This window comes from Enterococcus mundtii (assembly GCF_013394305.1).
In the GTDB taxonomy this organism is placed as follows: Bacteria; Bacillota; Bacilli; order Lactobacillales; family Enterococcaceae; genus Enterococcus_B; species Enterococcus_B pernyi.
The window spans coordinates 2,016,002-2,107,500 of record NZ_AP019810.1; the positions used below are offsets into that span (position 1 = coordinate 2,016,002).

At 38.8% G+C, this 91,499-nt stretch carries 77 protein-coding genes, 1 tRNA gene, 2 rRNA genes, 2 pseudogenes and 1 other annotated feature (2 of these 83 running past the window's edge); of the genes and pseudogenes, 54 read left to right on the forward strand and 28 right to left on the reverse strand.

All coding sequences use genetic code 11. The features are described from left to right. Both glpO and HZ311_RS09715 read left to right on the forward strand, forming a co-directional pair. Positions 1–1,108 carry the 3' portion of a type 1 glycerol-3-phosphate oxidase gene (gene glpO, locus HZ311_RS09710; protein ID WP_010736419.1) on the forward strand. 716 nt of this gene lie to the left of the window's left edge, so only the last 1,108 of its 1,824 coding nucleotides appear in the window; its start codon lies off the left edge, out of view; it ends in the stop codon at positions 1,106–1,108. A 1-nt stretch (position 1,109) separates the two neighbouring features. Continuing rightward, positions 1,110–1,826 (forward strand): MIP/aquaporin family protein, encoded by a 717-nt coding sequence (locus HZ311_RS09715; RefSeq protein WP_010736418.1) that lies wholly within the window; start codon positions 1,110–1,112, stop codon positions 1,824–1,826. 112 nt (positions 1,827–1,938) lie between these two features. Here the strand turns inward: HZ311_RS09715 and fucO are convergent, their stop codons facing one another. From fucO to HZ311_RS09745, 6 genes are all read right to left on the reverse strand, one after another. Continuing rightward, positions 1,939–3,090: a lactaldehyde reductase gene (gene fucO / locus HZ311_RS09720; RefSeq protein WP_023519044.1), complete on the reverse strand. Its 1,152-nt coding sequence runs from the start codon at positions 3,088–3,090 to the stop codon at positions 1,939–1,941. A 5-nt stretch (positions 3,091–3,095) separates the two neighbouring features. Then, the gene (locus HZ311_RS09725) at positions 3,096–3,737 is read right to left on the reverse strand and encodes a sugar O-acetyltransferase (RefSeq protein ID WP_062805746.1); all 642 of its coding nucleotides are present in this window, start codon (positions 3,735–3,737) and stop codon (positions 3,096–3,098) included. Positions 3,738–3,754: 17 nt separating this feature from the next. Beyond that, positions 3,755–4,579 carry a rhamnulose-1-phosphate aldolase gene (gene rhaD, locus HZ311_RS09730; RefSeq protein WP_023519046.1) on the reverse strand — a complete coding sequence of 275 codons (825 nt, stop codon included), beginning with the start codon at positions 4,577–4,579 and terminating at the stop codon, positions 3,755–3,757. Between the two features lie 373 nt (positions 4,580–4,952). Continuing rightward, on the reverse strand, positions 4,953–6,209 hold the full coding sequence (gene rhaA, locus HZ311_RS09735; RefSeq protein ID WP_023519047.1) for an L-rhamnose isomerase: 1,257 nt from the start codon (positions 6,207–6,209) through the stop codon (positions 4,953–4,955). 15 nt (positions 6,210–6,224) lie between these two features. Further along, entirely contained in the window at positions 6,225–7,673 is a 1,449-nt protein-coding gene (gene rhaB, locus HZ311_RS09740) for a rhamnulokinase (protein WP_178946645.1), read from the reverse strand. 40 nt (positions 7,674–7,713) lie between these two features. Next, positions 7,714–8,892, reverse strand: a complete 1,179-nt coding sequence (locus HZ311_RS09745) for an MFS transporter (protein ID WP_023519049.1) — start codon at positions 8,890–8,892, stop codon at positions 7,714–7,716. 122 nt (positions 8,893–9,014) lie between these two features. Between HZ311_RS09745 and HZ311_RS09750 the strand changes: the two genes are divergently transcribed. Then, complete coding sequence (locus HZ311_RS09750; protein ID WP_023519050.1) at positions 9,015–9,995, forward strand: AraC family transcriptional regulator; 981 nt, start codon at positions 9,015–9,017, stop codon at positions 9,993–9,995. Positions 9,996–10,208: 213 nt separating this feature from the next. On the opposite strand, the gene HZ311_RS09755 is transcribed toward HZ311_RS09750, so the two are convergent. Then, complete coding sequence (locus HZ311_RS09755; RefSeq protein WP_023519051.1) at positions 10,209–10,586, reverse strand: DUF1093 domain-containing protein; 378 nt, start codon at positions 10,584–10,586, stop codon at positions 10,209–10,211. A gap of 414 nt (positions 10,587–11,000) precedes the next feature. On the opposite strand from HZ311_RS09755, the gene HZ311_RS09760 reads away from it, so the two are divergent. The 3 genes from HZ311_RS09760 to HZ311_RS09770 all read left to right on the forward strand — a co-directional run bounded on the left by HZ311_RS09760 (position 11,001) and on the right by HZ311_RS09770 (position 14,337). Next, complete coding sequence (locus HZ311_RS09760) at positions 11,001–12,917, forward strand: endonuclease MutS2 (protein WP_178946646.1); 1,917 nt, start codon at positions 11,001–11,003, stop codon at positions 12,915–12,917. Between the two features lie 123 nt (positions 12,918–13,040). Further along, entirely contained in the window at positions 13,041–13,592 is a 552-nt protein-coding gene (locus HZ311_RS09765) for a CDP-alcohol phosphatidyltransferase family protein (protein ID WP_010736407.1), read from the forward strand. A 373-nt stretch (positions 13,593–13,965) separates the two neighbouring features. Further along, complete coding sequence (locus tag HZ311_RS09770; RefSeq protein WP_019723867.1) at positions 13,966–14,337, forward strand: DUF7006 family protein; 372 nt, start codon at positions 13,966–13,968, stop codon at positions 14,335–14,337. Positions 14,338–14,603: 266 nt separating this feature from the next. Here HZ311_RS09770 and HZ311_RS09775 read toward each other — a convergent pair whose 3' ends face one another. After that, entirely contained in the window at positions 14,604–15,551 is a 948-nt protein-coding gene (locus tag HZ311_RS09775) for a LacI family DNA-binding transcriptional regulator (RefSeq protein WP_041684367.1), read from the reverse strand. Positions 15,552–15,624: 73 nt separating this feature from the next. Between HZ311_RS09775 and HZ311_RS09780 the strand changes: the two genes are divergently transcribed. Further along, entirely contained in the window at positions 15,625–16,440 is an 816-nt protein-coding gene (locus HZ311_RS09780) for a Cof-type HAD-IIB family hydrolase (RefSeq protein ID WP_023519054.1), read from the forward strand. 166 nt (positions 16,441–16,606) lie between these two features. Here the strand turns inward: HZ311_RS09780 and HZ311_RS09785 are convergent, their stop codons facing one another. Beyond that, entirely contained in the window at positions 16,607–16,867 is a 261-nt protein-coding gene (locus HZ311_RS09785) for a metal-sensitive transcriptional regulator (RefSeq protein WP_010736403.1), read from the reverse strand. A 171-nt stretch (positions 16,868–17,038) separates the two neighbouring features. Here HZ311_RS09785 and HZ311_RS09790 point away from each other — a divergent pair, with 171 nt between their 5' ends. The 4 genes from HZ311_RS09790 to nagE all read left to right on the forward strand — a co-directional run bounded on the left by HZ311_RS09790 (position 17,039) and on the right by nagE (position 22,295). Continuing rightward, positions 17,039–17,350: a rhodanese-like domain-containing protein gene (locus tag HZ311_RS09790; RefSeq protein ID WP_010736402.1), complete on the forward strand. Its 312-nt coding sequence runs from the start codon at positions 17,039–17,041 to the stop codon at positions 17,348–17,350. A gap of 3 nt (positions 17,351–17,353) precedes the next feature. Continuing rightward, positions 17,354–19,009: an FAD-dependent oxidoreductase gene (locus HZ311_RS09795; RefSeq protein ID WP_023519055.1), complete on the forward strand. Its 1,656-nt coding sequence runs from the start codon at positions 17,354–17,356 to the stop codon at positions 19,007–19,009. Positions 19,010–19,247: 238 nt separating this feature from the next. Beyond that, on the forward strand, positions 19,248–20,030 hold the full coding sequence (locus HZ311_RS09800; protein WP_023519056.1) for an LPXTG family cell surface protein Fms3: 783 nt from the start codon (positions 19,248–19,250) through the stop codon (positions 20,028–20,030). Positions 20,031–20,300: 270 nt separating this feature from the next. Further along, a complete protein-coding gene (gene nagE / locus HZ311_RS09805) occupies positions 20,301–22,295 on the forward strand; it encodes an N-acetylglucosamine-specific PTS transporter subunit IIBC (RefSeq protein ID WP_023519057.1) in 1,995 nt (664 codons plus the stop codon). A gap of 76 nt (positions 22,296–22,371) precedes the next feature. On the opposite strand, the gene HZ311_RS09810 is transcribed toward nagE, so the two are convergent. Beyond that, a complete protein-coding gene (locus tag HZ311_RS09810; protein WP_010736398.1) occupies positions 22,372–22,692 on the reverse strand; it encodes a heavy metal-binding domain-containing protein in 321 nt (106 codons plus the stop codon). Positions 22,693–22,885: 193 nt separating this feature from the next. Between HZ311_RS09810 and dhaM the strand changes: the two genes are divergently transcribed. The 3 genes from dhaM to dhaL are packed head-to-tail and all read left to right on the forward strand — an operon-like array spanning position 22,886 to position 24,889. Beyond that, positions 22,886–23,284, forward strand: coding sequence for a dihydroxyacetone kinase phosphoryl donor subunit DhaM (dhaM, locus tag HZ311_RS09815; protein WP_010736397.1), 399 nt, complete (start codon positions 22,886–22,888; stop codon positions 23,282–23,284). A 1-nt stretch (position 23,285) separates the two neighbouring features. After that, positions 23,286–24,269 (forward strand): dihydroxyacetone kinase subunit DhaK, encoded by a 984-nt coding sequence (dhaK, locus tag HZ311_RS09820; RefSeq protein ID WP_010736396.1) that lies wholly within the window; start codon positions 23,286–23,288, stop codon positions 24,267–24,269. Positions 24,270–24,283: 14 nt separating this feature from the next. Further along, entirely contained in the window at positions 24,284–24,889 is a 606-nt protein-coding gene (gene dhaL / locus HZ311_RS09825; protein ID WP_010736395.1) for a dihydroxyacetone kinase subunit DhaL, read from the forward strand. A 144-nt stretch (positions 24,890–25,033) separates the two neighbouring features. Here dhaL and HZ311_RS09830 read toward each other — a convergent pair whose 3' ends face one another. Next, a complete protein-coding gene (locus tag HZ311_RS09830; protein WP_071866597.1) occupies positions 25,034–25,873 on the reverse strand; it encodes a hypothetical protein in 840 nt (279 codons plus the stop codon). 355 nt (positions 25,874–26,228) lie between these two features. Then, positions 26,229–26,432: a binding site (T-box leader), on the forward strand. Between the two features lie 96 nt (positions 26,433–26,528). On the opposite strand from HZ311_RS09830, the gene tyrS reads away from it, so the two are divergent. The 3 genes from tyrS to tyrP all read left to right on the forward strand — a co-directional run bounded on the left by tyrS (position 26,529) and on the right by tyrP (position 31,613). After that, complete coding sequence (tyrS, locus tag HZ311_RS09835) at positions 26,529–27,785, forward strand: tyrosine--tRNA ligase (RefSeq protein ID WP_010736393.1); 1,257 nt, start codon at positions 26,529–26,531, stop codon at positions 27,783–27,785. A gap of 290 nt (positions 27,786–28,075) precedes the next feature. Then, complete coding sequence (gene tdc / locus HZ311_RS09840; RefSeq protein ID WP_010736392.1) at positions 28,076–29,950, forward strand: tyrosine decarboxylase; 1,875 nt, start codon at positions 28,076–28,078, stop codon at positions 29,948–29,950. Between the two features lie 244 nt (positions 29,951–30,194). Next, positions 30,195–31,613: a tyrosine-tyramine antiporter gene (tyrP, locus tag HZ311_RS09845; protein WP_023519059.1), complete on the forward strand. Its 1,419-nt coding sequence runs from the start codon at positions 30,195–30,197 to the stop codon at positions 31,611–31,613. 516 nt (positions 31,614–32,129) lie between these two features. Here tyrP and HZ311_RS09850 read toward each other — a convergent pair. The 4 genes from HZ311_RS09850 to HZ311_RS09865 form a co-directional block, all read right to left on the reverse strand. Next, entirely contained in the window at positions 32,130–33,146 is a 1,017-nt protein-coding gene (locus tag HZ311_RS09850) for a LacI family DNA-binding transcriptional regulator (RefSeq protein WP_023519060.1), read from the reverse strand. 64 nt (positions 33,147–33,210) lie between these two features. Then, complete coding sequence (locus HZ311_RS09855) at positions 33,211–34,221, reverse strand: aldose epimerase family protein (protein ID WP_010736388.1); 1,011 nt, start codon at positions 34,219–34,221, stop codon at positions 33,211–33,213. Then, the gene (pgmB, locus tag HZ311_RS09860) at positions 34,214–34,879 is read right to left on the reverse strand and encodes a beta-phosphoglucomutase (RefSeq protein WP_010736387.1); all 666 of its coding nucleotides are present in this window, start codon (positions 34,877–34,879) and stop codon (positions 34,214–34,216) included. The genes HZ311_RS09855 and pgmB overlap by 8 nt, the downstream gene beginning before the upstream one ends. Beyond that, the gene (locus HZ311_RS09865; RefSeq protein ID WP_137071977.1) at positions 34,872–37,166 is read right to left on the reverse strand and encodes a glycoside hydrolase family 65 protein; all 2,295 of its coding nucleotides are present in this window, start codon (positions 37,164–37,166) and stop codon (positions 34,872–34,874) included. The genes pgmB and HZ311_RS09865 overlap by 8 nt, the downstream gene beginning before the upstream one ends. Before the next feature lie 284 nt (positions 37,167–37,450). Between HZ311_RS09865 and HZ311_RS09870 the strand changes: the two genes are divergently transcribed. After that, positions 37,451–39,613, forward strand: coding sequence for a PTS transporter subunit IIBC (locus HZ311_RS09870; protein WP_023519062.1), 2,163 nt, complete (start codon positions 37,451–37,453; stop codon positions 39,611–39,613). Positions 39,614–39,741: 128 nt separating this feature from the next. Then, entirely contained in the window at positions 39,742–40,572 is an 831-nt protein-coding gene (locus HZ311_RS09875; protein WP_071866600.1) for an endonuclease/exonuclease/phosphatase family protein, read from the forward strand. A gap of 293 nt (positions 40,573–40,865) precedes the next feature. Here HZ311_RS09875 and HZ311_RS09880 read toward each other — a convergent pair whose 3' ends face one another. Together HZ311_RS09880 and HZ311_RS09885 are read right to left on the reverse strand one after the other, a co-directional pair. Then, entirely contained in the window at positions 40,866–42,545 is a 1,680-nt protein-coding gene (locus HZ311_RS09880) for a hypothetical protein (RefSeq protein ID WP_023519064.1), read from the reverse strand. Between the two features lie 264 nt (positions 42,546–42,809). After that, entirely contained in the window at positions 42,810–43,343 is a 534-nt protein-coding gene (locus tag HZ311_RS09885; protein ID WP_023519065.1) for a phenolic acid decarboxylase, read from the reverse strand. Positions 43,344–43,446: 103 nt separating this feature from the next. On the opposite strand from HZ311_RS09885, the gene HZ311_RS09890 reads away from it, so the two are divergent. Beyond that, a complete protein-coding gene (locus HZ311_RS09890; protein ID WP_010736381.1) occupies positions 43,447–43,995 on the forward strand; it encodes a PadR family transcriptional regulator in 549 nt (182 codons plus the stop codon). 187 nt (positions 43,996–44,182) lie between these two features. On the opposite strand, the gene HZ311_RS09895 is transcribed toward HZ311_RS09890, so the two are convergent. Next, positions 44,183–44,650 (reverse strand): MerR family transcriptional regulator, encoded by a 468-nt coding sequence (locus HZ311_RS09895; RefSeq protein WP_010736380.1) that lies wholly within the window; start codon positions 44,648–44,650, stop codon positions 44,183–44,185. Between the two features lie 134 nt (positions 44,651–44,784). On the opposite strand from HZ311_RS09895, the gene HZ311_RS09900 reads away from it, so the two are divergent. From HZ311_RS09900 to HZ311_RS09915, 4 genes and pseudogenes are all read left to right on the forward strand, one after another. Further along, the gene (locus HZ311_RS09900; protein ID WP_019723916.1) at positions 44,785–46,257 is read left to right on the forward strand and encodes an MDR family MFS transporter; all 1,473 of its coding nucleotides are present in this window, start codon (positions 44,785–44,787) and stop codon (positions 46,255–46,257) included. Beyond that, on the forward strand, positions 46,254–46,961 hold the full coding sequence (locus HZ311_RS09905) for a DUF4811 domain-containing protein (protein ID WP_023519066.1): 708 nt from the start codon (positions 46,254–46,256) through the stop codon (positions 46,959–46,961). Before HZ311_RS09900 ends, HZ311_RS09905 begins: the two co-directional genes overlap by 4 nt. Positions 46,962–47,116: 155 nt before the next feature. Further along, positions 47,117–47,348: pseudogene (gene mazE, locus HZ311_RS09910) on the forward strand (type II toxin-antitoxin system PemI/MazE family antitoxin). Beyond that, the gene (locus HZ311_RS09915; protein WP_010736376.1) at positions 47,338–47,703 is read left to right on the forward strand and encodes a type II toxin-antitoxin system PemK/MazF family toxin; all 366 of its coding nucleotides are present in this window, start codon (positions 47,338–47,340) and stop codon (positions 47,701–47,703) included. The pseudogene mazE and the gene HZ311_RS09915 overlap by 11 nt, the downstream one beginning before the upstream one ends. A 184-nt stretch (positions 47,704–47,887) precedes the next feature. Here HZ311_RS09915 and HZ311_RS09920 read toward each other — a convergent pair whose 3' ends face one another. Further along, positions 47,888–50,224, reverse strand: a complete 2,337-nt coding sequence (locus HZ311_RS09920; protein WP_023519067.1) for an ABC transporter ATP-binding protein/permease — start codon at positions 50,222–50,224, stop codon at positions 47,888–47,890. Positions 50,225–50,369: 145 nt separating this feature from the next. Here HZ311_RS09920 and HZ311_RS09925 point away from each other — a divergent pair, with 145 nt between their 5' ends. The 12 genes from HZ311_RS09925 to HZ311_RS09980 all read left to right on the forward strand — a co-directional run bounded on the left by HZ311_RS09925 (position 50,370) and on the right by HZ311_RS09980 (position 59,908). Continuing rightward, positions 50,370–51,038, forward strand: a complete 669-nt coding sequence (locus tag HZ311_RS09925) for a response regulator transcription factor (protein ID WP_010736374.1) — start codon at positions 50,370–50,372, stop codon at positions 51,036–51,038. Continuing rightward, the gene (locus HZ311_RS09930) at positions 51,038–52,102 is read left to right on the forward strand and encodes a HAMP domain-containing sensor histidine kinase (RefSeq protein ID WP_010736373.1); all 1,065 of its coding nucleotides are present in this window, start codon (positions 51,038–51,040) and stop codon (positions 52,100–52,102) included. Before HZ311_RS09925 ends, HZ311_RS09930 begins: the two co-directional genes overlap by 1 nt. A gap of 200 nt (positions 52,103–52,302) precedes the next feature. After that, positions 52,303–52,629 (forward strand): hypothetical protein, encoded by a 327-nt coding sequence (locus tag HZ311_RS09935; RefSeq protein ID WP_023519069.1) that lies wholly within the window; start codon positions 52,303–52,305, stop codon positions 52,627–52,629. Between the two features lie 360 nt (positions 52,630–52,989). Beyond that, positions 52,990–53,307: a PadR family transcriptional regulator gene (locus tag HZ311_RS09940; protein ID WP_010736371.1), complete on the forward strand. Its 318-nt coding sequence runs from the start codon at positions 52,990–52,992 to the stop codon at positions 53,305–53,307. Further along, entirely contained in the window at positions 53,300–53,914 is a 615-nt protein-coding gene (locus HZ311_RS09945; RefSeq protein ID WP_010736370.1) for a DUF1700 domain-containing protein, read from the forward strand. Before HZ311_RS09940 ends, HZ311_RS09945 begins: the two co-directional genes overlap by 8 nt. Positions 53,915–53,917: 3 nt before the next feature. Next, positions 53,918–54,781 carry a DUF4097 family beta strand repeat-containing protein gene (locus tag HZ311_RS09950; protein ID WP_023519070.1) on the forward strand — a complete coding sequence of 288 codons (864 nt, stop codon included), beginning with the start codon at positions 53,918–53,920 and terminating at the stop codon, positions 54,779–54,781. A gap of 195 nt (positions 54,782–54,976) precedes the next feature. After that, positions 54,977–55,468 carry a DUF5348 domain-containing protein gene (locus HZ311_RS09955; protein ID WP_010736368.1) on the forward strand — a complete coding sequence of 164 codons (492 nt, stop codon included), beginning with the start codon at positions 54,977–54,979 and terminating at the stop codon, positions 55,466–55,468. Between the two features lie 25 nt (positions 55,469–55,493). Beyond that, positions 55,494–56,363 (forward strand): SPFH domain-containing protein, encoded by an 870-nt coding sequence (locus tag HZ311_RS09960; protein ID WP_023519071.1) that lies wholly within the window; start codon positions 55,494–55,496, stop codon positions 56,361–56,363. Positions 56,364–56,576: 213 nt separating this feature from the next. Next, the gene (locus HZ311_RS09965) at positions 56,577–56,954 is read left to right on the forward strand and encodes a YxeA family protein (protein ID WP_019722992.1); all 378 of its coding nucleotides are present in this window, start codon (positions 56,577–56,579) and stop codon (positions 56,952–56,954) included. Next, entirely contained in the window at positions 56,947–57,699 is a 753-nt protein-coding gene (locus HZ311_RS09970; protein ID WP_023519072.1) for an ABC transporter ATP-binding protein, read from the forward strand. Before HZ311_RS09965 ends, HZ311_RS09970 begins: the two co-directional genes overlap by 8 nt. Positions 57,700–57,713: 14 nt before the next feature. Beyond that, positions 57,714–59,528 carry an FtsX-like permease family protein gene (locus HZ311_RS09975; RefSeq protein WP_071866601.1) on the forward strand — a complete coding sequence of 605 codons (1,815 nt, stop codon included), beginning with the start codon at positions 57,714–57,716 and terminating at the stop codon, positions 59,526–59,528. Positions 59,529–59,737: 209 nt separating this feature from the next. Beyond that, positions 59,738–59,908: a DUF2087 domain-containing protein gene (locus HZ311_RS09980; protein ID WP_228760894.1), complete on the forward strand. Its 171-nt coding sequence runs from the start codon at positions 59,738–59,740 to the stop codon at positions 59,906–59,908. 71 nt (positions 59,909–59,979) lie between these two features. Here the strand turns inward: HZ311_RS09980 and HZ311_RS09985 are convergent, their stop codons facing one another. Together HZ311_RS09985 and HZ311_RS15785 are read right to left on the reverse strand one after the other, a co-directional pair. Continuing rightward, positions 59,980–60,486, reverse strand: coding sequence for a MurR/RpiR family transcriptional regulator (locus HZ311_RS09985; protein ID WP_023519074.1), 507 nt, complete (start codon positions 60,484–60,486; stop codon positions 59,980–59,982). Between the two features lie 48 nt (positions 60,487–60,534). Continuing rightward, a pseudogene (locus HZ311_RS15785) lies at positions 60,535–60,747 on the reverse strand (MurR/RpiR family transcriptional regulator); the annotation flags it as partial. 656 nt (positions 60,748–61,403) lie between these two features. On the opposite strand from HZ311_RS15785, the gene HZ311_RS09990 reads away from it, so the two are divergent. The 6 genes from HZ311_RS09990 (at position 61,404) to HZ311_RS15790 (ending at position 66,187) form a co-directional block, all read left to right on the forward strand. Further along, complete coding sequence (locus HZ311_RS09990; protein WP_023519076.1) at positions 61,404–62,993, forward strand: alpha-glucoside-specific PTS transporter subunit IIBC; 1,590 nt, start codon at positions 61,404–61,406, stop codon at positions 62,991–62,993. A gap of 13 nt (positions 62,994–63,006) precedes the next feature. Next, complete coding sequence (locus tag HZ311_RS09995) at positions 63,007–64,338, forward strand: 6-phospho-alpha-glucosidase (protein WP_023519077.1); 1,332 nt, start codon at positions 63,007–63,009, stop codon at positions 64,336–64,338. Positions 64,339–64,406: 68 nt separating this feature from the next. Then, a complete protein-coding gene (locus HZ311_RS10000; protein ID WP_023519078.1) occupies positions 64,407–65,573 on the forward strand; it encodes an MFS transporter in 1,167 nt (388 codons plus the stop codon). A 79-nt stretch (positions 65,574–65,652) separates the two neighbouring features. Further along, positions 65,653–65,928 (forward strand): AbrB/MazE/SpoVT family DNA-binding domain-containing protein, encoded by a 276-nt coding sequence (locus tag HZ311_RS10005; protein ID WP_023519079.1) that lies wholly within the window; start codon positions 65,653–65,655, stop codon positions 65,926–65,928. Next, on the forward strand, positions 65,922–66,050 hold the full coding sequence (locus HZ311_RS15940) for a hypothetical protein (protein WP_010736358.1): 129 nt from the start codon (positions 65,922–65,924) through the stop codon (positions 66,048–66,050). The genes HZ311_RS10005 and HZ311_RS15940 overlap by 7 nt, the downstream gene beginning before the upstream one ends. Beyond that, the gene (locus tag HZ311_RS15790; protein WP_230469334.1) at positions 66,008–66,187 is read left to right on the forward strand and encodes a type II toxin-antitoxin system PemK/MazF family toxin; all 180 of its coding nucleotides are present in this window, start codon (positions 66,008–66,010) and stop codon (positions 66,185–66,187) included. Before HZ311_RS15940 ends, HZ311_RS15790 begins: the two co-directional genes overlap by 43 nt. Positions 66,188–66,393: 206 nt before the next feature. On the opposite strand, the gene HZ311_RS10015 is transcribed toward HZ311_RS15790, so the two are convergent. Both HZ311_RS10015 and rbsR read right to left on the reverse strand, forming a co-directional pair. Next, a complete protein-coding gene (locus HZ311_RS10015) occupies positions 66,394–68,529 on the reverse strand; it encodes a glucosaminidase domain-containing protein (RefSeq protein ID WP_023519080.1) in 2,136 nt (711 codons plus the stop codon). A gap of 400 nt (positions 68,530–68,929) precedes the next feature. Next, positions 68,930–69,958, reverse strand: a complete 1,029-nt coding sequence (gene rbsR, locus HZ311_RS10020) for a ribose utilization transcriptional repressor RbsR (protein WP_023519081.1) — start codon at positions 69,956–69,958, stop codon at positions 68,930–68,932. A 559-nt stretch (positions 69,959–70,517) separates the two neighbouring features. Here rbsR and HZ311_RS10025 point away from each other — a divergent pair. Genes HZ311_RS10025 through HZ311_RS10035 form a run of 3 tightly spaced genes read left to right on the forward strand, consistent with a single transcriptional unit; the run spans position 70,518 to position 74,259 of the window. Beyond that, entirely contained in the window at positions 70,518–71,219 is a 702-nt protein-coding gene (locus HZ311_RS10025; RefSeq protein WP_010736355.1) for an ABC transporter ATP-binding protein, read from the forward strand. A gap of 11 nt (positions 71,220–71,230) precedes the next feature. Further along, a complete protein-coding gene (locus HZ311_RS10030) occupies positions 71,231–73,942 on the forward strand; it encodes an ABC transporter permease (RefSeq protein WP_010736354.1) in 2,712 nt (903 codons plus the stop codon). Between the two features lie 17 nt (positions 73,943–73,959). Then, entirely contained in the window at positions 73,960–74,259 is a 300-nt protein-coding gene (locus tag HZ311_RS10035; RefSeq protein WP_010736353.1) for an antibiotic biosynthesis monooxygenase family protein, read from the forward strand. Between the two features lie 157 nt (positions 74,260–74,416). Here the strand turns inward: HZ311_RS10035 and HZ311_RS10040 are convergent, their stop codons facing one another. Further along, positions 74,417–75,511 carry an AI-2E family transporter gene (locus HZ311_RS10040; protein WP_019723357.1) on the reverse strand — a complete coding sequence of 365 codons (1,095 nt, stop codon included), beginning with the start codon at positions 75,509–75,511 and terminating at the stop codon, positions 74,417–74,419. A gap of 355 nt (positions 75,512–75,866) precedes the next feature. On the opposite strand from HZ311_RS10040, the gene treC reads away from it, so the two are divergent. Beyond that, positions 75,867–77,498 (forward strand): alpha,alpha-phosphotrehalase, encoded by a 1,632-nt coding sequence (gene treC / locus HZ311_RS10045; protein WP_023519084.1) that lies wholly within the window; start codon positions 75,867–75,869, stop codon positions 77,496–77,498. Positions 77,499–77,660: 162 nt separating this feature from the next. Here the strand turns inward: treC and HZ311_RS10050 are convergent, their stop codons facing one another. Further along, the gene (locus HZ311_RS10050; protein ID WP_010736350.1) at positions 77,661–78,842 is read right to left on the reverse strand and encodes an AI-2E family transporter; all 1,182 of its coding nucleotides are present in this window, start codon (positions 78,840–78,842) and stop codon (positions 77,661–77,663) included. 517 nt (positions 78,843–79,359) lie between these two features. Here HZ311_RS10050 and HZ311_RS10055 point away from each other — a divergent pair. Further along, complete coding sequence (locus HZ311_RS10055) at positions 79,360–80,964, forward strand: zinc ABC transporter substrate-binding protein AdcA (protein WP_023519085.1); 1,605 nt, start codon at positions 79,360–79,362, stop codon at positions 80,962–80,964. A 102-nt stretch (positions 80,965–81,066) separates the two neighbouring features. Here HZ311_RS10055 and HZ311_RS10060 read toward each other — a convergent pair whose 3' ends face one another. The 3 genes from HZ311_RS10060 to HZ311_RS10070 all read right to left on the reverse strand — a co-directional run bounded on the left by HZ311_RS10060 (position 81,067) and on the right by HZ311_RS10070 (position 83,826). Continuing rightward, entirely contained in the window at positions 81,067–81,795 is a 729-nt protein-coding gene (locus HZ311_RS10060) for a LytR/AlgR family response regulator transcription factor (RefSeq protein WP_010736348.1), read from the reverse strand. Positions 81,796–81,799: 4 nt separating this feature from the next. Continuing rightward, positions 81,800–83,083 (reverse strand): sensor histidine kinase, encoded by a 1,284-nt coding sequence (locus HZ311_RS10065; protein ID WP_019723361.1) that lies wholly within the window; start codon positions 83,081–83,083, stop codon positions 81,800–81,802. A gap of 140 nt (positions 83,084–83,223) precedes the next feature. Next, entirely contained in the window at positions 83,224–83,826 is a 603-nt protein-coding gene (locus HZ311_RS10070) for an accessory gene regulator B family protein (RefSeq protein WP_023519087.1), read from the reverse strand. A gap of 576 nt (positions 83,827–84,402) precedes the next feature. Between HZ311_RS10070 and HZ311_RS10075 the strand changes: the two genes are divergently transcribed. From HZ311_RS10075 to HZ311_RS10105, 7 genes are all read left to right on the forward strand, one after another. Continuing rightward, a complete protein-coding gene (locus HZ311_RS10075) occupies positions 84,403–84,618 on the forward strand; it encodes a hypothetical protein (RefSeq protein ID WP_010736344.1) in 216 nt (71 codons plus the stop codon). A gap of 303 nt (positions 84,619–84,921) precedes the next feature. After that, positions 84,922–87,126, forward strand: coding sequence for an ATP-dependent helicase (locus tag HZ311_RS10080; protein ID WP_041684168.1), 2,205 nt, complete (start codon positions 84,922–84,924; stop codon positions 87,124–87,126). Between the two features lie 248 nt (positions 87,127–87,374). Next, positions 87,375–87,782 (forward strand): transcriptional regulator Spx, encoded by a 408-nt coding sequence (spx, locus tag HZ311_RS10085; RefSeq protein ID WP_010736342.1) that lies wholly within the window; start codon positions 87,375–87,377, stop codon positions 87,780–87,782. 17 nt (positions 87,783–87,799) lie between these two features. After that, positions 87,800–88,156, forward strand: coding sequence for an ArsC/Spx/MgsR family protein (locus HZ311_RS10090; RefSeq protein ID WP_023519089.1), 357 nt, complete (start codon positions 87,800–87,802; stop codon positions 88,154–88,156). A gap of 791 nt (positions 88,157–88,947) precedes the next feature. Further along, a 16S ribosomal RNA gene (locus HZ311_RS10095) occupies positions 88,948–90,508 on the forward strand. Positions 90,509–90,585: 77 nt separating this feature from the next. After that, positions 90,586–90,658: transfer RNA gene (locus HZ311_RS10100), tRNA-Ala, on the forward strand. A 181-nt stretch (positions 90,659–90,839) separates the two neighbouring features. Then, positions 90,840–91,499 (forward strand): 23S ribosomal RNA (locus HZ311_RS10105) (it continues 2,255 nt past the right edge of the window). Together the 16S and 23S rRNA genes with 1 tRNA gene alongside form the textbook arrangement of a ribosomal RNA operon.

Genomic DNA, 91,499 nt, shown 5'->3' on the forward strand with positions numbered 1-91,499 from the left:
CCGTAACCTGAACTTCAAGCGTGCGATCTCACCAAAAATGCGTCCGACAAAAGGCGTCCATTTAGTAGTAGACGCGAAGAAACTGCCTGTGCCACAGCCTACTTATTTCGATACAGGAAAACAAGATGGTCGGATGGTCTTTGCGATTCCTCGTGAAAACAAAACGTATTTTGGGACAACAGATACCGATTACCAAGGCGATTTTACAGACCCTCAAGTAACACAGGAAGATGTGGATTACTTACTAGACGTGATCAATCATCGTTATCCAGAAGCAAATATCACTTTGGCTGATATCGAATCAAGTTGGGCAGGATTACGTCCGTTATTGATCGGCAATGCTGGTTCTGACTACAACGGTGGTGATAACGGTTCGATCTCTGATAAAAGTTTCCGTAAAGTCGTTGATACGGTGACGGATTACAAAGAAAGCAAGGTATCACGAGTAGAAGTCGAAGATGTGTTGAATCATTTAGAAAGTAGTCGTGATGAAAAAGCACCATCCACTGTTTCTCGCGGTAGTTCATTAGAACGTGAACCAGATGGACTAGTTACTTTATCTGGTGGTAAAATCACCGATTATCGCAAAATGGCAGAAGGCGCGATGAAATTGATCCGTCAACTGTTACAAGAAGAGTATGGTGTAACTGTAAAAGAGATTGATTCCAAGACTTATTCGATCTCAGGCGGCGATTTTGATCCGACGAAACAAGAAGAAATGGTCGAAGAATATACAAAAATCGGTGTGGAAGCAGGTCTTGATGAAAAAGATGCTGCATATATCGCAGATTTCTATGGAACAAATGCGAAACACATCTTTGAATTAGCAAAAGAAATGAATCCTTATCCAGGATTGACTTTGGCAGAATCTGCGCGTCTGCGTTACGGATTAGAAAACGAAATGGTCTTAGTTCCAGGTGACTATTTGATTCGCCGTACCAACCATCTACTTTTTGAAAGAGATCAGTTAGATGCCATCAAACAACCGATCATTGATGCGATTGCTGCATACTTTGAATGGACAGACGAAGAAAAAGAACGTGAAACACAACATTTAGAGCAACTGATCGCTGAGTCAGACTTACGTGACCTGAAAGGAGAAAAATAAAATGAATGCAGACATGACCCAAATCATGGGGGAATTTATTGGAACGATGATTTTGATCCTTTTAGGGGACGGCGTATGTGCAGCAGTGAATTTAAACAAAAGTAAAGCGCAAGCCTCCGGTTGGATCGTCATTGCATTTGGTTGGGCAATGGCTGTTACGATGGCAGTATTTATTTCAGGATTCATGGGACCCGCTCATTTAAATCCTGCGGTGACACTTGGGATGGCAATGACAGGGGCAATCGGTTGGAATTTGGTTTTCCCATTCATCATCGCGCAATTACTAGGTGCAATCGTCGGTGCGGTACTTGTTTGGTTATCTTATTTGCCACATTGGTCAGCAACAAAGGATCAAGGGGCAATCTTAGGAACCTTTGCGACTGGACCAGCCATCCGCAACTATCCTGCTAACTTTATTACAGAGTTGATCGGTACGTTCGTTTTAGTCTTAGGACTATTGGCATTTGGCCAAACAGAATTTGCGGGTGGAACAAATGTCTTTGCTGTTGGAGGATTGATTTTAGCTATCGGGTTATCACTAGGTGGTTCAACAGGATATGCGATCAATCCAGCTCGTGATCTAGGTCCACGTATCGCTCATGCGATTTTACCAATCGCTAATAAAGGTGGTTCTGACTGGGGTTATTCATGGGTACCGATTGCAGGACCAATGGTTGGTGCAATCGTCGCAGTAGGTATGTACACGTTGATGGTTTAATGAAATAAATTTTCTATATTAAAATAAATGGTTCTCTTGGTCGTTATTCACAAACCAAGAGAACCATTTTTAATTGATCAGTCAAGTCGTAACAACAAGAGAGTCGATAAACTTACATCAAGCTTTGATAGATGTCAATGATCTCTGACACGTTCGTTTCTCTTGGATTTCCTGGGGTACAGACATCATTGAACGCATCTTCAGCAATTTTTGCAATATCCGCTTCTTTGACACCTAGTTCGGAGATCGTCGCAGGGATGCCAACTTTCTTCGATAAAGCGTCAATCGCTTCACAAGCGGCATCACGAATATCTTGGATGGAACGAGATTCTGCGTCTTTAATGTTCAGTGCCTTCGCGATTTCTCGATATTTATTGCCTGTAAACTCTTTATTGTATTTCATGACCGTTGGTAATAAGGCAGCGCAAGCGACACCGTGGGGGATGTCATACCATGCGGATAATGGATGAGCCATTCCATGCACAAGACCTAAACCAACATTTGAAAAACCCATTCCTGCAAGGTACTGTCCTAAAGCCATATCTTCTCGACCTTTTGGATCACCATTCACGGAATCGGCTAAACTACGACCGATAATCTCAATGGCTTTGAGATGGAACATATCACTCATTTCCCATGAACCTTTCGTGATCAATCCCTCGATAGCATGAGTCATCGCATCCATCCCAGTTGCCGCACACAAGGCTTTCGGCATGCCCATCATCAAATCACTGTCAACAAAGGCAACGATTGGAATATCATGAGGATCAACACATACAAATTTACGAGAACGCTCTTTGTCAGTGATCACATAGTTGATCGTGACTTCAGCGGCCGTACCAGAAGTCGTCGGAACAGCTAAGATCGGCAAGCTTGGATGTTTTGTATCTGCCACACCTTCTAGACTACGGACATCAGAAAACTCTGGATTCGTTACGATAATTCCAATGGCTTTGGCTGTGTCGATCGGCGAACCTCCGCCAATTGCCAGGATCACATCCGCTTTTGCTTCTTGAACGAAAGTCACGCCCTCTTTGACATTCTCGATCGTTGGATTAGGTACGATACCGTCGTAGATTTCATAAGCAATCTCTGCCTCATCTAATAAGGTGGTGACTTTTGCTACGACACCGATTTTATGCAGCTCTTTATCGGTGATCACAACTGCTTTTTTGAAATTTCTTGCATGAAATTCCGTTGGGATAGCTGCAATAGCCCCTTTTCCATGATAGGATGTTTCATTTAAAATCATTCGATTTGCCATTTGATTTACTCTCCTTTAGGTAGGTCGGTTTCAGAAATTATATATTCTGATGGATAACGCAGTTTTTTGAAATAATAGGTGCGATCCTTTTTATTGAATGTTCGCACCACATGACAAGGATTTCCTACTGCTAAAGAATTAGCTGGGATATCCTTCGTGACGACACTTCCAGCTCCAATCACTACATGATCACCGATTGTCACCCCGGGCAGTATGGATGTATTTGCACCGATCCAGACGTTGTCGCCGATCGTAACAGGCGCCCCAAATTCTGCTTGGTACTCTTGACGTAAAACAGGATCTAAGGCATGGCCGGCTGTGTAGATCCCCACATTTGGAGCAAGTAAGACATCCTTACCAATCGTGATCGGAGCAACATCAAGTAACGTGCAATTATTATTGGCTAAAAAGTTTTCTCCAACGGTGATGTTGATTCCATAGTCGCAATGAAAGGGTTGTTCAACAAAGAGTTTGTCCCCAGTTTGCTTGAACATTTTTTTGATCAATTGCTGACGCTCAGATAATTTTCGAGGATGGATATGATTGAATTCATAAAGGAGATCTCTCGTGACCAAACGAAGCTGCAATAATTCTTCATCTTGACGATAGACCTCACCAGCAATCATTTTTTCGACATTGGATTTCATTTTGCACCTCACGATTGTTAATCGTTCAAATAGCCAGCACGTGGGACAACCCTAAACGCATCAGCCAGTAATTTCAAATTGTCATCTTCTAACGTTTGTTTGATTCCACCTTGGGCCATGACGATCGTATAGACTTGGGCAGCTTTTTCAGCTGTTTCGATCAAACCAAATGTTTCATCCATATCTTTTCCAGAACCATAGATTCCATGTTGTGGCCAAACGACTAAACGGGTTTCTTTCATTTTTGCGGCAGTTGCTTCGCCGATTTCATTCGAACCGGGAACTAACCATGGAATGACCGAGATACCTTCTGGAAAGACAACTAAGCACTCTGTACACATTTGCCATAATGTACGAGTCAATTCGCGTTCAGAAAGTGGATGGCTAAAAGTCATGGCTAACAAGTGTGTTGCGTGACAATGCATGACGATGCGGTTATCTGGATCGACACTTAATCGAGCGATATGGCTCATGAAATGACTTGGTAACTCAGAAGTCGGAACAGCATCAGGGCTTAATCCCCATAAAATGTCGATCGCATGACCATCTCCGGTCACACGGATCAATCCAAGATTTTCTTCTGGCTCTGCCTGTACATTTTTAAAATATTTTCCAGACCCTGTCACTAAGAAATACCTTCCGGCTAATTGTTGGGCATCAAATGGCAACGGCAGTGTTCGTAAAACTTTCGTAGGGTCGATAAAAGGTAAGACTTGTGCTTCTTCTAATAAGTAGGTGATATTCCCACCATTACGTTCATCCCATCCTAGGCGGTACATATTGGTTGTTGCTTGAATCATCTCTTGTACAAATGGAGCAGTGAGCATCGCTGATTTTTTCACGAGTGAGACCTCTTTTCTTTTTCTGATGAATAGAAAGAACATGTAGTATGTGGTTATTTTGTAAATCAACAGAAAGAACCTCAAAATCAGTTAGACGGATTCTCGAAGGCTTCTGTTGATAGGTGAAGGGCTTTTTTTACAACTTGATAGATAGTGTTCATGAAGCAACACTTCGGTCATAAGCCAGAAAAATCAAAAATGAACCAGCCATTTTCGATTTTCTATTTTACTGCTCAGGTCAGAGCGCTTCTTTCACAACCTGTGATAAACGGTGTTCGAAAGCCAGCTCCTTCAATATTAAGTCAAAAATCGAAAAAATATGAGGAACTATTTTCTCGATTTCCGTCTTAATACTCGGAGCTAAACGGCTTTCTCACAACCTCTTACTTTGTACGTCTTTTTCGTATTGTAGGACTTCTTGGTACCAGTCCATGCCTACTGGGACGTTGTTGATTTCACAGAAGTAATTCCAAACGTCGGCGTATGGGAAGTCTTTTAATTCTTCAGTGAAGGCTAAGCGTTTGGTGAAGTCGAAGTTTAGTTCGGCTTGTTTTAATTCTTCGATTGGTTCAAGCATGGCTTTTAACAATGCCTTTTGCGTATTTCTTGTGCCGATTGCCCATGCGGCGATCCGGTTGATGGTTGCGTCAAAGAAATCGAGTCCGATCGCTGTTTTTTCAAGTAAATGATTGCGGACTAATTCTTTGCCGATTTCTTGTAATTCATCATCCATGATCACAACATGGTCTGAATCCCAACGCACAGGACGAGAGACGTGGAGCATGATCCCTTTTGAGAATAAGGCTAAAGACGAAAGTTTATTGGAGATGACTTCAGTTGGATGGAAGTGTCCTGCGTCTAGGCAGATCAATTTGTTACGTGTCAATCCATAGCCCATATAAAATTCGTGTGAACCTACTGTGTAAGCTTCGGCACCAAGTCCAAATAGTTTGGATTCTACGGCATCTTGTGTATATTCTTCGTTGAGTTCTTCTGAGAAAATCTCATCTAAAGATTCCATCAACCGTTGGCGTGGAGATAGGCGGTCGATTGGATTGTCTTTCATTCCATCAGGCATCCAAAAATTATCGATACATGTTTGTCCGATTTCTTTTCCCATATACTCGGCGATTTTACGAGCGCGTTTCCCATGTTCGATCCAGTAATCCCGTACTTCTTTGTCTGGATGAGCAAGTGTCAAGCCATCTTTCATCATTGGGTGAGAGAAGAAGGTTGGATTGAAATCAAGACCGATGCCTTGTTCTTTTGCCCATGCGACCCATTTCTCGAAATGTTTTGGTTCGATCTCATTTAAATCGACCGGTTCGTCTGTATCTAGATACATGGCATGTAAATTCAATTTATGATTCCCAGGAATCAATGAGAAAGCTTTTTCTAAATCTTGGCGTAATTGGTCCGGCGTATGTGCGGCTCCAGGATAGTTTCCTGTAGCCATGATGCCACCTGTTAATTCTCCATCTGGTGTCAAGAAACCTTTGACATCATCGCCTTGCCAACAGTGCATCGAAATCTTCACTTCTGCGAGTTTCTGCAAGACCTCCTCAGTATCGACACCGATACTCGCATATTTTGCTTTGGCTTCTTCATAACGTTCTTTGACATTCATCATATTGAATCTCTCCTTTTATATTAAAAATTCTTTATATCTAGCAAGTGCTTGTGTCATTTCCTCGGTATGTCGAGGGTGAAAAGTGGCTAATGAAACAGAATCTCTGATCGCTTCACGCGCCAGTTGCAACGTACCGTAGCCGTTCGTTGCAATCATTTGGACCATTAGATTGCCAATAGCGGTCGCTTCATCTGGTCCTGCTTCGACTTCGATATTGCAAATATCGGCTGTCAGCTGATTAAGGAAGGTATTATTTGAACCCCCACCGACGATGTGTAAATGATGAAATTCTATTCCGGTGATCCGTGCTAAGTTCTCTAGTTCGACAGCGTAGCATAGAGCTAAATTGTCATAGATACAGCGAGCCAGCTGACCAGGGGTTTGAGGGATAGATTGGTTTGTTTCTTTACAATAATCTTGTAATTCTTGAATCATATTTTGGGGATTCAAGAAACGTGGGTCGTTGACATTGATCAATTGTTGGAAAGGCGCTTCCTGTTCTGCCAGTTCTGCCAATTCAGCAAAACTATAGGCACCATCTTGCAAACGAGCAACTTCTTGGATCAACCACATACCCATGATATTTTTTAAGAAGCGAATGGTTCCTTGCACACCCCATTCATTTGTAAAGTTAGCTTCAAATGCTTCTTTTGTTGAAATGCCTTCAGGAATCTCTACACCCATCAACGACCAAGTGCCTGAACTGATGTATGCCCAATCTTTGCCAGTCGCGGGTGTGCCGACAACTGCTGAAGCAGTGTCGTGAGAAGCAATCGTGATAAAGGTCGCTTTTGGCAGATCATATGTCGGAAATTGGGCAGTTTGTAATTCGCCTAGAATCTGTCCAGGCTCGGTGATTCGTGGGAAAAGCGAAGCGTCGATGCCTAGAACAGCTAAAATATCTGAGTCCCATTTCCGAGTTTCTAAGTTCAGAAGCTGCATAGTAGACGCATTAGTCTTTTCGGTGACTGCTTCTCCAGTGAAGAGGTAACCGAGTAGATCAGGCATCAATAACAAACGATGGGCATTTATTAACGTTTCTTTTTCTTCAACAAGTAATTGAAACATCGTGTTGAATGGTTGCATTTGGATACCTGTTTTTTGGTAAAGTTCATCTAGTGGCATGTTTTGTTCAAATTGTGGGATGGCTTCTTTCGTTCGCTCATCACGATAGCTCGTCGGGGCGTCGATCAAATGACCATCAACATCAAGCAAGCCATAATCGACACCCCAAGTATCGATGCCGACATAACATTCTGCGATACCTTGTTGCTTGGCTTTTTCCAAACCTTTTAAGATTTCAGTGACTAGATGTGTGAGCGGCCACTTTGCGACACCATCGATTTTTTCAAATCCATTTTTGAAGCGATGGACTTCCTGTAAGTCAAAACGGCCTAATTCATTAAGATTGGCATGGATCAAACGACCACTTGAAGCGCCAATATCGATAGCAAGATAATTCATCAAAATTCCTCCAATTTGTTTTTACTTGAATCAATGAAAACTAGACTTCATTTGGGAGTGGCTTCTTTTTAAAAGTAAGGAGAAGAAAAAGAATACCTAAAACGGTCATCAAAATGCAGCCATTGATAAAAATATTTTGTAAAGCATCAGAACCGATACCGAATCTTTCTAAAAGTCGATGTCCATAGGGTGAAACAAAGTTACCGATATTTGCTAGAACGAGAATAAAGGAAGTGGTGCTTGCTTTTGCTACTTGCGGAACTGAACGAGTAGCATCATTGAAGATGTAGGGAACGAACAGAGCAAAGGCGATACCGTTCAGTGCAGCCCCAACACCGATCATAAATAAATGATTGGCTGTCAAGATGAGGAATAAGCTTGCTGCCATGATGAAAAAAGAAATAGGCAACGTCCATCGTTTCAATCCTTTGTAAATCAACCCGAATAAGAAACCAGCAACCATGTTAGCAATCTGCATAAAAGAAAGAAGCGTTCCGGCATCTGATTCTGTTCCTAGATTTTCAGTCACGATGAAGGTCGAAAGCTTAACGACAACGATCATGTAGAAAATACAGAGAAAGAAGATCAAAATGCCATACATGAGAGTAGTCGGACGGAGTGTTCCTTTTTGTGCTGTTTCTTTTTTAAAGGTGGAGTTTTGTTTTTTCTTTGGCGGTTCAGGGACGAAAGCCATAAATAAGAAAATGATCGGAATGGTGATCAAGTAAACTAAGAATGCTTTTTGCCAGCCAAAAGTGAGGAGACGTCCGGCAGTGAAGGTCATGACTGCAGCTCCTAAACCTTGAAAGGCGGATTGGAAGCCAATCAAGGTGGCAGCTTCTTCGCCTTCAAAAAATTCGCTGATCATACTGACTGCCAACGAGTTGAAGAGACCAAAGCCCGCACCTAATGCTGCGCGGGAGATCATCAATAAATAGAAGTTGGCAGTGAAGACAGGTAACACGCCAGCAACTCCAGCAAGCAACAACCCAAGTAAGACAGTTTGTTTCTGTCCGATGGCTTTGGCAATCAAACTACTCAAAGCAATAAAAATCACAACAGTTAGTTGAGGAATGGTCATCAGTAGTTCGACGGATGAAGCCGATTGATCATTGAAGTAGCCTAACATCATCGGTAAAGCGGATGCGATAGCAGTATTTGACGTTAAAACTAAGGAAATGGATAACAGCGACAGTTTCATCAACCAAGTCTTTCTCATAGCTTGTTCCTCCAGATGAAGATGTATTTGTTGCACTCATCATATCTTGTAACCCTTTTCACAACAATGTCAGTATGTTACTATATTGGTGTCAAATTTACATATCAAGGGGGAGTAAAACGATGAATCCGTTTGTACAAAAGATCTTTCTGCCGTATACACCCGAAGAGTTAGAACAGCGAAAGACGGGGCAATGGATCAAGGAATTTGAAGGAGAAAACTTAGACGAACAAGACCAGCAATTCAAATTAGACGATCACCATCTTTTTCAAGAAAATAATATTTTGATTCGCCAACATCGACGCTTCGCTCATTATCCACTACATTCCCACCATTTTTTAGAATTCAATTATATGTATTGCGGTACTTCAGAACAGATCGTCAACGGTCTGCCAATCACTTTGAAAGAAGGACAATTATTACTTTTAGATACAAATAGTCGCCATGAACTGATGCCTTTGGGTGAACATGATATTTTGCTGAATTTCTTATTCAAAACGAATGATATCAATATCAATCTTCTGAAAAAAATCGATCATCGCAGTGGGGGATTGACCTATAATTTTTTAATGAACGCCATTTTAGAACCTGGCTATAATGAGACCCATCTTTTGTTAAACTTATCAAAACAACCAGAGATCCAAGTCACCTTGGATCAAATGATCCTCGAATATTTTTCAAAAAAACATCTAGGAAATGAAATCATGAATGCTTTTTCACAAGTGTTATTTTTACAGCTTTCTAGAGTCTATCACTCCCAATTAGCAAAAATATACAAAAAAGATGGACAAAGCAACTTAATGATCAAAATTCTGCAACGGATCGAAAGTGACTATCGAACATTGAACCTAAAAACATTGGCAGATGAGTTAGGGTATAATCCAAATTATCTGTCTAATTTGATCAAACAACAGACTGGGAAATCCTTCAAACAATTGATTACGAACCAACGCTTACATGAAGCACAGGATCTAATTTTAGCTACCCGCTTCTCGATTGAGGAGATTGCGGCCAATGTAGGTTTTTCCAATAAGACACATTTTTACAAAAAATATCGAGAATATTTTGGGGATACGCCAATCGCCATTCGCAAACAACGTTGAGGACGTGGGCGATACATAAAAAAAACAACTGCGAAGGGAGTGAGACATTAGTTCTCCCCCCACCTATAACCGAATAAACGGCGGGAACAGAAGTAACCTCTTCGAAAAATAAGGCGCCATCCACAAAAATTTGAAAAACAATTTTCGTGGATGGCGCCTTATTTCTCGAGGCTGAACACTTCTGTCCCGACCTCAGATCGCAGTTGTTTTTTGTTAATTTAAAGCAGTTAGAACATTATTTGGTACTTGATTTTCATTGATCGTCGTTGGCCCAGAGGTTACTCGTTTTTGGCTGACCTCTGCTTTGACATAACTATTAGGTTCTAACGGTGTTGGATTTTCTGAAGCAATCGTATAAGGCAATTTGATTGTTTTGCCATCCTTAGTAACAAAGGATAATTCATAGTCATACGCTTTCCAATCCCACATTTTTTCGCCGCTATCATTTCGTGCATCTTTCAAAGGTGGAACCTTTTCCGGTACTTTTGCGTAGGCAACTTGGCTATTGTAGGTCTGATCATAATATTGATAACCTTTGTAGCCACCAAACAATAACAATAAGAGAGCAATTGCTCCAATCAATTTTTTCATCATATCCATCCTTTTATGTTTCTTGATATATCCAATTATCGCCGATTGATACAGTGTTTGAAAATCGAAAAACGTGACAATTTTGAAATATTATTAAAATAATACCATTCAGACTCGTTCAGTATCTGTTTGACATTCTGGCAACCGCTTGCTATAGTAAAAAAGAAAAATAAATAAAACCTAGATGAACGAGGTATTTTGATGAGTGTAGTAGGTATCTAATCGAGTAAGTTGAATAACCAATAAAGCAGTAGGCTTATTTGGTGTGCTTATAGATGGTACCTGTCTGAAACATTTCTTGTAATCAAATCAAGGGGAGGACATGTCTTATTTTAGCTGTGTCCTGCCCTTTTATTCTATTTTAGGTCTTTATTTATTTTGGGGACAGGTATCTCTTCAAGAAAAGGAGAGAATATGAATCATACAATCAAACAATTACAATTTGAACAAATCAGAAAAGAAGTGATTGCCCGAGCAATCGGAGATCACACGAAAGAACGTCTGGCAGAAATGTCAATCCCGACAAATCTTCAGACCGTAGAAACAAGACAAACAGAAACGAAAGAAGCCCGTACGATTTTAGAAAGTAGCCAGCACGTGCCCTTTATGGGGCTAACACGAATTGTGGCATTAACTGACCAAGTGAAAAAAGGCTTGATCTTAACCCCCGCTGAATTGATTGAATACGCTGATTTTTTGAGAAGCAGTCGAATGATCACTCGCTTCTTTGAAAAAAACCAATATCAAACGCCATTACTGTATGCGTACAGTAAAAATCTACCGGATCTTCAAGCGGTGGAGGACTTAGTTTATGAACAAATCAAGAACCAACAAGTCGCAGATGAAGCATCAAAAAATCTACGTAAAGTACGAAAACAAATCCAAACGGTAGAAAAAGAAATCCAAGATCGTTTGCTAAAATTCTTGCGTCATCCTGGGAATAAAGAAATGATCCAAGAAGCGATGATCGTTCAAAAAGGGGAACACGCAACGATCCCTATCAAAGCGAGTTATAAAAATAAAGTAGCCGGAACGATCATTGAACAGTCGAATAAAGGTACGACGGTATTCATCGAACCAACAGCAGTCGCTAAAGCAAGCGCACAACATCAATTATTGAAAGCAGAGGAAATTGCTGAAGAATATCAGATTCTAGCAAGTTTGACTGGGGCATTAGCTGAAAATGAACAGGCAATCGATCAAATCATCGAAACGGTCACCGTTTTCGATATTATTTTCGCACGTGGGAAATACAGTAGAGAGATCAATGGCATCACACCTATCATCAATAAATCAGAACGCATCCATCTGAAACAAGCGAGACATCCACTGTTATCAGAAAAAGCTGTGCCCTTAGATTTTGATTTGGGTGCAGAATATCGTGGATTAGTGATCACAGGTGCAAATGCTGGTGGGAAAACAGTTGTTTTGAAAACAGTCGGATTGCTGACGTTGATGGCAATGTTTGGTCTGCAAGTACCAGCAAAAGATGGGACAGAGCTTGCCGTATTCGACGAAGTTTTTGTCGATGTCGGCGATCAACAAGATTTAGCGGATGCATTGAGTACTTTTTCTGGGCATATGCAAAATATCGCACAGATTTTGAATAAAGTGGGTAGAAATACCCTAGTTTTACTTGATGAGATCGGTAGTGGAACAGAACCAACGGAAGGGGCAGCTTTAGCAATCGCCATCATGTCTGCAATGTATGAGAAAGGTGCGCTGATGGTTGCAACGACCCATTACGGCGAAATCAAAGAGTTTGCGGAACGACATGAAGATTTTGTGCCGGCAGCAATGGCTTTTGACCGAGAAGCCTTACAACCAAAGTATCAATTACAGGTAGGAAAAACAGGGGAAAGCCAAGCATTGTGGATCGCTAAAAAAATGCAAATGTCAGAGGACTTGATCCAACAAGCTCAGCAGTATCTTTCTACGAAAGACTATTCAAGTGAAAAACGCTTATTCAAACAACAAGTGAAGACGCAAGAAGTCAAGAACGAAGAAAAGGTTTTATTTTCAAAAGGGGATCGGGTATATGCCACCCAATACAAAAAAGAAGCATTAGTCTTTGAAGACACTGGCGAAGAGACGATCGTGATTTTTGTCGATAACCAAAAAGAAACGGTCCTTCGACAGCGTGTCCTTTTAAAAATGAGAGCAGAAGAACTTTATCCTGTAGGCTATGAGATCGATCAGCTATTTACAGATTTTAAAACGAGAAAATGGGAACGAGATATCGAACGAGGTTCAAAAAAAGCCCACAAAAAATTATTAAAAGAAACCCGTCAGCGTCAGGCTGCACGAAATGGAAACTCCGAAAAAACATAATAACAGATTCACAATGGCATACGAAGGATTGGAAGAGCTCGCAATAAAAAACCGACAATTAATTGGTTCCACGTGGAAAGTACGGTAAAATAGATGAAATGACATTTTGGGAGTTGTTAAGTAATGAATGGAGCATCTGATTGGCGAAAAGAAATTCGCACGATTCCGAATCTACTATCGATTATAAGAATTCTTTTATTGCCTTTTTATTTGTATTTTATGAGTAAGCAAGCTTTCTATCTGGCTGGATCGATCATCCTCTTTTCAGGAGTCACAGACTTTTTAGATGGATATATCGCCCGAAGATTCAATCAGATCACAGAACTTGGAAAAGTTCTTGATCCAATCGGTGATAAGTTGACCCAATTGGTCTTAATCATCTCCATGGCATGGGAACGTCCGTATATCTGGCTCGTTTTAGCTTTATTTATTGTGAAAGAAGCATTTATGCTGATTGCTGGGATCGTTGCTTTGCGTAAACAGGTCAAATTAGATGGAGCAAAGTGGTATGGTAAATGGGCGACAGCTGTGATTTATGTAGGGATGATCCTGTTATTGCTTTTCCCAACGATTCCTGAAGGATGGGTCATGGTGATATTTGCAATCATTACCTACAGTTTGGCTCAGTCCTTTGTTTTATATGCTTTGGAGTATCGTAAACTACTGAAGCGCTAGGTAGTTTGGTGTATCTTATTGTTGTAACAGCGAATGAGAAGAGTACCGTTGCAATTTAAGTGAAGAATTTATCGAAAATCAATCGAAGTCAAAACTGGCTGAGATTGATTTTTTTTAGTTTAAGATAAAAAAAATCAACTGAATGCAAAAAAATAGCTGGTAATATGCCGAAGCATAGACGTAGCAATGATTCAAGAGTAAATATTTCAAGGAGTTAGGCAATATGTGAAGTTGAAATTACACAGAGAAGACTATATGATTTTATTATAATCTATTCGAGAAACAGGTAGTTCACAAAAAATAAGATCGATTCAATCAGTCATATGTACATATTTTAGGTTTTACTATCAATCATCAGAAGGAGAGGTAATTTATGAATTTATCGAATATTCAATCTAGTGAAGAATACTTAAAACATTATAGAGAATTTATGGAAAACTGTTTTTCCATCAACTATCCACTTTTAGCTTCTTTTTACAAAGAACTTCATCATCGTTTTTTAGAGGTCGTCTCTCAAAAGGACGGACCTGTGTTTGAACAATTACAAGAGCTGTTGGGGATCGATGCACAGCTACAGATACTTTACGAAATGGCGGAATGTATCGAATCGTTGAAATTAGAAATGAATGAAGAGAAAATCATTGAAATGATCAAGAGAGATAGCTTTTCTTTTTATAGAGAACGGATAGGGTTAACGAAGAAAGATCCTATTCCGCGCGGATTGATCTATCTGAGTGAAAAATAGCCAGTCAATCTTACAGCTATTTCTCTATCAAGGGAAAAGATTCGACATAGTTTTTAATACACATAATCAGCGACTGTTTGTTTAGTAGAACATCTCTTTTGTCCTATTCTTGTGATAATTATCATGTATTCTAGTATGGATTGGATTTTAATATACAGAAAAGCTGTGACCTAAGTGTTCAGCCCTGAGAAATAAGCGTGAAACCCAGAAAATTCCTCTTGGAATTTTTGAGGTCTCACGCTTATTTCTGAAGGAGCTACTTCACATTATCGCCAAATAATTACTGGATCTTCTGCTTCCACGATCCTGTCACTCTGGGATAAGAGAAAATCTACTGCGGAGGCGCCGATTTTTTTAGGGGAGAAATCAATAGTTGAAAAGGCTAATATCTCACTATATGGTAGATTTCCTTCACCTATGACAGTGAAATCTTTTTTATGAATGAATCCTGCCTGTTTCATTCCTGAAATTACACCGGCTGCTGTATCATCGCCATTGACATAGATTACCTCTGGAATAGAGGCGAGAGTTGTGATCTCTATTGCGAACGCATAGCCATCTGCATAGGTTTCGATACCAGTGAAATAGTTTTTTCCTTCAATCGCTTTTCCAAAATACATTTCATAAGCAGTCAATTTGTTTTTTGTGGTCTGGCTTTGTGAGGCACTGCGTTTAGTAGTAAAGATGACCCTGGAAATACCACGGGTATGCAGGGTAAGAAACAATTGATCATACACTTTTTTTCGATCTGGATAAATCATGGCAAGGTCGTCATTGTCCATCTTTTCAGTTGAGACGATTTTTCCTTTGAAGCGAAGAGGTTCAAGTAGTTCATCAATTTTTGTTCGTGACGTCAGAATAAGACCGTCGATCATTTTTTGCTCTAGTAATGTGTAATAGTGACTCTCCGTCTCCTTTTCATAATAAGTAGGAAGTAATAATACTTGATACCCTTTACTTTTTGCCTGATACAAGATACTGTCCACCAACTGATTATAACAAGAACTGTTGTTAGGCAAGGTAACACCTAAAGTATAGGTTTCTCCTTTACTCAATTTTACAGCATTGCCGTTCACCACATAGTTCGTCTCTTCAATAACGGATTGGACTTTTTTTCGTAAATCATCGGATACGTAACGGTCATTATTTATCACTCTGGAAACGGTAGATTTGGATACTCCTGACATTTTTGCGATCTCTCGAATCGTAACGATGGGATTTTCCTCCTTTTCTCTTGACTTGGGACGCGTCCCAGTAGGTATACTTTTTCTGAAAGGTGGTAATGGAATGACAATCAAAATGATCGCTGTAGATATGGATGGTACATTTTTGAATGATCAAAAGAAATACAATGAAGAACGCTTTAAGAAACTTTTTGACTTACTACAGGAAAAAGAAATAAAGTTTGTTGTAGCAAGTGGAAATCAATATTTCCAGTTGCGTTCATTCTTCCCTGATCTTTATAAAAGTATAGCATTCGTAGCAGAAAATGGGGCAAATATTTTAATTGGTGAAGACCATGTGTACAATGCAGAATTACGTCCTGAAAAAATCGTTCAGACATTAGATGTATTGGAAGAGTTAGCGCCCATGAACTTGATCTTATGTGGGAAACAGAGTGCCTATCTCTCTAATACGGTTTCTAAGGAATTGTTTGAACGTGCAAGTTTTTACTACCCGAAGCTTGAAAAGGTAGAAGACCTGTATACGTTAGCTAAGGGAGAAGAAACGATTTTCAAGTTTGCTTTATCCTTCAATGAGCAAGAAGTGGCAGAAAAACTAACTGCCTTAAAGCATTCTTTAGGAGAGGGATTGATACCGGTCTCTAGTGGTCATGGAGATATCGATTTGATCATCCCTGGTGTCCACAAACTAAACGGGTTACGCTTGTTAGGCAAAAAATGGGGAATCAACGAGGATGAGATTGCTACGTTTGGCGATAGCGGGAATGACTTTGAAATGATCCAACAGATCAAGCACAGTTTTGCTATGGAAAATGGACAGCCCAAGATCAAAGAAGCAGCTACGACGATTATCGGATCAAATAATACAGAGGCTGTACTCGATACGATCCAAGCAATTGTAGAAGGGAAATATACGTAACTTAGTGGTGGCAAATTACCGAAACATTGAGCTATAAGAAATAAGGCATCATCCACGAAAATTGTTTTTCAAATTTTTGTGGATGATGCCTTATTTTTCAAAGAGGTTCCATTTGTTTCCGCCGTTTATTCGGTTTTAAGTAGTGTGAGATAGAAACTTGCTGCGTTTATTTTTTGATGATCATATTGATGGCTTGTTCCATTTTTTTTGCTTGTTCCTCCACACTGTTTTCTGGATGCTCCAAGCAGTTTTTTAAATTTTCGGCAACGATCATCCCCATGACACGATCAATACTCGAACGAACAGCGCTTAATTGTGTAATGATATCCATGCACTCTTTTTCCTCGTCAATCATTTTTTGGATACCACGAATTTGTCCTTCTGTACGTCTCAAGCGATTTAGAATTGTTTTGTTGTCAATAGTCATCATAGAACCTCCCACTCTTTTTTTGCAAATAATACCCTATATAGGTATTATTTGCAAATGAAAACTGCAACTTTTTGAAATTAAAAGTTTTAATGGTTGACATAATCACATTTATCGTGTTGAATATACCCCAGTAGGTATATTTTTCTAAAAAAAGAGGAGAGAATGAAAATGGGATTATTTCAACTTAGTCAATCAATAACAGTAAAGGATTTGCAAGATAAATTAAAAGAAAACATCCAATTGATCGATGTTAGAACACCGTCTGAATACCGAGGTGGGCATATTAAGCAAGCGGAAAATATTCCTTTACACCGTATTAGTACGTATAATGGGGATAAACAAGCACCAGTATACGTTATTTGTCAGTCAGGAATGCGTAGTAAGCAAGCGACGAAAGAATTAAAAAATCTTGGTTATCAGGCAATCAATATTCGTGGCGGGATGAATCAATGGTTTGGGGAAAAGATTGGAGGAAGATAAAAAATGAAATTTGTGATAATTGGCGGTGTTGCTGGAGGGATGTCTGCGGCCACTCGTTTAAGACGACTGCAAGAAGATGCAGAAATCGTTGTTTTTGAAAAAGGGCCCAATGTTTCTTTTGCTAATTGTGGCCTTCCTTACTATCTTTCTGGTGAAATCGATGAAAGAGAAAAGCTCTTGATCCAAACACCTGAAAGTTTAGCTGCACGCTTTCGTCTGGACGTTCGAGTGAAGCATGAAGTCACAGCGATTTTTCCAGAAACAAAAGAAGTGGAAGTTTCTCATGGAGAGGAATCCCGCAAAGAAACGTATGATGCCCTTTTGCTTTCTCCAGGAGCTAAACCCTTTATACCTGAGATCACAGGCTTGTCTGAGGCAAAAAATGTATTTACTGTGAGAAATGTTCCAGATGTTGATGCTATCATGGAAAAATTAGAGGAACAACCTCGTAAAGTGGTAGTTATTGGCGCCGGTTTTATTGGGATCGAAGTAGCAGAAAATCTAAAAAAGCGTGGATTGGATGTAACGATCGTCGAACGGACTCCGCAAGTCGTACCGACGTTGGATGAAGAGATGGCTTCTTTTGTACAAAAAGAATTAGAAAATAATGATGTTCAAGTTTTAACAAATTGTGCTGTTACTAGTTTTGAAGAACAAGGAAACATGCTTCGTCTAGAAAATGGCGAAATGTTAGAGTCAGATTTGACGATTCTTTCGGTGGGAGTCCAACCAGATAGTCGCTTAGCTGAGATGGCAGGTTTAACGTTGGGATTACGTGGCGGTATCGTTGTGGATGAGCATTATCAAACAAGTGATTCGGCAATCTTTGCAGTAGGAGATGCGATTGTCGTGAAACATCAAATCACGAAGGAACCTGCATTGATTTCTTTAGCTTCGCCTGCGAATCGACAAGGACGACAAGCTGCTGATAACATGGCTGGGCGGCCACGCCTGAATCAAGGCAGCCTTGGAACGGCTATTGTTCGAGCATTTGGTCAGACAGCTGCCTCCACAGGTATCACTGAACGACAAGCAAAAAAAGCAGGTTTATCTTTTCAAGTCCTCCATGCTTCAGGTAAAGATCATGCTGGCTATTACCCTGGTGCAACGGACTTGTTGTTGAAATTGATCTTCCATCCGGAAACTGGGGAAATCTATGGAGCTCAAGGAATCGGTCAAAAAGGGATAGATAAACGAATCGATATTCTTGCGACAGCCATTAAAGGGCATTTGACAGTCTTCGACCTGCCAGAGTTAGAACTGACTTATGCACCGCCTTTTGGTTCAGCGAAAGATCCAGTAAATATGCTAGGCTATATTGCGATGAATGTCATCGAAGGATTGAGTGAGATGATACAGTGGCATGAATTGCCAGAAGAATTAGCACATGGGAAACAATTGCTTGATGTTCGGAATAAAGAAGAGTGGCAGAATGGTTATTTCCCAGAGGCCATTCATATTCCTTTATCTGAATTACGTCAACGATTGGACGAATTGGATAAAGAGCAAGAATATATCGTCAGTTGTCATAGTGGATTACGTAGCTACTTAGCAGAAAGAATCTTGAAACAAGCGGGATTCACTGTGAAAAATTTAGATGGCGCTTTTTCTCTGTACCAAGCCGTCAGACCAGATGAATTATGCTATCCTCAAGGGTAGAACTTGAGGGTGTGACCGACGAGCTTTGTAAGGGAAGTAGTAAGCTTGGATGATCGTTTTTCTATTTTTAGAACTTGGCGCTTTTTTAGGCTATTTTTTTGAAGGATAGGAGCTGACGAATGACAAAACTCCAACCTTTCATCGATACAACTAGACAGAATACGTCAATTGTTTATAGGCGATTCCTCAGTTTTTTTCTATAATGAACAACTAGTGAAAATGAAAGGGGATGGCAGAGATGCACAAAATGAAAAAAGTACTTTTTGCTGCACTGATCGCCAGCAGTTTCTTTCTTTGTCAGACAGTCAGGGCAGATTCAAGTCAGCCACCATCAGAAACCAGTGAGTCACAGATCCAGGAGAGTCAGGAGCCACTAGACTCGTCACATACACCTCCTAACGAAGCTGATCCATCAGATTCGACTCGCTGGGAGAAGTTGGAGCAACAACGTAAAGAATTGGAAGATACGTTGGAACAAGCGAAACAACAACTTATCGAAAAACAAAAGGAAATCGATCAAACAGTGAACGATTTAGCAAATCAAGCAGTGAGTGATCGCGATGAGTTAGCTGAGAAAATAGCTGAAGAGCGAGAAAAAGCCGAATTAGCAAAACAAAAAATAGCATCTGCGACCCAACGGACAACCGAAGTACAAACGGAATTGCAAGATTTAGCAACGTCTACGGTTGCGTCAGTGGATCAGACACAAGCGGATATTCAAGCAGCTCGTACGGAAATCCATGAAAAAGCAGCAGAAGCTCAAGCGGCAATGGCCGATTTCGAAGCAAGAAAAGCGGATTTGTCTGCCAGTATCGAAAGAATCAAGGCGACCTTACATTCCGCCGGAAAACGGTCGGTAGAAGCGGGGACAGTTACTAAAACAGAAACAAAAGTAGTGGAAGAACAACCCGCGAAGACATTACCAAAAACGGACGATCGCCGGTCAATTTATTTGTCAGTGATTGGTAGCTTGTGCTTGCTGGTTGTTTTTGTCGGTGCTGTGTATCAAAAAAGAGTTTGAGTGTGATATCTCAAACTCTTTTTTTGTTGTTTGAAAATAACGGATTGATTATTGGTATATATTTATTTTGAAAAATAAATGGTCGGATAATAGATTTTTCCGTTCGTTTTCGTTGCTTTTACTGGTTTTTTAAATGTATTCAATCAATGCTTCCTATTTTTTTGGATAAATGGTATACTCGTTTTATTGTTTTTAGATATTTTCTAGAAAATTTACAAAAATAACGATAAACGCTCTTTCACGAGCGGAGAGAAAATAGGAGTGGAAAGAATGAAAGCATATATGCAACGAATGGGTCGCTCATTGATGTTGCCAGTAGCAGTCTTACCAGCGGCTTCTTTACTGGTTGGTCTTGCGAATTGGTTCGTAGGAGTAGGCATCAGTAATGCGGGAACGACCTTCTTAATGAATGCGGGGCTAGCGATTCTTAACCATCTTGCCTTATTGTTTGCGGTGGGTTTGGCATTGGGAATGTCAAAAGACAAAGATGGATCAGCTGCTTTGGCAGGATTGGTCGCTTACTTGATCCCTCAAACCGTTTTATCTGCGGATTCAGTACAAGGATTATTGCATCTGGGAGATCTCACTGAAGTCAATCCGGCTTTCAATACAATGGATAACAATGTATTTGTTGGAATCGTGGCAGGATTAGTCGCTGCTGCGATGTATAATCGGTTTAGCCAAGTGAAATTACCTATGGCCTTATCATTTTTTAGTGGGAAACGCTTAGTTCCGATCATGTCTGCCTTGAGCATGTTGGTTATTTCTGCGATATTATTATTTATTTGGCCAACTGTTTATGATGTACTGGTTTCCTTTGGGAAGGGGATTTCTCAATTAGGGTTTGTCGGTGCAGGACTATACGGTTTCTTCAATCGTTTATTGATTCCAACAGGCTTACATCATGCACTGAATTCTGTTTTTTGGTTCGATGTGGCAGGTATCAATGATATTGGAAACTTTTTAGCTGGACAACAAGCGTTAGATAGTGGAAAAGCAATAATTGGGCAAACCGGTATGTATCAAGCTGGGTTTTTCCCAGTCATGATGTTCGGTTTACCTGCTGGGGCCTTTGCTATTTATCAAAGTGCACGTCCAGAAAAGAAAAAACAAGTCGCTTCTTTGATGCTAGCAGCCGGTTTTGCTGCGTTCTTTACAGGTGTGACTGAACCATTAGAATTTTCATTTATGTTTGTGGCGTGGCCGTTGTATGTTATCCATGCCATTTTTACAGGAATTTCATTAGCAATCAGTGCCTTTTTCCATTGGACAGCTGGTTTTGCTTTTAGCGCTGGTTTTGTGGATTACTTTTTGTCGTTGCAGAATCCAGTCGCCAATCAACCATTGATGTTGCTCGTTCAAGGAGTATTTTTTGCAGCTATCTATTATTTTGGCTTCCGCTTTGCCATCAACAAGTTCAATTTGATGACACCAGGAAGAGAAACAGAAATTGGCGAAGAGACACCTGATATTGCTACGGGAACTAATGAATTTAGCCAACTAGCTGCGGTGATCTATGATGCACTAGGTGGAAAAGAAAATGTAAAAGCAATCGACAATTGTACGACACGCTTGCGTCTGCAGGTAAAAGACACAGCAAAAGTAAATCAAGAAGCGATTAAACAAACTGGTGTCCCAGGGGTAAAAGTAATTGATCAAACAAATATTCAAGTCATTGTAGGCACACAGGTCCAATTTGTAGCAGACGAAATGACGAAACTCCAACAAGGTAGTAAGGTAGCGCAAGAGACCGCTCAATCAATTTCTCACCAAGATGTGCCGGTTTCTGCTTCAAAGACAAGTAAGGAAACATTTGAACTCTATGCACCGGCGCTCGGTAAAATCATTCCGATCACTGAAGTCGGCGATCCTGTTTTTGCAGAAAAAATGATGGGTGATGGCTATGCAGTCCTGCCGGAAGCAAAAGAAATATTTGCACCAATCAATGGAACGATCACTAGTATATTTCCAACGAAACATGCACTGGGGATCGAAACAGATAATGGGCTTGAAGTGTTGGTGCATATGGGAATCAACACGGTTGATTTACAAGGAGAACCCTTCACTCTTTATGTCAAACAAGCACAACGAGTGGAACGAGGTCAATTATTGGCAGTTGTTGACTTAGCGATGCTAGAAAAAGCAGGCAAACAAACAGATATGATCGTTGTATTTACAAATAGTGAGAAAGTTGAAAGTCTAACCATTGAAAAAAGACCGCTGGTTGAGGCGAATGAGGTGATTGGACAAGTCCAGTCATTGTGAAGCGTGTGTGAGTAATAAACGAGTGGAGGCCCTAGAAATTTGGCGGGTCTTCACTCGTTTATTTGTTTTGATTTTATTAAACCAATCGAACAGCCGTCCCGCTACAAGTGACCATCAACATCCCATTATCTGAACCTAAGACTTCATAATCCATCTTCATCCCGATGATCGCATTTGCGCCAAGTGCTTCTGCGCGTTGCGCCATTTCAGCTAATGCTTCTTCTCTTGCTGTCAATAATTCCCCTTCATAACTTTTTGAGCGTCCGCCAAAAACGTTACGAATCCCTGCACCTAAATCTTTTAAGACGTTGATTCCCGTAATGACTTCACCAAAAACAATTCCCTCATAAGACTCAATGACTTGATGTTCTACGCTATTTGTTGTTGTAATGATCATTTTGATCACTCCTTTCTTTAAGGAAAGTATAGCAAATATCTCTTTTTAGTCCTATCTTTATCTTCACATAAATAAAAAAACTATCGTTCATTATATCGCATTATTTCCATTACCCATAGGAGTTGATATATACTTAATATAGTATAAAGAAAACCCTTACAAAAAGGGTGCTGAACTGAAGGAGGGGAATTCGTTGAAGAAAAGTATCTTATTGCTTTCTCATAGTAAGAAGGTCACAGACGGCATCAAAGAGATGATTGAACAAATGCAACAAACCGATGACGTAGAAGTATTATCACTTGGCGGAATCGAAGAGGGAGAACTCGGTTCTGATCCGATGAAGATCGTTGATGCCGTCAATCAATCAGCCGATTCAGCTGCTTATTTTGTCTTTGCTGATCTTGGTAGCGCAGTGATGAATTCAGAATTGGCAAAAGATTTATTGGAGGAAGCCCAACAAAAAAACTACTACTTGGTGGATGCCCCCTTAGTAGAAGGAGCCTTTGCAGCTGCTATTACAGCAGGGACAACCGACAATATCGAACAAATCATAGAAGAAGCACGACAAGCAGGGAAGAAAGGGTGGATGTAAATTGAAAAAAATCATGAACGAACCTGGGGATATCGTAGAAGAAATGCTAGAAGGGATCGTAAAGAGTTATCCAGAGCTAGTACATCGTGTAGAAGATTCTCGTGTAATTGCGAAAAATCAGTTGAACGAACAAGTCGGGTTAGTTTCTGGAGGTGGTAGTGGACATGAACCAGCTCACGCAGGTTTTGTTGGAGATGGTATGTTAAGTGCAGCAGTTTTGGGGGATGTTTTTACCTCACCGACACCTGATCAAATCCAACTAGCGATCAAAGAAGCGGACCAAGGACAAGGTGTGTTATTGATCATCAAAAACTATACTGGAGATATATTGAATTTTGAAATGGCAAAAGAGTTAGCTGCTATGGATGAAATTGACGTCGAAGAAGTAGTGGTCGATGATGACATCGCGGTAGAAAACAGCACGTATACGGCAGGGAAGCGTGGCGTAGCGGGGACTATTCTTGTCCATAAGATTTTAGGAGATGCTGCCAAAAATGGCGCGAGCTTGACTCAACTGAAGGAATTAGGAGAGCGAGTGGTTGCTGCGACCAAAACAATTGGTGTCGCATTACGGGCTGCGACTGTCCCAGAAGTAGGGAAGCCTGGCTTTGACCTAAATGAAGACGAAATCGAATACGGTGTAGGGATTCATGGCGAACCAGGTTATCGTCGAGAAAAACTGCAACCCTCTAAATTGTTAGCGAAAGAGTTAGTCACGAAAATTTTGAGTGAATATACTGAAAAACCAAAAGAAGTCGGTGTCTTAGTGAATGGGATGGGTGGTACACCATTGATGGAACAATTTGTATTCATGAATGATGTGTTAACGTTGTTGAATGAAGAACAGGTGGATGTTACTTTCCATAAAGTCGGTGATTTGATGACTTCATTGGATATGCAGGGACTATCATTAACAATGGTTGACTTAACAGAAACCACTTGGAAAGAAGCTTTAACAAGTCACGTAGAAACGATTGCATGGTAAAGGATGATGAAAAAATGAAGTTGACGGTAAAAGAGATCCAAGCTTGGCTTAACCGCTTTGCTGAAGAGATCAAAGAGAAAAAAGCGTACCTAAGTGATTTAGATACCCCCATTGGCGATGGGGATCATGGGAATAATATGGGAAGAGGTGTGACAGCCTATGAAGCAGCTTTTCAACAGGAGGCACCTGACACTATCAGTGATACCTTCAAGATGTTTTCTATGGCAATGATTTCCAAAGTAGGAGGCGCCTCGGGTCCTCTTTACGGTTCTGCGTTTATGAATTTGATGAAAGCAACAAAAGGAGTAGAGCAGATCGATTCACAAGAACAATTAGGTGAGTTCATCCGTGAAGGAGCGAACGGCATCCAAGCAAGAGGAAAAGCGGAACAAGAAGATAAAACCATGTTAGATGTTTGGTTCCCTGTAGCTGAAGCACTAACCGCAGGGAATCTTACGAAAGAAGTAATTGAGCAGGCAAAAGAACACACAGCAGGATTAGTCGCGAAAAAAGGACGTGCTTCTTATTTAGGTGAACGTTCAATCGGACATATTGATCCTGGTGCGGCATCTAGTGCCATCTTGTTTACTACGTTATTAGAAATAATCGACGAAATATAAAAAAAGTTGGATAGAAGGATCTAACCTCGATAAATCAGGCGCCATCCACAGTGGTTTTAACCTTATGTGGATGACGCCTTTTTTAAAACCATTATTTTTTGGTCCGTCCTTTATCCTGTTTAAGGTGAGACAAGTGGTTGTTTGTTAGATATTCCCAATGCCACCGCCCAATTCTGGACGATTGATTTCATCAACCACTGAGACTGTTACCGTTTTTTCGACTCTTGGATCTTCTGTTACGCCAAATGTCACGGCAAATTCGCCAGTTTTGTTTGCTTCAATCGAGGAATGCTTCACGTAAACATTTGCCTTTTGTCCAAGGAGAGTCACGGCATTTGCGCCGGTTGCTTGGATCAGTGAGAGGTCATCCGTTTGACCTAACTGGACAGTTGCATCGAATGCTTGCAAAAAGAATCTGGAAGGAACGTAGTTATCCGAAGTGACGGTAAGATTGACAGTTTTAGTAAATAAACTTGAGTCTCCTTTGAGACCGAATGTAACAGTGTAATTTCCTGGCTCAAACTTGATTGTGGAGTGTTTGATTTCTACAGGCAAGGAATGTCCTAAAATATCAGTTGCCTTGGCATCAGTCATGATGATCAACGTTTGTTCGTCCAATTGGTCGATCGAGACAGTAGCATCCGATGCGTCGACAAAGTAAAGATTTTCTTGCTCGTTCCCTGCGTCATTAGTAACTGTGACTTGGACTGTCTTACGGATCTTTGGTTCTTCTTTGATCCCTAAAACGATTTGATACGTACCAGGGGTATCATTCACTACATTTGATTTCTTGATCACAACATCTACTGGAGAGCCGCCAGAAGTCAGCGCTTGCGCATTTGTTGCTTGAAGGGTAGCTGCTTCATCTACTTGCCCCACCGGAACCGTTGCATCCTCAGCAGTTAATTGATAAATACCATAAGTCGGACAGTCTTCAAGTTTATCGACGATAGTGACTGTGATCTCTTTTTCTACTGAAGACATGATGGTCGTGCCGATCGTTGCTTGATAGATGCCTGGAGTGTCTTGTACATTGGCTGACTTGATGATCGGAGGGACTTCTACGCCAATTGAATTTGTGATGCGGGCATGAGAGGCTGTTTGAGTTATTAACGTAACGACAATTATGTAATTAAAGAAAAAATGGTGCGTGCAATAAGAAGAACATTTTTCAACAGATTGAGCAATGGAATCAATAAAGGCTTCTTCAATTCAATCGATTTCCGCTTAGTTCAAGATTAAAAAACGATGTTATTTTTTGTCGTTCGAATGATCAAGAAAAATTTTTTTGTTGACAAAAAAAACAGTGCGTTCTAAGATAGGAGATAGATGAATAAGGAATTAGACGATGAATAAAACGAAGTAGTGGATAAAGCCAATGTTTCAGAAAGCTAGTGGTTGCTGTGAACTAGTACATGCTTTAGCGCGAATTACATTTTAGGAGTCTATGGCATGAAGCCACGCGACAGCGTTAAATGTTAGAGAGATATGTTTGGAAAACAAACATATAATTTGGGTGGTACCGCGAATTTTCGTCCCTTGACTTGATTGTCAAGGGATTTTTTTGTTGTCTGCCCGGTAATAAATGACATGCTGGCAGGGACCTGCTTTCATAAAAAAAGATATGGAGGGAAATGTTATGAATATTATTGATGAATTAACTTGGCGTGATGCCATTAACCAACAAACCAACGAAGAAAGACTTCGCGAGCTTGTTGAAGAAAAGAGTATCTCGCTTTACTGTGGTGTCGATCCAACAGGAGATTCGATGCATATTGGGCATTTGATCCCGTTCATGATGATGAAAAGATTCCAATTAGCAGGGCATCATCCATACATCCTGATTGGTGGAGGAACTGGAACGATCGGTGATCCAAGTGGACGGACAAGCGAACGTGTTTTACAAACGATGGAACAAGTCCAACATAATGTGGATGCATTATCGAACCAAATGCGCAAACTTTTTGGGAAAGATGCCAATATTACATTTGTGAACAACTATGACTGGTTATCAAATATTTCTTTATTAGAATTTTTAAGAGACTACGGAAAAAACTTCAACATCAATACGATGTTAGCGAAAGATATCGTGGCAAGTCGTTTGGAAGTCGGAATTTCATTTACCGAATTTACTTACCAAATCTTGCAATCGATCGACTTCTTGCACTTACACAGAACATACGATGTGCAATTACAGATCGGTGGAGCTGACCAATGGGGAAACATCACTGCTGGTTTAGATCTGATCCGTAAATTGGAAGGACCAGAAGCGGAAGCCTTTGGGTTGACGATCCCATTAATGCTAAAAGCAGATGGAACAAAGTTCGGAAAAACTGCCGGTGGTGCAATCTGGCTAGACCCTGAAAAAACATCCCCTTACGAATTCTACCAATTCTGGTTGAATCAAGATGATCGGGATGTTGTGAAATACTTGAAATTCTTTACTTTCTTATCACAAGAAGAAATCAATGAATTAGCGAAAAAAGTGGAGACAGAACCTGAAAAACGTGAAGCACAACGCCGTTTGGCAGAAGAAGTGACACGTTTTGTCCACAGCGAAGAAGACTTACAAGAAGCGCAAAAAATCACAGCTGCATTGTTCTCTGGAAATATCAAAGAACTAAATGCGTCAGAAATCGAACAAGGCTTTGGAAACATGCCGAATGTAGAGATTTCAAGTACCCCTGAAAATATCGTGGAACTACTTGTTTCCACAAAAATCGAGCCATCAAAACGTCAAGCGCGTGAAGATGTGTCGAACGGAGCTATAAGTATTAACGGTGATCGCGTAACCGATTTAAATTTTGTCATTGATCCAGCTACAGAATTTGATGGTAAATTCGTAGTGATCAGAAAAGGGAAAAAACGCTACTTTTTGGCCAAAGTAGTTGATTAGAATTTAGTAATTTTTTACCTTGTAAAAGGTCTATTCCATTACAAAATTCCAATTTTTGAAACTTATCCTAATAGTTACGCCGGTTGTCGTTAATACAATCATGAGGAGAGAATTTACATTTGTAAATTCCCTCCTTTTTTTAATTTTTATCAATTGTACCAACAATTCAAACAATTAAAAGCATTAAAATGAAATGAGAAAAATAGGAAAAGTGATATTTACAGAAATAAAAAACAGGTGTAATCTAAGCCTCGACAAAATTTAAAAAATTATTTTAGGAGGGTTTCTAAATGGAATCAAAGGTAAATGATTTAAATTTGAATGCACTATTCATTGGAGACAAAGCAGAGAATGGCCAAATCTATAAAGCTTTGTTAAATGAATTAGTGGACGAGCACTTAGGATGGCGTCAAAATTATATGCCACAAGATATGCCGATCATTACGCCGGAAGAAAAAAGCAGTGAAAGCTTCGCGCACACGATCAATAAAACAAAAGACGTGTTAGCTGAAATCTCTACGCGGATGCGTACACACTCTGTCCCATGGCATAATGCAGGTCGTTATTGGGGTCATATGAACTCTGAAACATTGATGCCATCATTATTAGCCTATAATTTTGCGATGCTATGGAATGGAAATAACGTCGCATATGAATCTTCTCCAGCAACAAGTCAAATGGAAGAAGAAGTCGGAATGGAATTTGCTACATTGATGGGGTACAAAAATGGCTGGGGCCATATCGTTGCAGATGGCTCATTAGCAAATTTAGAAGGTCTTTGGTATGCGCGCAACATCAAATCATTGCCACTTGCAATGAAAGAAGTGGCACCTGAATTGGTTTCAGGTCAAACAGATTGGGAATTGATGAATCTTTCAACTCGGGAAATCATTGATCTGTTAGATCAAGTGCCAGAAAAAATCGATGAGATCAAAGCACATTCTGCACGCAGTGGAAAACATCTTCAACAATTAGGTAAATGGTTAGTCCCACAAACAAAACACTATTCATGGTTGAAAGCAGCAGACATCATTGGTGTCGGACTAGATCAAGTGATTCCAGTGCCTGTGGATCACAACTACCGCATGGACATCAAGGAACTTGAAACAATCATTCGTGAATTGGCTGCTGAACAAACACCGGTTTTAGGTGTCGTTGGTGTCGTTGGTTCTACTGAAGAAGGGGCAATCGATGAAATCGATAAAATCGTTGAATTACGTCGCAAGCTAGAAAAAGAAGGCATTTATTTCTACCTACACGTAGATGCAGCTTATGGTGGTTACGGACGTGCGATCTTCCTTGATGAGAACAATGAATTCATCCCATTTGATCAATTAAAAGAAGTACACGCAAAACATCATGTCTTCACAGAAAATAAAGATTATCTTTTAGAAGAAGTACACCGTGCATATCAAGCAATTGAAGAAGCAGAATCAGTGACGATTGATCCACATAAAATGGGCTATGTTCCTTACTCTGCTGGAGGTATCGTGATCCAAGACATTCGTATGCGTGATGTGATCTCTTACTTTGCAACCTATGTATTTGAAAAAGGAGCAGATATCCCAGCATTGCTTGGTGCCTATATTTTGGAAGGATCAAAAGCCGGAGCAACTGCCGCAAGTGTTTGGGCAGCGCATCACGTACTACCGCTTAATGTGACTGGTTATGGTAAATTGATGGGAGCATCGATTGAAGGCGCACATCGTTTCTTCCACTTCTTGAACAATTTAACCTTCAAAGTGGGCGATAAAGAAATCGAAGTTCATCCATTGACTTATCCAGATTTCAATATGGTTGATTATGTATTCAAAGAAAAAGGGAATGACGATCTGGTAGCGATGAATCAGTTGAACCATGATGTGTATGACTATTCTTCTTATGTCAAAGGAAGCATCTATGGCAATGAATTCTTGACATCTCATACAGACTTTGCAATTCCAGATTATGGCAATAGCCCACTTCAATTTGTAAAACAATTAGGATTTACAGAGGAAGAATGGGAACGTGCTGGAAAAGTCACAGTCTTACGTGCCAGTGTCATGACGCCGTATATGAATAAAGCAGAACATTTTGAAGAATATGCAGAAAAAATCAAAGCAGCGCTTCAAAGTAAATTAGAAAAAATCTATGCAGATCAGTTAGTGGCAAACGAAACAAAATAAACGTAAATATTATGATGAGTGAAGAGAAAGCAAGTAGAATGAGCGCTCATTTCTCGTTCGAAACGAATAAAGAATGAGCCTCCTTTCTCTTATCAAATCTTTCATGTTGGAGTGCCTTTGAAGCTTGATGATCCAAGCAAAAAATACTCAAAGCACAAGTTGACCATACGTTTGCTTTTATTTGCTGTTAATGAAAAGTTTCAAAGACACGCCTATTTATTTCTTAATAAGGAGAGTGTCAAAATTGAGTAAAGCTCAAGTAAGTAAAATGGGGCTAGGGACATTCATTGGTTTGACCATGGCGCTATGTGCCACTGTTCGTAGTATCCCAACATTGTCAGCTGTTGGTTGGACATTGATTTTTTACACGATTTTTGCCGTCTTGTTTTTTGCTGGACCCATTTCAATGATTTCTGGTGAATTATCAACGATGCTGCCGCAAGAAGGAGGCCCGCAACTTTGGGTCAAAACAGCTCTAGGTAGTAAATGGGGATTTGTCGTTGCATGGTTGCTTTGGGTGCAAATGTTCCCAGGAATGGTCATGGTCGCTTCTACCTTAGGTCCATTGTTAGGGAATACGTTTGGGAACGCCGCTCTTGGCAACAATCACTACTTCGTTTTAGGGTGTATCTTGGTCATTTACTGGATCATCACCTTGCTCAACTTGAAGTTTGACATGGCGAAAGTTGGTGGGAATATTGGTGTTTGGTTGGGTGTTTATATTCCTGTGGTGATCATGTTTGTTTTGGGGATATTAGCGTTTTTCAAAGTGGGACTTGTTTCAAACGGCTATTTGGGGGATTTTTCATGGTCGAAAGCATTGCCTGATCTACAACACAGTGATTCATTGAAATATTTGGCAGGGATCACATTTATTTTTGTGGGAATCGAAATGAGCTCAGTGTATATGCCTCGTTTGAAAGAGGCAACGAAGAACTATACTAAAGGGGTCTTTATTGCATTGATCGGACTAGTTTTATTGAATGTCATCAACGCCTTGTTTGTTGCAAATGTCGTACCAGAAGGAAGAATGGAATTGGCAAACATCACACAACCAGTATTGATCTATTGTGATATTTTAGGATTGCCAACGATCATCGGTAATATCTTCAGCTTTATGGTCTTTATTGGTGTGTTATTACAATTGTCTGCTTGGGTAACTGGACCTTCTAAAACGATCATCCAAGTAGCACGTGAAGGATTCTTGCCACCAAAATTTGGCTTCCATAAAGAAAATGAATATGGTGTTTCAAGAAATGTGGTATTGACGCAATCAGTAGTTATTTCCCTCTTTGCGTTACTTTATGGCGTCATGGATGATGTAAGTGCGGTCTTTCTTACATTGACGAATGCAACAACAGTGATTTATTGCATCGTATATCTCTTGATCGCCATATCTTTAGTGAAAATGAGAAATAGCCATCCAGAATTGCCTCGTCCTTATCGAATCGGTAAAAAAGGAAATGGCTTTGCGTGGCTGGTTAGCTGTATGCTGATGTTGGCAATTATCGCCGTTGTTGTTTCAACGTTAGGAACTTCAACATTAGCGGATGCATTGCTTGTTGCGGTCATCGCAATCGTGATGTTCGTTATTCCGCTGATCATCAATCGCGTGAAGAAAGCAACTTGGTTGACTGAAGTTGAAGCAGACTTAAAAGAATAGTGGGGGGACTCCCTCTTAGAGAATATAAAACAACGAGGTTGTGACAGAAGTGTTCAGCTCCGAGAAATAAGCGTGAAACCCCGAAAATTGTTCTTCAAATTTTTGGGGTTTCACGCTTATTTCTGAAGGAGTTACTTCTGGAACACCGTTTATTCGGTTCTAGGGGATGCAAGATAACTCATATCCTGGGCTCGTTGTTTTTCTTAAAAAATCAAGAGCAAAAAATAGAGCCGTCTCAACTTTTGGCGAAGTAGACGTGCTCTAATGCTCTATCGATGCTATCTGCTTTGAACGGACTACATGGGGCATGTTAATGCATGCCTCTTTAACCACATTTTAAGAGATTTTTAGAAAGAATAGAAGAGATTTCTTTTTTTGCTTATTTCTAGTTAAATACAAATGTGGACTTATCGTTAGTGGATCAGTTGATTACTAGTAAAATAAATAGCAAAGTATCTTTTGTCCGAAGACAAGATGCTTTGCTATTTTTGTTTGATTTGCCTAGGAATGGATGCCCTATTCTTCTTTCAATGGAACGACCGTTTCGCGTTTGATCAAACGATGGGGGATCACTAAACGTACACCATTGCTAACTTCTTCATGGATCAGTTCTTGTAATTTTTGCATCGCGACTCGACCTAACTCAGAGATATCGATGTCGATACTTGTTAAGTAAGGATGCATCAATGTAGAAAAAATCGAGTTATTGAAGCTGATCATCGAAAGGGTTTCCGGGATGATATAGCCATACATTTGGGCGAGTTGCATCGTGCGTAAAGCAAAAATATCATCGATAACAACTAGCGCTGTCGCTTCAGCTTTTTTTAAGATCGTGTCAAAATCCAAGTAATCTTCAGCCTGTTCCAAGGTCACACTTGGATGGGCGTTCAGTCCTGCTAACATCATCGCTTTTTGATAACCGAAATAGCGTTCAAAGTATAAACTTTCATGTGTTGTATTGGTCACGAAAAGAATATTTTTATGGCCATTATCGATCAAAAATTCGGTGGCTTGCTTTCCTAACAGTTGATTGTCGTTATCAATGTAGATGATTTCGTTCTCATGATGGTATGGTTGTCCGATCAGTGTGAACGGAATCTGTTGTTCATAAAGATAATCGATGACTGGATCGTCACTATCGGAGTAGACTAGGATAAAACCATCAACTTGTTTTTGTAAATGCATCCGCTGAACGTTCTCTAATAAGACGTCGAAACTTTTTGCGGTAGCAATAGCTGTTGTCACACCGTGATGTCGTGCTTCTTCGTTGATTGCTTCCATGATTTCTAAATAAAACGGGTTGCCAAGACGCTCTTTGGAATCGAGTGGTGGAAGAATGACACCTACAGCGCTTGATACACGTTTACCAAGATTTCTCGCTGTGATATTGGGGACATATCCTAGTTCATCCATGATTTTTCGTACTTTCTTTTTCGTTGTTTCGGAAATACTTGGATGGTCGTTGATCACGCGAGAAACAGTAGATGTCGCTACGCCTGCTTTTTTTGCAACATCTTTCACTGTAATTGCCATAAGTTAAATCACCTTTCTTTTTCATCGTCCATCGTCTTGTTGAAACCAAGTTAAATAAAACTGGTTAAGTGAATGTACTAAATTCATAAGTTGTTTGGCTGACACGTTCTTGTCCAGGGCGTAGCGTAATCGAGCCAAACTCCGGGAAATGAACGATATCTGGTATTTCTTGTGGTTCGATCGCTAAGCCAAAATGAGAATGCATGTTTTGACCGTTGATCTGTAAATCTGCATCGAACCCAGTTGTAGAAAATAATACCATACTTTTGTTCGTAGTTGCTATATTCATTTGGCGACCGGAAGCTTCTTCTGATAAAGTTAAGCTATTTTTGGTGAGTTTAGGCGTATTTAATAAAAAAACGTCATCAAGACCTGAAGGATACTTGGATAAAATCTCTGTCAGTGTATTTGGTTCTTGAAAATTGATGGGTAAGTCCGCTTTGTCTAGTGTTTCCCCTGTAGGTAATTTGTCATGATCCAAAAGTAACAAGCTATCTAATTGAATCTGGAGTTGATGGGAATCAATATCACGTTTTCCATTTCCAGATAGATTGAAATAGGCATGGTTTGTCGGGTTGCAAATCGTTTCTACTACACTGTTAGCTTTAGTGATCATCACTAGTCTATTTCCTTCTAATTGATAGGTCACAGTCGCGGTGATTGGTCCAGGATAACCTGAAAATGTATCTTTTAAATAAAAGACGACACCCACTGCTTGAGGTGATTTGAATACTTCTACCTCCCAAAACTGAAAGGACCAGCCGTTTGTTCCGCCGTGGATATGATGGTTGCCATTATTTTTTTCTAGTTGGTGAGGGCCCCATTCACCATTTCTGATCCTACCTGCCACTGGACCAACCGTTGCACCGAAAAAACTATAATCAGATAAAACATCTTGAAGATTGTCGTAAGAGAGTAAGATATTTTCCATTTGTCCAAATCTATCTGCTGTGAATATTTGATGCAAGCGAGCGCCATAATTGAGAAGAACGACTTCTAGCTCGTCGTTCTTCAATGTGATTTTTTTTAGATTTGTTTGTTTGATGGGGAGGACAGAGATGCTTGGTTCAGACATCTTTGCGCCAAACGTGTTGTAGATAGTCGAGTGTTAACGAAGACGTATCAGCGACGATCGGAATGTCCTCCCCAAGATCTTCCTTGCGTCCAACTCCTACAGGATAAGCACCACTTGCGATGATCGCTTGGATGCCTGCTTTTGCATCTTCAATACCTAAACAATCAGTCGCCTCGAATCCGATTTCTTTGGCTGCTAATAAAAAGATATCAGGGGCGGGTTTGCCACTTGCTACTTTGCTAGGATCAGCAATCGCATCAAAGTAATCTGTTAGTTGCATTTTATCTAGTAATAATGGTCCGTTTTTACTAGCAGAAGCCAAGGCGATCTTGATGCCAGCTTTCTTTAATTCTGTTAATAAAGGAACAATACCCGGAAATACGTCTGTTGGCGTGATTTCTTGGATCATTTCTAGATAATACTCATTTTTACGTTTAGCTAAAGCAGCGAATTCTTCGTTTGAAAAGTCATTTTCTTTCTTGCCATAAGCAAGAAGCAATGTTAATGAATCTTCTCGGCTGACTCCTTTTAATTGTTCGTTGAAATTTCGGTCGATTGAAATCCCGATTTCTTCACCAAGTTTTTTCCAGGCGCGATAATGGAATTCTGCTGTGTCGGTGATGACACCGTCTAAATCAAATAGGACACCTTTAAACATGTGCATCGTCCTTTCTTAATGGAATCGTCAATTGATCTGTTAGCTCTTGTGCTTGTCCATACACAGTCAATTCCAGTGCCTCACCATTCAGTAATGTAAAGGTGACTTGTTCATCAGAAACAGCGATGAAAATCAAGCGACCGCGGTAATTGATATGGAAAGAATAGGCATTCCATGTGTTTGGTAAAAATGGTGCAAAAGATAATTCGCCATGGGCGGTTTTCATTTGTGCAAAACCTTGAACGATCGCTAGCCAACTACCTGTCATTGACGTGATGTGCAAACCATCTTCCGTATCATTGTTATAGTTATCCAAATCTAAGCGAGCAGTACGTTGGTACATTTCGACCGCTTTTTCTTCCAAGCCAAGTTCAGCAGCTAAAATCGCGTGGATACTTGGAGAAAGAGAAGATTCGTGAACGGTCATCGGCTCATAGAAATCAAAGTTCCGCTGTTTTTCTTCTTTGGTAAATTCTTCATTGAAGAAATAGATGCCTTGTAACACATCCGCTTGTTTAATGAAGCAAGAACGCAAGATCTTATCCCAAGACCATTTTTGGTTCAATGGCAATTCGCTAAGTGGTAAATCCGAAACTGGCATCAAATCTTTGTCTAGGAATGTATCATGTTGGACAAAAATTCCTTGTTCCTCATCGATCGGGTAGTACATGTTTTCGACAATATCTGCCCATTTTGCTAATTCTTCTTCGCTGATTTCAATTGTTGTTTCTTCTTTGAACGCTAAATAATTTTCACGAGTATAACGAAGGACCCAAGCAGCAATCGTGTTCGTGTACCAATTGTTATTGATATTGTTTTCGTATTCATTTGGACCAGTCACGCCGTGGATCATATACTTGTTTTGACGTTTGGAGTAATGGACACGATCCGCCCAGAAACGAGCAATCTCAGCCAATACTTCAAGTCCTTCATTTTTCAGATAAGAGGTATCGCCGGTATAATTTGTATAATTGTAGATCGCGTAAGCAATCGCACCGTTACGATGGATCTCTTCAAAGGTGATTTCCCACTCATTGTGGCACTCGACACCTGTAAAGGTCACCATTGGATAAAGCGCGCCTTTCAATCCTTGTTGTTGGGCATTGTGGATGGCTTGTGGTAACTGATTGTGACGGTATTTCAATAAATTTTTTGTGACTTCTGGGTCAGCTAATGCTAGATATAATGGCACGGCGTAAGCTTCTGTGTCCCAGTATGTCGCACCACCGTATTTTTCGCCAGTGAAGCCTTTTGGTCCAATGTTCAACCGTTCGTCTTCTCCGTAATAAGTAGAGAACAATTGGAAAAGATTGAAACGGATGCCTTGTTGCGCTTCATCGTCGCCTTCGATCACTACGTCAGCCAATTCCCACCGTTTTGCCCAAGCAGTCGTTTGTTCTTTTTTGGCTTCATCATAATGAGTAGTTAACTGATCAAATTCATCCATAAGTGTTGCCACTTGTTGTGCTTCAGGGATATCACGACTTGTCAAAACCAAGACTTCTTTATCCACGACCACAGGATCATTTGGTGTTAGATCATACGAGAATACACCTTGTAACGCTAATGTTTGTTCTTCAAATATAGGTGTTGTTTCTTTGCCGTTGATAAAATGACGCATGCCTGCAGTGACGGTGAATTGCTCAATGTCAAATGCATTAGGAATGGTCTTCGTTGTCAAATAACCGATCGAGTCTTTTGTGCCACGGTCGGTCTGATTCCAGAAATGCTCATCGTAGTTACTATCTTCATTTTGGACATTTCCATCCAGTTTCGAAACAAATTTTACAGTGGCAGAGCCGGCGATCAATTCAACCTTTACACGAATATAAGCCGCTTCGCTTTTAACAATACTCAAGAAACGTTCAAATGAGAAACGGACTTTATTTGTAGCTGTCGTAATCGCAAACTGACGAGACAAGACCCCGTTTTTCATATCTAATTCCCAAGAGAAATCTTCTGGATCTAGTGAAGCTAAGTCAATCAATTGGTCGTTGATGTAAATATCCATTGCAATAAAGTTGACTGCATTGATGACTTTTCCAAAGTATTCAGGATAGCCGTTTTTCCACCAACCTACACGAGTTTTGTCAGGGTACCAGATACCGGCTAAATAAGTGCCTTGGTGATGATCGCCAGAGTACGTTTCTTCGAAGTTTCCACGCATTCCCATGTAGCCGTTCCCAATACTTGTCAATGACTCTTGTAAACGTAAGTTTTCTTTATCTAATGTTGTCGTGCTGATTTTCCAAGGGTCGATCTGGAATAAGCGTTTGATTTGTTTCATGATTCTCCTCCTAAATGTTTCATTTCTTAGGTTTATAATAAACGCAACCGGTTGCGTCAGTCAATAGTAAACTGATAAATACTCAATCTTTTTTATTGGCGAACACTTCGCAAGGGGATAGAAAGCATCATTGCCCTAATATTTCTTTATAGTTCTTATTATATTAGCTGTATCATACTTTTGGATAAAAAAATAAATAAAATAAAAATAAAGCATTTACAAAAAAAGGAATAACCTCTATAATACGGATTAACGAAACCGATTGCGTAAAGGAGAGATAGAAATTGAAGAAAATGTTTAGTTTTGATTTTTGGCAGAAATTTGGAAAGGCTTTAATGGTCGTTGTAGCAGTTATGCCAGCTGCTGGATTAATGATCAGTATCGGGAAATCGATCCCATTGATCAACCCGAACATGGCAGCACTTGTCACTACGGGTGGCGTTCTTGAAAGTATTGGTTGGGCAATTATTGGGAACTTGCATTTATTATTTGCATTAGCGATAGGTGGTAGTTGGGCAAAAGAACGAGCAGGTGGTGCATTCGCTGCCGGAATCTCGTTTGTTTTGATCAATCGGATCACAGGAGCAATCTTCGGGGTCACAACAGAGATGTTAGCAAACGAAGACGCCTTCACACATACGTTGTTCGGTACACGAATCATGGTGAAAGGATTCTTTACGAGTGTCTTAGAAGCTCCTGCATTGAACATGGGGGTATTCGTAGGGATCATCGCTGGGTTCGTCGGTGCGATGGCTTATAACAAATACTATAACTACCGTAAATTACCAGATGCACTTTCTTTCTTTAATGGGAAACGATTTGTTCCTTTTGTAGTGATTCTTTGGTCAACGATCGTAGCTCTTATTTTGGCAGCAGTTTGGCCAGCTATTCAAGCAGGAATCAACAACTTTGGTTTATGGATTGCACAATCGCAAGATAGCGCACCAATTTTAGCACCATTTTTATATGGAACATTAGAACGGTTATTACTACCTTTTGGTTTACACCACATGTTGACGATTCCAATCAACTATACGCAATTAGGTGGAACATATGAGATTTTATCTGGCGCACAAGCCGGTACACAAGTATTTGGTCAAGATCCACTATGGTTAGCTTGGGCAACTGACTTAGTGAACCTGCGAGGTGCAGGAGACATGGCACAGTATGAATTCGTCTTGAACAATTGGACACCGGCACGTTTCAAAGTCGGTCAAATGATTGGTTCTTCTGGTATTTTGATGGGGATGGCGCTTGCGATGTATCGCAATGTCGATCCAGACAAAAAAGCAAAATACAAATCCATGTATTTCTCAGCTGCTTTAGCTGTCTTTTTAACAGGGGTAACAGAACCACTAGAATTTATGTTTATGTTTGCGGCAGTTCCACTGTATGCAATCTATGCAGTGATCCAAGGAGCAGCTTTTGCGATGGCGGATATCTTACCGTTGCGTGTCCACTCCTTCGGGAATATCGAATTATTGACGCGAACACCATTAGGGATCAAAGCAGGACTTGGCGGCGATTTGATCAACTTCGTCATCTGTGTCATTCTCTTTGGCGTAGTCACTTATTTCTTAGCAAACTTCTTGATCAAGAAATTCAATTTTGCGACACCAGGACGTAACGGGAACTATGATAGTGACAGTGAAGAAACAACCACTGGCACGACAACAGGAGCGGCGGATCAACAAATTATCCAAATCATCCATTTATTAGGTGGAAAAGAAAATATCAAAGACGTGGATGCTTGTATGACGCGTTTACGTGTAACAGTGGCAGATCGAGGTAGAGTTGGTTCAGAAGACGCGTGGAAACGTGCTGGCGCAATGGGCTTGATCGTCAAAGACAATGGTGTCCAAGCAGTTTATGGGCCAAAAGCAGATGTGTTAAAATCAGATATTGAAGATTTGTTGCAATCAGGCGCAGATATTCCTGAACCACAAATCAAAGAAGTCGTGATGGAAAAAGAAACAGCGACAGCAGCATTAGGGATCGAAAAAGAATTGTACGCAGTAGCCAAAGGAGAAGTGATTGCTTTAGCAGCGGTCAATGATCCAGTATTCTCACAAAAAATGATGGGTGACGGTTTTGCAGTCATTCCTGAAACAGATACGATCACTGCTCCAGTAACGGGTAAAATCGTTAGCGTATTCCCAACGAAACACGCCATCGGGATGGAAACAGCTGAAGGCGCAGAAGTACTGATCCACATGGGAATCGATACTGTCCAAATGGCGCAACCCGCATTTGAAGTATCTGTGAAAGAAGGACAAGAAGTCACACCAGGCATGCCGATTGCACGCATGGATCTTGCAAAAGTCAAAGAACAAGGAAAAGATACAACGATCATGGTTGTTTTCACGGATGATAAAGTGAAAGAAATTGCGATCACTACACTTGGTTCTGTTGAAATGGGTACAGAAATCGGAAAAATCAAGCTATAATAAATAAAAGAAGTGATCAGAGATTGTGACGAAAAAGCGAGACGATTGAGGAGAGATTTCTTCAATAATCAGCGCTGACGTAACAGTCTCTGATTTTTATGTAAAAATAGAAAAGAGGTTCCAAAAAAATGAAAATAATGACGTTGAATACACATAGTTGGTTGGAAGAAGAACCAGTAACTAAACTACAAGACCTTGTAGACAAGATTTTAACTGAGCGCTATGATGTCATTGCTTTGCAAGAGGTCAATCAACTGATTGAAACAAAGATCGTAAATGAACAAGAGCTAGTCGGTTTTTGTCCAGTAACGAATCAGACCCCAATCCACAAAGATAATTTCGCTTATTGCTTGATCCGACGACTGGCAGAAGCAGGAGAATCCTATTTTTGGAGTTGGGAAATGAGTCATATTGGTTATGACAAGTATGAAGAAGGAAACGCTATTTTATCAAAGGCTCCTTTGGATAGTCGGGCATACATAGTGTCTGAAACAAAAGAAAAAGAAAACTACCGTACCCGCATGGTCCTTGTTGCCAAAACAGTTATTGACAATCAACCAATCGTTGTCGCAAGCTGTCATTTCTCTTGGTGGTCAGATATAGAAACGGGCTTTGCCTACGAGTGGCAATTCTTACAGAAAGAACTCCTAACTTATCAAATACCTTGCTTGTTGATGGGTGATTTTAATAATCCAGTAGGTGAGGAAGGGTATCGCTTAGTTAATGAAGATAACCAATTGAACATCAAAGATTCATATGTTTTAGCCGAACAAAAATCTGAAGAAGCCACGATCGAGAAAAAAATCGATGGCTGGGAAAACAATACAGAAGCACTGCGAATCGACTATATTTTCGTTCCGACTGATAGTAAAGTCAGTACGTATACGCGCGTCTTTGATGGGACGAATGGCCCGGTCGTTAGTGATCATTTTGGAGTGTCTGTAGAAATGGATCTATAAGATAGGTGCTTTTTGCCGTAGTTGGATTCACTCAAATAAGTTTGATGAGGAGAAAGATTGGATTGATCAAGATAAAGCGAACGAATAAGAGCTGACAAGTCATAGGATTTTTCAAACCCACTTACTTACGTTTCATATAACGATTAACCAAGAGAATGTCTGCTGAGAAAGGATAAATTATCTACTCTCAAATTTTTAAGAATAAGCGAGGCTATGACAGTCAATCTGTCATAGCCTCGCTTATTCTTATACATATATGATAGATGTTACGTATAATCTAAAAAAATGATAGCCTAGCTGATTTTCACATTTTTTTCTTTTCTAAAATTAAACTTTTGTGAAAGATAGATGCCTAAAAAGGATAGCCAACCGGCAATAGTCGCAGCAACAACGAAGTAGAAATAGACGGGAAGGTCGTAATAGAGAATGATCTCGTTGATGCCATTATGCTGTTTGACGATCGGTGTACCGATATCGGTCAATTCAAAATCCGTCAATTTCTGTCCATTTTGCATCAAGACGGTTCGATCATACACGATAACTGGCACATGAACAGTCGGTTCACCGGTATTTTTCCATTTGATACTCAACCGACCATCAGGATGTGATTTGATGAATGTTGTTTCATTTTCCAGGATTTCTTCATTGTATCGATCGTATTTATTTGCCTTTGTTTGTTTATAGATCGGCAAATAATCTGGCGTAGTTTTCTGGAAAACAAATAAACTTTTGGACATATCACGACTGTAGAAAGTTTTTCTTGCTTCATCAGGTGTATCGAACAAATACGTATGACGACTGACGAAGGTTTCATCTTCCCATTTATTGAGGTGACGGTATAAGTTTTGGATGGTCTGAACAGAACTGATCAGGATCAGTAAGGTCGCAGCTATCCGTAACCAGGTTTTGTTTTCCCAACGATTGGCGACGATTGCAAAGTAAAGTAAGAAAAGCAAGGTAAATGGGACAAAGAAACGAAATGGAAACTGAATCAAGCTAATAAATGGCACTTCGTTTTCAACTAATGTATTCCAAGGGATCAGGCTGGTTGAAAGTAAGAAGAACACAACACTTGTGCGTAACAAAAGTTTTGGAAACAGTTCTTCTCTTTTTCGGAACAATAAGAAACATAAAAATCCAGCAAATAAAACGACAGGTAGGATTTTCGGATAATTCAACCAGTAACTTCCCTCAAGATTGATTGATTTCTCTGTCATGCGTCGATTGACGAAAGGTGGAAGAATCTCATTCCCACTGTAAACCATCGCCATACCTACCCAGATGTTTGCCGTTAGGATAAAGTAAAGCAAAATTGATTTCCCTAATTGTAAAAGAGCTTTTCCCTTGTTGGTTTGTGTGAAGAAATAATACCCATAAAAAGGAATATACATCAATACTAGCATCACAGAAGATAGCAGATGGATCTGCGTCATCAATGCAATCGCTGCAGTTACTTTAAGTACAGGGAATTTTTTATGCACGATGAAATCAACGAGCGGGATCATACATAAAGGATAAAATACTGTTCCCCAGCTCGTAAAACCTTGATTAACAGCCCAATATTGGATCGAATAGGTCGTCATGAACAGGACTGAAACCGGTACACTTACCCATTCACGTACTTTTACATAACGCAACAAAGTCAACATGGACCAACCTGCGATAAGGAAGAGGATAAAATTCGATAAAATCTGGTAATGATACCAACTTCTAGCAACGAGTACGATCAACCCTTGAAAGTATGAGAATAAGGGACCGTAGATTGCATTGACGATCCGACCGCTTTGTTGAAAGCCATACATCGATGGGAAGTAGTGTAAGTCTCCGTGAATAATTTGTTGGGCTGCATCATAAAAACGATTGTAATGAAATGGCGCATCAGCCCCGATGATCAATTTGTGTGATAATATATTTGGCAATACGAAAATAATTGCGAAAATAAAAATCAAAAAATATGGTCTATATTTTTTCAACTGTTTGGCTCCTTTTCATATAATAACTAAACTTATCATAAAGGTTAATGAAAAGAGAGGCAAGGAATTAGAAAAAAATTGAAAATAACATGAAATTATTTATGTAAATCATAAAGAAATCAATTGGAAAAGTTAAATGACCACATTTATTTACAATAAAATAAAGGGTAGAAACAAAAGCCTCCGTTTATAATGATCAAAAAGCCACTGGTCTTCATCAATTGAAGGAGTGGCTTTTGATTTTATACGAGTGAGGTAGAGTGATTATTTATTGATACGACGGTAGTTTTCATCGAAGTAACGACCTTCACGAATGTCTTTTGGCATTCCTTCATAAGGTTCTTCGCTAATTACGTCTTCATTATCAACACCCGCATCACCCATATAAGTAATTGTCGCAAATTCTGGAACGACTAGTTTTGGATATGTTTCATATTTTTCACGAGCAGCTTCCATTTCCGCAATATGTTCGTTTTGGAAAGTGACAGTGATCTCTGGATGTTCTTCGACCCATTTAGGGAAGAAAATCGTGCCATGGAGTTTTTTCTCATTTGGCATAAAGTCTAAAGCAACGTCTGTACCAGTTGGTTCAGTCCAAGTGATTTTAAAAACACCATCTGTTAATTTTACAATATCTGCTTCTTGATCTTTGACCCAACGCCCTTTGACCATTCCGCCATGAATACGATAGTCAACGGTGTGGTCATTTTTTGCATACCATTCATATTCCCAACCATTATCATACGTATAGATAAAGTGAGTTCCAATAAAATCTTCTAAGTTTTTGAATTGTTTCATGTAAAACATCTCCCTTTAAATTAAAACATGTAATAATTTACATGTTTTTGATTACGTGATTATGATAGAATGATTTTGAGAGAATGTCAAGGAGGAAATTTTGATGGCTAGAAAAAATACATTACGCTATATATTACTGGGATTACTGAGCAAAAAAAATCAAACGGGGTATGAATTGAATCAAGCATTCAAAAATGAAATCGGTGAATTCTGGCAGGCAAAGCATAGTCAGATCTATCCTGAACTGGCCAAAATGGAAGAACTAGGAATCATCAAACATGAAGTAGGAATCACTGGAGTCAAGCTAGAAAAGAAAATTTATCAGCTGACTGAAGAAGGGCGTGTTTTGTTAAACGAATGGATCCATACCTCGCCAAATGAACTTCCAGTCAATCGAGACGAATTTGTCTTGAAACTTTATTTTGTGAAAGATATCAATGATCCAACATGGATTGAGATTCTTGAACAGCAAAAGGAGCTTCATGAAGAAAAAAGACAGCATTTATTCGCCCGACAACAAGTGATTTTCCCGACAGAAAAAGACCAACATGAAAATTATGGCCATTATCTGATCTTGTCTCACGCAATCAATCGAGAAACCGAATATATCAATTGGTTGACACAAGTATTGGAACAAGAAATAAGAAAATAAATGGAAAGTTTATGACAAACAACTTAAAAAGGCGACAACCACAAAAATTTGAAAAACAATTTTCGTGGATGGCGCCTTATTTCTCGAGGCTGAACACTTCTGTCTAGACCTCGTGGTGGCTTTTTTATTTAACTGTAGCAAGTCGGCTACAAGTTCTAATGGAGTAAAAAAAAACTGCGATCTTTTCTTATTTTTCCAGTACTTTTTTAGGATCGATCGTTTCATCTGCTGGAAGGATCTTATAAGATAGTTCATCCGTTTCTTCGTCATGAATAATACATAGCTGTTCCAGATCATTGAAGTCGCCAATTAAAAGGAGTGTATAACGTTCATCAATCAATTGGATGTCTTTGATGGACTTTGAGAAAACTTTTCGGACATGGTGCATTTTGTTTAAACGTTCCTGAGCTTTTTCAGCGGCTTTGGTCAACGTGTACCCTTCATCTAAAAATTTCTTGATGATCTCAACTTTGACCACTGTCGGTAATCGGTATTTTCTTGAACAATTCGCGTCAGCAGTAACGGATTGGATAAAGCCTTTTTGTTCCCAGTATCTCAATTGTCGTGGTGAAACTCCGACGATCTCACTCAATTCACTAATGCCTACTAATAAATGGTCATTTTCCAATAATTGTTTAAGTGAAGCTCCCACCATTCGTCACACTCCTTTGTTGGTCGTTCCCTTAATTATACTTTTGTTGACTATCATGTCAAGTAGGTTGACAAAAGTTAAAAATAGGAATAAAGTATCTTAGTGGTTTCAGAAAACATTCAGAAAGAAGGAGAAATATGAGTAAGAATCAACCCGTAGATATTTACGGAAAACCATATAATCGTACACTATTAGTTGTCGTGTTATTGATTGGGACATTTTGTACGGTCTTGAATCAGACCTTATTGACAACTGCTTTTCCAGCATTGATGAAAGCTTTTGATATTTCAGCTTCTGATGTGCAATGGTTGACAACAGGCTTTTTACTAGTGAACGGGATCATGATTCCGATTACTGCTTGGTTGATCAATAAATTTAGTTCTAGAAAATTATATCTGTCAGCTATGACGATTTTTTTGATTGGAACGATTACCTGTTTTACTGCTCCTAACTTTAGTACGCTACTGATTGGACGTTTGATCCAAGCGTGTGGTGTAGGGGTATCTATGCCATTATTGCAAAATATCATGCTATCGATCTTCCCACCAGAAAAAAGAGGTTCTGCTATGGGAATGTCTGGGATCGTTATCGGATTAGCCCCAGCATTAGGCCCAACACTATCTGGTTATATCATTGATAACTATCATTGGCGCGATTTATTTGGAATGGTTATTCCCATCGTCGTTCTTGTTTTAGTACTTGCGTTCTTTTTGATGAAGAGTGTGATTCCTTTATCCAATCCAAGTATCGATATTTTCTCTGCCATTCTTTCAACAATTGGATTTGGTAGTTTGCTATACGGATTTTCAAGCGTAGGAGACGCCGGTTGGGGAAGTACGAAAGTAATCAGCTTCTTGATCGTTGGTGTGATTTTCATCGCCGCATTTGCTTGGCGTCAATTACATTTAGAACATCCATTCTTAGAGTTGCGCGTTTTTAAATCACCAACCTTTACGATTGCAGCGATTTTAGCTGGCGTAACGAATATGGCGATGGTCGGTGCGGAAATGGTTGTGCCATTGTATATTCAAAATATTCGTGGAGAATCGGCATTCCACTCTGGCTTGATGTTGCTTCCTGGTGCATTGATCATGGGTGCCATGATGCCGATCACTGGTGCGATTTTTGATAAACACGGGGCAAAACGTCTTGCGATTGTTGGGATGTTCATCCTAACAGCAGCTACAGCACCTTTTGCCTTCTTGACTGAAACGACACCTGTTTTGTATATCGTCATTCTTTATGCGATCCGAATGTTTGGGATCTCGATGGTCATGATGCCGGTGACAACATCAGGAATGAATGCTTTACCTAACAACTTGATCAGCCACGGAACAGCAGTGAACAATACCTTCCGCCAAATTGCAAGTTCAATCGGAACTGCGATTTTGATCAGTGTGTTGACAAATGTTACGAAAGACAATCTACCAACGGATGCTGTGTTGAAAAGTACACCTTTAGCCTATAAAGATCAAGCAATCAACGCGACTTTATCTGGTTACCATGCAGCCTTCTTTGTCGCAATCATATTCGGCTTGATCGGCTTTGCGATTGCTTTCTTCTTAAAAAGAAAAGAACCAGTAGTGGTGGAAGTGGGGGATAACGCATGATTATTTTCGTATTGATTGCCAGTGTCATTGCTTTTGCTTTGACGAATGTGTTTGCCAAAAAAATGTGGCAAACACTTCTTTCACTCGTCTTTGGCTTACTGTTTGTTCTCTCGTTAGGACTGATCGTAGAAAATATCACGAATCATTTTGGGATGGAAGAAGTGACAGAAACAAAAACGACTCCGCTCGTTTCCAGTGCGGATCAGTCAGATGTAAATATGTTGCTTTATCAGTCACTAGGAGATGGGACAGAAAAAGTCTACTTATATCGAACAGATGACAAGCAAAAAGAACCAAAAGCTACTGGCACAAAAAATGAAACAAATAAGGTTCAACAAACGGATGGCAAAGCAGAAAAAGTCAGTGAAACAACTTATTGGGTTTATAAAAATGACCAATACAAATTCTGGTTCAACTTAGCGGATAATAACCATGAATATGAACGCCGGGTCAATACGTTCAAACTTCCGAATGATTGGATCGAATTAAGTACTGACCAAGCTTCTGAGTTGGCAAAACGTGTCGAAGAACAAAAAAGCACGATGGAAGCCGATGCACAAAAATTTGTCAAAGAAGGCTTGATGAAAGCCATTGCCCAAAATCCAGCGATGTCTCAAGAAGAACAACAACAAGTATCAAAAGACTTAGCGACAGCTTATCAAAAACAAGCATTGGCAAAATTAATCGCAGAAGTGAAGAAGTAAATAGTTTAATAATATGATAAAAATAGTGGATGAAGTATTCGACAACATACTTTATCCACTATTTTTTTATGTAAGTAGGAATGAAGAAAAATTAGATTTTTACGTATTTAGAGAGTAGAGGATAGAAAGTTCGTAAAAGAAAGGAGGAATGACTTATGATTTCAACAAAAACAAGAAAACAAGGGAATTCCCTTGTGATTACACTTCCTGCAAAGTTAGGCATAAAAGAAGGTGAAGAATTTAATATTATAAAAAAAGAAAATGGCACGGTTGCTTTAATTCCAAAAGTTGAAGATTTTTTTTGAATCTGCTAAAGAAGGCGAATTTTATTTACCAGAATTAGGGGTTGATTATATGCCACATGGAGGAGAACTAGATGAGCTATAAGCCACGTCAACGAGATATCGTTCTTTTTTACTTTGAACCGTCAAAAGGTTATGAAGTTAAGAAGAGACGACCGGCTTTAATTATGAGTAAGGATGCGTACAATTTAGCAACGAATTTAATTATCGTATGCCCAATTACTACAAGTGATAAAAATAGACCATTTCTTGTGCCTATTCAAAGCGATAAGTTCAAGCTAGATGAAGTAAAGAGAAGCAAAGTAAATACGCTTCAAGTATTCTCTCTTGACTATACCGAAAAAGCTAAAAGAAATGTTAAATACATTGATACATTAGAGGAAGAAGCTTTTTTTGATATTGCACAAAGATTTCTTAAAAATTTTTCTTTCCCTATTTAGAGATCGGGTGGTTGAGAATCAATTTATCTTAGGAAGAATCAACTTATTTCATTTGATATGTAGATATATAGGCCATTTTTAGAAACCGCGAGCTACATAGTACGAACAAAAGAATAAAGCAAAAACACAATTGGTTTTGACAAGTGATATCAAAACCAACTGTGTTTTTTTCTATTATATTTTACTATTCTGCTCTTAAAGCAATCGCTGCATCTTTCTTCGCTGCCATACGAGCTGGGATGTGTCCGCCTAACATCGTTAAGATCGTTGATACAACAATCAAAATCAAGGCGTGTACAGGATTTAGTTGAGCAACATTTTCTAAATCAGTCATATTGTACAAGAGACTATTGATTGGGAAAGTCGCTAGCCAAGCAATCAAGACCCCTAATAAACCAGAAGAAATCCCTAAGATACAAGTCTCTGCATCGAATACCCGCGTGATATCTTTCTTACGCGCACCTAATGCTTTCAAGACACCGATTTCCTTCGTCCGTTCGATCACAGAAGTATAAGTGATGATGCTGATCATGATCATACTTGTTACAAGTGAAATACCAGCAAAAGCAATCAGGACATACGTGATGGCATCCATCAATCCACCAGTCAATTCGGTCATTGTTCCAGCTAAATCAGAATAGATGATTTTATCTTCATCTGATTTTCCTTTGTTGAATTCATCTAAATAGTTTAGAATCTCTTCTTTATCGCCAAAATTATTTGGATAGATCATGATGCTTGAAGGTAAGCTGTCTCCACCTAAATAGCTGATCAGCGTTTGTTTTGCTGAGTCATCTACTTTTTCGGTCGTCAATACGTTCATATCGCTGTCTTTTTGCGCTTGAACGATTTCAGAATTTTTGTTTTCATTGACGATTTCTGTTGTCAATTGGTCGCTGTAAGCAATACCCGGAGATAACAGATTCATCGTAGAAGAAGATTTGACCCGTAGAATACCAGAAATCTTAACCTCTCTGGAGGCATCTTCGTACATCGCTTGGTAATCCGTATTAGGAATGAAGTTTCCTGTCGGTAATTTTGTATAGTACGTATCATTGTTCACTAATTTGAAAGTTGTTCCGACGATCTTGTCAAAATCAAGCGTTTCGCCGTCTTTCACATCAAAGCCTAAATTTTTCAACGCATTGATGTTGGTATTGTTATTACCATCCACGATCAATACGACATCATTTGCAGAGGTCGGATAACTACCAGAAAGTAATGAGTAATTTGATTCTAAGAAATTGTCTTTTTGGTCGTCTAGTTGTGTTGGGAAACTAGAAACACCTACGCCAGTCATGGAAGACATCGCACTTGAGAAGGACAGTGATTCAGTATCTGGGTTTTGATTCGAAAAGCTAACAGGCTGTACTTTGCCGTCAACATCTCTTAATAAATTGATACCAGTCGTGCGGGTAAAACCAATATTATTACTTAAATCAGGATCGATACTCGTTACATAATCAACATATTCTTGGTCAATATTATTCGTATGTTGTGCACGGTCTTCATCGCTGATTTTTGCGGTAACAGTTTTTGTATCTGGATATTCGGCTGTGTTGGAACTCAAGCCATCCGATTCAGAAGGAGGACTAGTGGTGACTTTGGAAATCGTAATTGGAAAACGAGCCATCGTTTCTGACTGTGTTTGATCAATTTGTTTTTGGAATCCTGTAGATAGGGCTAATACGATCGCAATCCCAATAATCCCGATACTTGAAGCAAAGGAAGTCAAAAATGTCCGGCCTTTTTTTGTGCGAATATTATTGAAAGATAATTTTAATGCGGTCCAAAAGCTCATCTTTGTCCGACGTAGATTAAATTGATCATCTTTTGGACGTTCGATATGTGGATTAGAATCAGAAACGATTTTTCCATCTGAGAACTCAATGATCCGATCGGCATATTCATGTGCCAACTCAGGGTTATGTGTGACCATGATCACTAGTTTCTCATTGGATAGTTCTTCAATCAACTTCATGATTTGGACACTTGTTTCTGTGTCTAAAGCACCGGTTGGCTCATCACATAAAAGGATGTCAGGGTCATTGGCTAAAGCACGTGCAATTGCGACACGTTGCATTTGTCCACCAGATAATTGATTGGGTTTTTTGTGCATGTGGTCGGTCAATCCAACACGACGCAATGATTCCTCCGCTTTTTTCCGTTTTTCATCTTTAGAGACACCACTTAATGTCATGCCAAGTTCAACATTTTCAATGATTCCTAAATGCCCGATCAAGTTATAACTTTGGAAAACAAAACCGATGGAATTATTACGATAAGCATCCCAATCGCTGTCTTTAAAATCTTTTGTGGACTTCCCGTTGATGACCATATCGCCAGAGTCATAATTATCCAAGCCGCCGATCACGTTCAACATGGTTGTTTTACCAGATCCACTTGGGCCTAAAATGGCTACAAATTCTTTTTTTCTAAAAGCGACGGATACGCCGTCTAATGCTTTTGTCGTTGTTTCACCAACTTTATAATATTTCTTTATCTCTTTTAATTGTAACATTGTCACCCTTCTTTCCGTTTGAAATATTCGTTATACTAATAAGTATAACAGAACAACGAACGTAGTATAATGAATGAATGTTAACTGAATATGAACAATCAGAAAAAAAACTGAAATTTTTCAAATAATTACATGAGGAGAAATGATGAATCGAATATTACTAGTAGAAGATGATGAGCGTTTGCAACAACTTTATCAATCCGTTTTAGAACGCGCTGGTTTTTTGGTTTTCGCAGTCGCAAATGGGACCGAAGCTTTGAAGCAATTAGAGAGTACTCAAGTGGATGTGATCATCACAGATATTATGATGCCTGTGATGGATGGGTATGAACTGTTGGAAACTTTACGAAGCAGTCGCGTAGAAACACCTGTGTTGATCATCACAGCGAAAGCAGATTTTGAAGATAAAAAGAAGGGGTTTCAACTGGGAACGGATGACTATATGACGAAACCAGTAGATGTCAATGAAATGGTGTTGCGGGTAGAGGCCTTGTTACGGCGAGCGAAAATCAATCATAGCCATCAATTGAACATTGGACAAACTAGCTTGAACCAAGAAACATATGAAGTGATCAAGCAGGATCAAGCCATCTTACTTCCACAAAAAGAATTTCAATTATTGTACAAACTACTTTCTTATCCAAATAAGATTTTTACACGACAACAATTAATGGATGATATATGGGGGTTGGATACCAATACGGAAGAACGGACGATTGATGTGCATATCAAACGATTACGCACGCGTTTTATTGAAAATGATGATTTTCAGATCATAACAGTTCGTGGCTTAGGCTATAAGGCGGTGATTTGATGCGTAAAAAAATCTTTTCACAATTATGGATTTATTTTGCTTGCATTGTGTTTATTTCCATTTTAGTTACTTTGTTGTGTTTCTTAGGTTTTATTTTCTTGCTGTCACACAAAACAGTCCCTGCTTCAGAGCAACAAGCGACATGGTTTCCTTTAGTCGTTTTTGCAGGATTTAGTATGATGGTGGGCACAGGGATCTCGATCTTTGTCGGTCGGCGGATCTTGCTGCCGATCAGTGATTTACGAACCAATATGAGCAAAGTAGCAACTGGCGATTTTTCGATTCGGATGGATGAGCAACAAAAAGTCGAAGAGGTGCAGCAACTATATAAAGATTTCAACGTGATGGTCCAAGAATTGAGTAGTATCGAAACGTTACGAAATGACTTTGTTTCCAATGTTTCTCATGAATTTAAGACGCCTCTTGCCACGATCCAAGGATACGTCCAGTTATTGCAGGCGCCTAACATTTCAGAAGAAGAAAAGCAGGTTTTCTTGCAACGGATCATTGAGAGCATCACTCAGCTTTCGCAATTGACAGAGAACACACTGAAATTGAATAAATTAGAAAATCAGCGAATCAAATTAGAAAAGCGCCCTTTTCGTTTAGATGAACAGATTCGTGAAGTGATTGTTTTTTTACAACCTAAATGGGAGCAAGAACACCTTCAACTGGAGATCGATCTGGAAAGTGTCAACTTTGTCGGTAATGAAGAATTTCTATATCAAGTCTGGCTGAATCTCATGGACAATGCCATCAAGTACAATCAACCACAAGGGAAAATCAAGATTCGCCTAACACAAAATGCCACTCAAGTAATCGTTGAAGTGACAGATTCTGGCGTGGGAATGGATCAAGAAACACAAGCACGACTCTTTGAGAAATTTTATCAAGGGGAATCCAGCCGTCAATTTTCTGGGAACGGGCTGGGCTTATCACTAGTCAAAAAAATCGTTGAGTTGCATCATGGAAAAATCAGTTATAACAGTATCTCAAAAGTAGGTACGACTGTCATCATTCAATTAGACAAAGAAAACACGTCGCTAACTTATCCGGTGGAATAAGATCCAGGGAAATGAACAGTTAATGATCTATAGGAGCAATAAACCAACAAAAACAAAGAAAAAAACGCCACTTCTGATTTAATCGTTCTAAGGTGTATTTTTCAAGTAATATAAAGATGGAAAAGTGTACGAAGTCATGTCGTACATAAGAGAGTATTCGTATATTTTTCTAATAACCGTTATTGGAGGAATGATAGAAAATGAAAAAACAAGTAGTTTTATTGCTCGGACTTTTGACGTTAAGTGTTGGACTGAGCGGAGCCAATCCCATAGCCATTGCAGAGGAAACAACTCATTCTCATGGTACTCCCACAGTATTATTGCAACAGGATTCGGTCTTAAGTACACTTGTGGCAAGTTCAAGTGCAGAGGATGAAAAACAAACCGATCGTGGTATCGGTTATTATTGGAAATGCCATACATGCGGGTATAATAGTGAGTGGCATCTATTTGCTAGTACAGCTGTTTCTGCTGCCAATAAACATGCACAGCAATACAATCATGTCACCTCTGTTTATCCAAATTAGCAACTGACTATTTTAGAATGGAGTGGAACAAAAGATGAATGAAACGTGGTTGAGTAGGAATAAAAAAGAAGTGATCCGTTTCTCTCTTGCCGTTTTTCTAGGTTTTGTATTAAGTTTTATCGTGTTTACTTTGTTGTAGGTAAGAGGATAATAAGAAAGTATTCAAAAGGAACAAAGACCAGAAATCATTACGGTCTTTGTTCCTTTTTTGTAAGCAGAATTTTTATGATACTTAGCGTTGTTTTCGCGAATATTGAAGTAATTAGTGGGTATGATTGTGAATTTTACTTGCAAACAATATTATACGTGATATAATATTGGTAAATATAAAATATTGCAAACTATAAAGAAGGTGAAGTAATGCATATCCAAGTCCCAACAGTTTTACTCGATGGTACGGTTTTAGCAGCTTTAAGCAGAGAAGACATGTACGGTTACGCATTAACGAAGATCGTCCAAGAAAGTTTATCTGTCAGTGAATCAACGATGTATCCTGTTTTACGCAGATTAAAAAAAGAAGAATACTTAGAAACATACGACGAACCATTCGAAGGTAGAAATCGCCGATATTACCGCTTAACTCCGAAAGGACGTCAACATTTAGAAGAAATCATTGATAAATGGATCGTGTTTCGAGATTCCTTAAACCGATTACTGGAGGAGAATACGAATGAATGAATATTTAGATGATGTGTTGGACGAACTTCAAGAAATACCTGAAGATGATCGCTTTGATATTATTCAGTATTATGAAGAATACTTCTTGGATTCTGGCAAAACAGTAGAAGAAGTCGTGGATGAATATGGCTCGCCAAAGCAATTTGCCCTGAAACTGAAAATCAATTATTACTCGGAACAAGACGACGATGAATCAGAATACAGCCAAAGTCCTAAACGGAAAATCCGTTTGATTTGGATGATCGTCATTGGGTTGTGTGCATCACCTTTATTGATTCCTTTAGCATTAGCGTTTATTCTAGCGATTTTTGGTATTCTGCTTGGCTTAATTGGCGTGATCATTGGAATCTATGTCGTATGTATCAGTATTTTAGGAGCAGGTTTATTTTCGATCATTTCAGGTGTTGCTGTCTTGCAACAATCGATTGCTAGTGGGCTGTTCTTTGTAGGACTAGGGTTACTTGCCACAGGAGGTGCTGTCTTCTTTGCACCATTACTGTTAAAAGGAACTAAATGGTTATTCCAAATGATGATGAACTTTGTCAAGTGGGTAGGACGCCGGTTTATTACGAAACGAGCGATCCATACGACGAATAGTGGGGTGTAAAAAATGAAATTAAAATATATCTTGGGGATAGGTTTAGGACTGATGATCATCGGTGGCTTGACGGCAGGATTAAGTTATGCCTCTGGTGCCCAAACGAGTCTGACTTGGGAAGGTGGTCCAAGAATAATAGAAATGACTCGTGAAACAAAAGATTTTTCGTCTGAAAAAATTGAAAAAATCGTTGTACGAGCAGATCACCAAAATATCATGATCCAACGAGGCGTGAACTTTGAGGTTGAAACGTCTCATGACAAAACGCAAAAACCAAAAATCAATCTGGAAGATCACACATTGGATATTTCAGCTGATGGTCAAACACCGGCAGTGATGATCAATATGACAGACACACGTTCGATGTTGAAGATCACGATCCCTAAAACCATTTTCTTAAAAGAATTAGTGATTGAAGGGAAAAACAATGAATTGTTTTTAGATGAATTCAGTAGTAAGAAAATCAACTTGAATTTAGCAAATACTTGGACGTCGATCAATGAAGTAAGTGGGGAACTTCTTACTGTTGAAAATCAAATGGGCTCACTAGATTTACAGGAGTTTTCGATAGATAAAGTCAAATTAGCTACAAGTGATGGCAGTATCATTTTTAACGATAACGAAAAATCAATCAAAGGCGAAGTCACACTTCATAATAGTAGTATTGATTTTTATAACAACCAAGAGCAAGGATTAGCTGTGACATTAGAAGGGGATTCTTATATCAACAAAAATTATGAATCTTTGACAACCAAGACGTACAATCAAGGAAACAAAGATCTCAAAGTAACTGCTCATAATAGTCAAGTGAACTTGACGAATGAAGATTATGACGAGCCTCCGATGGATGATGAAGATTACGGCGAGTATGATTAATCGTTGAACAGTCAAGACTGTCTTTTTCTAAATAACGAATAAATAGTTGAAGAAGCGTATAATTCTTTATGGAATAAGGAATTATACGCTTTTTTATTTATTTTACATGAAATATCATCGCCTATCATTCAATAATATAGTAGAATAAGGAAAGGGAAAAACGTACATATATGGGGAAAATAGGGTGAATATTGAATGAAAACAGAGGAAATCAAGCGGGAAGAATTGAAAAGTGAATTAGGGAAATTGCATCATTTTTTAACAGAACTGAGTACCAAGTATTATGATACAGACAAAGAAAGGGTAACGATCCAATATCCAAATAATTCCGAAGGTCGACAACTTGAACAAGTGTACAACGAAATGTTCAAACATCTACTGAAAGTGAAAAAAGAATTAGATTATTATTCACTGCCAATCATCGATACGGGTATTTTAAAATACGATCAAACAAGTGAGCGATTTGTCTTCAAGTCGGTTCGTGAGAATCTTGAATTATCCGCCGGTATGGACCTAGAGATCTTAGTAGAAGACTATTTTACTGAAACAAAACAGTGGGTCCGTACACGATTAGAATATTTGCCAGAAGCATCAGGTGGCGTACACGAAAACGGTTGGTATATCACGGAAGACAAAGAATTGGAACTAGAAGGAGCCATGGCAAGGATTCGTAAAAAAACAGAATAGAACCAAGAAAATTAGGAGTGAGTAAATGAAAGAAAAAAAGGCTTTCACTATCAATGGCTATATAGGGCTATTTATTATTCTTCTAATGTTTGTCGTAGGAATCTTATTATTTTTCATAGGGGTTGCTCGATTTTTAGTTGGATTTTCAATTGTTGGGATTTTCTTGTGGTTGCTCGTTTTCTTAGCAATCAGCGGACTGACAGTAGTCAGCCCCAACCAAGCAAAGGCAATCGTCTTTTTTGGGCAATACATCGGAACGATTCGTGAGAGCGGTTTTTTCTTAACGATTCCTTTTGCACAAAAAATCAACTTGTCGTTAAAAGTTCGAAACTTCAATAGTTCGCTGTTGAAGGTCAATGACTTAGATGGAAATCCAATCGAGATTTCCGCTGTCGTCGTTTTTAAAGTAGTAGATACAGCTAAGGCGCTTTTTGATGTAGCAAACTATCATCAATTTGTTGAAATCCAAAGTGAAACCGCCATTCGTCATATCGCCAGTCAATATCCATATGATACATTCAACGAGGATGATCTTACTTTACGTGGAAATACCACTGCGATTTCAGATGAATTGGCAAAGGAATTACAAGAACGTTTATCGGTGGCGGGGGTCGAAGTTTTAGAGACGAGATTGAATCACTTGGCTTATGCAACAGAAATTGCCAGCGCGATGTTACAACGGCAACAAGCCAAAGCCATTTTATCTGCCCGTCAAACCATTGTTGAAGGCGCAGTGACGATGACACAAATGGCTCTGGAACAAATCGAAGCAGGTCAGGATATCACCTTTACCGATGATCGAAAGATCCAGTTGATCAACAATCTACTTGTATCGATCATTACTGATAAAGGCACACAACCAGTGATCAATACAGGTAATAACAAAGAAAAATAGCTGAATGAGGAAAGCATTCGTCAGTGGAATGCTTTCTCCAACGAATATCGGTTTGAATCAATAAAAAGGAATTTGGAGTGGCTTACACCTCCAGATTCTTTTTTTTTATGGGACATATGACAATAATGAAAGAGTTTTGATAGTAAAAAGAAAGGAATTTTCACGGATACTTGACTATACTTAATTTATCAGAACAGGAAAGAAGGAGTCACAATGAAAAAATTATTGATTGGGTTGGGAGCATTTATCATCATCGCTTTTGGTGGCTACCGTTTAGCAGATCATTTGATCATGGGTGGTGAAAGCTACTATGTTCAAATCACAACGGATGGTGAGAAACAGGTGGATCACGCTGACGGTGGACAAGAAATCATCAGTTATCGTTATGAACTACCTGGGTTTAATAAAGAAGGTAAAGAAAAAACAATGGACTTCAATGGTTTTCAAGAACGACCATTAAGAAAAGATGCATTTTTGAAAGTGACTTGGAATAAAAATAAAGGCGTGACGTCTTATGAGGAAGTACAGGCAAAAGACATTCCATCAGCAGCACAAGAAAAATTAAGTAAAGGAACGGTCAATAATGGATAAAATCGTAGAAATCAAGAACGTAACAAAAGTTTACGGAAAAAGTAATGAGAAACAGACACAAGCATTGAACGGTATCAGTTTTAGTGTGGAAAAAGGCGAATTCATTGGTATCATGGGGGCTTCTGGATCAGGTAAATCAACCTTATTGAATATCTTATCAACATTAGATAAACCAACAAGTGGCACGATCCATATCAACCAAGCAGATGTCACGAAGTTGAAAGGAAATCAGTTAGCCGATTTTCGAGCAAAAGAAATCGGCTTTATCTTCCAAGATTTCAATCTTTTAGAGAACTTGACTGCACAAGAAAATATTGCAGTTCCGCTTTCTTTACAAGGCGTGAAACCAAAAGAAATCAAGAAAAAAGTCAATGCGGTGGCTGAACGCTTATCAATCAGTCACATATTAGACAGCTACCCCGCAAAAATCTCAGGTGGACAAAAACAACGGGTAGCAGCAGCCCGGGCACTAGTTACGCAACCAACGATTCTATTAGGGGATGAACCAACTGGTGCGTTGGATTCAAAAAGTGCGAAAGACCTATTAGATACGATGGAAGAATTGAATACAAATGATAAGGTTTCGATTCTGTTGGTGACACATGATGCTTTTTCAGCAAGTTACTGTCAACGAATCTTATTTATTAAAGATGGCGTGATCCATCAGGAAGTTAAACGCGGAGAACAAAGTCGTTCAGACTTTTATCGTCAAATATTAACGATTCTAGGTAATCTAGAACAGTAAGGGGGAAACTGAACATGCTTTGGAAATTATCACTTACTGGGATCAAGAGTCGGTTAAGAGACTATATTGTTCTATTTTCCGGTTTAGTCATGGCTTCAGCCATCTTTTATATGTTCGAGTCAATGGCCAGCAACACCGATTTTTTGAACAATAATTCCACTTTAGCGATGACAGTCTTTATCTTTCGCTTTGGGTCGGTATTATTGGGGATCATCACATTTGTTTACATTCTTTATGCCAACTCATTTTTGATGACGATGCGACAAAAAGATTATGCGATGTTTATGATGCTAGGAGCAAAAGGCCGGAAAATTGCCCAAATGATTTTCTCTGAGACCTTGATAGTAGGAACAGTCGCTACTTTGGTTGGTTCAGCGCTAGGTATTGGTTTAACAAGCGTCGTCCATCGACTATTAGTTGCCCAGTTAAATATTAAAATTACTCATTTTACACCGTTCAATATGAATGGATTATTGATTACTTTGCTGTTTTTCATCGTACTATTCTTATTAGCAGCGTTTGTCAATGCATTCTCGATTGTCAAAAAACCAATTTTGACTTTACTACGTGCGGATCAAACACCTGCGCAGATGAAACAACATAAATTCTTGTTTTTCCTTGAAGTAGTTTTAGGAATCATTTTTATCGGTGTCGGTTATTATATGATGGCAAATATCGGAACCTATCAGTTGATGGGAATCGCCGTCGCGTTAGTTACAATCGTTTTAGGAACGTATTTTATTTTCCATTCGGTCATCATTTTCTTCCTTAAACTATTGAAGAAAACAGAAAATCTTTCGATGAAAAAACTGAACAACTTTACGTTATCACAGTTAAGCTTCCGTATTCGTGAATACACACAAATGCTTTCAATGGTTGCGATGTTACTCGCATTAGCTTTAGGTGCATTAACAGTCGGTCTAGGCTTTAAAAACCAGATCACTCAGTTGACGAATGAAGTATCGAATTATGATCTAGTATTGAATCAATCAGAATTGATCGATCAATCTAAAGTGGCGAAACTTTCACCAACGATCAACGCGGTCTATCAACAAAAAGAAGACGAAAAAACAGTGTACTATAACTATAGTGAGTTTGAACAAGATCCATTTTTGATTATGGAAAATCAAACACCTAACACTGGGGAAAGAAACGTCAAAACGAAAAAAGTAACCGCAGAAGAATTAGCGACAAACTTAAACTATCAAGATGAGTTGCGCTATTACGAATTGCCAGAACAACGAGAAAAAGAAATCAAATTACTGCCAGCAGAAGAATTTGCTCAATTAAATCTTCCACAAACCAGTATGCAACTGATCCAAGCAAAAGATTTCCATGAGAGTATTGAACAAATTGGTGATCTGGTAGCAGAAAACAATAAAAATAATGAATCATTAAAAGATGGAATGTTTAGTTTCACGCAAAAATATGATGCGTACCAAATGATCAATGGTATGTTCTCAGGCTTTGAATTCATGGGCTTCTTTTTAGGGATCGCCTTCTTGACAATGTTAGCAAGTTGCTTGATGTTCAAGATCCTCTCAGGTAGCAAGAGTGATGTCGTTCGTTACGAGATGCTCGGTAAGATCGGTGCTCGTCAAGCATTGTTAAAACAATCGATTCGTCGAGAAATCGGTATTCTCTTCTTAGCACCAGGGATTCTAGGAGCCATCCATGTATTATTTGGACTTCAAATGTTTACTGTTTTGATGGATGATCCATATCACAACTTATGGATACCATTTACAATATTCTTTGTTCTCTACTTTATCTACTATGTTGTAACTACTTGGCTGTACACAGGCATCGTTTTGAACAAAAAAGAATAAGTTGAGCTTGATAAAGAGCGAGAAGATGGTTTGTAGAAAAAACTCCTTCTCGCTTTTTCTGTTGCCTTCGATAAAATTTGCTTGAAGCATGATCAAATAGAGAAAAGATTACTGGATACGATGGAAGGATATCGGTTATGAGTGAACTGGCTAGATTTTTCAAAGATGGGCAACTGCAATAAATCCCTAGAAAAGAAAAAAATAAACGTTTGATCTTTGATCATCTTTATTCAAAGTTTGAATTTGATAAGGATTACTTAGAGAGGGAAGTCAACGCTATTCTAAAAAGTATTTATCTGGATCATGCGATATTACGGCACTACCTCGGCGATTACCGTTACCTTGATCGAGTAAAGGACGGTTCGATCAAAAGGCAGTGAGAGAGACAGAACCCAATACATAAAAAGCGCATCTCTTTAAAAGCCAAATTGGCACGAAAGAGATGCGTTTTTTAGGAACTTTTATTTGTTTGTTTTTGCCAAGCATCATATTTCAACAAAAAATATTCGATCACGAAAAAAAGTGTTGAAGTTGTTTCAAAAGGTGTAAGGATATCTTCTTGATCTTGTAGTTCTGGATTCAAGAAGAAAATCGTTTCATCACAAAGTTTTGAGACAGTTGAGTTCCTAAGTTTTGTGATACCAATTGTCTGGATATTTCGTTGCTTCAGTTGCTTCGCTAATTTGACGACTTCAGGAGACTCACCATTTAGCGTGATCAACAGAACTAAGTCTTCTGGCTGAATGATTTGGTAAAACTGTTTGTTGATCGAAACGGCACCGAAGTCATAGAGTATCAATCCGTTGTGTACGAAAAGCAATTTCATATAACTTGAAACTAGCGTTTGTATATCACCTGATCCATAGATGAAAATCCGATTCGCATTAGCCATCATTGTACATAGATCAGTGAAATCTTTTTTCTTGAGGTTCTCAATTGTTTGGATATGATTTTCCAAGATTTCCTCCTCAAACTCGGATAGACGCACATTTTCCTGTGTAAGTTCATTTTTTAGATGATATTTGAATTCTGAGAAACCATCAAACCCTAATTTTTGGCAAAACCGCATGATTGTTGTGCGAGAAACGTTGCATTGTTTCGCCAGTTCGTTAATAGACATTGTTAAAGAATTTTTTTTGTGATTTGTGATATAGGACCAGATAAGAAAATCATTTTCAGTCAACCTTGACTGAAACGTCGTAATTCGGTCTTGTAACATCTGTTTTCATCATTGCCAAAAATCTATAAATCGTTAGAACTCATCATTAAAGTTTTCAGAACCATGTTTCTACTACGCTTGTTTGGTCATCTGTGAATATGGATCTGACGAATAGTGGTTATTTTTTTGATGGATCGATTGAATGTTCGATTCTAATTTATAGATATTACAGGTTTTGACAAATCAGTTTCCCCCTTTTTCATTTGATATTTTTGAGAGAGTTCACGCTGTAATCGACGGAAACGTTTCTCAATCTTGTTAGTTTTATTGCTATTTTCATAGACCTTGCAAGGTGATACAACTGCTAAATCTTTGTTACCTAACTCAATAACCAATTCTTTATCAGTCAATTTTTGGTTGGTAGACTGCCTTCACTCACCCTTTGGTTTACTTGGAGGATTTTCCAATTGCGTGTGTCCTTCTTGTTCTCACCTCACTATTAAGATACGCCTTATGTACCGTTTATTTGATTAACTACTACTGGACCTCTGGTTTTATTCTCGAAGATAGGATGTGACGATTCACAAATTTTGTGACAAAAACCTTTTTCCTGTGAGGAATTTTTAAATCATCTTAAAGTGTTTCAGGAATCCATTTTAATAGTAAACTAAGAATCGGTAAAGCGCTTACTAAAAAATATGAAGGACTAAAAAACTATGATGAAAAAAATTCAAAGATTTGGTGGAGCAATGTTAGCACCTGTCATGCTATTTTCTTTTTTTGGTATCGTTATTGGTTTTTCTTTACTTCTTTCCAATCAAACGATCATGGGAGATATTGCTGCGCCTGATACACTCTGGTATAAGTTCTGGAATGTTGTAGCAGCCGGTGGCTGGACACCATTTTTTCAATTACCGCTTTTATTTGTGGTCGGATTACCAATCAGTTTAGCTAAAAAATATGCAGCTCGAGCAACGATGGAAGCATTAGTGACCTATATTGCTTTCAATTATTTCGTCAATGCAATTTTAACGTTATGGCCAAATACTTTCGCCGTGGATCTATCTCAAGGAACAGCCGTTGGTTCTGGGTTAACATCGATTGCTGGAATCATTACTTTAGATACGGGCATGATCGGAGCATTGTTGATCTCAGGTATTGTGGTTTATTTGCATAATCGCTTTTATGAAAAAGAATTACCAGAGATGTTGACGATTTTTAGTGGTTCTGTTTTCGTTACGATGATCGCTTTTTTTGTTATGATTCCTCTAGCACTTTTGATGTGTGTCGTATGGCCTATCATCCAAGAAGGAATGAGAAGCATGCAAGGATTTTTTATCAATTCAGGAAATTTTGGTGTATTCATCTATCAATTTTTACAGAAAATCCTTATTCCAACTGGCTTACATCATTTTGTGTACGCCCCATTTGCTTATGATAGTGCGGTAGTTGAAGGGGGGATGGCTGCTTATTGGGCATCAAATATCGGCGAATTCCAAACAAGTGCACTTTCGCTTAAAGAACTTTATCCTTTTGGGGGTTTTTCTTTATCGGGTATGTCAAAAGTATTTGGAACAGCCGGCTTAAGCTTAGCCATTATTCAAGCCGCTCATCCAGAGAAAAAGAAGAAAGTTATTGCATTGATCGCCCCAGCTGCATTAACTGCGATTTTGACGGGAATCACTGAACCTATTGAGTTTACGTTCTTATTTGTTGCTCCAGCTTTATGGGGTGTCCATGCGCTATTAGATGCGTCCATTGCTACGGTTTCTTACGCTTTCGGCGTCGTTGGTGATTTTGGTGGTGGATTGATCAATTGGTTAGGATTAAATTGGTTGCCTCTTTGGAATTTTCATGGTTCGACCTACCTCACCCAAATCATGATCGGACTTACATTTACTGCGATCTGGTTCTTAGTATTTACCTTCATGATCAAAAAATTCAATTTAAAAACTCCAGGACGTGAAGAGGATGTATCAGAGATACAACTTTATTCAAAAGCTGATTACGAAAACAAAAAGAAGACACAACAAGATGAACAAGAGAAAAACCTACCTAAACATGCTAGACAAGCACAAGCCTATCTAGTGTTAGTAGGTGGAAAAGAGAATGTACTGGATGTGACGAATTGTGCCACACGGTTACGACTTACCGTGAAAGATACAAGTAAAGTAGCCAGTCCTATTGATTTTCAGGAAGCTGGGGCTTCAGGACTTGTCAATCCTGGAAATGGTGGTATCCAAATCATTGTTGGGTTAACTGTTCCAAGAGTGAGAGAATCATTTGAAGAATTGATCGTAAAATAAGAGGAGGATAATTATGAATAAGAAAAAAAGTTCAATCTTGATCGCCGGTGGAGGGAGCACATATACACCTTCATTAGTGATGATGTTAATAGAAGACCGAGAACGATTTCCAGTCAGAAAAATTAAATTTTATGATAATGATGAACAAAGGCAAGCAGTTATAGCAAAAGCATGCGCGATCATCCTCGCAGAACGAGCGCCAGAAATCGAATTTGATTATTCAACAGATCCTAAAGAGGCTTTTACAGATGTTGATATCGTCATGGCACAACTAAGAGTTGGAAAATATGCCATGAGGGAACAAGATGAAAAAATTCCATTTAAGCATAATGTTGTAGGTCAAGAAACATGCGGACCAGGGGGACTTGCTTATGGGTTGCGCTCGATCGGGCCAGTCTTAGAACTAGTCGACTATATGGAAAAGTATTCACCGGATGCTTGGTTATTGAATTATTCTAATCCAGCAGCAGTGGTCGCAGAAGCAACAAGAAGGTTTCGTCCCAATTCAAAAATCATCAATATTTGTGACATGCCCGTTTGTTTAGAAGATATCATGGCTCGAGTGATTGGGCTACGGGATCGAAAAGATTTTGAAACGTCTTATTTTGGCTTGAATCACTTTGGTTGGTGGACAAGTATCAAAGACCATGACGGTAATGACTTGCTGCCGAAAATAAGCACCCATGTAAAAAAATATGGCTATACAGAACAAACACAACAAGGCCAACACAAAGAAACAAGCTGGTTGGAAACCATGTTAGCAGCCAAAGAGTTACATGAAATTGAGCCGACCTTTTTATCCAATACGTATCTAAAATATTATTTGATGGCTGATGAAACGGTTGCTCATGCCGATAAACAGTATACAAGAGCGAATGAAATCATTGATGGACGGGAGAAAATCGTTTTTGAAGAATGCCAGCGGATTATTAATAACCAAACAGCTAAAGACACGCTTTTTGTCTCTAATGAGCATGCCTCATTTATTACAGATCTAGCTTGCGCGTTGACATTCAATACAAAAGAGCGCATGATTCTGATCGTTGAGAATAATGGTGCCATCTCTAATTTCAATCACGATGCGATGGTCGAATTGCCTTGTATCGTAGGGAAAGACGGTTATGAAGTACTATCGATTGGTGAGATCCCTACTTTCCAAAAAGGTTTAATGGAACAGCAAATTGCATCTGAGAAGTTAGCAGTCGATGCTTGGGGACAAAAATCATATCAAAAATTATGGCAAGCCTTCATCATGAACAAAACGATACCTAGTGCAAAAGTAGCGAAGGAGATCCTTGATGAAATGCTTGAAGTCAATGCTCCTTATTGGCCGGAGCTTCACTAGGTATCACTTATAAAAATGAAAGGGGTCGGCTGGAGGAGATTCTTCAGCCGATCATTTTGAAAGTAGATATGGCAGTAAAGAATAAATTTCAACTCGTCTATTTTTTTCAGTATGCGTTGATGGCTACTTTGATGACACAGATCGTGCCGTTTTTGACCGAACAAGGCTATGATGCGGTCCAGAGAGGCTGGTTTTTGGCTTCTTACAGTGTGACCACGATGATCTTCCAAATCTTTATTGGCTATTATTCTGACCGAAGCAAGCAGATAAAAAAAGTTGCCATGGTAGTTTCTGTACTATTCGTATGCTTTGCAATCACTTTTTATATGTTAGGAAAAGATATCTTGCTAATGCATCTGATCGTACTGGCTATTGCAGGAGGGCTATCCAATACAGGAGCAACCGTCCTAGATAATTGGGTGTTATCAGAGTCAGAGATGCGAAACAACCTTGCGTCGATCAAAGCAATAGGTTCTTTAGGTTGGAGTGTGATGAGTGTATGTATTCCGGTATTCATTTTTAATAATAATTATCAGTGGCTGCTCGTTCCTTTTCTCTTTTTTCTAATCAGTTATTTGTACATCGCAAAAACAGTGCCTCAAACACCTCACGATACAAAGGAACCTAAAGAACAAAAAAATGAGGGATTTAATCTTTCGGATATGTATCAGCTGTGCAAGAATGGGGAGTTTTTATGTTATACGTTCCTATTTTTTCTTTTATATTTAACGATCGTCGCCAATAATACGATCGTGATTGACAAGTTACTCTTAATGGATAGTGGAAATACGTTCGTGGGATTAAAGTGGGCGATTCAAGCTTTCTGTGAAATCCCGGCGTATCTTTTATTGAATCATTCGGTGACAAAATGGAAAAATGAGCGATTGATTTTTATTTCTGGTTTCTTTTTGGTCCTGCAATTTTTGATTTATGCAACTTCACGAACGCCGTTAGTATTGCTTGCTGCCAGTTTCTTGCAGTTTTTTACTGTTCCAGCTTTTACTATCGGTAGTCGAATGATTATCAGTGAGATTACCCCTATAAATATCTTTTCTTCAGGGCAACTTCTATCTATAAGTGTTTATATGGGGCTTTCTTCCTTCATTTCTCCATTACTTGGCGGTGTCCTGGCGCAACAGTTATCATTGAACCAAGCACTTTATTTTTTTAGTCTGCTGCCAATCTTCGCTTTTATTTGTTATTACTGTTACAGGAAGTATCAAAGAAATAAATGAAAAATCTGAACAGATGTGTACAAAAAAAGTGGGGGATGCCATACTTTTTTTGTATATCAAATAAAGGAGAGGAATACTTATGGATAAAAAAGTGCAAGTCTCAGCTAAAATGACATCTAAAAATCAAATCACTGTCCCTAAGAGTGTGCGTCAAACATTAGGCTTGAAAGAGAATCAGAAAGTTATTTTTGAATTCACGCCTGAAGATGAACTTAAAGGGACTAGTGAAAAAACAATTATGGCTTATGAAGACTTTTGGAACAATGAGTTGGTTGTGATGGAAGAACATGCGAGTGATGATACAGAAATCGTTGATTTTGGAGAGGATGTAGGCGAGGAGAAAATCGAATGGTAAAACAAGGGGATATTATTTTTATAGATTTGGTTCCAACAAAAGAGAACGGACTAGCAAAAAAAAACGACCGTGTGTCATCATTAGCAATGACAACTATAACAAGATTTTCAATGCCGTTTTAGTCATGCCAATCAGTAGTGCAACAAAATATTTACAGGAAAAATATCAACGCTCAGGTGCATTTCAAACAATTTTTGATACAGCGATGTATACAATCAAAGGAACGATATTATGTCAAGATATCCGAAGCATCGATTGATCTTAACGCAGTAATCTTCAAATGGCTGATCAAATTGATCCTCAAAAGAAAGAAAGGTTATCAGAGATTGCCAAATATTTTTTCTAACCAATAATGTAACTTTCCAGCGCCCATTTAGGTGGAGTAAGATACATAAAAAGAACCAGAACTCAGAAGTATTCCATCAACTTCTGAGTTTTGGTTCTTTGATAGAGTGTCCATTTTTGCTATCTCAAGAATTGTTTCATCCGAAAGACACGATCAAGGTTCAAGCGACTAGCAAGTGGCTGATCGGTTTCTCTGACCGTTACAGAAAGTTTCTGTGGGATCTCTCTCACTGAAAAATGATGCCATAGGTCCCAGAAAGAAGCAAATCTTAATTCTGATAGATATAGAAGTGAAGGGTTTCTTTGATTGAATAACGAAATGGTCATTCTAGATGAAGTAGACGAAGAATTTCGCCAACGAGTAGGAACGACAAAGGAATCCATTCGCTCATTTGTTTCAGAATCCTGTTTTTCTTGTTCTTTTGGTTCGTCGTATTGCGTCAAGTCATAGGCTTCAATGATGGCATTCAATTTCCTAGAATATTGTCGATCTGTCGCATAGCGCCCTTCTAAATACTTCGTTGCTTCTCGGTAATCTTTAGTCTCAGATTTCCACGTTGGTTTATAAAAATCAGCATTATGAGATAAGCCGTTTTTGATCAAATCTGCGTAGTCTTTTAAGCTTTCTTTGTAAGAGGGGTATTTACGAAATGCTGCACGGATTTGATAGTTTTGCCCAGCTGCCGTTTGTTCCAATGTGTTGAAGGAAATACTACTCCCTTTATAAGCGCCCTTGATCCCAAAAAGATTATAGTTCGGTGAACGAGAAAGCAAGCTGTTGCCAGAACCACTTTCTAGAATAGCTTGTGCCATCATAACAGAAGCATAAATATTTTCTTCTTGCCCAATTTCTCGAGCATCTTCAGCGATTTTTTCAACAAACTGATCTGTTGTTTGATTTTGTGCGAAATGGAATGAATCGTTGATCCCATCTAAAATCGGTGAACTAGCTAACGAATTTGTCGCTCGTGGTAAACCAGCTATATTGACACGTAAGGCAAAGTCGGGTCTGTAATCCTTGATGGAAGTGATCCGCACATGGTCACCCGGTTGAGGGGCATGGATGTAATTCCCATTACCAATATAAATACCTACATGATGGGTAGTACCCGAAGCAGGTCCCCAAAAAACTAGATCGCCTGGTTGAGCATTCTCGACAGGGATTTGTGTACCCGCATATTGTTGTTCCCCTGTCCAACCTCCAATCGAATGGCCAGTTACTTTTTTATAAATGTAATAAGTCAAACCAGAACAATCGAAAGTCGTAGGACCTTTGGCACCCCAAACATATGGTTTTCCTAGCTGGCGATATGCTTCTTTTACAAGTGCTTGTTGGGTGCTTGTTGTGTTGGCCGGTAAAATTGCTTCGATTGGTGTTTTTACAACAAAATCAGATGATTCTGAAGCTGGGTTTTCAATTCGATCGGGCGTCTGAGGCCGATTAGTGTTTGTTGTCTGGTTTGAAGATGAGCCATTATTGTTTGTTGATCCTGTAGAACCACTTGTATTCCCATTATTATTTGAAGAACTTGGTGGTCGTGAAGGATTTGTCGTATTTCCTGTAGTTGAATTTCCGTTGTTGTTGCCATTATTTCCCGAATTGCCAGTATTGCCATTATTACCACTATCCGGAATATCTGGAGTAACTGGCGTTGGCTCAGAAGAATCCGCCGTTTCTTCTTCTGGAGAGATTGGTTCAGAAGGGGAAGTTGACGACTCAAATTTTGCGGAGATCGTTAAATCAGTCACGCCGACTGTAAAAATTTGTTTGGTATAGTCGATTTCTTGCGCACCTTCGATTTTGACAGAAACTAATTGTTCATTCGTTTCAGGTGTGATCATATATGTAACTTTGGTTCCTTCTTTTAAGTCTTTGACTTTGCCAGACTTAGAAATCTCTAGAAAATCTTCTTCTGTGTACTCTCTTGTTTTGATCTCAGATTTTTCTTTCTCTTCATCAACGATCTTCAATTTGATTTTTTCACGTAAATTCCGAGCAATCGATAGCGTCCGAGTGGCTGTTTCGGTCGATTCTTCCGTTGATTCCTCTGGATTATCGGAAGAATCTGTTGAAGAACTTGATAGCGTGGAATCATTAGTACTTGAATCGGTCGTAGCTGAAGGTGACTCCGCAACGATCGTGCTTTCGGATGTCTGTGTTCGCCTGATTGTAGCAAATGCAGGCTGTGTAGATAACAAAGTTGGAGCAATCAGCCAAGATGCTGCAAGTAGGCGTATTGCTGTTTTTTTCTTCATAACGAAATACTCCTTTTCTTTTTCCACAGTTGCACTAATAAAGTTGCATCTGTTCTGTCAGTTGCTTGATTTCGTGAATATATTCAATCATGATTCACGAATAAAAAACAAATAAACATTGGACAAAAGTATTAAGTAGCTATTCATTTCGTTTGAACATTCATTGTTTGATGTACCCTATTTCATTTGTGGGGGCACAAATTTTGGGGGAAATGAGTACACTTACTATAAGTTTACCAAAGATTTATCAATTCTTCAAAACATTTCGTTAAATAACGAACGTAAAAAAAGCCTTGGTTGCTGGCTTTTTATGGAAGAAATAAAAATATAAAATAACGCATTATTTAAAAAACCAATGATAACAGGTTCAGTCATCATTGATTCGCAACAAATATTCGTGTTATTGAGGGGCGGAGAGATCGATCGATTGAGTTGAGGAACGTTGGATCAACTCTACGGGCAATAAAAGTTCTTCCCATGATTTATCAGGGTGTTGGATGCGTTCTAAGAGTAAACGAGCAGTCGCTTTACCTAACTCTAAAATGGGTTGAGCAATGGTCGTTAATTTAGGCTTCATGTATTCACACATATCAATATTATCATAGCCAATGATGCTATAATCTTCGGGAATGAGTTTATCATGCTCCGCTAATCCGCGATATACACCAAAAGCTAGTTCGTCATTCAATGCGAAAATCGCTGTAGTAGCAGAGGAAAGTAAATCAGGAACGATTTCATAGCCCCCTTTTTTTGAAAAGTGAGTAGGGAACCAATGAATCTGTTTCTCAGAATGATCCACATGTTTACACGCTGCTAAGAAACCATCTATCCGATTTTGGACATTTTGAGGTGTCTGTTGTGGATAGACTAAAGCAACTTCCTGATGACCTAAGCCTAGTAGATGCTCACCGGCTAAGTACCCACCTTGATAATCATCTGTTAAGACCGCATCACTAGAACCTTCTGCTTTTTTCTGATCTAATACGATAAATGGTTTCCCTTGTTTCTTCAAAGAAACTTGAAGGGCTTTCGTTGAGACAGCCGAAGAGGCAATAATAAACCCGTCGACACCACGTTGCGTCAACTCAAGTAAATAATCCGTTTCTTTTTGATGATCAAAATCTGCATTGCATAGAATCGTGACAAAATTTTGTTGGTAAAGATAGTCTTCGATCCCTTGCATCAACGTATTGAAAAAAGGATTGGTGATATCAGGGACAAGAACACCGATGGTTTTTGTTTTCTTTGTGATCATTTGACGTGCAATGTAATCGGGTTGGTAACCTAATTCGTCTCTTGCTTTTACTACTTTTTTGACCGTATCTGGATGGAATTTTGCTTCATTGCCATTCAAGATCAGTGAGACAGTTGCGATGGATACGCCTGAATGTTTCGCAACGTCTTTGATCGTCACTTTTTTCTTTGCCATTGCTATACTCCTATCTCTTTCTTAGTGTCATTTTCCCATGAATACGTAAAGAAGTAAATGATGATTCTGTGATATTCGTCATCTTGCACACCCTAGAACCGAATAAAAGGTATTCCAGAAGTAAAACTTCAATAATAAAATAAGCCAAAAAAATCAAAAAATGAAAAAGCCATTTTAGCTTTTCCACTCTTATTACTCAGTACTAATCGCTTCTCTCACGACCTCTTGTAAACGGTGTTCAAGGCGCAACACTTCGGACATAAGACAAAAAATAAAAAATGAAAGAACCATTTTCTATTTTTCTTTCTTATACCTCTGTGCTGAACGCGCCTTTCACGACCTCTTGTAAACGGTGTTCAAGGAACAGCACTTCGGACATAAGACAAAAAATAAAAAATGAAAGAACCATTTTCTATTTTTCTTTCTTATGCCACTGTGCTGAACGTGCCTTTCACGACCTCTTTTGAAAAGGTTTTTTTCACAACCTTTCATTTCAGTGTTAAAATATAAGAGATTTACCAAATAGATAAATAAACGGGAGAATGAAGGTGGAAGTTTTATGAAATATGTAGAAGTAAAAAATGAATTTAAGCGTTACCAGATGGGCGAAACAACGATTACAGCGAATGACGATATTTCATTCTCCATTGAAAAAGGAGAATTAGTGATTATTCTTGGGCCTAGTGGAGCAGGGAAATCAACGGTATTGAATATTTTAGGTGGGATGGATACACCGGATGAGGGACAGATCATTATTGATGAAACAGATATTGCTCAATTCAATGACAAACAATTAACGGCTTATCGCCGGACAGATGTTGGCTTTGTTTTTCAATTTTATAATCTTGTTCCTAACTTAACTGCAAAAGAAAATGTTGAATTGGCAACAGAAGTTTCGCCAAATGCGTTAGATCCTGTAGAAGTTTTGACACAAGTTGGGCTTGCGCACCGGTTGAATAATTTCCCATCACAATTATCAGGGGGCGAACAACAACGTGTGTCGATTGCACGAGCGCTTGCGAAAAACCCAAAATTATTACTTTGTGATGAACCAACTGGCGCATTGGATTTTGAAACAGGAAAACAAGTATTGAAATTGTTGCAAAATGCTAGTCGTGAACATGGCAATACCGTTTTGATCATTACACATAACTCGGCTTTAGCACCAATCGCTGACCGAGTAATCCATATCAACGATGCAAAAGTCCGTGCAGTCGAATTGAATGAACAGCCTTCATCTATCGATGAACTTGTTTGGTAAGGAGGTTTGCCATGAAAAATAGAACTTACCTCAAAGCAGGATTTCGTGAAATACGCCAATCAAAAGGCCGCTTTATCGCGATTATATTGATCATTTTACTCGGCACGCTCTTATATGTAGGCGTCAAGACAGCTGGTCCTGTGATGCAAAAAACGATGGATGAATATGTCAGGGCAGGTAAACTCTCTGATCTACAGATCGTTTCGACAGCAGGATTGACGAAAGAAGATGTTGCAGAAGCAGAAAAACTCTCAGATGTAACCGTTGAAACGGGCAAACAACTATATTACGCGAATGCCAATAAAAATGAAGTTGTCCAAGTATTCTCTTACGCTCCAGATATGAAACAAAATCAGTTGACGGTGATCGATGGTCGCTTGCCACAATCGGATGATGAACTTGTACTAGATGAGAAGGCAAAAAATCAAGGATACAGCATCGGTGACACCTACACGATTGAATCAGATGACTTGAAAGAGACGGCGTACAAGATTACAGGTTTTGTCCGCTCGCCGTTATTCATCAATAATTTAGAACGAGGTTTTGCAAATGTAGGGAACGGGAGTATTGATTACTTTGCCTATGTCCCACAAGATAATTTTAAAACAGATATCCAATCCGTATTATATCTCGACTTTGCAAATGTCGACGATTTAAATACGTACAGTGAAGAATACCAAGAAGAGATGGAAAAAAACATCGAAAAGCTGGAAGGGTTGTTTGAAGAGCGACCGCAGCAACGTTTAGAACAGCTGAAGCAAGAGGGCAAGGATGCTTTAGCCCCTGCAAAACAAGAAATCGCAGCCGGAAAATCACAAGTGGCTGATGCGAAAAGTCAATTAGAAGCAGCGAGAACGCAGATTGATCAACAACGTCAAGTCTTGGAGCAGTTACCTGAACCGCAGCGAACACCGGCATTGAGTGCTTTAGCGGAACAAGAAAGTCAATTATCAGAACAAGAAGCACAATTGACAACAAAAGAAGCGGAGCTAACAGAGGCCGAAGCGTCTATTGCGGAGAATGAAGAAAAAATCAATGAATTAGCCAAGCCAACTTATCTTTTCCAAGAACGATCGGAAAATGTCGGCTTTCAGGAATTTGGCGATCTAGCTGAACGCATCGCAGCCATCGCAAATGTCTTTCCAGTCTTTTTCTTCTTTATTGCAGCATTGATCACTTTTACCACGATGACACGGATGGTAGAAGAAAATAGACGAGAAATCGGTACATTGAAAGCCTTAGGATACAGTAAATTGGAGATTGCCAAAAAATATGCCATTTATGCTTGTCTCGCTTCAGGTATCGGAATCATTTTAGGAACGATATTAGGAACCAATCTTTTGCCACGGATCATTTTTGAGCTTTCAAACGAACGTTATGATATTGGCAGTGCGGTGATTTTCTATGATTGGCCACCAATCATCCAAGCAGCTATTGCGTTCTTCATTGCTGCTTTTGGTGCAGCGATGTTAGTTCTATTCAAAGATCTACGCGAACGACCAGCTGCTTTGTTACAGCCTAAAGCACCGAAACCAGGGAAAAGAATTCTTTTAGAATACATTACTCCTCTTTGGTCACGTTTAAGCTTCAACCAAAAAATCAGTTATCGTAATCTTTTCCGTTATAAATCACGGATGTTCATGGCAATCATCGGAATTGCCGGTTGTGCAGGATTGATGGTCGCAGGAGTTGGGCTAAAGGATTCGCTTAGCTCGGTTTCTGCCAAACAGTTTGGACCAATCATTGATTATCAAGCGATCGTAACGACCAATCAAACTGATGAAACGAGTCAAAAAGAAATTAATGATGCAATGGATGATCAAGCGAAGATCACTGATCGTTTAGCGGTTGATTCGCAAACGATTGAACTACGTAAAAAAGGCCAAGCATCACAAAGTTTGACATTGATGGTACCAGAAAATGAACAAGCATTAGAAACGTTCATCCATCTGAAAACAACGGACGATCAATCGGTAGAACTACCAGATCATGGGCTTGCGATTACACGTAAAGCGGCCGAATTATTCGATTTATCTGTCGGTGATACGGTGGAAATGTATGATGACGATCAACAAAAATTACATGGAACGGTGGCAGTCATTTTGCAAAATTATTTGGGTAATTTTGTCTATATGAGTCCAACGTACTATGAAGAGATTTCTGGACAGCCAATGACAACCAATGCGTATCTACTCAAAACAGAAAAGATGTCGAAAGAAGAAGAGGATACACTCTCAGAAGAATTATTGAAAACGGGGGCGGTTACTAATACCTCTTTTATTTCGACACAGATCAAGAACCAAGAAGAATCTCTTTCAAATTTAGATGCAGTGGTCATCATTTTCGTCGTTCTATCTGGTTTATTGGCGTTTATCGTTTTATACAATTTAACGAATATCAATATCTCTGAACGAGTACGTGAACTTTCTACGATCAAAGTATTAGGCTTTTTTGATAAAGAAGTCACGATGTACATCGTTCGAGAAAATATCATCTTTACTTTATTAGGGATTTTTGGAGGATTTGGGATCGGTTATGTGCTGACCGACTTTATCTTACGCCAAGCTTCAATGGAATCAGTGATTTTCCCGTTAGTTATTACCTGGGTTGCTTATACACTATCCGCTGCTTTGACGATTCTATTCACGGTGATCGTGATGATCGTCACTCATTTCAAATTGAAGCATATTGATATGATCGATGCATTGAAATCAAATGAATAACGAGTGGGGGGACTAAGATGAGTATTACTGTGAATATCCTATATAGCGGTAAAGAAGGCAATGCAAAAGCATTTGCCCAAGAAATGACAGAGCGAGGAATCGTCGAACGCATTCGTGCGCAAGAAGGAAATGAACGTTATGAGTATTTTATTCCTTTAGAAGATGCTGAATCGATCTTATTGGTGGATCGCTGGACAAATCAAGAAGCAATCGATCGTCACCACAAATCAGAGATGATGGTGGAGATTGCTGAATTACGAAAAAAATATCAGTTGAAGATGAAGGTCCAACGTTTCATCGATGAACCAACAGAATAGATCAAACGATAGTTCTGATCCGTTTATTGCTTATTCTTGAAAAAGAAGATCGCAATAAACGGTTTTTTTGTTGAAAAATAGAGGAGAATAGATAAAGAGAGCCTCGGGGCAAAGCAAAAAAAGGATAAACGGTAAATTTCCCCGTTTATCCCTAGGATTATTCAGTTGGATGAGTTGAATTAGCTGTATCAGTAGTGTTCTTAAAGCGAATAAAGCTACGGATCATCTCCCGAATGATCGTATACGTCGGCAATACGAGGATCATTCCTAATAAGCCAAACAAGTTCCCAGCGACAAGTAAAAGAAAAACAGTCGCAATTGGATGGATATGAATCATCTTATTCATCACTAGCGGAGACACCAAGTAAGATTCACCAAATTGAATCAAGGTGATGAAAGCTACTAAGAGTAAGGCTGTTTTAACGTCTTGACTTAATGCGTACAGTAAAGCCGGTGCAGCACCAATAAACGGACCAAAATAAGGAATGATATCCATCAATCCACAAATCAAGGCAAGTAATAACGCATTTGGCAAGCCTAATACTTTAAAAACAAGATAACTCCCCACACCTACATACGTGCAGACTAAAAGCTTGCCACTAATATAGGTCGAAGCTGCTAAATGGAAATCATGGCACCAATCTCTGACTAACTGATGGAATTTCTTAGGCGTGTAGCGTGTCAATATAGCTGGAATCCTGTCGCCATCTTTGAACATATAAATCAGTAAGAGTGGAATCGTAAAGAGAATGATCGCAGAGCGCGAAACGATTTCGAATACATTGACTAAACTTGAAGTGGCACCTGAAACAAATTGTAAAACAAAACGTGTCAATTGGTTCAATTCCAGTGTATCAATAAATGGGAGCAAGCGTTCTTCTAATAAGGAACCATCTAGATTCTCTGCCAAAACATAAAGAATTTGAGGAACCTGACCGATAAATTTACTGATTTCCAAAATAATGATCGGTAAAATCACTTGTACGGTCAAATACACAGTTAACAAAATCAGTAGCATCATCAGTGTGACCGCAAGCGTTCTTGATTTTATATATTTGAGGAGTTGATTGTATATTGGAAGAAAAATATAAAATACGAAAACTGAAATCAAGATTGGCAAGAAGATACTTGCCATGATCGCTTCGAGTGGCCTGAAAATAAAAGTGATCTTAGAAAAAATAAAAATAGTGATTCCTGTCAAGCTAAGTAAAACAAGTGTTGCAAATAATTTGGAACGTTTTAAAAAAGTCATAGTAGAGATCCTCCGCTTTTTGGCTTTTTATCGTTTAGGGTATGTATGAAAAAAGCATGTTACTTGAAGACTGTTCAATCGATTTTAGATGCTACAAGCTGATTTATATCACGACCCTATACTTAAATATAACATAACTAAAAGAATTTATTTTCTTGAAAAAGGAATTTGTAAAAAAATAAATAGTTAAATGAATTGAGCGCGGCGTGAATGATCGATTTAACGTAAAATATTTGCTGGGAAAATGATGGCACACATTTCCTAGCGTCATTGATTTACAAACGCTTACGTTTCATATATAATTGGATTATCAACTTGTATATATAAGTTAAAAAACAGCTGGAGGTACAGGATTATGGCGTTTACAGAAAAAGTGATTTATCAGATTTATCCCAAGTCATATCGTGACACGAATGGTGATGGGATTGGTGATTTACCAGGAGTCAAAGAAAAATTACCTTATTTAAATGAATTGGGCATTGACATGATTTGGTTGAACCCCTTTTACCCAAGCCCGCAAAAAGACAATGGGTATGATATCTCTGATTATCAAGCAATCGATCCATTATTCGGTACGATGGCTGATTTTGAAGAGCTAGTCGCTGAAGCAAAAAAATATCAGATCGACATCATGCTAGATATGGTATTGAACCATGTCTCTATTGAACATGAATGGTTCCAAAAAGCATTAGCTGGAGATAAGTATTATCAAGATTTCTTTATTTTAAGAGATGAACCAACAGATTGGGTATCAAAATTCGGTGGGAACGCTTGGGCGCCATTCGGCGAAACAGGGAAGTACTATTTACACTTGTATGATAAAACGCAAGCTGATTTGAATTGGCGTAATGAAGCAGTCCAACAAGAATTATTCAAAGTTGTTCGTTTTTGGATGGATAAAGGTGTCAAAGGGTTCCGTTTTGATGTAATCAACGTGATCGGAAAAGACGAGGAACTAAAAAACAACGCGGAAAATGAAGGGAAAGCCGAGTACACAGATAAACCAATTACTCATACGTATTTACAACGCTTAAATAAAGAAACGTTTGGCCAAGACCCTGAAATCATAACGGTAGGAGAAATGAGTTCAACGACTATCGAAAACTGTCTTTTATATACGTCACCTGAACGAAATGAATTGTCAATGGTATTTAATTTCCACCATTTGAAAGTCGATTATGAAAATGGCAATAAATGGACAACTCCGCCATTTGATTTTGAAGAGTTAAAGCGTTTGTTCCATACTTGGGGAGAAGAAATGAGCGCAGGAAATGGCTGGAATGCACTATTTTTGAATAACCATGACCAACCACGTGCCTTAAATCGTTTTGTCGATGTCGAACAGTACCGTAAACAAGGGGCAGAGATGTTGGCCACGATGATCCATTTAAATCGAGGTACTCCGTATATCTATATGGGAGAAGAAATCGGGATGATCGATCCTGACTTCGATTCGATTTCTGACTACCGGGACATTGAAAGCTTAAACGCATATAACCTGTTACAAGAACAAGGATTCACGCCAGAAGAAGCCTTTCGACGAATTAAAGCAAAGTCACGAGATAACTCACGCACACCGATGCAGTGGACAGATGAACCACAAGCTGGCTTCACGTCAGGGACACCTTGGTTACCTTTAGCATCGAAGCACCAAACAATTAATGTAGCAAACGAGCAAAAGCAAGAACAGTCGATTTTTGCCTATTACCAAAGACTGATCCAACTAAGAAAAACATATCCAGTGATTGCTAATGGTGACTACAAAGCCTATGCACCTGAGCATCCACAAGTCTATGGTTATCTTAGACAAACCGATCATCAAAAATTATTAGTTCTGACCAATTTTTACGCGAAAGAAACGTCGGTGGAATTACCGGAAGAATTTGTAGGTGCGGAAGTATTGATCAGTAACTACCCAACGACAGTTGAAAAAGAAATGAAGTTACAGCCTTATCAAGCAGTCGCACTATTAGTGCAAGGAAAGTAGAGACTGTGACAAACGAATAGTTTGAAAAATAAGCAGCAAAAGCATGAATAGCTTTTGCTGCTTATTTATGGGATTTGCTTATCTCTGAAATGTTGCTCGATGAATACCGTATAGTTTTTTTAAGATAGGAGTGGACTCATGTCTCACGCCTATCCTTTTTTGTTACTTAAAGTAATCCTTCTCTGAAAAATCAGCTTTTTGATAAACTCCTTGATCCCCATAAAACTTATTGTAACGCTGTTTGAATTTTCTAAAGAGAAAAACAACGAGTAGTTTGATCAATGTATAGATCGGAATACCAAAAATGACGCCCATGATTCCTAGAAGATCTCCCATGACTAATAAGACAATCAAAATCGTGATGGGGTGGATCTGTAACCGATCACCCATCACACGAGGGACCACAAGATCTCCGTGAAGCAACTGGACAACGAACCAGACGATCACAAATTTTACAGCCATGAAAGTCGAATCTTGAAAAGCAATGAATAGTCCCGGAAAGAAAGCGATGAATGGACCGATATAAGGAATAATACATAATAAACCAGCAGCGATAGCCAGAATACTTGCAAATTCTAAGCCAATCAATAAGAAAGTTACCCAGTAAACGGCGCCTAGAATGAAAGAAGCGATGATTTGTCCTTTTAAGAAAGCACCTAATTGTTGGTTCGCAATTTTAGTCAAAGTCCGAAAATCTGTGCGAAATTTTGGTGGAACGATACCTAAGACCGATTGATAAAAATTGTGCGGATCTTTTAAAAGGAAAAAGGCAATGATCGGACCAGTAAATAAAGTGATAAAGGTCGTTGTGACCGCTGAGAATAGATTTCCTAGACTTTCAGCACCGCTCTGCCAATAGTTACCGATGAATGAAGTAAAGTTATCGGTGAAATCATCAATCGATGCAAAGAATTGATTGAACGAGTCAGAAAATGGTGTCTGTGCTAAAAAGTCCTTCAACGTTTGTTGGAAATCTTGGAATAGGTCAGGTAGTTGTTGAATCAATGTGGTTGCTTGCTGTTCTAAAAACGGAAATAGCCAGACACCTCCTAAGCCAATCAGCAATAAAATAATAACAAAAACTAAAATGACTGACAGATTACGTGAGAGTTTCTTGCTGAGACGTTTGATCAAAGGTTCTAATAAATAATATAAGACCAAAGCAAAAAGGACTGGTGGTAAAGTCGTGATAAAAATGACAACCAGTGGTTTGAATATAAAAGCAATCTTTTGGAAAAAGTAAATGACCAACGCGATCATCACAAGTAGTCCTAGAACGTAATACGAAGTTTTCCCTCCTAAAAAACGAATCAGTCGGGAAGATTCTTTCGGTTTTTTTTCCACGATAGTTCTCCTTTCTCTTGAAATAAGTAGTTGATTTTTGGGTTGGGCTATTCTCACGAAGCAACTATTGAGATCGAATGAAGCCTTTTTAATAGTCAGCCAAACGGTGAAAAATATGAGAAGCTATTTTCTCAAATTCTGTCTTACTACTTGGAGCTGAACATCTTTCTCACAACCTAATAAACGGTGTTCGAAAAGCTGACCTTCAACAGTAAGATGAAAAATCAAAAAATATGGAAAGCTATTTTCTGATTTTCCATCTTACTGCTCAGGTCAAAACGCTTCTTACACAACCTTGTCCTACTCCAAGTTATTATAATCTGAAACGGGTATAAAAAGAAAATGATACAGTTGAAAAATCAATCGAATTTCGATAATAAAATAAATTTAGTAATAATGCTTGACGGTTGGTTTGATTCTATGCTAAATTAATTCCTGTTGCTAAAACGTAACTATTACGATTTGCATTTATTAATCGTAATCAAATAGAGAAAGAAGATGAGAAGGAGCGAATAAAATGAAACGTTGGATCAAGGTGGTAGGAGGATTACTGTTGACAGGGATCCTTGCAAGTTGTGGCACAGGAGATACTGCAACAAATACAAATGCACAAAATGATGAAAACTTGAATGTAATGACGACATTTTATCCAATGTACGAATTTACGAAGCAAGTAGTTGGTGAGGAGGGAAATGTTGAATTATTGATTCCAGCTGGAACAGATTCACATGACTACGAACCTTCTGCAAGAGATATGGCAAAAATCCAAAATGCTGATGTTTTTGTTTATAATGATGAAAATATGGAAACTTGGGTTCCAGCAATTGAACATACTTTAAAAGAGGGCGATGTACTTCCAATCAAAGCAACAGAAGGAATGTTGTTATTGCCTGGGGATGGTCATTGCCATCACCACGATCATGACGATGAAGACCACGATCATGAAGACCATGATCACGATGATCATGCGGATGACCACGACCATGATCACGATCACGGAGACAACGGTCATTCACATGAATTAGATCCACATGTTTGGTTAGCTCCTAATCTAGCGATGAAGCAAGTAGAAACGATTCGTGACCAATTGATTGAGGCATATCCTGAAAAAGAAGAAGCATTCACTGAAAATGCTGCCTCTTATTTAGAAGAATTAGAAACGCTACACAACACTTTTAAAGAAACATTAGGTCAAGCAAAACAAAAATCATTTGTGACCCAACACGCTGCGTTCAATTATTTAGCTCTAGAATATGGTCTTAATCAAGTACCAATTGCCGGTCTTTCTTCAAGTGAAGAACCTTCTGCTGCAAGAATTGCCGAGTTAAAAGAATTTGTTGAAGACCATGGGATTGAATATATCTATTTTGAAGAGAATGCCAAAGACAGTATCGCTCGTACTTTAGCTACTGAAGCAGGCATATCGTTAGCAGTATTGAATCCTTTAGAAGGATTGACAAAAGAGCAAATGGATAACGGTGAAACGTACATTTCAATCATGGAAGCAAACTTAAAAGCGCTCCAAAAAACTACGGATACTGAAAATCCATTAGAAGATACATTGAAACCTGAAAAAGAAAAAACAGTTTATAATGGTTATTTTGAAGATTCAGAGGTCCAAGATCGCCCGTTATCAGATTGGAATGGTATCTGGCAAACTGTCGATACGTATATGGCAGATGGAACGTTTGATCAAGTATTTGAATATAAAGCCAAAACAAATCCAGATATGACAGCTGAAGAGTATCGTGAATACTATGAAATAGGCTACAAAACAGATGTCGAAAAAATTGAGATCAAAGATGATACGATGATCTTTACTTTCAAGGATGGCGAAGTTAAAGAATCGAAATACCGTTATGCTGGTAAAGAAATCTTGAACTATTCAGCAGGTAATCGCGGTGTCCGTTTCTTGTTTGAAGCAGAAGATCCTGATTCTGGTGCGTTCAAGTATGTACAATTCAGTGACCACTCGATTGCGCCTACCAAATCAGACCATTTCCATATCTATCTAGGAAATGAAAGCCAAGAAGCTTTACTAGAAGAAATGGACAATTGGCCAACTTTCTATCCGGAAGAAATGACTGGAAAAGAAATCGCGCAAGAAATGATCGCGCATTAAACGATACTAAAAAACGAAGAATGAATGGAAAAGAGGATTTTACGACTTTTTCATTCATTCTTCGTTTCTTTATTAAAAAGAAATTATTTATTTTATTGTCTTTCAAGAAATCAACTTCTTTAGCCCACGAATCGAAACAGGGATCACTTCCCCGTTGGATAGAGTCACTTCTCGTGTTTTCTTATTGATTGTTTGGACATTTTGGGTATTGATGACATAAGATTTGTGACAGCGGATAAAGTGTTGACTTTTCTTTTCGATATCTTTTATCTTCTCGTAAAACTGCATTTGGGCATGTGTCAAATGGACCTCCAGTTTATGAGGAGTACCTTGAGCAGTAGAAAAGTATTGGATATCTCGAATAGGTAAAAATTTGATTTCATCATTGAATTCAATTCTAAAAATATCCTTTTGTAATGGCGCAGTTTGGAAATCTTCGAATATTTTACTTAAGATACGTTCAACATTTTCTTTAAGATCAAAAATATCTTCTTTGATGATATAATCAGTCGGCTCAATGTTGCTTTTCAAAATCGTCATGGAAAGATCGGTGTGTGAAGTAACATAAATGATTTTTCCAAGCGAGTCCAAGTCACGTACTCGTTTTCCAATGGCAATGCCATCTAATTCACTGTCTTTCAGTTCGATATCCAAAAAATAAATACCAAAAGAAGACGTACGTATCCTTGCTGCATTGAGGAGTTCAATAGGATCAGAAGTTGCAATATGGACATAACTATCCAAATTTTCAATCATGATCCGATTCTTGATTACTGTAGAGATGACTTCCAGTTGTTTCGGATCGTCTTCACAAATGTAAATGGGAATCATAAAATTACTCCTTTAATTGTATATGGATTGTTTGTGAAAATCGCTGATTCTCAATCGATGTTTCAAGAAAAAGATAAGGATTCGTTTTTGTTAACTCATCAAGAATAAATAAACCTAATCCTTCATTTTTGGGATTTGTTTTCGTCGAGAAGCCTTTTTGTTTTAACTTACTCAATGGAAACGTATTCGTAGTAGTGTTGATGACACGTATCATCAACGACTGTTTTTTCTTGATGATCAGTACTTCGATTTTTTTCTTTTTGGTTACTGTTGCACCTTCGATTGCATTATCAAGAATAATACCAAGCATTCTTACCAAATTGATCGTATATTTTTTACCAATGACGATTTCATCTGGAACGGTCAATTGGACAGAGATACCTTTTTCTTGTGCCATCATTAATTTTAAAGAGAATAGACTTCTTATTTCAGGTACCTTCATTTTGTCTAGTAAGCTAAGATTTGCTGGGAAGAGATTCATCATTTCACGTGTAGGTAAAATCGTTTGGTTATAATATTTTTGTAAGCCCTCAAGATCGCCTTCAGAAATATAACTATTCAAAGAAAACAACAGATTTTGATAATCGTGTTTAAACTCTCTAAGCTCTTGATAATTTTTTTCTAGATCTCTAATGTAATCTTGCTGCAATTGGATGCGTTGTTCCAATAATTGATCTGCCATCTTTTTATTTGATATTTTCCAATAGTAAATCAAGATAATTAGGCCGACACACAGATAAAGGATAAAAAAGCTCGTATTTAATGCTAGTACTTTTGGCGTTTCACCAGAAAATCGTGTATAAAAAATAATGATATAGTAGGTAAGTAAAACCAATGAACCGATTGTACCAATCATTCGACGGTCAACACTAGCGGACCAATTATCTAAAAACTTTTTGAATCCATACGCAAATAATAAAGATAAAATCGCTGATACAGTTATATGGAAATATTGTAATGCATCTCCAGGTTCAATGACAGCAGATTCCAATACTAAAAAATCCGCAACGCTCGTCAAATGATCGCCTAAAATGGAAGCTAATAATCCCAAAGGTAATGCGTAGATCATATGTTGGCGCGAGGATGAAAAGAAAAAGAAAAGTAGACTCAACATGGCAATTGCGACAAGTGCAGAAAAAATACCTAAAATCGGGTAAAGTATTCCCAACAGGGCTGCTGCCAAGAGACTAAACGTAGAAAATAGGTATTTATTTTTAATTTGGGAATTGATGATTAAGATAGAACTTGTGTAAATCAGATATTGCAAGGCTATGGACCACAAAAACATAAAGCACAGCTCCCATTGCGTTTTCCCAAATTATAGCATATTTATATTATTATTTTTTTAATTTTTCAGGTATTTTAAATTCTGAGCTCATACCGAAGCAGCAGCCAGATACAAAGAAATCAGAAAGGTTAGTTAATTGTTTAACGATTGTTTTTTTCATAAAAAATTCCTCCAATATTCATCATGTAATTTGTAACTGGAAGCAACGTAGCTATTTCTAAAATAATCCCAAGTAGTAAATAGGTAGAAAAGTAAGAAGCAGAGAAAAATAATGTGAGTACTGCAAATAAAAGATACATGAAAATTGCTTTTTTTAGTAGGGGTGGGCGTTTCTCTGGTGCAATTGGGTTAAGGGCTGTGCCTCTTGATCCATAGCGAAGCAAAAGGAAAAAACAAACAATTAACAAAAGGACCATCATAGGGAAAGAGAAAGTCAATTGATAATGTTTCATTACTAAGGGAACCCCCCACAAATAAAGCAAAGTCCAAAGTAAGCAAACAAATTCAGAATCGGAATGGAGACCGTAAGCATATCTGCGAATACAGATATATGAAAGGAAAGTCATTCCTGTTTCTACCCACGTGCCTGTCAATAAAGAAAATACAAAAACGACAGCAAGTTTTCCAAGATTGTTCAGCAAAACTTCCAGAGCAAACTTCACTTGGATGTAAGTCATATCTTCTTCATCTTGTTTTCCGTTGAATAATATTGCCAATATTCGATTTACCACTTTATTTTTCATCTCTATACGTACCTCCGAATACTATAATAAGCGAAAAGACATAAAAAAAGTTTTTCGATTCATAAAAGGACGTTTTGACATCAAAATCGTTAACTAAGTGAATTTTGTAACATATTTGTTATACAAGAATGAAAAGCTTTTTCTTATGTAAAAAATAAAAGACATGTTTATCTCTAAATAATTAAAAAATTTCCTGTAAAACTATCAAATCATCTTTAAATTTTCAACTAAACGTACGATTATACCAAAAAAGAGTGAGATTATTTAACAGTTTTGATGCCAAAAGAACTTTTTATGATATTTCTGTGTTATGTTTAAAAATTTATGTTAAAAATTAGTAAAGGTTGCGAAGATAAATGTAAGTGACACGTTCTTATATTTTTGTTTTACCAACTTCTTAATAGAAGGCAGCAACTCCCCTTCCCCTTTTGTTGTTGCCTTCTGATATCAACAACAAGGTAGTTTCTATGTTAAAATGCAAGCCTTTAAGAAGGTGGGTTTGTCAATAAAGGTAACAGATTCGAAATTTTATCAAAAGAAGTTGTGCCGTATGCACAACATAATGGAGGAAATAGCATGGAAAATGAAAATCTATTTGAAGTCGGTAAAACGTACGCATTTGTATCAGATTTATTTTGTTCTCCAATTGAAGCAGAAATTGAAAAAATCTATGAGAATAGTTTGATGGTTCGTGTTCTCAATTGCGCAGATGAAGACAATGAAACTGCACACAATTTACACTGGCAATTAGTCGTTCGTAAGTCAAGTGCAGTGAAAGAGTACAGCTACTAATAGTAACTGTTCATGAATGAAAAATAGTATTTTGATAAATAGCCAGTCAAATCTTGAATGATGGAAAATCATTTTTGGATTTGACTGGCTATTTTTCCTTTGAAAGGTAAAGGAAAAGTGGGTTTTGCTTTTTTGGGGTTCTCATGTAGTTTTAGGAACTCATCAAATACATCAGTTGATAGTAGAGTTTCTTTTATTTCTTCCTAAGACCACGATCGTAAAAGGGTGAAGCCCCATTTTATTTTTTGTAAAGGTCTGGTAGTATAAAGAAAATAAATGGAGTAGAAAATAAATAAAAGAAAGATGGGGAAGATGATCAATCAAGAAAATGAGAAAGAAATTCTTCGATTGCAAAGAGAAATCAGCCATTGGGAAAGAAAATATAAAAAGCTCCAACAAATTTTTCGAATGCAAGAAGAAATAATTGCTAGTTATGAAGCTGCATATGGGGAAGCACCAGGGTTGGTAGAAGAACAACATGAGGAAGAACAGCCAAATGAATCATTTTTTGAACATATTGAGAAGCGTTCTTATAATCGATTCAATAATGAACAAAAAGCAGCAATCACTTATGATATGAGCAAACACTTACGAATCATTGCAGGTGCAGGAAGTGGAAAAACACAAACGATATGTGCGAAAGCTGTATATCTGATGAATGAAGAACAAGTAGAAGAGCAAAGGATCTTAATGATTACCTTTACTCGAAATGCTGCCAATGAATTGAAAAAACGGGTGGATAATTTTAGTCAAAGAAAAACGAATGTAACGATCGGAACTTTTCATAGTATTTTTTATCGTCTGTACAGTGATATCAAACGGCAGTTTCCGGATCTTTCTGCCGAAGGGATTCAAGGTGAGTTTTCTAAAGACACACCATATAAAGTAAATCTTTTACTGCAGAAACTAATAAAAAAATATCAACTATATTCTTTCGATCAGTATGGTGAGAAAACGATTGCTAACCGATTGGATTATTGGCAAAACATGAATCTCTCCCAACAGGAGATCATCCAATTGATCAAAAAGAGATTTGATTCCATTGAAAAAGACCCACGTCAACCTATCTCTGAGCGTATGGATCAATTAATGACTGAACTATATGAAGAAAAACAAAAGCAACGACTTTTTGAATTCAATGATGTTCTACAAAATTTGAAAAATGCCCTCTCTCATGTAAATGTCAGAAGATATGTAGGTCAAAAATACGATTACTTGTTTATCGACGAGTTTCAAGACACGAATCCTTTGCAATGGGCAATCGTTCAGTTGATTACGAAAGACTCGCCAATCAAGTTGATCATCGTTGGAGATGATGATCAAAGTATCTATGGCTTTAGAGGATCAGAACCTGATTATATCAAACAGTTTGAAAAAGAATATCCAACAAAAACACTCTTTCTATTGACCAATTATCGTTCGCGAGCGTCGATCGTTCAAGGAGCTAATCGATTGATCACGTACAATAAAGAGGATCGCATACCTAAAGCGATGGTACCAGCACAAAAGGAACCAGGCGTATTACAGGCATTATCATTTAAAACGGTACAAGAGGAAAGTGACTGGTTGATTCAGCAAGTATATGCTTTTATAGAAGACAAAGGAAAATACAAAGAATCTATTATTTTATATCGCTCATTATCACAAACACAAGCATTGGTGCAACGTTTGATCCAAACAGATATTCCATTTGTACTAGAAGCAGATACCCAATATGCGGGAATCTATGGAATTAAGCTTTTTTATCAATTTTATCAAAAGTTTATCGGTTGGTATGATGCGGCAACACCGATAAAAGTGCAAGCACACCAGCAGTTGTTACGACAGTTGATGATTAATTGTTATCTGAAAACAAATGAATGTGACCAATTTTTCTCTAATAAAAACAGTGACCAAGATATTGTCGCTTATATTTTAAAACGGCGGCCTAATTTAGAAGCTAGAGAAAAAGAACTAAAGACATTTGTAAGCGCGCTAGAAACATTTGATCAACCAACGAAGCGGTCATGTGTTTCACTGATTGAGGCCTATTGTCGGTTGCCAAGACCGAATAAAGAAATCGAGCAAGGTGACAAAGAATGGTTGCTGGAGACTGTCAGACAATATCCAACGATCCCGCAATTGAAAAAATTGTATCTTGAGATCCAAGGAATTGCAGCAGAACTGAAAACAAGGTTGATTGCTTATCGTAAGGGGAAACTAGATGCCTTATGTATCCAGAGTATTCATAAAAGCAAAGGTTTAAGTTATCGTAACGTCTTTTTAATCGGTTGTAATGAAGGGATGATTCCTTACAATGGTGCGGTAGCAAAAGACAAAAGACTGAAAAGTGAGTTGAAAATCGAACCATTAACGACGATTGAGGAAGAGAGACGTCTTTTTTATGTCGCAATGACTAGAGCAAGGAATCGTCTTTATTTATGTGTACCTGAGTTTAAAGGGAAAAGAAAATTAAAACCTTCACGTTTTATTAAAGAAACAGGTTGTAAAGGTAAAAAAATCAAATAAATGACGAAAAGCAAAGCGAGTAAAAATACACTTGCTTTGCTTTTTTATTCAAAAAAATAAATAACTATAATTATTTATGTAAATTTTAAATAACCGTTGTTTATAAAAAGAATATAACCTTTAATTGATTGTTTAAATAACGATTTTATGAACAAAAACAAATTTTATTTATTTTGGGGATAGCGTATGACTGGCATTATTTTGATATTACGTTTAGAATGGGATTACAATTAAAAAGGAGTGAGAAAATGATAAAACTATACACTTCGCCTAGCTGTACATCTTGCAGAAAGGCCAAAGCATGGTTACAAACGAATCATCTTAATTTTGAAGAAAAGAATATCTTTGCAGAACCTCTGTCAGAAAATGAGATACGACAAATATTGGCCGCAACAGAAGGTGGAGTCGAAGATATTATTTCTACTCGTTCAAAAGTTTATGAGAAATTAGGGATCGATTTTAATGATTTATCCTTAAAAGAAATGATCCGCTTGTTCAAAGAATACCCATCTTTACTTAGACGTCCGATTCTACTTGATGAAAAAAGAGTATTGATTGGATTCAATGAAGATGAAATACGAGCATTTATTCCTAGAGAAATACGAGGTGTCGCAAGAAACTTGATTTATATGAAACATAGTGTCTTGTATTCGTAAGAATAGGAGGAGACGTTGTGAATATCAAAATCTATAGTTCAACGAATTGCACCATAACGGTTAAAGCCATACAATGGTTAGAGAAAAAGAACTTATCTTATCAATTTGTTGATCTAGAAAGTAGAGCTTTAAGTAATAAAGAAGTCAAAGAGTTATGTAGTTTTGAAAATGCACATATTGAACAATTATTTACTACATGGTCATTTGAATTCAAAAAAATTAAAGCTGGACTTCCAAAAAAACAGGAAGATCAACTTCTATTTTTGTGCAAAACGCAACGTCATCTTTTAAGACGTCCTTTGATCATCATCGATGATGCGCTGTTTGTTGGCTACGATCAACGATTGATGGAGCAATTGATTTTACATGAATAGACTGTATCCAATTGTGTTACATACTGAAAAAGGCAATTGGGATCATCGGTTTTTCCTTAGTAACAAGCCAAAGAATCAAAATCTCACTTACCTGTTCTCTGGTTTTTTGGCTTATTACCAAAGGCGCGTTGCATATTTTTCGTAAAGAAACTAGTGATAACTAGCAAAAAGTGTAAGAGGCAAATCGTATATTCCAAAATAAAACATTTCGACTTTTTCGTATTTCTACTATAAAGAGGATCAAAATTGAAAGTATACCAGATAGATTTATCAGAAATAGTGATTGACAACTAAATAGAATAAATGGTATATTTTTTTTTGTTGTTTTTTGTTTATTACTGATTTTAATAGTGTAAATAAAACTTTAAATAATGCTTGACGAATAGAAAAACACATGTTAATATAACTAGTGTTGTTTGAGAAAATCATCAAGGAATGTTGTCTCTACAAAAGAAGAGATAAAAAAAGTTGTTGACAAATAACAAACAACAAGTTATTATAAGTGAGTTGCTAAAACGACCTCGTGAAAAACGAGTTGAAAAAACTTTTAAAAAATAGTTGACAATCATCCGAGAGTTTGCTAAGATATAAAAGTTGCTACGGCAATCACAAACGATAAGTTGAGACAGTTGTGTTTCAATTATCACGTAGACCTTTGAAAACTGAACAAAGTAAGACAAACCAAATGTGTAGGGCGTCTTGATTCAATTCAAGACAACAAACATTTTTAACAAGCAAGCAATATGCTAGCAAACAATTGAGCTTAACAATCGAAAGATTGTTCTAACTTTTATTATGAGAGTTTGATCCTGGCTCAGGACGAACGCTGGCGGCGTGCCTAATACATGCAAGTCGAACGCTTCTTTTCCCACTGGAGCTTGCTCCACCGGGAAAAGAGGAGTGGCGAACGGGTGAGTAACACGTGGGTAACCTGCCCATCAGAAGGGGATAACACTTGGAAACAGGTGCTAATACCGTATAACAATCGAAACCGCATGGTTTCGTTTTGAAAGGCGCTTTACGGTGCCGCTGATGGATGGACCCGCGGTGCATTAGCTAGTTGGTGAGGTAACGGCTCACCAAGGCCACGATGCATAGCCGACCTGAGAGGGTGATCGGCCACATTGGGACTGAGACACGGCCCAAACTCCTACGGGAGGCAGCAGTAGGGAATCTTCGGCAATGGACGAAAGTCTGACCGAGCAACGCCGCGTGAGTGAAGAAGGTTTTCGGATCGTAAAACTCTGTTGTTAGAGAAGAACAAGGGTGAGAGTAACTGTTCACCCCTTGACGGTATCTAACCAGAAAGCCACGGCTAACTACGTGCCAGCAGCCGCGGTAATACGTAGGTGGCAAGCGTTGTCCGGATTTATTGGGCGTAAAGCGAGCGCAGGCGGTTTCTTAAGTCTGATGTGAAAGCCCCCGGCTCAACCGGGGAGGGTCATTGGAAACTGGGAGACTTGAGTGCAGAAGAGGAGAGTGGAATTCCATGTGTAGCGGTGAAATGCGTAGATATATGGAGGAACACCAGTGGCGAAGGCGGCTCTCTGGTCTGTAACTGACGCTGAGGCTCGAAAGCGTGGGGAGCAAACAGGATTAGATACCCTGGTAGTCCACGCCGTAAACGATGAGTGCTAAGTGTTGGAGGGTTTCCGCCCTTCAGTGCTGCAGCTAACGCATTAAGCACTCCGCCTGGGGAGTACGACCGCAAGGTTGAAACTCAAAGGAATTGACGGGGGCCCGCACAAGCGGTGGAGCATGTGGTTTAATTCGAAGCAACGCGAAGAACCTTACCAGGTCTTGACATCCTTTGACCACTCTAGAGATAGAGCTTCCCCTTCGGGGGCAAAGTGACAGGTGGTGCATGGTTGTCGTCAGCTCGTGTCGTGAGATGTTGGGTTAAGTCCCGCAACGAGCGCAACCCTTATTGTTAGTTGCCATCATTTAGTTGGGCACTCTAGCAAGACTGCCGGTGACAAACCGGAGGAAGGTGGGGATGACGTCAAATCATCATGCCCCTTATGACCTGGGCTACACACGTGCTACAATGGGAAGTACAACGAGTCGCGAAGTCGCGAGGCTAAGCTAATCTCTTAAAGCTTCTCTCAGTTCGGATTGTAGGCTGCAACTCGCCTACATGAAGCCGGAATCGCTAGTAATCGCGGATCAGCACGCCGCGGTGAATACGTTCCCGGGCCTTGTACACACCGCCCGTCACACCACGAGAGTTTGTAACACCCGAAGTCGGTGAGGTAACCTTTTTGGAGCCAGCCGCCTAAGGTGGGATAGATGATTGGGGTGAAGTCGTAACAAGGTAGCCGTATCGGAAGGTGCGGCTGGATCACCTCCTTTCTAAGGAATATTACGGAGACTACACACGTTTGTCGATACTTTGTTCAGTTTTGAGAGGTCTACTCAAAATTTAACCCGGGGCCTTAGCTCAGCTGGGAGAGCGCCTGCTTTGCACGCAGGAGGTCAGCGGTTCGATCCCGCTAGGCTCCATTAACAACGTATGTTGTTATATACTTGTTCATTGAAAACTGGATATTGAAGTAAAAATGTAAGTAATACAAACCGAGAACACCGCGTTGAATGAGTTTTTTAATAAGTTCAATTGCTTATTTTTCTTGATTGGACTTCTATCGCTAGAAGAAAGATCAAAACCCAACCGTAAGGTTGATAAGGTTAAGTGAATAAGGGCGCACGGTGGATGCCTTGGCACTAGGAGCCGATGAAGGACGGGACTAACACCGATATGCTTTGGGGAGCTGTACGTAAGCTATGATCCAGAGATTTCCGAATGGGGGAACCCAGCATCTTTTATAGGATGTTACGTATACGTGAATACATAGCGTATACGAGGTAGACGCAGAGAACTGAAACATCTAAGTACCTGCAGGAAGAGAAAGAAAATTCGATTCCCTGAGTAGCGGCGAGCGAAACGGGAAAAGCCCAAACCAATGAGCTTGCTCATTGGGGTTGTAGGACTCCAATATGGTAGTTCTTTCAGATAGTCGAATGACTTGGAAAAGTCAGTCAGAGAGGGTGAAAGCCCCGTAGATGAAATTTGGAAGGCACCTAGGAGGATCCTGAGTACGGCGGAACACGAGGAATTCCGTCGGAATCCGGGAGGACCATCTCCCAAGGCTAAATACTCCCTAGTGACCGATAGTGAACCAGTACCGTGAGGGAAAGGTGAAAAGCACCCCGGAAGGGGAGTGAAATAGAACCTGAAACCGTGTGCCTACAACAAGTCAAAGCCCGTTCATGGGTGATGGCGTGCCTTTTGTAGAATGAACCGGCGAGTTACGATTGCATGCGAGGTTAAGTTGAAGAGACGGAG

What these genes read in the sequence shown, in the direction of transcription:
- HZ311_RS09915 (WP_010736376.1), top strand. Translation starts at nt 47,338, where the DNA reads ATGAGCTATAAGCCACGTCAACGAGATATCGTTCTTTTTTACTTTGAA.
- rhaB (WP_178946645.1), bottom strand. Translation starts at nt 7,673, where the DNA reads ATGAATTATCTTGCTATCGATATTGGCGCTTCAAGTGGTCGTTTGATC.
- HZ311_RS09900 (WP_019723916.1), top strand. Translation starts at nt 44,785, where the DNA reads ATGAGTAAGAATCAACCCGTAGATATTTACGGAAAACCATATAATCGT.
- HZ311_RS09965 (WP_019722992.1), top strand. Translation starts at nt 56,577, where the DNA reads ATGAAAAAATTATTGATTGGGTTGGGAGCATTTATCATCATCGCTTTT.
- HZ311_RS09725 (WP_062805746.1), bottom strand. Translation starts at nt 3,737, where the DNA reads ATGAAATCCAATGTCGAAAAAATGATTGCTGGTGAGGTCTATCGTCAA.
- HZ311_RS09760 (WP_178946646.1), top strand. Translation starts at nt 11,001, where the DNA reads ATGAATCATACAATCAAACAATTACAATTTGAACAAATCAGAAAAGAA.
- HZ311_RS09905 (WP_023519066.1), top strand. Translation starts at nt 46,254, where the DNA reads ATGATTATTTTCGTATTGATTGCCAGTGTCATTGCTTTTGCTTTGACG.
- HZ311_RS09865 (WP_137071977.1), bottom strand. Translation starts at nt 37,166, where the DNA reads ATGAAACAAATCAAACGCTTATTCCAGATCGACCCTTGGAAAATCAGC.
- HZ311_RS10025 (WP_010736355.1), top strand. Translation starts at nt 70,518, where the DNA reads ATGAAATATGTAGAAGTAAAAAATGAATTTAAGCGTTACCAGATGGGC.
- HZ311_RS09990 (WP_023519076.1), top strand. Translation starts at nt 61,404, where the DNA reads ATGATGAAAAAAATTCAAAGATTTGGTGGAGCAATGTTAGCACCTGTC.
- HZ311_RS10000 (WP_023519078.1), top strand. Translation starts at nt 64,407, where the DNA reads ATGGCAGTAAAGAATAAATTTCAACTCGTCTATTTTTTTCAGTATGCG.
- HZ311_RS09715 (WP_010736418.1), top strand. Translation starts at nt 1,110, where the DNA reads ATGAATGCAGACATGACCCAAATCATGGGGGAATTTATTGGAACGATG.
- HZ311_RS10040 (WP_019723357.1), bottom strand. Translation starts at nt 75,511, where the DNA reads ATGACTTTTTTAAAACGTTCCAAATTATTTGCAACACTTGTTTTACTT.
- HZ311_RS09770 (WP_019723867.1), top strand. Translation starts at nt 13,966, where the DNA reads ATGAATTTATCGAATATTCAATCTAGTGAAGAATACTTAAAACATTAT.
- HZ311_RS09960 (WP_023519071.1), top strand. Translation starts at nt 55,494, where the DNA reads ATGAAAGAAAAAAAGGCTTTCACTATCAATGGCTATATAGGGCTATTT.
- HZ311_RS09970 (WP_023519072.1), top strand. Translation starts at nt 56,947, where the DNA reads ATGGATAAAATCGTAGAAATCAAGAACGTAACAAAAGTTTACGGAAAA.
- rhaA (WP_023519047.1), bottom strand. Translation starts at nt 6,209, where the DNA reads ATGATGAATGTCAAAGAACGTTATGAAGAAGCCAAAGCAAAATATGCG.
- HZ311_RS09765 (WP_010736407.1), top strand. Translation starts at nt 13,041, where the DNA reads ATGAATGGAGCATCTGATTGGCGAAAAGAAATTCGCACGATTCCGAAT.
- HZ311_RS09940 (WP_010736371.1), top strand. Translation starts at nt 52,990, where the DNA reads ATGCATATCCAAGTCCCAACAGTTTTACTCGATGGTACGGTTTTAGCA.
- HZ311_RS10030 (WP_010736354.1), top strand. Translation starts at nt 71,231, where the DNA reads ATGAAAAATAGAACTTACCTCAAAGCAGGATTTCGTGAAATACGCCAA.
- tdc (WP_010736392.1), top strand. Translation starts at nt 28,076, where the DNA reads ATGGAATCAAAGGTAAATGATTTAAATTTGAATGCACTATTCATTGGA.
- HZ311_RS09875 (WP_071866600.1), top strand. Translation starts at nt 39,742, where the DNA reads ATGAAAATAATGACGTTGAATACACATAGTTGGTTGGAAGAAGAACCA.
- fucO (WP_023519044.1), bottom strand. Translation starts at nt 3,090, where the DNA reads ATGGCAAATCGAATGATTTTAAATGAAACATCCTATCATGGAAAAGGG.
- HZ311_RS09850 (WP_023519060.1), bottom strand. Translation starts at nt 33,146, where the DNA reads ATGGCAATTACAGTGAAAGATGTTGCAAAAAAAGCAGGCGTAGCGACA.
- HZ311_RS10035 (WP_010736353.1), top strand. Translation starts at nt 73,960, where the DNA reads ATGAGTATTACTGTGAATATCCTATATAGCGGTAAAGAAGGCAATGCA.
- HZ311_RS10015 (WP_023519080.1), bottom strand. Translation starts at nt 68,529, where the DNA reads ATGAAGAAAAAAACAGCAATACGCCTACTTGCAGCATCTTGGCTGATT.
- HZ311_RS09830 (WP_071866597.1), bottom strand. Translation starts at nt 25,873, where the DNA reads ATGTCTTCAGTAGAAAAAGAGATCACAGTCACTATCGTCGATAAACTT.
- HZ311_RS09925 (WP_010736374.1), top strand. Translation starts at nt 50,370, where the DNA reads ATGAATCGAATATTACTAGTAGAAGATGATGAGCGTTTGCAACAACTT.
- rbsR (WP_023519081.1), bottom strand. Translation starts at nt 69,958, where the DNA reads ATGGCAAAGAAAAAAGTGACGATCAAAGACGTTGCGAAACATTCAGGC.
- HZ311_RS09920 (WP_023519067.1), bottom strand. Translation starts at nt 50,224, where the DNA reads ATGTTACAATTAAAAGAGATAAAGAAATATTATAAAGTTGGTGAAACA.
- HZ311_RS09885 (WP_023519065.1), bottom strand. Translation starts at nt 43,343, where the DNA reads ATGAAACAATTCAAAAACTTAGAAGATTTTATTGGAACTCACTTTATC.
- HZ311_RS09800 (WP_023519056.1), top strand. Translation starts at nt 19,248, where the DNA reads ATGCACAAAATGAAAAAAGTACTTTTTGCTGCACTGATCGCCAGCAGT.
- HZ311_RS09745 (WP_023519049.1), bottom strand. Translation starts at nt 8,892, where the DNA reads ATGAGAAAGACTTGGTTGATGAAACTGTCGCTGTTATCCATTTCCTTA.
- nagE (WP_023519057.1), top strand. Translation starts at nt 20,301, where the DNA reads ATGAAAGCATATATGCAACGAATGGGTCGCTCATTGATGTTGCCAGTA.
- HZ311_RS09810 (WP_010736398.1), bottom strand. Translation starts at nt 22,692, where the DNA reads ATGATCATTACAACAACAAATAGCGTAGAACATCAAGTCATTGAGTCT.
- HZ311_RS09780 (WP_023519054.1), top strand. Translation starts at nt 15,625, where the DNA reads ATGACAATCAAAATGATCGCTGTAGATATGGATGGTACATTTTTGAAT.
- HZ311_RS10065 (WP_019723361.1), bottom strand. Translation starts at nt 83,083, where the DNA reads ATGTTTTTGTGGTCCATAGCCTTGCAATATCTGATTTACACAAGTTCT.
- HZ311_RS09795 (WP_023519055.1), top strand. Translation starts at nt 17,354, where the DNA reads ATGAAATTTGTGATAATTGGCGGTGTTGCTGGAGGGATGTCTGCGGCC.
- HZ311_RS09785 (WP_010736403.1), bottom strand. Translation starts at nt 16,867, where the DNA reads ATGACTATTGACAACAAAACAATTCTAAATCGCTTGAGACGTACAGAA.
- HZ311_RS10075 (WP_010736344.1), top strand. Translation starts at nt 84,403, where the DNA reads ATGGAAAATGAAAATCTATTTGAAGTCGGTAAAACGTACGCATTTGTA.
- HZ311_RS09935 (WP_023519069.1), top strand. Translation starts at nt 52,303, where the DNA reads ATGAAAAAACAAGTAGTTTTATTGCTCGGACTTTTGACGTTAAGTGTT.
- HZ311_RS09895 (WP_010736380.1), bottom strand. Translation starts at nt 44,650, where the DNA reads ATGGTGGGAGCTTCACTTAAACAATTATTGGAAAATGACCATTTATTA.
- treC (WP_023519084.1), top strand. Translation starts at nt 75,867, where the DNA reads ATGGCGTTTACAGAAAAAGTGATTTATCAGATTTATCCCAAGTCATAT.
- HZ311_RS10005 (WP_023519079.1), top strand. Translation starts at nt 65,653, where the DNA reads ATGGATAAAAAAGTGCAAGTCTCAGCTAAAATGACATCTAAAAATCAA.
- HZ311_RS09750 (WP_023519050.1), top strand. Translation starts at nt 9,015, where the DNA reads ATGAATCCGTTTGTACAAAAGATCTTTCTGCCGTATACACCCGAAGAG.
- tyrS (WP_010736393.1), top strand. Translation starts at nt 26,529, where the DNA reads ATGAATATTATTGATGAATTAACTTGGCGTGATGCCATTAACCAACAA.
- HZ311_RS09975 (WP_071866601.1), top strand. Translation starts at nt 57,714, where the DNA reads ATGCTTTGGAAATTATCACTTACTGGGATCAAGAGTCGGTTAAGAGAC.
- HZ311_RS09890 (WP_010736381.1), top strand. Translation starts at nt 43,447, where the DNA reads ATGGCTAGAAAAAATACATTACGCTATATATTACTGGGATTACTGAGC.
- HZ311_RS09955 (WP_010736368.1), top strand. Translation starts at nt 54,977, where the DNA reads ATGAAAACAGAGGAAATCAAGCGGGAAGAATTGAAAAGTGAATTAGGG.
- HZ311_RS10060 (WP_010736348.1), bottom strand. Translation starts at nt 81,795, where the DNA reads ATGATTCCCATTTACATTTGTGAAGACGATCCGAAACAACTGGAAGTC.
- HZ311_RS09790 (WP_010736402.1), top strand. Translation starts at nt 17,039, where the DNA reads ATGGGATTATTTCAACTTAGTCAATCAATAACAGTAAAGGATTTGCAA.
- HZ311_RS10070 (WP_023519087.1), bottom strand. Translation starts at nt 83,826, where the DNA reads ATGAAAAATAAAGTGGTAAATCGAATATTGGCAATATTATTCAACGGA.
- pgmB (WP_010736387.1), bottom strand. Translation starts at nt 34,879, where the DNA reads ATGTTTAAAGGTGTCCTATTTGATTTAGACGGTGTCATCACCGACACA.
- HZ311_RS09855 (WP_010736388.1), bottom strand. Translation starts at nt 34,221, where the DNA reads ATGTCTGAACCAAGCATCTCTGTCCTCCCCATCAAACAAACAAATCTA.
- HZ311_RS15940 (WP_010736358.1), top strand. Translation starts at nt 65,922, where the DNA reads ATGGTAAAACAAGGGGATATTATTTTTATAGATTTGGTTCCAACAAAA.
- HZ311_RS09945 (WP_010736370.1), top strand. Translation starts at nt 53,300, where the DNA reads ATGAATGAATATTTAGATGATGTGTTGGACGAACTTCAAGAAATACCT.
- HZ311_RS09995 (WP_023519077.1), top strand. Translation starts at nt 63,007, where the DNA reads ATGAATAAGAAAAAAAGTTCAATCTTGATCGCCGGTGGAGGGAGCACA.
- HZ311_RS09930 (WP_010736373.1), top strand. Translation starts at nt 51,038, where the DNA reads ATGCGTAAAAAAATCTTTTCACAATTATGGATTTATTTTGCTTGCATT.
- HZ311_RS09950 (WP_023519070.1), top strand. Translation starts at nt 53,918, where the DNA reads ATGAAATTAAAATATATCTTGGGGATAGGTTTAGGACTGATGATCATC.
- HZ311_RS10055 (WP_023519085.1), top strand. Translation starts at nt 79,360, where the DNA reads ATGAAACGTTGGATCAAGGTGGTAGGAGGATTACTGTTGACAGGGATC.
- HZ311_RS10080 (WP_041684168.1), top strand. Translation starts at nt 84,922, where the DNA reads ATGGGGAAGATGATCAATCAAGAAAATGAGAAAGAAATTCTTCGATTG.
- spx (WP_010736342.1), top strand. Translation starts at nt 87,375, where the DNA reads ATGATAAAACTATACACTTCGCCTAGCTGTACATCTTGCAGAAAGGCC.
- dhaL (WP_010736395.1), top strand. Translation starts at nt 24,284, where the DNA reads ATGAAGTTGACGGTAAAAGAGATCCAAGCTTGGCTTAACCGCTTTGCT.
- HZ311_RS09755 (WP_023519051.1), bottom strand. Translation starts at nt 10,586, where the DNA reads ATGAAAAAATTGATTGGAGCAATTGCTCTCTTATTGTTATTGTTTGGT.